Genomic DNA, 113,105 nt, shown 5'->3' with positions numbered 1-113,105 from the left:
CCTTACCCGCGACATCCAAGACAGCGTGATGATGATCCGCGCGTAACCCGTCAAATCCTTATTCCAAAGGATGTCACGGATTGTGCGTGAAAGTTCAGCGGCAGTGAAAAAATCTGTCAAATTGATCACCGAAGGTGACGACACAGAAGTCGACAAAACGGTCATTGAGCGGCTTGCAGACCCTCTTACCCATATGATCCGAAACGCCGTTGATCATGGGCTTGAGGCGGCTGAGACACGCGTTGCGAACGGCAAAGCAGAGCAAGGTGTCGTCCGCCTACGCGCAGCGCATCGCTCGGGTCGCGTTGTGATTGAGGTGAGTGATGACGGTGGCGGCATCAACCGCGACCGCGTGAAGCAGATCGCTATTGAAAAGGGTCTCATTCCAGAAAATGTTCTGCTGAGCGATACTGAAATTGACAATTTGCTGTTTATGCCGGGGTTCTCTACGGCAGCCGAAGTGTCAAATCTGTCGGGCCGTGGTGTCGGGATGGATGTCGTTCGAAGCGCCATCCAAAATCTTGGCGGACGTATCACGATCACTTCGGTGCCTGGACAGGGCACGACATTTTCCATCAGCCTGCCGCTTACCCTCGCCGTTCTTGATGGCATGGTGATCGATGTTGCCGGACAGTCCGTAGTGATGCCCCTGGCCGCGATCAGCGAAACCATGATGCTTGGGCCAGATGAGCTTAAGCCGCTTGGAGCAAATAGCATGCTGGTGCAGGTCAGAGAGCGCTTTTTGCCGCTTATTGATCTTGCGGAAAAACTTGGGTTCAGCCCGAAACGCACAGATTTCAAGAATTGTATCGCGCTGCTTATTGCCAATGACGACGGTCAAGAAGCGGCAATCGTGATTGATGCAATCCAAGATCAAAGGCAGGTCGTCATCAAAGGGTTGCAGGATGCTTACGGCAATATTCCAGGCGTCGCCGCTGCAACGATCTTAGGGGACGGCAAGATAGCTCTAATCCTTGATCCAGGCGACATCGTTGTGCGCGGCATAGATCATACGGACACAGCACAACCGCAAAGCGCATAATTGGAGATGACCATGGACCAAAAGACCCCCTCCCAAACCGGGCGCGAAATTGAACTTTTGTCGTTTAAAGTGAACGATCAAGAATATTCGCTTGATATCATGTCAGTGCGTGAAATTCGTGGGTGGAGCAAAGCAACGCCTCTGCCGCATTCGCCGCCCTACATGCAAGGCGTGATTAATCTGCGCGGAAGTGTCCTGCCTATCGTAGACCTGTCCATTCGGTTCGGCTTGGCCGAACGCGAGGTAAGCCCGCGTGACGTGATCATCGTTGTGAACGTTGACTAACAAACGGTCGGCCTGCTGGTAGACGCAGTCGTTGATATTCTTTCCATCAATACGGATGCAATCGACCCACCGCCCGAAATGGGTGACAACACAACACGGTTTGTGGATGGGCTAATTATCCAAAATGACCGCATGATACGCTTGCTAAGTCTGAAAGCGGCTGTCCCAGCAAAAGAAACGAACGTGGCATAACATGACATCGGAAACGCGCACAGCGCTGCTTACTGATGCGCATTTCGACGCGGTTGCCGCAATGATGTATGCACGAACGGGAATTGTACTGGAAACGGCCAAGAAGCCGATGGTGCAATCCCGTTTGGCCAAGAGGTTGCGCGCGACAGGGCTATCCAATTTCTCCGAATATCTCAAAAATGTTGAAGATGCTGAAGGGGAAGAGTTTGGGCAGATGTTAAGTGCGCTCACAACGAATGTGACACGGTTTTTCCGCGAACCACATCATTTTGACTACCTTATTGGAGAGTACCGAACGAAGTTGGAAGCTAGGCTCAAACAGTCCGAGCCTTTGCGCATTTGGTCAGCCGGCTGCTCCACAGGTGAAGAGCCGTACTCAATCGCAGGGCTCCTCTTGAACGAATTTGGGCCGCAGTCCAACTTTCGTATTCTGGCTACTGACATTGATCCACAAGTGGTCGAACGGGCCAGAACTGGTGTTTACAGTCCTATAGATCCGGCATCTGCATTTGGGCGCGTAAACAAAACGCTCTTTGGAAACGACGTTGGTCTGTCTTCAGAAACTGTCTCAGCGAACGTTCGCAAACACATTGTTTTCGGAACTCTTAATTTGATTTCTGATTGGCCAATGACCAAACAGTTTGACCTGATCTTTTGCCGAAATGTCGTCATTTATTTCGACGCAGCCATACAGGCGCGTTTGTGGCCGCGTTTTCAAGCCGCTCTAAAGCCCGATGGGATCTTGTTTTTAGGACACTCAGAGCGGCTTGATGACCCCCACCAGCTCGGCTTTGAAGCGGTTGGCACAACTATTTATAAATCAAATTCACGAGGCTAGTATGGCACTTAGAGACCAAATTCGCGTTATGATCGTTGACGACATGTCGACAAGTCGCGGCCTTCTTGCACAAAGCCTCGACGGTTTTGGCATTCGGCAAGTGCTATCCGCACCGGACGGAAAAACAGCGCTAGCAATGATTGCTAAGACGCCCGTCCACCTTGTTTTGTCGGACTACAATATGCCTGAAATGGACGGGCTGCACCTTTTGCATGCTCTGCGCAGTAACCCTGCGACGAAGGGAATTGGCTTCATTTTGATCACTGGCACGACGAACCCTCAGGTGATTGAGCACGGCAAAAAGCTTGGCATGAACAACTTTATCAAGAAGCCATTTCAAAACGCCGATCTATTGAAGTGCATTGAACAAGTTACGGGCCGTCTTTAATGCGGGCTGAGCTAACCCAAATAGAGCTGATTGCAGCAATAGCGACCCTAAATCACGCACTCAAAACCTGCCTTGATAATATCGAGGCGGGCTTCATGAGTTTACCCGAGCCTCATCAGTTACAGGCGGGCATCACGCAGCTGCAGGAAATAGACCGCGCACAACAGATCAATACTGATATCGCATCAATCGTGGTACTTTTGAATGCTAACTCAGTGATAAAAGTTTCTGAAGTCTTACAGTCTGTGAAGCTGGAAATCAGCCTTGTTGCACTGGGTCTGAAGGATACACCCAACCGCGCAACAAACGGCGCAGTTGAGCTTTTTTAACCACTCTCTGCAAAAGCGCAGCTGCGTTTCAAAATAGCTCAACATCACCCACATCCTTCATAACTGAACGCGGAATACGCGGTGGCGCGACGACAATATCTTCGACGAATTTCATCTTTACGCGACCTGTCGTAGGCCAGAAATGAACCCGTCGCGCTTTGTCACCACCAAGACTGCTAGCATCCACGTCGATACCTTCGCGTTGCAAATAGCTTTCCGCAAAAGCTCCGTTCGTCTCACCAACCGTCGTCAAGCCACGCGTAATTTGCGCACCGCCAAATAATTTAGCATGAAGATTTGTACGAACGGCACCGGCCTTCAATGTTGCATTGATCAGCCGTTCAATTTCATTTGTCGAGGCACGAATACCATTGGGATCATTAAGAAGTTTTCCTGCCAGCAGCATATGGTTCATACCACCAACACCTGTCTCGGGATCAAATAGGCAAACCGAAACACACGAGCCCAACAACGTTGAGATGCATTCCAAAGGCCTTGCTGATACTTTAATTTCACCCTGGATGAGTGGCACGACTACAGCATCACGTTGACCGCGCGCTCCAATTCCGGAGCGCGCGGTCACTGAGCCGGACCTTTGAGGATTTAGGGGCGAACGGATCACTCCTAGAATTCCTCCCAACCATCATCGAGCACGGCCTCACCGGTCTCACCAACGGCCATCGGACGTTTGGTTTCAATGGCTTGCTTCACGGTTCTATTCGGTTGCATGTCCACAACGTTTTGTACGCCTTTGGTTGTGACAAATTTTGCCATAGATGCGCGCAAGGCGTTTGCCTGTTGTGTCAAAGAATGGCTGGCAGCCGTGGTCTCTTCAAACATCGCAGCGTTTTGTTGAGTCACTTGGTCCAACTCGTTGATGGCACTGTTAATCTCGGCAAGGTTGCCAGATTGCTCTTGCGCGGATTGTGCAATTTCACTGACGTGCTCTGCGATTGTCTTGACGGACTGGACCAGCCCCGTTAGCGCAGTCCCCGTATTGCCGACCAACCCAACACCCTTTTGAACTTGGGTAGTACTCTGGGCGATCAAATCGTTGATTTCTCGTGCGGCGTCAGAAGATCGCTGTGCGAGCGCACGCACCTCTGAGGCAACAACTGCGAACCCGCGTCCTGCATCACCCGCTCGCGCCGCCTCAACGCCGGCATTGAGAGCCAGTAAGTTGGTTTGAAATGCGATATCCTCGATTACTCCGCTGATTTTCGAAATTTGACCCGATGAACTTTCAATTTCACCCATCGCGACGACAGCTTGTTGAACCACCTCACCGCTTTCTTCAGCGTTTGTACGTGCCTCAATAACTACATCGCTGGCCGTTTTTGCGCCTTGTGCAGCAGAAGCCACGGATGTTGTCAGTTCATCAAGTGCCGCTGCAGTTTCTTCCAAAGATGCTGCCTGCCGTTCCGTGCGTTGTGACAAGCTGTCTGCAGCACTCGAAATTTCAGCGGCCTCACCGCGAATGGTCTCGGCATTTTCGCCAACGCCTGCAATAGCGTTCATCAGCGTTTCACAGGTACGGTTGAAGTTGTCGCGCAACATTTCGTAGTCTTCATGGAAGGGTTCATGCAAACGCACCGTCAATTCGCCATCAGCCAAGCGGTCCAGACCCATTTTCAGAGCGTCAACAACCTGCTTTTGCGCTTGTGCTGTCTCTTTACGCGCTGCCTCTGATACTGCAATCGCTTGCTGCACTTTGGTTACGTCGTTGGCGAGCAGTACAACTTGACGGACGTCATCATCTTGGTCACGTACAAAATGGAAGCCACCCTCAAAGTTGACGGTATGACCACTACTGAGAGTCAATTCAAACAGCCCCATGTAGCCGCCTGATGCAATAACATCTTGCCAACGCAATGCTCTGTTATCCGCAAGATCACGGAAGTTCGCAAAGAATCCGTTACGCATTCCCTCCTCACCAACGGCGTTCTTATAGATCTCATTGGCTGAAATAATGTCACCAGTTGGCGTCAGTTCAACTTTCGCCTGCTGCTGTTCGATTGCGTCAAGAATTGCCGCAGTTGTACGTCGTTCAGTTACATTACCAACTTCAACAACTATGCCCATAACTTCGTCATTCTCACCGATGATATCATTCATCGTCACAGAAATTTGCTGATCTTCGTGGGACACGTCCAGTTTCGTGGGAAAGCTCGACGTCTTGGTGACTGCATCTTCGAGGAATGGCGCAAGCTTTGCGATAGGTTGATCCAGATCATCTTCGTCGCAGTTCAATCCGAGGGTTCCAAGCAACTCAAAGAAACTCTCGTTGGCGTAGACCACATGCTTCTGACCGTTCATAACAAACATCGCTCCAGAGCCGCTTTGAAAGGCAGCGCCTTTCAGCATCGCTTCCAGTTGTTGTTCCTCGGCGGAGCCAAGTTTTGTCCTGAATTCATCAAGAGTTCCCGCGATTTGACCAATTTCATCACCGCGCGATAGCCCGCGAACAGTCGTGTCATAGTCACGGCCTGCAACGCGGCGCATGTCGCTTGCCACATGGAGCAATGGTTTACTCACAGAGCGAGCCAAGAAAAAGCCGATCACAACAATAATCGCCAATGTCGCCGCAACTTGCACGATTAGGCTGTTGCGCAATTCAGCCGCACGTTCAAAAACCTCTGACATGCGCGAGACAACCACCATTTTCCACGTTGTTCCATGAAAGTTTAGCGTAGCTTTTCCGACAAGAACGGGCTCGCCAAAAAAGACGGCTTGCAGCACGGAAGCTTCGGAATTGTTAAGCCGTTCGAGGGCTGTTTCATCTAGAGCTGCTTGGAGCGGGACTTGGTCAGCAAATGTTCTCGGCTGGGTTTTCAACTCACCGTCAGAGCTAAGAAGAAACGCATCGCCAGTCTCACCAAGACCGGCTGAATCGGTCAAAAGGGCTGCAACTTTATCGGTCGGCAATTGTAACACGACCGCACCGGCCATATTTCCAAATTGTGAGTAAATGGGCCGCCCAACAAAACTTGCTGGCGCACCCGCGCTTGGGGCGTATGGCTCAAAATCTGTGAATGCAGCAGTCTCGCTCAACTCACCATTAGCAATCTGAACAACTTTCTGAAAAGCTACGCTCAGCCCTGATGACTTATACGGGCCAGTAAGAATGTTCGTGGCAAAATCAGCCTCTTTTTCCACCGAGTAGATCACATTGCCGGAATTATCGATCAAGAACAGGTCGTAGTAACCGCCCCGCTCGCCAAGCGTACGCAAAACCGGATGGTGGCTTTGGTGGGCTTGGCTATACCGCCCGCCAGTTTTCAACACCTCAAGCTTGTCGCGGTCGCCCAAAGCAAAAGGGTTTTCATCAATAAACTGCCGCTGAAGTGCTGCAGTTGCAGAACCCTCTGAGCTCAGCCCCGACCACGCATAGGAAAAATCTTCAAGCGCCGTAACCGCCGCCGACGCCTCTGCGATCGTCTCCAACTCTTTGTCGACGCCCTCCAACCAAAGGTCGAGTTTGGACCGACGATCAGCAGCAAGACCCGTCAATCGTAATTCGGCGTCTTTCAGCAACACCTCGCGCGTGTCGTGATACGAAAAAAACGAAGTAATCGTAAGTGAAACGGCGGCCAGCAGCACCATCGCAATTGGCAGCCAAGTTGAGATATTGATCTTTTTCAAGCCCATGCGGAAAACCCTTTTTTGCTCAAATATATGGCCCAGAGATATCGGAGCCTTTGTGCAAGCGTTGACCGTCAGACATGAAAAAAGGCTTAAAGAGGCGCCATCAAATGCGGTGCTCTAGACCATAAATGAATAAAATTTGAGGAACTATGCGCCTATGAACGCGGTGGCTATGAAATTTGGGGATCAGTTAACGACAGAGACTTAACGACCAGCCAACACGCTGCGCCCACCTCAAGTGCGAGGGCTTGCAATGATCGGTTTGTCACAAAAGCTAGGATGTGATCACTGCCACATTTTAGGTCAACCACAACGCCGCGCGCGCCTGCGGGCGTGATACTAACGATGGATCCATGCCAAATATTGAGCGCGCTTAACCCAATCGGTTTCTCCCGCGAAATCATCACGTCCTTTGCAAGGACCCGTATACGCACATCCGCGCCGACTTTAGTCTCAATTTGGGCCAACATCGCGGACCCTGCGGATGTAGCAATCTCGGTGATGCCATCAGGATGATGTGCAACGACATGACCATTAATAACAGCACCGGTTTGAGACGGGCCAAAGAACTGTGACAATTCAGGATTGGCCAAGACATCAGCCAGCGCTCCCTGCTTCACCACGCGGCCTTCATCAATCAAGGCAACATCATCAGCAAGTCGGACAACATCGTTCAAATCGTGACTTACAAGGATCATCGGCAAAGAAAGCTCGCGTTTAAGGCGCAGCAGGTACGGAATAATTTCTTCCCTCCTTGCTTGATCAATTCCGGCAAGCGGCTCGTCCAAAAGTAGCGCACGAGGCTGAGATAAAATTGCCCTGCCAATGGCAACGCGCTGCGCCTCGCCACCGGATAACGTTGCGGGGCGCTGGTGCAAGACGCGTTCAAGGCCTAGCAGATCAACCACCTCTTCAAACGCGCCATTAAGTTTTTTTGCGCGACCAAACTGTTCAGCATAGCGAAGATTTCCATCAACGGTCATATGCGGGAACAAACGCGCGTCTTGGTAGATTACCCCAAGCCGTCTGCGGTGCGTTGGAACACGAATTGACTGCGTTGTGTCGAGCAGTGTTTTACCTGCCGCTTTCAAGACAGCGAACTCTGGAGCAAAACTCCCCTCAAGCGCTTTGATCAGCGACGTTTTGCCAGCGCCGGACGGTCCAAAAAGCGCCAGAACGCGGGCATCCGAGCGAACATGCACATCAAGACTGGCCGCGTTGAATTGATGCCGTACCCGCAGATCAAACATCACAGGCCGTGCTTTCTCATCCAGCGTCCGAGCAGTTCACTGGCCGCGAGTGCGACGACAGACAATAGAACTGATATTCCGACCAACCACATGACTACGGGCTCACCATTCGGGATTTGTAAGAAGTTGTAGATTGCAGACGGGATGGTTTGAGTTTGACCTGGAATGCTTGCAACAAATGTTATTGTGGCACCAAATTCACCAAGTGCCTTGGCAAATCCAAGTATGGCGCCCGCCAATACGCCAGGTGCGATCAGCGGCAATGTGATTGTCAGAAAACATATTATTTTTGAAGCCCCAAGGCTGGCTGCCGCCGCCTCAAAACCTTTGTCAGATGCGTCAAGCGCTTGCTGGATTGCACGGACCATAAGGGGAAACCCCATGATCGCCGCAGCCAGCACTGCCCCGGTCCAGCGAAAGGCGAAAACAATCCCCAAGTCAGCGAGCAGCGAACCGACATAACCGTTTGAGCCAAACATCAAAAGTAGCGCGTAGCCCGTCACAACTGGCGGCAAAACAAGGGGAAGGTAAACAACAACAGTCAACAACCCCCTGCCCCAAAAGACCACACGCGTGAGTAGATATGCCACAAGAACGGCCACCGGCAACGCACAAACCGTAGCAACGCTTGCTACTTTTAGAGACAGCCAAACGGCTTGCCAAACCTGCGGCGAGACCTCGGCCATCATGGCGTTTCAAATCCCATATCTAACAGAATTCTCTGCGTTTCAGGCCGCAATAGAAAATCCACAAAATCGCTACCCGCTTGCGTCAAAGCCAAGGCCGGATACTCAATAGGATCGTGCAAATTCTCATCAAACAAAGCGACTTTATAAACACCCTTGGTGATACTTAATGCATCCGTTAAGTAAACGATCCCAAGAGGCACTTCGCCACGTCTGACGAAATTCAGCACGCCCTGCACGCTAGATGCCTCAACAAGTGTATCTTGCACATCATCCCATATACTTAGCCGCTCAAGCGCTTGCCGCGCATAAATTCCGGCGGGCACAGCTTGGGTTAACCCTACCGCTAATCGCCCCCCCCGAAGCGCCGCGTTCCAGTGCTGCGGGTCGTTCAGCTCAAATGAACCAAGCTCCGTCGCGCTTACCAAAACCAAACGGTTCTTTGCGATTATTGCTCTTGCTTGCACGACAAGGCTTTCGTCGTTTTGAAGCACATCGGCCCAAGTAATATTTGCAGACACAAACACATCGGCCTGTGCGCCTTGCTGAATTTGCCGAACGTTTGTGGCCGTGCCAGCAAACGACACAGAGACACGCCCCCCCGTCTCAGTCTCATATAGCGGGACGAGTTTATCAAAAACGGGCTTGAGGCTTGATGCGGCAAATACGGTGATCTGATCGGCACGCAGCGATGTCGCAACGCTGATGAAAACACACACTGCTATGCAAAAGGCTCTGATCATTGGCGCACCGTAGTGTTCAACAACTGGCAGGCCAAGCAGAAACGGCTTAGCTCAATGTCCGGCGAACGGCGTCTTTCCATCCCGCATATTTCTGCGATCTATCATTATCAGTCATTTTTGGCTCAAACCGACGATCAAGCGCCCAATTGTCAGCAAATCCTGCTTGGTCCGGATAAATGCCGGCCTGCATTCCCGCAAGCCAAGCTGCACCAAGTGCAGTGGTTTCCAAAACCTCGGGGCGGTCAACTTGCGCCCCAATGATGTCCGCCAAAAACTGCATGGTCCAGTCTGAGGCGCTCATCCCGCCATCAACCCGCAAAACAGCCGCCTCTGCACCGCCGCTCCAATCCGCAGTCATTGCTTCAAGTAGATCACGCGTTTGATAGCCCACACTTTCAAGGGCCGCGCGTGCAAACTCTGCCGGTCCCGAACCACGGGTCAAACCAAAAATCGCGCCACGGCAATCCGCATCCCAATACGGCGCACCAAGTCCGGTGAACGCGGGCACAAGATAAAGCGGCTGCGTTTCATCTGCGGCCTCAGCCAATGCTTGGGTTTCACTTGCCTCACGTATCATTTTGGCACCGTCACGCATCCATTGAACAACGGCGCCAGCGATAAATATAGACCCTTCAAGGGCGTAGGTCGGCGCGCCGTTAAGCTGATACGCAATTGTGCTCAAAAGTCGGTTTTCACTGCGGACAAGTGTCTCGCCTGTATTCAAAAGGGCAAAGCAGCCAGTGCCATACGTCGACTTAAGCATACCGGGTTTGAAACACGCCTGCCCTATGGTCGCCGCTTGTTGATCTCCCGCAACTCCAAGAATTGGAAGGGGTTTTCCAAACAGATCGGCGCGCGTGTCTCCGAAATGCACCGCACTATCCTTAACAACGGGCAGCATTTCCATCGGGATATCAAGCAGCGAACAGATGTCCGCGTCCCACTGTCCGTTGCGAATGTCATAAAGCATGGTGCGAGCAGCATTTGTGGCGTCTGTTACATGGGACGCACCGCCTGTGAGCTTCCAGATGATAAAGCTATCGACAGTCCCAAACAGCAACTTACCGTTTTTGGCCGCCTCACGCGCACCCTCACTTTCGTCCAATATCCATTTCAGTTTTGTGGCACTAAAATAGGGATCAAGCAGCAATCCCGTCCGCTCGGTAATGAGTGCTTCATGCCCATCGGCCTTCAGAGCCTGACAAAGCGCAGATGTCCGACGGTCCTGCCAGACAATTGCGTTTCCAAGCGGCTGACCTGTCTCTTTATCCCAAACCACTGTTGTTTCACGCTGATTTGTGATGCCGATCGCAACAATATGATCTGCGGATATATCAGCCTTTTCCATGACCGAACGGCAAACCGCAGCTGTACTCGACCACAGATCCATAGGGTCATGTTCGACCCAGCCAGAGTGCGGGAAATGCTGTGGGAATTCTTCTTGGGCTGTGGCTTGGCGCTGCATATTTTCGTCAAACAGGATAGCACGGCTTGATGTGGTACCCTGATCAATTGCCATAATATATCGCATGTTACGCTCTCCCTTTTTATCCGCCTTTTCGACGCTAATGAGACACCTGTCCGCCCCATAAAACAACTTAATTACAGCTGGTTATCTACAAACCACGCATCAATTGCGGACACTTGTTCTGCACTTAATCGCAGACCAAGCTTTGTGCGCCGCCAAACGGCATCCTCGGCACATGTTGCAAACTCAGCATCTCGCATCCACCGCAATTCGGCCTCTGTCAACGTTGCCCCAAAATCGGTGCCTAGATCATCAATCGTTTTGGCATCACCCAAAACATCCCGCGCTTCGGTTCCATAGGCGCGGATCATTCGCAGTGCCCAACGATCATCCAAGAACGGATATGCAGTCTGCAAATCTGTCACCAAATCTTGCACGCCATTTACGGGAAAGTCCCCCCCAGGCATCGGAACACCTGCGGTCCAATCGCCACTCATCTTCGGAAAAATATCTGTCAGCTTGGCCAAAGCGTGTTTAGCCAGTTTCCGGTAGGTCGTAATTTTCCCACCGAAAATGTTCAAAACAGGGGCAGCCGTTTCATCAAGGCTGAGGACATAATCACGGGTGGCTGCCGTAGCACTTGTCGCGCCGTCATCATAAAGCGGCCGAACACCGGCATATGTCCACACTACGTCTTCTTTGGTGATGTCCTGCTTTACGTAGCCGTTCACAAAATTGATCAGATAGTCGCGTTCTCCATCACTGATCTGCGGACGAGTGTCCGCACTGTCATGGTCCGCATCCGTTGTGCCGATCAAAGTGAAGTCAGTTTCATAGGGGATGGCAAAGATAATGCGGCCGTCTTCACCTTGAAAAAAGTAGCATTTATCGTGGTTAAACAGCCGCTTGGTGACAATATGCGAGCCGCGGACAAGGCGTACACCTTCGGTCGTGTTTTGCCGAATTGTGCCCCGGATAATGTCCTCAACCCAAGGACCGCCAGCGTTGACCAGGCATTTGGCGTGATACACCTGTCCACCTTCAACAGTTACTTTCCAATGATCGTCAAAACGATCCGCAGAAAGGACTTTGGTGCGCGGCATAATGTTGGCGCCGCGTGCTTGGGCATCACGGGCATTAAGGATCACAAGACGGCTGTCCTCAATCCAGCAATCGCTGTATTCAAACGCTTTGGCAAAACGGTCATCGAGGGGCGCACCCACAGGGTCCGTCTTCAGATCAACAGTTTTCGTAGCAGGCAAAAGTTTTCGCCCACCCATGTTATCATAAAGAAATAGCCCAACCCGGATCAGCCAAGACGTTCTTCGTCCCTTCATCCACGGCATCACAAAACTGAGCAGTTTCGACGTGGGGGTATTGCCTTCAAACCGCATGTCACGGTGAAACGGCAGCACAAAACGCATGGGCCAAGAGATATGCGGCATCGCACTTAGTAAGATTTCACGCTCGATCAGTGCTTCTTTTACCAAGCGGAATTCGAAAAACTCAAGGTACCGCAGCCCGCCATGGAACAGTTTGGTCGATGAGGACGATGTGGCCCATCCAAGGTCATTCATCTCCGCAAGCGCCACGTTAAGCCCGCGCCCTTGGGCATCACGCGCAATGCCGCAGCCGTTCACGCCACCGCCAATAATAAACAAATCGTAAAGTGTATCGTCAGCCAAGTTACCACTCCTACCCCTTAAATGAGAGCGCTAACAAACTGTGCAGACGCTCGCAAGTCCGAGCTTAATGCGCACCGCCTCTGAAGCCCGTTGCGACGACAAATTTCTCTGAACTATCGGAACGTGACGCAGGCGGTTTCACATTGTGGACCTTCGTGAATTGCTGCTTCAACAATTTCTGCAGATCACCCTCCGCACCACCGGCAAGCACTTTGGCGACAAACGTCCCCCCCTCATCAAGCACATCGAACGCAAAATAAGCAGCCGCTTCGCACAGCGCCATGATGCGTAGGTGGTCCGTCTGTTTGTGACCGGAACTGGACGCCGCCATATCGGACATAACCACGTCCGCCTGCCCGCCAAGCCAACCTTTGACTTTGTCATCGGCACCGTCTTCAAGAAAATCCAAAACGTGCAACTCGCAGCCGGCGATCGGCTCGACTTGTTGCAAATCAATCCCCAGAATTGTGCCTTGGCGTTTGCCGGCGCGATCTCCCATGGCGTTAACCCGTTTGGTCGCGACCTGACACCACCCACCAGGCGCACAGCCCAAATCAACGACGCGCGCGCCCGGCACCAAAAACCGGAACTTATCATCAAGTTCCAGTATTTTATAAGCCGCACGACCACGATATCCATCCGCCTGGGCGCGCTTTACATAGGGATCGTTGAGTTGGCGCTGCAACCACAGCGTCGACGACATCCGCCGCCCACGTGCTGATTTGACTTTTACTTTCAGGTCCCGCTGTCCGCGTCCTGACGTATTTTCACCGGGTTTTTTAACCATAAGTCACGTCCTCCAGAACGCCATCTTGAGACATCTGTGCATAAAGCAACCCTTCGCGCAAACCACGGTCCGCAACAGACAACCGGTCCGTTGGCCACGAGCGCAACAAGGCCTGCAAAATCGCCGAGCCTGACATGATCAGCGCGTGCCGATCACGGCCAATGCGCGGGTCGTTGCGGCGGCCTTCTGGCCCCATTGAAAGGTAGTCTCGTATCACAGCATCAATTTCATCGGACGTCATTCGCATGCCGTCCACTTTCGAGCGGTCATAACGCCGCAATCCCAAATGTGAAGCGGCGACTGTAGTTACAGTGCCGCTGGTGCCAATAATCTGAAACCCTTCGCGGGACTGTTCTTCGGCATAGGGCGCAAACGGCGCAAGATTTTCCTCAAAAAACCAAGACATAAGCGCAAAACACGCCGCATCATCGGCCACATCGCTAAATTGCTCGCGTAGCGTCGCGACACCCAAAGGCACGGAGATCCAGTCAACAACACGGGCACCGCCTGCAAATTCAAACCCCTGATGCAGCGCCATAATGGCTTGAGCGCGGGAATTTGGTTCAACTTGCGACAAATCAATCCAAACCAATTCCGTCGACCCACCGCCGATATCAACCACCAAAAGCTGTTCGGTTTTGCGCGACACAAGCGGCGCACAGGAGATAACTGCCAAGCGGGCCTCTTCCTCAGGCGCAATAATATCAAGGCTAAGTCCCGTTTCACGTTTGATGTAGCGGATGAAATCCTGTGCATTGCCAGCACGCCTGCACGCTTCTGTAGCGACAAGCTTCATCCGCTTGACTCCATGCTTTTTAAGCTTTTGCTTACAGATGCGCATAGCCTGCACCGTACGCGCCATGGACGCGCGGCTTAGCTTTCCGCTGCTCTCAAGCCCCACCCCAAGCTGGACGGATTTCGAGAAACTATCCACGATGCGGAATTGAGCGCCGTCGGGGCGCGCAATCAGCATGCGGCAACTGTTCGTGCCCAGATCAAGTGCTGCATATAGCGGCGCTTTGTCCGAGCCCTTTCTTCGAGGCGCGGGTCGTTCTACCAATTTCGGGACCGCGGCCGCACCAGAGGGACGCAGTGGCGTCATCATAAACGCCTTTCATATCAAGTTACCTTCACCATAAACCCGCATCCCGCCCCGCGCAAGAATTGCCTGCATAAAGATGATGTATAATTCTCAACGGTACTGCCCTCGCAGAGGTGTTGGTCAGCGGATATGTAAATTGAATGAAAGTCGCATGGCGCGCACATCATGTCGAAAACAAGCGTCGTTTTTTGAGCGCGCTGCGCGAGTGTCACGTAACACCTTAACGGAGGGCGGAATCACATGGCCGAAGTCACAATCGTTTATTGGCGCGACATGCCTGCACAGGTTATCGTTGGTAAAGGCCGGCGCGGTACAAAACTGCCTTTGCCCGAACGGTTCGAGCAAGCCATTGACCGGGCAGCGATGAAATCTGGTGCGGCGGAAAGTGATGACTATTTGGCCGAATGGCACAAAGCGCCCCCCTACACCGTTGAAGGCACAGATGCAGATGTTGCAGAAGCCGAGGTTGCACGCATTGATGCGGAATACGACCAAGCCCGCCTGAAACAACTTATCGATGCAGATGGCTGGGCACCGGCACATGACGCCGCCCAAAACACCGCACAAGCGGCCCAGTAGACGCAGCCCAGTTAGACGGAGACACCACAATGGCCCTTTTGAACTTTGGACGCAAAGAAGCGTCGGCACCCGCCCCCGTCAATCCGGTTCTGGAAAGTTTCCTTCAAGACTTCTCAATTGAAGTCATGCCGCGCACGGCTGAGAAAATTGAAGATTTTCGCGCTTTGCTGCCGCAAAAAACACGGGTGTATATCGCGCATATTGAAGGCACGCCCATCGAAGATATGGTTGCCACCGCCGCGCGTCTGAACGGCCAAGGTTTTGATGTCATGCCGCATTTTCCTGCGCGCATCATCAAAGATACCGCCACGCTCAAAGACTGGATCGCGCGCTACCAAGGTGAAGCGAATGTGAACCAAGCGCTTTTGCTTGCCGGTGGCGTCACCACACCACACGGCGATTTTGACAGCTCAATGCAGCTTCTTGAAACTGGCGCATTTGGCGAGGCTGGCTTTAAACGCCTTCACGTCGCGGGCCACCCTGAGGGCAACAAGGACATTGACCCCGACGGCAGCATGAAGAACGTCACGCAAGCCCTTGAATGGAAGCAAAAGTTTGCTGAAAGCTCTGATGCTGACATGGCTCTTGCCACGCAGTTCTGCTTTGAAGCAAAGCCTGTGATCGCATGGGCAAATGATCTGGCTGAGGCTGGCATCAACATCCCGATCCACATTGGCGTGGCTGGGCCTGCAAAACTTCAGACACTGATCAAATTTTCTATCGCCTGCGGTGTGGGCGCGTCTTTGCGGGTGTTACAAAAACGCGCCAAAGACGTAACCAAGCTGCTGCTGCCGTTTGAGCCAACAGAATTTCTGACTGAACTGGCCGAACACAAAGCCGCAAACCCGAATTTCAACATCACACACGTCCACTTCTTCCCGCTGGGCGGCATCAAAACAAACGCAACATGGGTCACCGAAAACGGTGGCGCAGCTGGCACACCTAACCTTAACGCACAGGACTAAAAATGACCCGTACAGTAATTGAATCAAAGACCAAGACAGCGATTATCGGGTTTGACGAGCCGTTCTGCGTGATCGGTGAGCGCATCAATCCAACGGGTCGTAAAAAGCTGGCCGAGGAGTTGGAAGCGGGTGATTTTTCACGGGTTGAGGCCGACGCAATTGCGCAGGTTGCTGCGGGTGCCGATATCCTCGACATTAACTCTGGCGCAGTTTTCACCAACAAAATGGCCGAAGACCCCCGCTATGCGGACAACAACTTTGTCGAACCCCCTTTGATGCGCGAAATGGTTGAGCGCGTTCAAGCAATCGTCGACGTGCCGCTTTGTATCGACAGCTCTGTTCCCGGTGCGCTTGAAAATGGTCTGGCTGCTGCTGAAGGACGTCCATTGCTGAACTCAGTCACTGGTGAGGAAGAACGGCTGGAGCTGGTCCTGCCGCTTGTGAAGAAATACAACGTGCCAGTGGTCGCTATTTCGAACGATGACACTGGTATCTCCGAGGACCCCGATGTGCGTTTTGCGGTTGCCAAGAAGATCGTTGAGCGTGCCGCTGACTTCGGCATCCCTGCCCATGACATTGTTGTTGACCCACTCGTGATGCCCGTTGGTGCGATGGGCACTGCTGGTCTGCAGGTTTTCACTCTCGTGCGCCGTTTGCGCGATGAGCTTGGCGTCAACACAACTTGCGGTGCCTCTAACGTAAGTTTCGGTCTTCCAAACCGTCACGGCATCAACAACGCGTTCCTGCCAATGGCAATGACTGCTGGCATGACCTCCGCAATTATGAACCCGATCGCCCTCCCAATCGGGCCCATCAAAATTGCAGAGCGTAAGGAAAAGCTGCTCGAAGCAGGTGTGATCATCCCAGATGATATGGACGATGAAACTTTCGTTAAACTCATGGGTATGGGCAGCACTTTGGCGCGCCCCGGCAAAGAGATGGAGGCCATTCGCGCTGCAAACTTCTTGATGGATCATGACCCGTCTGGCGCTGCATGGATCAACTTTAACAAAGACCCGGATGCTGCCCCCTCTGGTGGGCGTGCAGGGGGACGCCGTCGCCGCCGCGGCTAAACTTAAGTCTCATTGATTGGGTTAATCACTACGATTTCAAGGAACACATAATGTCTGATCCACTCGTTATTTTCACGCCATCAGGTAAGCGCGGCACGTTTCCCGTGGGCACGCCGATCCTGACCGCCGCGCGTCAATTGGGAGTGGATCTCGACTCAGTCTGTGGCGGGCGTGGGATTTGCTCGAAATGTCAGATCACGCCGTCATTTGGTGATTTCCCCAAGCATGGCGTGACCGTCCATCAAGACGCGCTTTCGGAATGGAACAGCGTTGAACAGCGCTATGATGACAAGCGCGGCTTGATCGAAGGACGGCGTCTTGGCTGTCAGGCGACTGTTCAAGGCGACATTGTCATCGACGTGCCTGCGACTTCACAGGTCCACAAACAAGTTGTTCGTAAAGAAGCATCGACCCGCCCCATTATTCTTGATCCTGCAACACGGCTCTATCTGGTCAGCGTCGACGAGCCGGATATGCATGAACCCACCGGTGATCTTGAGCGACTAAAGCGCGCCTTAGAAAATAAATGGAATATCAATGATGTAGAGTCCGATCTTAAAGTTTTACATCAGCTGCAAAAAAGTCTGCGCAAGGGCGAGTGGACCGTCACAGTCGCACTGCACCGCCCCGATCACGGACCCCAGCGTGTGATTGATGTTTGGCCCGGCTTCTTCGAGGGCCCTCTTTACGGTCTTGCAATCGATCTTGGCTCCACCACCATCGCGGCACATCTGTGTGACCTGACAACCGGTGATGTTCTTACTTCAGCGGGTCTGATGAACCCACAAATCCGCTTTGGCGAAGACCTGATGTCACGGGTATCCTATGTGATGATGAACCCCGGCGGTGATGTTGAAATGACGAACGCCGTGCGTGCCGCAATCAACGAGCTGACGGAAACTCTTGCAACCCAAGGCGACATTGACCCGAAACACATCGTCGAAACAGTGTTCGTTTGTAACCCTGTGATGCACCACCTGCTCCTTGGCATTGATCCGGTTGAGCTTGGGCAAGCGCCTTTTGCCTTGGCCACATCAGAAGTGCTTGAACTGCCTGCATCCGATCTTGATCTGACCGCAATGCATCAATCGGCGCGGGTTTTCATCTTGCCCTGCATCGCGGGCCACGTCGGCGCTGACGCAGCGGCGGTCGCGCTTTCGGAGGCGCCAGATCAATCAGACGAGTTGACCTTGGTTGTTGATGTTGGAACCAACGCAGAGATCCTGCTTGGTAACAAAGAAAAAGTACTCGCCTGTTCATCGCCCACGGGTCCCGCTTTTGAAGGTGCGCAAATCTCAAGCGGCCAACGCGCAGCGCCGGGTGCGATTGAGCGCATAGAGATAAACCCCGTTACAAAAGAGCCGCGCTTCCGTGTCATCGGCTCTGATCTGTGGTCCGACGATCCAGATTTTACCAGCGAAACAGCTTCTACAGGCATCACGGGTATTTGCGGCTCTGGCATCATCGAAGCCGTTGCGGAAATGCGCATGGCAGGCCTTCTTGACCCCTCTGGCTTGATTGGCTCGGCGGAACAAACAGGCACGGACAGGTGTATCGTCGATGGTCGGACGCACAGCTATGTGTTGTACGACGGCAGCGCCCATGACGGCCCCGTAATTACTGTAACCCAAGGTGACATTCGCGCGATCCAGCTGGCCAAATCCGCGCTTTATGCAGGAGCGCGGCTTTTGATGGACCAAATGGGCGTTGAGACAGTTGACCGCATAACTCTTGCGGGCGCTTTTGGTGCCCATATTAGCCCCAAACACGCGATGGTGCTTGGTATGATCCCTGACGCGGCACTGGATAAAGTGACCTCTGCGGGCAACGCTGCAGGCCATGGCGCGCGCATTGCGCTTTGCAACCGTCAGTCCCGAATTGACATCAGCAAAACCGTCCGCGCGATCGAGAAAGTTGAAACTGCGATTGAGCCAAAGTTTCAAGAGCACTTTGTAAACGCCAACGCCATTCCCCATAAAACGGACCCCTTCCCGACCTTGCGCAGTATTGCTGATTTACCTGATGTCAGCTTCAATCAAGGGTCTGGCGGCGGATCAGGGGGCAGAAGGCGGCGGCGCTCGGCGTAGACCTCGCTGCTCGAAATCTGCGCGGCCAAGACGGCAGATACAGGACAGAGTTAACGGGCTGGAATAATATCAGGTGATCACGCATGGTAGGCGAACGTTAATAGCCAATGGTGACCCTGTGACACTTCCTTTCCTTACTCCGCTTAACACCACACAACTACGGTCTGTGGGCATTCCCGAGCCATGGGCGTTCGGGGTGGCGGATAAAGTCCGCTTTGGCGAGTTAGATGCGCTCGGGCACGTAAACAACGTGGCCTATATGAGTTGGTTTGAGGTCGTCCGAATTCATTATTTTCGCAACTATGGCGTGTCAGACTACAAAAGCGCGGACCGTCCCAGATTGGTACTGGCCAACGCCAATGTAACCTACAAAGCCGAAATGTATTTGGGGCAAGACTATATCGCCACTGCTCGGACCGCGCAGTTTGGAAACACCAGCTTCACGATGGAGTATGCGGTCTATGGCGACACGCTACACGCCACCGGAAGTGCCGTTATTGTGCAGCTTAATCAAGACGGTACAAAGCGCGCGCTATCTGAGGCCCTTAAAGAAAAGATGGCCCGTTTAGACAGTGCAACACCGCGTTAGCCACGCAACGAATGGACGTATTCGACAAGACCGCGGGTGGAGCTGTCTTTGTTATCAGCTGATTGATTGCCTTCAACAACTGGCGTCAGACTGACAGCAAGCTCCTTGCCAAGTTCGACACCCCATTGATCGTAAGAATTGATGCCAAGGATCACACCTTCGACAAAAACGCGGTGCTCATAAAGTGCGATAAGCTGTCCCAGAACAAACGGTGTAAGCTTAGGGTAAATTAGCGTCGTAGACGGTTTGTTGCCCTCGAAAACACGGTGCGCAGCTTGGCGTTCAAGTTCAGCGCCTTCAAAGCCTTTCGCTGCCATTAGCCCACGCGCAACATCCATTGAACGGCCAGTCATCAGCGCCTCGGATTGCGCCAAACAGTTCGCCAAAAGTAGCGTATGATGCTCGGTCAGATGTTCTTCATGACCTTGTGCCGCCACAATAAATTCACACGGGACAACAGTGCGACCCTGGTGGATCAACTGGTAGAAAGCATGCTGTCCGTTTGTGCCGGGCTCGCCCCAAACAACAGGGCCCGTAACAGTTTCAACAGCGCTACCATCCATGGCAACCGACTTGCCGTTACTCTCCATTTCAAGCTGTTGAAGGTAAGCTGGCAAGCGGCTTAGACGTTGATCGTAAGGCAAAACAGCCCGTGTCGGAAAGCCCATACCTTGGTGGTGCCAAAGACCAATAAGTGCCAACATGACAGGCATATTCTTAGCAAGGTCTGCCGTTTCGAAATGAACATCCATGTCCTGCGCACCGCGCAAGAACTCTTCAAACGCATCGAGACCAACAGCCAACATCAAAGACAGGCCAATCGGACCCCACATGGAATAACGCCCACCAACCCAATCTTCGAAACCGAAAACACGCTCGGAAGGAATGCCAAAAGCGGCAGTTTTTTCGGTTGCGGTCGACACGGCCACAAATTGCGCCCCAGGATCGCGGACAACTGTCTCCATCCATTTGCGGACGGTTGTCGCATTCGTCATTGTTTCGATGGTTGTGAAAGTTTTTGACGCCACAATAACAAGTGTCGTTTCAGGATTAAGAAGCGCAAGTTTATCCGCAGCATCAGCACCGTCTACATTTGAGATAAAGTGCGTCCGCGGCCCGTTGTGATAAGGCGCAAGAGCAAGCGTTGCCATCGCTGGTCCAAGGTCAGAGCCCCCAATCCCTATGTTCACCACATCTGTGATGGCGCCGCCCTGTCCTTTAAAAACACCGGACCGGACATCATCGGCAAACTGTTGCATCCGCTTAAGCGTTGCCGTGATCTCGGGCATGACATCATCCCCGTCCACCTTAACAGCGCCGCCATCAAGATTACGAAGGGCTGTATGGAGCACAGCACGCCCCTCAGTTTCGTTAATTTTTTCACCCGAAAACATGGCGCTACGGCGTGTAGGCACATCCTTAGCCATATCGACAAGCATGTCCAAATCAGCGGCTTTCAGATGTGTTTTGGAATAGTCAAAAAGCAAATCGCCATGTTTGATAGAGAAGTCCTCAAACCGGCTATCTTGCTGGCACAGCTCAAGAATTGAATTTTCACGCGCCGCATCGGCACGTTGTTTCAGATCGTTCCACATGGGCATCAGTCTTTCTTAAGCAGCACCCGTCCAATGGACAGTTGCATCGTTCAAAACAAGGTTAATCGGCGCGGCTTCAATCAGCTTGCCTGCAGCATTATCAAGTGCGGTGCGCTTTTCGGCGCCTTTAATGACAACATGCGTATGAAGTGCTGACTTTAGTACTGGTCCACTCAATGAAACACGCGGTTCGGTTGCACCACCACCGCGAATAGGCATGACCGGTGCGGCGTTGTCATCAAGTGCGGCATCAAGACCGTCAGCGTGCGGGAACAGGCTCGCGGTGTGCATATCTGCCCCCATCCCCAACAGCAGGACCGAGACTGGTAGAGATGCCTCAATCGTATAGTTCACTTTGGCAAGACCAACTTCTGGTGTCTCATCGCCCGTAAAAAACGGGACGAATTGTGCCGCGGCCGCCTGTCCCACAAGAAGCCGCTCACGGAGAAGCTTTGTGTTGGAACGGTCAGATGTCTCAGGCACCCACCGCTCGTCACTAAGCATCACGCGGACACGCGACCAGTCAAGTTTAACCCCGCACAGAATATCAAAGACAGGCCCGGGCGTTGTACCCCCAGGAACGGCTAAAGTAGCGGTGTCATGGGTCAGCAGAACCTCTTCGAGATCACCGGCGATCCGATCCGCCAGCGCCATCATCATCAATTCTTCATCCGCGTATTCGAGAAATTTCATGATCTACCCCTTTATATCGCGCCAACGGCGACCATCACGGTGCATCAACATCAGCGCGTCTTCTGGCCCGTTTGAGCCGATATCATATGGTTTGGGCACATCGGAACGGGCCTGCCATTTTTCAATCAGAGGATCGGTCCAGCTCCAAGCAGCTTCCACTTCATCACCGCGCATAAAGAGCGTTTGGTTGCCACGGATCACGTCCATAATCAGCCGCTCGTACGCGTCCGGCACATCATCAGCTTCTGGTCCAAGCGCGTCGGCAAAAGTCATATCAAGAGGCACATCAACCAGCCGCATACCACCTGGGCCAGGCTCTTTGATCGTGACATCAAGGGTCATGCCCTCGTTGGGCTGCAACTGGATCGACAGTTCGTTATGGTGCTGCCCACCTTCGTCCCCGAAAATACTATGGGGCGGATCTTTGAAAACCACAGTGATCTCGGAAGACCGTGCCTTCATCCGCTTGCCAGTCCGAAGATAAAACGGCGTGCCTGCCCATCGCCAATTAGACAACTGCAGCTTGAGCGCGATAAAGCTTTCTGTAAAACTTCTTTCGTTTTCAACATCTTGCCGATAGGATTTCATGTCACCGTGGGCGCTATATTGACCACGAACAATATGGTGCGTCTCTACATCATCAAGTGCACGTATGACTTTCAGTTTTTCATCGCGAACCGCATCAGGATCAAACTTTGACGGCGGCTCCATCGCAATGAGGCAGAGCAATTGCATCAAGTGGTTCTGCACCATATCGCGCATCGCGCCGGATTTATCATAGTAGCCCCCGCGCCCACCAACGCCGACAGTTTCGGCAACAGTAATCTGAATGTGATCGATGTACTGGCTGTTCCAAAGCGGCTCAAACAAGATGTTGCCGAAACGGACAGCCATCAGGTTTTGAACAGTTTCTTTGCCCAGATAGTGATCAATACGGTAAATCTGGCTTTCATCAAAGTGCTTAGCCAAATCATGGTTCAGCGCGCGCGCTGTCTCAAGATCACGACCGAAAGGTTTCTCAACCACAATGCGAGAGGCCGCATCGGCTAGCCCAAAACTGGTTAACCGCTCTGCGATATCGGCAAAAAGACCGGGCCCTACGGACAGATAGAACGCCCGAACCACACCACTGCGCATTTGCGCCGCAAGTTCTTTCCATCCACCGTCGCCACGTGCGTCGGTCGTCACATAGTGCAGTTGTAGCAAAAAGTCGGGAAGTTCACGGCGTGATGAAAGATCATCTCCGCCGAATTCTATAATTGCATCGCGGACAAGTGTCCGAAAGCCATCGCTATCCATTTCTGAGCGCGCAGCACCAATGATACGGGCGTCCGCGGGCATCTGTCCGGCACAAAAGCGGCGGAAAAGACCCGGTAAAATCTTGCGGCGTGCAAGGTCCCCTGTCCCGCCGAAAATTACCAAATCAAAATCATCTACGGGTATGACGCGGCTGACCATGGGCAAACTTCTCCTTTGAACGCTATGTTAGCGCTAAACTTGAGCCCCTGTTACGATCAAATCCAAAGACTGTCCAGCGTCTCAGGCTTCCAGTTCGGCGTCCCAGTAGAGAAAATCCATCCAACTTTCATGCAAATGGTTAGGTGGAAACTTTCGCCCCATGTTCCGAAGTTGCTCTGATTCAGGTTGGCGCGGCGGTTTGCGAAGGCTCATCCCCAACTGTTTAAGCGAGCGCGATCCCTTCTTCAGGTTACATGGACTGCATGCCGCGACCACATTCGTCCAGCTGGTAATCCCGCCATCGGCGCGTGGCACCACGTGATCAAACGTCAGATCCCCTTTTGAGCCACAATACTGACAGGTGAATTCATCGCGCAAAAACAGATTAAACCGTGTAAAAGCAACACGCTTTTGCGGCTTCACATAGTCTTTCAAAACCACCACAGAGGGGATTTTGATTTTCGTCGAGGGCGAGCTGACGTAGTCATCATATTCCGCAACGATATCCACCCGCTCAAGCCATGCGGCCTTGATGGCATCCTGCCACGGCCAGAGTGACAGCGGATAATAGCTAAGCGGGCGATAATCCGCGTTCAGCACTAGGGCTGGATTATGCCGTAAGTTATTGGGTTCCCGTACAAAACTTGTCCTGAACTCGGGTTCCATTGGGTCGTGACCTCCGCATAGGTTTTCCATCGCCCAAAACGGGCAAGTCCGAAACACATGCGGGTGCAAGGTCCCGTCCTAAGCAGGACTATATATGGCGTTAGCCATCTGGCAAGCCTCTAGATAGGCTCTGAATGTCGCAGGTCGTAGTGGCCCCTAGAAAAACGAAAAAGCCGCCCTGCGCGGATGCTAAACAAACGCACAGGACGGCTTTTGGCGGACATCTGCCCGCCACTATTTTCAAGCTGGATTATTCGGCTTTTTGCGCCTCAATTGAGATTTTCAACTCAACCGCATCGCTTACGGCTGGAGCAAAGTTGCCAACACCAAAGTCAGACCGCAACAACGTTGTTGTCGCATCAAAACCCAACCAAGGCTTGTTGGCAAACGGGTGCGCGGCAGCCTTGTTCAAAACCGCATCAAGCACAACGGATTTGGTCACGTCGTTCATGGTCAAATCGCCTGTGATCTTGGCTGTATCATCGCCGGTCACTTCGATTGCAGTTGAAGTAAATGTTACCAAATCACCTTCTTTTGCACCAAAAAAGTCATCGCTCATAAAGTGGCCTTCACGGGCTTCCCAACCGGTAAACATGCTCATAACAGGCATTGATACGGAGACAGAACTGGATGAAGGCGCGTCGGCGTCAAACATGATCTCGCCTTCAAAGCCAGAGAACATACCGTAAGTTGTTGAAAACCCCAGGTGATCATAGCTGAACAGAATTTGACTGTGGCTCGCATCAAGTGTGTATTTTTCAGCGGCAGCAAACGCGCTGGTCGCAAGGCCAGCAGCCAAAACAGACGAAGTAAGAAGAGTACGGAACATAAAATAGCATCCTTTGGTAAATGTTTCTGATCACACCACATACCTTGCACAGGCGTTAATCAACTCGCGATCTATCAACATGTCGTGTTCGCAAAAGCACAAAGACGTGAAGCTAACAGCAATTGTGCACATCAGTGCACATGGCGCGACACTAACCAATCACCGCGATCAGGCGATGATAAATGGCAAACACTTGGCCTTGGGGCCCTGACACAAGGACCTCTGCCAAAGATGTATCAGTAGGCCGTGCTGCGATACCTGCGCCCTGCTCTGTTCGGACCATTGCAATTTGATCAGCGTTCGTCAGCCGCATGGAACGGATAATCTTGCCCGAGCCAATTTGACGCCGACGCAAAACTTTTGTGCGAAAATCAAATTCGGTCTGTGTTTGGCCGGTGCTGCGCGCGCCGTAAATCATCAACGCACCCACGACGACGAAAAGAGCGCAAACAGCCATCTGAACAGCCCAAAGCGCGCTCGGGATATCATGGCGGTTCATGGCAGCCATCAAAATACCCGCGCACAACAGCGCCACGCCAACCACAACGGTCGCAAGCTGCCCCAAGACACGCGCATTCACAGCACCGCGCTCTTTAATAATGATACCCCACTCGGTTTCGGTCTCATCCAACCGGACATCGACGACGACTGGATCATGGGAAAAATCTCGGGCAGGACTGCTGATACTCATGGTTTTGCTCACCTCATTACCCCGCCACACAAACCGCAAAGAACGGCAAAAAAGAGGCGCTTCAGCGGCCCTGCCAAGAAAAAGAAAAACTGTTGCGGTCTGCGGGCTTGCGCCATGTGTGTAAGGGCGCTAAACGGCAAGCCTGTCGTCCAACTCGATTGAACCGCGTAACCTCTCGTGGGTGGACGGGCGGCAGTTCATACCACCCTTTGAAGTGCGCCAGAAAATGAATGGAGCAACCCATGCCTTTGTATGAGCATGTGTTCATCGCGCGTCAGGACTTGTCCAACGCGCAAGCTGAATCCCTGATCGAACACTTCGGGACTGTCCTTGCGGACAACGGCGGCAAAGCTGTCGATTCAGAATATTGGGGCGTCAAAACGATGGCCTACAAAATCAATAAAAACCGCAAAGGCCACTACGCCTATTTGCGCTCCGACGCGCCTGCAACGGCCGTTCAGGAGATGGAACGCCTGATGCGTTTGCATGAAGATGTGATGCGAGTGCTGACCATCAAAGTCGATGAGCACGCAGAGCTGCCATCTGTACAAATGCAAAAACGCGAAGAACGTGGCGATCGCCGCGAGCGCCGCAGCTAAGAAAGGGCTAAACCATGGCAACTAAACCATTTTTCCGCCGTCGCAAAGTGTGCCCCTTCTCTGGTGAGAACGCACCCGCGATCGATTACAAAGACACACGTCTTCTGCAGCGCTACATTTCTGAGCGTGGCAAAATCGTGCCGTCCCGCATCACTGCAGTCTCTGCCAAGAAACAACGCGAGTTGGCCCGTGCCATCAAACGCGCCCGTTTCCTCGCCCTGCTGCCATACGCTGTTAAGTAAGGAGAAAGCACATGCAAGTTATCCTTCTCGAACGCGTTGCGAAACTCGGCCAGATGGGCGAAGTCGTCGACGTAAAGCCAGGTTACGCACGTAACTTTTTGCTGCCACAAGGCAAAGCGCTGACTGCTTCAAAAGGCAACATCGCTGGGTTCGAAGCACAAAAAGCGCAACTCGAAGCACAGAACCTCGAAACCAAGAAAGAAGCCGATGCAATGGCTGAAAAGCTTGGCGGACAGCAGTTTGTTGTGATTCGCTCTGCATCAGACGCAGGCGCGCTTTACGGTTCCGTGACAACACGCGACGCCGCAGAAGCTGCAACAGCCGAAGGCTTCACACTTGACCGCAAACAGGTTGCATTGATCGCACCGATCAAAATTCTCGGCCTGCATGACGTAGCCGTGAAATTGCACCCAGAAGTTGAGTGCACAATCACCATGAACGTTGCACGCTCAACCGAAGAAGCCGAGCTTCAAGCCTCAGGCAAGTCGATCCAAGAATTGGCTGCAGAAGCAGAAGCAGAAGCAGAATTCGAAATCGCGGAACTGTTTGACGATATCGGCTCTGCTGCATCTGACGATGATGATCTTGATGTGGCACCAGCTGCTGCAGATGATGCGGAAGACGCGTAAGACTAGCCCTTCTCGCTAGATCTAAGAAATTAGAAAGCCGCGCCCGATTGGACGCGGCTTTTTTTATTGGTTGAAATAAATACGGCACGAAGCGTTAGAATAAGTAGCGCACAAGGATCGCCGCCAGCATCACAACGCCCGCGACAATCACGGCCGTATCCACCAAGCTACCGAACCCTAAACCACGTTTTTTGTTATCCGACATACTCACCACCACATTACCGATTACGACGAAACCTGAGCGAGTGGGCCACTGAAACGATCCCTGTGTCAAGCGCGCGCAGAAGCAAACGTACAAATAGACAATAAGTAAAAGAAACAAAAAAGCCGTCCCTGATTGTTCAGGAACGGCTTATTCTTGTCAGTGCATGCGCGCCCAGTGGGCGCTGAAAGAATTACTCGTCTTCGAGCGCTTCTACAGCAGATTGCAGGTCATCCTTGCTCACTTCTTTTTCAGACACTTTGGCTTGATCCGCGATATGATCTACCACTTTGTCTTCAAAGAGAGGTGCGCGCAGTTGCTGCTGCATCTGCTGGTTTTGTTGAACGAATTCAAAGAACTGACGCTCCTGACCGGGGTACTGACGCGCTTGGTTCATGATCGCTTGGGTCATTTCGGCATCGCTTACTTCAACAGCGGCCTTCTGACCAATCTCTGCAAGCAACAGACCAAGGCGAACGCGGCGGCCAGCCAATGCGATATGCTCTTCTGTTGGCGTGATTTCTGGGTGGTCGTGACCTTCCACCTCAGGGTTCTCTTCGTGCCACAGTTGGTGCGCGATTTGACCAGCTTCTGCATCAAGCAACGACGGTGGTAGATCGAAATCAACCTTTTTGTCCAACGCATCAAGCAGACCGCGCTTCATAACTGCACGGGCAGCGCCTGCGTATTCCGCTTCAAGACGCTCGCCGATTTGACCTTTCAACGCAGCAAGATCTTCTGCGCCAAAACCCTTGGCCATCTCATCATTGATTTCAGCAGCAACAGGCTCTTTCACTGCTTTGATTGTGCATGTGAATGTCGCCTCTTTGCCCGCAAGATGCTCGGCTTGGTAATCTTCTGGGAAAGACACAACAACGTCTTTCACTTCTTCGGCTTTTACGCCAACAAGCTGTTCCTCGAAGCCCGGGATGAACGAGTTTGAACCCAAAACCAGCGGATAATCTTCAGCAGCGCCGCCATCAAATGCTTCGCCGTCAACTTTGCCCAAGAAATCCATGACAACTTGATCGCCGTCTTTCGCCTTGGTGCCTTTTTTGCGGTCTTTGAAGTTTTGCGCAGTCTCGGCCAATGAAGCCAGCGCCTCATCGATCGCTGAATCGTCAGCTTTAACAACCAGTTTCTCAAGCTCGATGTCTGAGAAATCAACGTCAGGAATGGCTGGCAGAGCTTCGTAGCTCATGTCTACGGCAACATCGTCGCCCTCTTTCCAGTTTTCGTTGGTCATTTTGACTTCTGGCTGCATCGCGGGGCGATCACCAGTTTCTTCAAAATGTTTGGCCATTGCGCCATCGATGGCTTCTTGCATGGCTTCGCCCATCACGCGTGGACCGTATTGTTTTTTCAGCAACGCCATCGGGACTTTGCCCTTGCGGAAGCCCTTCATTTCAATTTCTGGCTGCGCTTCGACCAGTTTCTCGTTAACTTTGGCGTCCAATTCCGCGGCAGGTACCACGATGGAATAAGCGCGTTTCAGACCTTCGTTCAATGTCTCAGTGACCTGCATAGGGATCGTCCTTTTATCGGCGTAATACGTAATTCAGCGGCCCTTCTATGAGGGTCGGCCAAAAGGTGCAAGCGCCTTTCAAAATATGCCTAAATCTATTGTGTAAATGGTACGGGTGAAGGGACTTGAACCCCCACGCCTCGCGGCGCCAGAACCTAAATCTGGTGCGTCTACCAATTCCGCCACACCCGCACTGCGCAAGGACTTAGCAAAGCTCTGCGCGGGATGCGAGAGGGTTTTTGCGCAACAGGCGAAAAAATCTGCATAAAATACATCAGGTCCCAGAATTCTTACCAAGACAGCACGTTCACCCTTTGTTAAGGTTAAGGCATTGAGACAGTAGCAGGACTTGCGTGATGGAGCCGAAAATGGCCGGACGCACTGCAGAGCAGGTTAATACATACGCAAGAACTGACCACTCTAACGGTGTGCACGAATTACATACGTCCGGTTTTGTGCCCGGCACGTTAATCATGACAGCGGAAGGCGAGCTTCCCGTTGAATACCTTAACGCAGGCGATCGCATTGTATCGCGCAACCGCGGTTTGGTCAGGCTTCACGGCGTTCATCAGAGTTCTGATATCTTAGACCCGATACACATGTCCGCTCATGCGCTCGGACCTGACGTGCCCCGCGGTCATCTGTCCTTACGCACCGATCAGCCTGTTTTGCTGCGAAACTGGCTGGCGAAGGCCCTGCGCGGGACACCTCAAGCTATCATTTATGCTGAAAAACTGGTTAATGGCGAGACGATTGTCCGCGGAACCAAGCGGCGCACGACGTTGCTACACCTGCAGTTTGACGCCCCACAGATCATTTATGTGAACGGGCTGGAAATGATCGTTGAGCGCGCACGTATCGCATCATTAACCGAGTAATCTTGTTCCAAGTGAGGAGCAGTTTATTTTCTGCACTTATTTTTGGCGCGTTGCTTAATTTTTAGGCAGCAATTCTAAATTCGCCAGTCACAGCCGATCTGTGTCGTCTGATATATTGTCCCCCATCCACAGACATGATTTGCCCGTAGCAGCACAATTCAGGAGGCTCTGCGCGGTGAAAAAACTCGAAGCAATCATTAAGCCGTTCAAATTGGACGAAGTTAAAGAAGCGCTCCAAGATATTGGTGTGCAAGGCCTTTCCGTAATTGAAGTCAAAGGTTTTGGCCGTCAAAAGGGGCATACGGAACTGTATCGTGGCGCTGAATATGTCGTGGATTTTCTGCCTAAAGTGAAAATTGAAGTCGTATTGCCCGATGATCTGCTTGATCCAGCGATTGACGCGATCATCAACGCGGCCAAAACGGACAAAATCGGCGATGGTAAGATTTTCGTATCTGACGTAAGCCAAGCCATCCGCATTCGTACCGGTGAAACCGGCGACGACGCTATCTAACCCATTCTTTACCCACACTATTTCTAAGGGAGCCATGGTAATGACAACCAACGCTGACATCGTAAAGATGATCAAGGACGAAGACATCGAGTATGTCGACATCCGTTTCACAGACCCACGCGGCAAGCTACAGCACGTAACCGTAATCAATGACGAAGTTGACGAAGACTTCCTTGATGGCGGTTTCATGTTCGACGGCTCATCCATCGCGGGCTGGAAATCGATCGAAGAGTCAGACATGAAGCTGATCCCCGATGCCAACTCTGCATACATCGATCCGTTCTATGCTGAAAAAACACTCTGCATTCACTGCTCAGTCGTTGAGCCAGACACAGGCGAGCCCTACTCACGCGACCCACGCGGCACAGCAGAAAAAGCAGAAGCCTACCTGATCTCATCAGGCATCGGCGACCAGTCATTCTTTGGCCCAGAAGCTGAATTCTTCCTGTTCGACGACGTACGTTTCTCTGTTGAGATGAACAAAGTGTCTTACCAAATCGACGCGCAAGACGCGTCATGGAACACAGACACCGAATACGAAATGGGCAACATGGGCCACCGTCCCGGCGTTAAAGGCGGTTACTTCCCCGTTAACCCAATTGACGACGCGCAGGACATCCGCGGCGAAATGCTGTCGACCATGAAGCGCATGGGCATGAAAGTGGACAAGCACCACCACGAAGTGGCGTCATGCCAGCACGAGCTTGGCCTTGTCTTCGGTTCACTCACCAAACAAGCCGATGAGCTGCAGAAATACAAATACGTGATCCACAACGTGGCACACGCATACGGTAAATCCGCAACCTTCATGCCAAAGCCAATCGCAGGCGATAACGGCACGGGCATGCACGTAAACATGTCCATCTGGAAAGATGGTAAGCCATTGTTTGCAGGTGACAAATACGCCGATCTCAGCCAAGAAGCGCTGTATTTCATTGGCGGCATCTTGAAGCACGCAAAAGCACTAAACGCGTTCACAAACCCGTCCACAAACAGCTACAAGCGTTTGATACCGGGCTTTGAAGCACCTGTTCTGCGCGCATATTCTGCTCGTAACCGCTCAGGCTGCGTACGTATTCCATGGGCCGAAAGCCCCAAAGCAAAACGCGTCGAAGCACGTTTCCCCGATCCCGCAGCCAACCCATACTTGTGCTTTGCAGCCTTGCTGATGGCTGGCCTTGACGGCATCAAAAACAAGATTGACCCAGGTGCGGCGTCTGACAAAGACCTCTACGACCTGCCACCAGAAGAGCTCGCAGAAATTCCAACAGTCTGCGGCAGCTTGCGCGAAGCGCTTGACGCTCTGGAAGCAGATCACGAGTTCCTCTTGGCCGGTGACGTGTTCACAAAAGACCAAATTGATGGCTACGTTGCTCTCAAAATGGAAGAACTGGTGGCGTATGAGCACACACCACACCCTGTTGAATTTAAAATGTACTACAGCTGCTAATCTCTGCTTTAGATGACAGAACTAAGGGCGCTCCGGATCGGGGCGCCCTTTTTCGTAGGCACGTGGTAAACTTATGGGTCACGCCACACGGCCTGAATAAGTGACATTACTGTCTCACCAACGCGCATTAACTATCGCGAATGACACTTTTTCGACTTCGGAAACAAAACATTTCCACAATTTTAACCTTATTGTTCCCAAATCGGCATCTAAACAAAGATCATCCAATAAAAGGATTGCAAAGATGCCGATATCCCAGACCACATCCCCAAATGCCGCACACGGCCAAATCAGCCCCAAGCGCGTTGAACGCAAAACACTATCGATCCGCAAACGCGGGAGCGGCGGATGGTCGGCCATTGCAATCCAATTACGCGCCACGCGCCCTGCCCGCGCAACTTTGGAAGAACGACTGCGCCGCGGTCTGATCTGCTGTTCGGCCTAACACCAAATCATATCTCCCCCCGACCAACTGCCGCGTCCGGATCACTTCTGGCGCGGCTTTTTCTTGTCGAAACTTATTTATGCAACCACAGGCAAAACGTAACTTCCGTCACCTTCCCGTGACGCCGATGAAGCATAACTTGCGATTGCACCGCCAAACTTGCACATATGAGACACAGCAAAAAGGGGCGCACCATGCCGAGCGAAACAATTGAATTCAAAAATAACGCTGGTCTAAGCCTGTCCGCGCGTCTTGATTTGCCCGCAGGAGACCCTGTTGCAACGGCGCTTCTGGCCCATTGCTTCACGTGCACCAAAGACCTGCCCGCCGCACGGCGCATCGCGGCCCGTCTGTCGGCCATGGGGTTTGCTGTTATGCGCTTTGATTTCACCGGTCTTGGGCAATCCGAGGGACGCTTTGCCCAAACGGATTTCACCTCAAACGTAGATGATCTGGTCGCTGCGAGCGCCTATCTGACCGACCGAAATTTGACGCCTTCCCTGTTGATCGGGCACTCCCTAGGCGGGGCCGCCGTACTGAAGGCCGCCGCGCAATTACCCCAGATTAAGGGCGTCGTGACCGTTGGTGCGCCTTTTGACCCCGCGCATGTGACCCATCATTTCGCCAGCGCCATTCCAGATATAATCGAAAAAGGTTCCGCCGAGGTGACCCTTGGTGGGCGGCCCTTTACGATTGGCAAACAGTTCGTTGAGGACGTCCAAGGCATTGAAATTGAGACCGCAGTACGAAACCTCAACGCTGCCCTTTTGGTCATGCATTCGCCCGTTAATGAAACCGTAGGCATTGAAAACGCCAGTCAGATTTTTGGCGCCGCGCGGCATCCAAAGTCATTTGTGACACTCGACAAGGCTGACCACTTATTGCGCAGCCCTGAAGATGCAGAATACGCCGCAGGTGTGATCGCCGCGTGGGCCGAGCGTTACATCGATGTTACCCGTCCCGCACCGCCCATTGGCGTGCCCGAAGGTGTTACCCGTGTGTCAGAGGCCGATCCCAAAGGGTTTTTGCAAGACATCAGATCAGGTGAAAAACATCACGTTCTTGCGGATGAGCCTCAGGCCTACGGTGGCACAAATCAAGGAATGTCCCCTTACGGGTTTCTTGCAGCAGGTCTGGGGGCATGCACATCGATGACAATTCGGATGTACGCGCGGCGCAAGGGCTGGCCCCTTGAACATGTGTCCGTCGACGTCACCCACGACAAGATGCACGCCCAAGACAGCGATCCTGCGACAAATGTCCGTATCGATAATTTCCGCCGCGCGATACACCTGTCCGGCCCTTTAACACCTGAGCAAACCACACGTTTGATGGAAATTGCGGACAAATGTCCGGTTCACAAAACTCTTGAGCAATCCAGCAGGATTGAGACCGTGCTCGCATCAGGCGCGTAAGTGACGACTGACCCGTAAACGGACACCTGTCTCATTGCGCTCCTAAGCGTCCGCTCATGAAAAAAGGCGCCCACCTAATTGGTGAGCGCCTTAATAACGTCAAATATGTTTCGCAGGATCAGCCGCGGGCTTTGCCGATTGCTTTCCACGCCATTGGCACGATCATCGCTGCAATCGCCAATTTCAGTAGATCGCCGTAGATGAAAGGTGTGAGGCCCCACTCAAGGATCGGCTTGTCCCAGCCGTAAAGTGTACCAAGCCACAACAGGCCCGGGATGTAGATAAGTGCGTTACCGATCAGCATCGCTGCAGCCATTTTCGCAGCACTACGGTCCCAGCCCATGCGCGCCAAAACACCCAAGGCGAACGTGGCAAGCACGTAGCCAACCAGATAGCCGCCTGTGCCACCCATCATGTATTCAATGCCGGACACGCCCGCCGCAGATGATGCAAACACGTCAAAGCCCGCCGCACCCAAGATCATGTAACCGATGATTGTGACCAATCCCAAACGCGGGCCATAGGCCGCGCCAACGGTCAAAACAGCCAATGTACCAAGGGTCATTGGTACGGGGATCATGGGGATCTTCACTTTTGCAGCGATCGCCAGCGCGGCAATACCCACTACTACCAGCATGATTTGCTTGAGGCGCAAAAGCGCGCCTTCGGATGCGCCAAACGCTTCGGTCAGGACTTTGTCGTTCATGGTCAACGCCATATCGGAGATCTCCAATCTTGTTCTCGTTACCGCCTGTTTAATCGCGCACACGGCCCAATCGCAAGAGAATAAGCACCCCGACCACAGTGTTAGCGACAGTACTGGCTTGTCATCACATAGTCTTTGCGCGGCCCGCGCACGTGCCAGACCGCTTCCCAAACCGGCCACTGGGTGAAATCATAAGACACATCATACTGATCCGGATCACACCAATGCGCCGCATCGCCCCCGCCCAGAGGGACCAGATGAAACGCACGGCCATCTGCAAATCGCACAGGCACATGATCCGCCCCCGAGCCATCATCAGGCGTGTCCCAAAAATATCTGCGGGTTCCTGTAATCTTGGGACCGAGCTCTGCCGCACCCGAGACATCTGTCCGCTGCATTTCAAATTGCAGCGCGCCGCTTTCATCATAGACAAGGCCTGACTGAACGCAGACGAATGTCCCCGTCCCGTTAAACCGCGCAACTGTGCCATCTGCATGGATAATTTTGCGGGTAATTTGCCAAACGCCCTCAAAATCGGACAACTGTCTCACTGCTGAATCTTTGCTCATTCCATCATCCGCCTTGCCCATATGCATATTGAATACGGCCCCATCATCACCGGGGTCCCGTACCCTGCCCTTGTTCCCATCTGCCCAAGGGTTTAAGAGGCCGCCAAGCCCCTTGCCAACCCCAACTCTCTTCAAAAAAGGCCACGCCCTATGATCCCTCGCTATTCCCGCCCTGAAATGGTCTCTATCTGGTCGCCGCAAACCAAGTTCAAGATCTGGTACGAGATTGAGGCCCACGCGTGCGATGCGATGGCTGATCTTGGTGTGATCCCACGCGAAAACGCTGACGCTGTTTGGAAGGCAAAAGACGTTGAGTTCGATGTGGACCGCATTGATGAGATCGAGGCCGTCACCAAACACGACGTCATCGCGTTTCTGACCCACTTGGCAGAGCACGTCGGCAGCGATGAGGCCCGCTTTGTTCACCAAGGTATGACATCATCGGATGTGTTGGACACCACATTCAACGTACAACTTACCCGCGCCGCTGATCTGCTGATTGCTGATCTTGAAGCGTTGCTAGCCGCCCTGAAGCGCCGCGCGATTGAGCACAAAGACACAATCCGCGTAGGCCGCAGCCACGGTATCCACGCTGAGCCCACCACAATGGGTCTAACGCTTGCGCGTTTTTACGCGGAGATGGATCGCAACCTGACACGTCTGCGCACCGCACGTGACGAAATCGCGACCGGCGCCATCAGCGGCGCCGTCGGTACTTTTGCCAACATCGACCCGCGCGTAGAAGAACATGTCTGCGCAAAGCTTGGCCTCACGCCTGAGCCGATCAGCACCCAAGTTATCCCCCGTGACCGTCATGCGGCATTCTTTGCAACTTTGGGTGTTATCGCCTCGAGTGTTGAGAATATCGCCACAGAAGTGCGCCACATGCAGCGCACAGAGGTTCTGGAAGCAGCGGAATATTTCAGCGCGGGCCAAAAAGGCTCCTCTGCGATGCCGCACAAGAAAAACCCTGTGCTGACAGAAAACCTGACGGGCCTTGCGCGGATTGTGCGTATGGCCGTTGTTCCGGCGATGGAAAACGTGACCCTTTGGCACGAGCGTGACATCAGCCACTCCAGCGTTGAGCGCACGATTGGCCCAGACACAACTGTCACCCTTGATTTCGCGCTGGCGCGGCTGACGTCCGTTATCGACAAACTCCTGATATACCCCGATAACATGTTGGCCAACATGAACAAATTCAGCGGCCTTGTGATGTCACAGCGCGTGCTGCTTGCCCTAACCCAAGCGGGTGTGTCGCGCGAAGACGCTTATGTCTACGTTCAGCGCAATGCGATGAAAGTTTGGGAAGACGGCAAAGATTTCAAAACAGAACTGCTGGGCGACAGCGACGTTGTTGCCGCTTTGGGTGTCGAAAGCATCGAGGAAAAATTCGACCTCGGCTATCATACCAAGCACGTTGATACCATTTTCAAACGCGTTTTCGGCTAAGCTTCATCACAGATGCGTGGCCTGCCCGCTTTGGGACTTGGCCACGCGTCGCGCCGCTCTATCCTCTAATGGGCAACCAGTTACGAGGATCTATGATGCGCACCACACTTATCGCAGCCCTTGCTTTGGCACCTACAGCCCTTTTTGCAGCAGGGTCCAGCAGCTCAACACCGCCCAAAGCCACCAAAACCACAACCGAATGTGAGACCGGAATGGTCTACGACTCGGACAAACAGAGCTGCGTCGAGATCAAGGAAAGTGCCCTTGGCAACGACGCGATGTTTGACGCCGCGCGCGAGTTGGCCTACGCGGGCCGCCACCAAGATGCACAACAAATGCTCAATTTGATGCAAATGCCCAATGACGACCGTGTGTTGACATATCTGGGCTTTACCCACCGCAAAATGGGCGACGCCAGCACCGGCCTTGCCTATTATCAAAAGGCGCTGGCCGTGAACCCCGACAACCTTTTGGCGCGCTCATATATGGGTCAGGGCTATATTGAGAGTGGCGACATCGAGCTGGCCTCAGCACAGCTGACCGAAATTCGCACCCGTGGCGGTCGCGGCACATGGGCAGAGATTTCCCTGCGCATGGCGCTGCAAAACGGCCAAGGCTACAGCTATTAAAAACGCTTAAAATGCAATCCTTTAGGGGGTTGTTCATATCCGCTGCGTTAGATGCCCCTAATTGATCGTCACAAGGGGTGTTGTGTGATTCCGTCCTTTCCAGAATTGCCCGCAGCGGGTTCTGACACGGCTGGCTTGAGCAAGCGTGAAAAAGCAGCCGTGATTGTGCGCGCGCTTTTGGGCGGTGGCGGTGAGTTGTCGTTGAGCACACTCGCGATTGAGCAACAGACCGGTTTGATGGATCAAATGCGGCAGATGAGCCCCCTTGATCGGGCCACAGTTGAAGCCGTGATTGATGAATTTGTCGCCGAGTTGGAAAGCACGGCGCTGACTTTCCCCAAAGACATTGGTGGCACCCTTGATTTAATGGGGAAATCTCTTGATCCCAGCCTTGCGGGACGGCTGCGCAAGGAGGCGGGCCTCGCCCCGCAATTGAACCCGTGGGAAACCATCGCAGGCCTGCCCGTGACACAGCTGGTTGATCTGTTAGCAGGTGAAAGCATCGAGGTTTGCGCGGTTGTTTTGTCAAAACTTCAGGTTGCAAAGGCCGCTGAAATCCTTGGCGCGCTGCCCGGTGAACGCGCGCGCCGGATTACATACGCCATTTCTGTGACAACGGGCGTCACACCACAAGCAATTGAGTTGATTGGCATTTCCATCGTTGACCAACTGGGTACCCAGCCGGTTCAAGCCTTCGATGACAGCCCTGTTGAACGCGTCGGCGCAATCTTAAACTTTGCCCACGCCCAAACACGTGATGACGTACTCGTAGGTCTTGATGAAACGGACGCCAAATTTGCCGAAGATGTGCGCAAATCCATCTTCACATTCGCAAATATCCCAGAACGCATTGACCCCCGCGATGTGCCCAAAATCACCAAGGACGTGGCGCCCGAACAGCTGTTGACCGCCCTATCTGCGGCGCTGTCGACAGGCATGGAGGCGCCTGCCAACTTTATTTTGGACAACATGTCCAAGCGGATGGCCGAAAGTATGCGCGACGAGATCAAAGATGGCGGGCCGGTGTCCCAGGCCGATGGCGAGGATGCCATGAGTGCTGTTGTAGCCACGATCCGCGAGATGGAAGCCGCTGGCACGTTGCTGCTGCTTGCGGAGTAAACCGCCGACGCGCGATATTCACGTCCTATCACTCGCACATATCTTACCATCATTGCGTCAGGGCGTTCTGACAGCTACACCGTTGAAATGGTGTGCCATTCGTGGCCTTCAGCACCAAAGAAACGACTGAAAGCAAAGCCTAACACGCATGCCCCGCCCCGTTGAGCCCCAAACATCTGCGACAAAATCAGAGACACGGTTTGCCTCTATGCTTGACCGCGTGACAGTCCAACATTGGTTAACTGATCTTGTATTACGCACACTGATCTGGCTCACAAAACGTCTACCCTACAAAACGCGTGTGCGGTTGATGGGGCAAATTGTATCGGGTGGTATTGCGCGACTGGCTGGGTATCGGAAACGCGCGGAAAGAAATCTTGCGCTGGTGTTTCCGCAGATGCCAAAGCCGGAAATTCGCAGACTTGCCAAAGCAGCTTGTGACAACGCTGGCCGCACTGTCATTGAGAATTACTCTCTCAACGATCTGGTAAAAGTCGTTCGCCAAGGCACGATCAGCGGCGACGGTATGACAGCCCTACGCGCCGCCCTTGATGTTGGTCGTCCTGTGATTTTTGCGACAGGTCATTTCGGCAATTACGAAGCACTTCGGATCCTTTTGAAAGACCAGGGGATCACGATCGGCGCGCTCTACCGACCGATGAAAAACACGTTCTTCAACGCCCACTACGTGGAGGCCATGCAAAGCGTAAGCGGTCCGATGTTTGCCCAAGGACGCAGTGGGACACGGGGATTTGTCAAACATCTGCGCGCGGGCGGCCCATTGGTTTTGCTATATGACATTTACTCAGGAAGCTCCCCAGAAATTCCGTTTATGGGGCAACCAACGCGCACGGCGCAAAGCATTGGCGAACTGGCCTTGAAGTTTGACGCGCTGGTGCTGCCATATTTCTGCATCCGCAACGCGGACGGCATCACGTTTAAAACCGAATTAGAGGCGCCCGTGGAAGGTGACAGCCCAGAGGCGATTATGCTTGAGTTGAACCGGCGATTAGAACAAAAGGTCTACGCCCATCCCGAACAGTGGTTTTGGATACACCGACGTTGGAAGAATATTCTTGGCGTGTCTTCTAACTGACTAACGCAGCCGCGCAGCACCCAAGATTGCACCGTGCGTTGCCGCTTGAATGATCGCCACAACAGGTCCGTCTTCGGCGCTATCAACACTTAACGACAGTGGCGCACGGCCATCCCATTTGCCGACCATTTGCCAATCATGGACGACGTTGGCGTATTCCAAAGTCTTACCGCGGTTCTCTCCGCGCTCAATCGCGACAGTCTGCAACGGGGTATAGCGTACCAGTTGAACAACCATTTGGCGTGGCTCATCAGTTTGCGCCGTTACCTCAAGCTGATCACCGGAACGGGTCAGCCCTACATCAACTGTTGCCTGTAAACTTCGGTGTTCTTGGACAAATTCAGCCAATTGCATCGGCTTGTAACCAACCACATGATCAACCCCGCCTACGATCATCTGCGGCGTATAGATTGACCGCGATCCAGCCGCGCGGGCGTAGCCTTTTTGTCGTTTGGTAAAGGCCGGATTTGCAAACTTGTCTTTCCAGCCGATGTAATCCCAATAATCAACGTGCAACGCCAACGCGATGACATCATCGCGGGCGGCCAATTCATGAAGCAACGCATCTGCAGGGGGGCAACTTGAACACCCCTGCGATGTAAACAATTCGACCACTATCGGATGATCGTCCGCCGCACTTGGACCCACGCTGCCAAATGCGCCAACTGCCGCCATACCCGCTGCAAATATAAACTGCTTCATGTGGTCTTCCTCAGATTTCCCTCTTCCTAACGCACGCGAGCCCCATGCGCCAATCAAGGTTTTGCGAGCCATATGACAACCAAACGCGTGGTTGCGCCGTATTTCGGTGTGCAATTGTATACAAAAATATACCAAAACGTCGATTAGCCGTTGATTTTATGAACCGAACAACGCTAAACCGCACCTAAACCTGATCAATCGTAGCCCTTTGGAAGGATGCCAAATGACCATTACAGTCGGACATGACAGCGCAAAAACCCGCAAAACGCTTACAGTTGGTGCACAAAGCATCGACTATTACTCGATTCCCGCAGCGACTGCTGCTGGCTTGGGTGATTTCGCGAAATTGCCCGCGGCCCTGAAGGTCGTTTTGGAAAACATGCTGCGCTTTGAAGATGGCAAAACGGTTAGCGTTGACGATATCAAAGCATTCGCCGAATGGGGTGCCAAAGGCGGCAAAAACCCACGCGAGATCGCCTACCGCCCTGCCCGTGTTTTGATGCAGGATTTCACAGGCGTTCCGGCCGTTGTTGACCTTGCAGCGATGCGCGACGGCATTGTGGCGCTTGGCGGCAACCCTGACAAAATCAACCCGCTGAACCCTGTTGATCTGGTCATCGACCACTCTGTAATGATTGACGAATTCGGCAACCCGCGCGCGTTCCAAATGAACGTGGACCGTGAGTACGAGCGCAACATGGAGCGCTATACCTTCCTGAAATGGGGCCAAAAAGCATTTGATAACTTCCGCGTTGTGCCCCCCGGCACAGGTATCTGCCACCAGGTAAACCTTGAGTATCTTGCGCAAACTGTCTGGACTGACAAAGATCAGAACGGCGTGGACGTTGCATACCCTGACACGCTTGTTGGTACAGACAGCCACACCACAATGGTGAATGGTGCTGCTGTTCTTGGCTGGGGCGTTGGCGGTATTGAAGCCGAAGCCGCAATGCTTGGTCAGCCTATCTCCATGCTGATCCCCGAAGTTATCGGGTTTGAGCTGACGGGTGCCATGATGGAAGGCACCACAGGTACCGACTTGGTCCTGAAGGTTGTTGAAATGCTGCGTGCCAAAGGCGTTGTTGGCAAGTTCGTCGAATTCTATGGCGCAGGTCTTGATAAATTGCCACTGGCCGACCGTGCGACAATTGCCAACATGGCGCCTGAATATGGTGCGACATGTGGCTTCTTCCCAATCGACAACGAAACACTGCGCTACCTGCGCAACACAGGCCGCGACGAAGATCGCGTGGCCCTTGTTGAAGCATATGCCAAGGAAAATGGTTTCTGGCGCGGTGATGATTACGCACCTGTTTACACAGATACCTTGCACCTTGACATGGGCACAATTGTTCCGGCAATTTCCGGTCCAAAGCGCCCACAAGACTACGTTGCATTGACTGGCGCGAAAGCGGCATTTGCCAAAGAAATGGAAGAGACCTTCAAGCGCCCAATGGGCAAACAGGTTCCCGTCGCTGGCGAAGATTACACAATGGAATCAGGTAAAGTTGTGATTGCCTCAATCACCTCATGCACCAATACGTCCAACCCCTACGTCATGATCGGCGCGGGCCTTGTGGCGCGCAAAGCTGCTGCACTTGGCCTTGACCGTAAGCCATGGGTGAAAACTTCCCTGGCACCAGGAAGCCAAGTTGTTTCGGCGTATCTCGAAGCAGCAGATCTGCAAGATGATCTGGATAAAATCGGCTTCAACTTGGTGGGCTATGGCTGCACAACATGTATCGGTAACTCAGGCCCAATCCAGAAAGAGCTGTCAGAAGCCATCGCCGAGGGTGATTTGGTTGCGACATCAGTGTTGTCTGGCAACCGCAACTTTGAAGGCCGGATTTCACCAGACGTGCGCGCGAACTATCTTGCGTCACCTCCCCTTGTTGTGGCCTACGCTCTTGCGGGCACGATGGACATCAACCTTGCGACGGATCCAATCACACAGACGCCAGACGGAAAAGATGTGTATCTGAAAGACATCTGGCCCACCAGCCAAGAGGTTGCCGAACTGGTTGAGCAAACCGTAACCCGTGAAGCGTTCCTGTCGAAATACGCAGATGTCTTCAAAGGCGATGACAAGTGGCAAGCCGTTGAAACAACTGACGAAAAAACATACGACTGGCCTGCTGCGTCAACATATGTGCAAAACCCGCCTTACTTCCAAGGCATCACAATGGCGACCAAGAAGATCGAAAACATCGAAGGCGCCAAGGTTTTGGCCGTCCTTGGTGACATGATCACAACCGACCACATCAGCCCTGCTGGTTCGTTCAAAGACACCACACCTGCTGGTCAATATCTGGTCGAGCGTCAGGTCCCTGTCCGTGAGTTCAACTCATACGGATCACGCCGTGGTAACCACGAAGTCATGATGCGCGGCACGTTTGCCAACATTCGCATCAAGAACGAAATGCTCGACGGTGTTGAGGGTGGCTATACCAAAGGTCCGAACGGCGACGAGACATCAATCTTTGACGCGGCGATGGCCTATCAAGAAGCTGGCACACCGCTGGTCATCTTTGGTGGTGAGCAGTACGGCGCGGGCTCGTCCCGTGACTGGGCAGCTAAAGGCACGGCCCTTTTGGGTGTTAAAGCTGTGATCGCTGAAAGCTTTGAGCGTATCCACCGTTCAAACTTGGTCGGCATGGGCGTTATCCCGTTTGAATTCACAGGCGGTGACAGCCGTAAATCACTTGGTTTGACTGGTGAAGAAACTGTGGCGATCAACGGTCTCGATACAATCGAACCGCTACAAGAAGTACCCGCGACCATCACAATGGCTGATGGGTCACAAAAGCACATCATGCTGAAGTGCCGTATCGATACCAACATCGAGATCGAATACATCGAAAACGGTGGTGTGCTTCACTACGTGCTGCGCAACCTTGCCAAAGCTGCGTAAGCTAGCCTCATAGTAATTAAAAGCGCCCCGCTGTTTATTCAGCGGGGCGTTTTTGTTTGAAGTGTTGAGTGGATATTTAGGAACAAAAGAAGACGCGGGTTATGCGCTACTTATTCTGCGCGGCTTCAATCTCGGGCAAGATGGTGCTTTCCAGAATGCTTTGCGTAATTGGGCCCGCGAAGCGGAATGTGATCTGCCCTTTTGCATCAACAACGAACGTCTCGGGAATACCGTAAACGCCCCATTCAATCGCAGTGGCACGGCCAGTTAAGTCCTGACCGACGCCGCGGTACGGATCACCAAGCTCATTCAAAAACCCAATAGCGTTCCCGTTGCCAGCATCTTTGTAGTTCACGCCATAAATAGGAATGCCATTTCCAGCGAGCGAAATCAGTTGATCATGCTCTGCACGGCATGGCGCGCACCAGCTGGCCCAAAAGTTAACAAGTTTAACACCCGCTTCACTAAGCGCATCCGGCGGGATTTCTGGTTTATTTGACAGTTGGCTCACAACAATCGGAGGCGCCTCTCGACCGATCAGCGCGGACGGCAAAGCATCGGGATCGTCACGGAACAACCCTGCCGCTACAAGCCCGGCAAACCCCACAAAGATAAGGGGCGGTATGATCATCAGCGGCTTAAGTGCCATTGTTCTGCCGCGCCTCAATACGTGCCTCAGCCGCAGCAAGGTCTGCTTTCATGCGTTTTGCCCGATATATCGAAAGACCAATAAGACCCAAAATCAAACCAAGCGAGATACAATAGGCCAACACAACATCCGCCGCGTATTTTCCCAGATCAATCATGCAGACATCCTTTCGCGGGCATTCAAAACTGCCAAGCGGCGGGCGCGCACTTCGGTCCGCGTGCGCAGCAAGACTAGGGCGACAAAAAGGACCGCAAACCCCACCATCGATATGGCCAGTGGGATGAAAAACACATCGTCCACTGTCCTCTCGCCCGTCGCGACCGGTACAGATGTGCCTTGGTGCAACCCTTGATTCCAAAAGCGTGTGGCATAGCGTGACAACAACGCAAAGACTGATCCTACCAAACACATCACTGAGGTCAGATCAGCGGCGGTATCTTTGTCCTCCACCGCTTCCCACAGCGCCATGTATCCCAAATAGAAGAGAAAAAGGATCAAGAATGATGTCAAACGCGGGTCCCACGCCCAGTAGGTTCCCCACATCGGATTGCCCCAGATCGCACCAGTGGCCAGCGCCACAAGCGTCATCACCATCCCGATTGGAGCTGCGGCTTTGGCTGCAAGCGCGCTGACGTGATGGCGCCGAATGAGCCAGATCAGGGACGTTACCAGCATCATCACCCAAACATTAATGGCCATCATCGCAGAGGGCACATGGATGTAGATAATCTTAACGGTGCTGCCCATCCGAAAATCATCTGGCGTGAAGAAAAAGCCCCAGATTAGGCCGACACAACACAACAACGCAGCACCCACGGCTGTCCACGGCAGAAGTTTGCCCGAAAGCGCCATAAATTTGCGCGGATTTGCATATTCCCAAAGTGACATGCGCTTCAAATAGCCCCTCTTTTCACGATTGTCAGCCCTATGCGCCGTCGCACCGCACTCACGATCCCTTGAGCCCTGCGCGCAATGCCGCAGCACTCGCAAATGGCATGATTGCAACTGCCCCTAAGGTCAGCCCTGCGAGCATAAATGCAGGTACGCTGGCGTCCAACCCTTGGCCCGCGCGGCGTACCACATCGGCACCAAATATCAGCGTTGGTACGTAAAGCGGCAAAACCAAAAGGGATATCAGCAGCCCCCCGCGTTTTAACCCAACGGTAATTGCCGCGCCGAATGCGCCGATCACACTTAACGCAGGCGTTCCGATTAACAACGACATCAGCAACCAGCCGTAAGACTGTGATGGAAGGTTCAACATAAGACCAAGAAGCGGTGCAGCTACGACCAATGGCAGCCCCGTTGTTAACCAATGCGCCAGCGATTTCACCGCAACGATGCCCTCTAACGGGAGCGGCGAACTAGCCATCAAATCAAGCGCGCCGTCTTCAAAATCTAACGCGAAAATACGCTCAAGCGACAAAAGGCATGACAAAAGTGCACCGACCCAAAGAACGCCAGGCGCGATTGAAGCCAAGACGTCTGGCTGCGGGCCCACACCAAATGGGATAAGCGTTGCAAGGATCAAAAAAAACGCGAGACCCAAGCCGAAGCCGCCGCCCGCCCGTATTGCGAGCCGTAAATCTCGAAGAAGAAGGGCCTTCACCAGTAGTCCCCGTCGAAGGTATCGGCTGTCACATCCGCTTTGGCCTTAAATGGTGTTAAATCAAGCGTTTCAGCCTCAATCCCAAGATCGATGTGCGTCGCAATCAGAGCAGCCCCACCGCCCGCAAGATGTGCCCGCACAACATCCGAGAAAAGCGCAACTGATGCGCGGTCAAGCGAGACTGTAGGCTCGTCAAGTACCCAGATTAGCCTTGCGGTAACGAGCAAGCGACCCAAGCCAAGCCGGCGCTTTTGGCCCGCTGACATTTGTGCGGCGGGTCGATCAGTCAACTCCATAAGGTTCATCGCTTGAATCGCGGCGTCCACATCCGATGACGCGTTGCCGTAAACTTCGGCCCAAAATTCCAGATTTTCACGCACTGTAAGTTGCGCCTTAATTCCGTCCGCGTGACTTGCAAACGCAATACTTTCCTCAGGCGCTTGGATCGTTCCGTTAACTGTCGGCTGAAGACCAGCAATAGCGCGCAACAGCGTTGTCTTTCCGATCCCGTTTTCGCCCCGCAAAATCAGCGCATTGCCCGCGGCGAGATGAAAACTGACACCTTCAAGCACTGTGATGCCACCGCGGGCAACGGCTACGTCATTAAGTTCCAGCATCAGACTGGGATCAGCGCCAATCCAATGCGACGCCCTTCTGAAACCAACACGTTGTATGTCCGGCACGCAGATGGAGACGACATGGGCTCAACACCGATGCCTGTCTCTTCAATGGCCGCCTTCAAGGACGTTGGGATATGCGCAATTTCCGCCCCTGTGCCCACAAAAAGAACATCGATTTGATCTGTAAACGATTGAATTGCTGCAACATCTTCAAAGCCCGCCCAAGGCACCACATCATTTGGCATTACCAAAATTGGCCCTTGAAAAACTTGCCCACCAACACGAAAGAACCCTGCTCCGTATCCATCAACCGGCACTGCATCATCGTAATGAATTTCGTTTAGCTGCATCGTTTTACCCGTTTCGTATTAGTCCCAAAGCGGCAGTCCAGAGACCGCCGAAATAGCAATGATTGTGTATGCAACCCGACGATATACTGCCTCGCGCGAGGGATCAAACAGGCGAGTGCCAATCAAAATACCCGTCATATATGGTAGTGTCAGGCCCGCACCGATCACGATTGCCTCAATACTCAGGCGCCCTGTTGCGCCCATGACGCCCAACAACAACAAATCCGACAAAAGCAAAAACAACATATTGTTTGCCCGCACCACGGAAACGGGTTTCGAGCTGGCCATGTAGAGCAAAATCACAGGCGGCCCTGCAAGACCGCTGGTCCCGCCGAAGAACCCTGCAAGCATACCTGTGACGTAAATCAACCATTTATGAAGCACCCCGCGGTAACGGAAGCCGCCGATCAAAATAACCAACAAAACAAGCGCAACCGTGGAAATGCCATACCGAAATACTTCGGGGGCAATGACACCCAGGATCGCCAATCCAATCGGCATCGTCAGCACATAGCCAACCCCAAGCCGCGCCACGTCCTTGGGATCACCATCGCGGATCGCACGTGGAACCGCCGGAACAGGACCAAATAAGTCGAGGATGACCATGGTGGTCAGTGCGACGAAAGGATCAAAAACGGAACTGGCGACGGGCATGTAGATCATCGCGGTGCCAAAGCCGGCAAAACCGCGAACCAAACCAGCGATAGTCACGGTCACCAGCAACAGCGGCCAAGCCTCGGGAATGAAATCCCAAGAGGTTATCCCAAACATGTATTCGCTCCCCGCATCACCCGCGGCAGCGCGCTAGGCATCAGTGTTGCCGAATTGTGTGCCGCCCTCGTCGGTCGGTTTTGACCAATCGCGCTTAACACCCAAAGCAAGCAACGTGGCGGACGCTACAAAGATCGACGAATACGTCCCGACGATCACGCCCCAAATCATCGCAAACACAAAGCCACGAATGACGTCACCGCCCAGAACGAACAACGAGATCAACGCCAGCAAAGTTGTGACAGATGTCATGAACGTGCGCGAGAGAGTCTCGTTGATTGACAGGTTAAGAACTTCCTTGAGGTCTTTCTTCTTATAGCGTCGCAAGTTTTCACGAACGCGGTCAAACACCACAACTGTATCATTGAGCGAGTACCCAACAATTGTCAAAAGAGCCGCGATGATCGCCAGATCAAAGCGGATCTGAAGTTCAGAAAAGACACCAATCGTAAGCACCACATCGTGCACCAACGCAGCGACAGCGCCAACTGCGAACTGCCACTCGAACCGCAACCAGATGTAGACAAGCACTGCCAAGATCGCCAAAACCACAGCGATCGCGGCTGTTTGGATCAATTCGCCCGACACAGTCGGACCCACGCTGTCCACTGCAGGAAACGGTAAGACCAAGCCACTATCAACGGCACTAAGCGCATCCGCAACGGCGGTAATCATATCACCGGACGCTGCTTCTTCACCCTCTTGGGCTTGTATGCGAATTTGGCTTACAAACTGGTCATCGCGGAAGTTCGGGTCAAAGACTTCCGTGATTGAAATATCCCCAAGCTCAAGCGGCTCAAGTGCCGCGCGGTAGCTTGCCACATCAACAGGCTGGCTGCTTTCCGTACGAATTGTCGTGCCGCCCTGAAAGTCGATCCCGTAGTTAAGCCCCTGAATAGCAAAGCTAATCAAGGCAACAATCATCATAACGCCAGAAATGCCAAGCCACAGTTTTGGACGAGCAAAGAAATCAAAATTGGTGTTATCGCGAACCAGACGCAAACGCATTGGCTAGACCTCCAGTGTTTTCGGGCGGCGGCGCTCGAACCAAATGACAACAATAAGCCGCGTCACGAAAATCGCGGTAAAGACGGATGTGAGGATGCCCAAGCCAAGCGTGATAGCAAACCCACGCACAGGCCCCGACCCCATCACGAACAGGATGACAGCCGTAATGAAAGTGGTGATGTTTGCATCAAGAATGGCCGACAGAGCCTTTTCATAGCCCAGCTCAATCGCCCGCGCGGGCCCTTTGGCAGACTTAAGTTCTTCGCGGATACGCTCAAAGATAAGCACGTTCGCATCAACGGCCATGCCGATGGTCAGAACAATCCCCGCGATGCCCGGTAACGTCAAAGTGGCACCTATCATTGAGAGCAATCCAAAAATCATCGCCACGTTCACAATCAGAGCCAAATTGGCGAACAAGCCGAAGGTTCCGTAACTCAGCACCATAAAGACAAGAACGCCCGAAAACGCCACAATGCATGCAATACGTCCCGCGTCGATACTATCCTGACCAAGCTGCGGGCCAATGGTGCGTTCCTCAACAAACGTCGGCTCAACCGGCAGAGCACCTGCGCGCAAAAGCACCGCAAGCTGCGTGGACTGCTCAAGCGAGAAATTACCCGAAATGATGCCTGAACCACCGGGGATCGCTTCGTTAATACGTGGCGCGCTGATCACTTCTTCGTCCAGCACGATCGCAAAAAGCTGGCCTACGTTTTCAGCCGTATAGCGTCCGAATTTTGCGCCCCCTGCCGAATTGAAGCGAAAAGAAACCGCAGGACCGCCATTTTGATCAAAGCTCGGCTGGCTATCGACCAACTCCTCGCCGGTGACAACGGGGTTTTCTTCCAGAACATAAAAGACGCCCTCCTCATCAATCGAAGGGAAAATCACATTGCCCACACCGGCACGGTCGTTCGTGTTACTCGTCCGCCCGACGACGGGGTGAAAGCTAAGCTGCGCAGTCGTGCCGATCAGGTCTTTGAGTTCTTGCGCAGAGCCAAGACCAGGGACCTGAATAAGGATGCGGTTCGTGCCTTGACGCTGAATTGTAGGTTCGCGGGTGCCAACTTCGTCAATCCGGCGACGAATAATTTCCAGCGATTGCAGCATCGTACGTTCATCTGTTGCCAGACGTTCAGCCTCGGACATGCTCACGATCAGCAAATCGTTACGGCTCGTCACCTCAAAGTCGGTCGCACCCACCGTTGACAGGCTTACAACCGGACGTGCCAGCGCGCTAACAATCTCAATGGCACGGTCCATTTTACTGGCATCAGAAAGGCGGATGCGCAGTTCTCCGTCTTCAATTCCAATCCGGCGGAACGTACCGATTGTGGCACGCTCAGCACGCATCGCATCAAGCACAGAGGGCCAAAAACCGACCAGACGCTTTTCATACACATCCTCAAGCGGCAGTTCCGCAAGAAGATGCGCGCCACCGCGCAGATCAAGTCCCAAGTTCACCAAACCAGACGGCAAGAACGCGGGCCACTGTGCCGCGTTCTCTTCAAGTCCTGCCCCAGTTGCACCGCCTTCAAGCGCCAACACGGCATCATTGTGCGCCTCAACCCGCGGATAAAACGCATTAGGAACAGCCAACAAAAGGCCCGCCACAATGGTAAGGATGATGGCGATGCGCTTCCAAAGGTCGATTTGCAACATGGGATAGAACCTTAAAAGAGGGACGAATTAGAGTTACTTAGCCGGTTCTGTTTTGTTCAAAACTTCAACAATCGTGCTTTGAACGACGCGCAGTTTAACGCCTTCGGCCACTTCAACTTCAGCTTCGTTTTCACCCTCTTTAACGCGGGTCACTTTACCGATCAGCCCGCCTTGGGTCACAACTTGATCCCCACGACGCAGAGCAGCCACCATTTCTTGGTGCTTTTTCAATTTTTGCTGCTGAGGACGGATCAGCAGGAAATACATGATCGCGAAAATCAGAATGAGCGGGATAAATTGTGCAAACGCTTCCATCGGGGGCCTCTTTTTGCTGGGATGTTGGGGGCAAAGCGCCCCGTTAAAGCTGGGCTGAACCTATGTGTCAATTTCTGCAGGCGCAAGGTGCGAAAACAGCCAAATGTGCGCGGCAGTTGCGCTGGTCATTTCATGCGGTCGGGCGTATATCGGGGCCAATATTATTCACGCGCAGGACTGAGGCACACCCCATGCACGACATTAAACTTATTCGCGAAACACCCGATGTTTTTGATGCGGCCATGGCACGGCGCGGCGTGGACACCCGTGCGGCAGATGTTTTGGCGATTGACGCAGCACGGCGGGCAAAGATCCAAGCCTCTGAAGAAGCCAAGGCCGAACAAAACGCCGCATCGAAACAAGTGGGCGCTGCCAAAGCATCAGGCGATGAGGTCGAGTTTGAGCGCCTGCGCGCACTTGTTGGCGCGAAAAAAGAAGACGTTGCGCGCCTAAATGATGAAGCCAAAGACCTTGACGGTGAGTTGACCGATTTGTTGATGAGCCTGCCAAACCTGCTTGACGCATCTGTACCAGACGGCGCGGACGAGAACGACAACGTCGAGATCAAAAGCTGGGGCACGCCGCGTGAAACGGATTTTGCCGCTCTTGAGCATTACGACATTCCCGCAATCGCTGCTGGTTTGGATTTTGAGCTGGCCGCAAAGCTGTCTGGCAGCCGCTTTATGGTGCTGTCCGGTGCCGTGGCACGCCTGCACCGCGCGCTTGCGCAATTTATGGTTGACCATCACGTTGATACCAACGGGCTTAGCGAGACTTGGACGCCAATCTTGGTACGCGAAGACATGATGTATGGCACCGGACAGCTGCCAAAATTTGGCGAAGACAGCTATAAAACAACCAACGGTTGGTGGCTTGTCCCCACTGCGGAAGTTACGCTGACCAACACAGTAAACGGCCAAACCGTGGACGCCGCGTCCCTGCCCCGCCGCCTGGTTGCGCATACGCAATGCTTCCGTTCCGAAGCCGGCTCTGCAGGTCGTGACACATCAGGTGTACTGCGCCAGCACCAATTCGAAAAAGTCGAAATGGTTAGCATCACACACCCTGACAACAGCATGGCAGAGCACGATCGCATGACCTCATGCGCCGAAGGTGTGCTTGAGGCGCTTGGTTTGCCGTACCGCACTATGGTTCTGTGTACGGGCGATATCGGCTTTGGGGCGATCAAGACCCACGACATCGAAGTGTGGTTGCCGGGGCAAAACGCTTTCCGCGAAATCTCAAGCGTTTCAGTCTGTGGTGACTTCCAAGCCCGCCGTATGAATGCCCGCTTCAAGCCCGAGGATGGCGGAAAACCTCAGTTTGTTCATACACTTAACGGCTCGGGCCTTGCAGTTGGGCGGGCATTGATCGCTGTGGTCGAAAACGGCCAACAAGCAGATGGCAGCGTGGTCATCCCCGAGGTTCTGCGCCCCTTCATGGGCGGCAACTCCATGATCCAAGCAGATGGCACATTAGCATGAAGGCCTGGCTGACCCTCGTTGTAACGGCCGCTTTTTTTGCGGCGCCATTGTTGACGGAACCCTTCACCGGCTACACCGACGGTCAGCTGCCCATCGCGCAACCAAACCCACCGGTGCAGCCCGAAGGCTACGCCTTTGCGCTTTGGGGCGTCATTTATACGTGGCTTGGGATTTCTGCCGTTTTCGGTGTGCTGAAGCGCCGTGATGATGCACGTTGGGACGCCGCGCGTCTGCCGCTGATCATCAGCATTGCGGTCGGTGCCGCATGGCTTTGGGTCGCCTTGGCCTCGCCGATATGGGCCACAATCCTGATCTGGGTAATGCTTGCGACAGCGCTCATGGCACTGCTCAATGCGCCTACAAAAGATATCGGCTGGTTTGCTGCCCCCGTGGGACTTTATGCCGGTTGGTTGACCGCAGCTGCAAACGTATCACTTGGTGTGGCGGGCGCGGGCTACGGCCTTTGGTTTGGGGCCTATGGCTGGGCATATCTGTGCATTACAATGGCACTTATCATCGCCATTTTCGTGATCCGCAAAGCCCAGTTTTCCGTCACCTACGCTGCCGCAGTCGTATGGGCCTTGGTCGGGATTGTTGTGGCAAACGGGCTAAACATGACGGGATACTTGGCACTGGTAGGGATCGGCCTCACCGCAACATTCGCGTGGCGCCGCTACACATCCAAATCGTAAGTCAGCCACTCGGTCTTTGTTGCCAAGCTATCGTATAATGCGCGCGCGGCTGCATTGCTTGGGGCGGTGATCCAGCGAAGAACACCCCATCCGCGTTGGTCACAAACCGATTGCAAATGCGTGATAAGCGCACGTCCAGCGCCGCTACCGCGAGCCGCCTCATTCACGTAAAGATCATCCAAAAAGCCACCAATCGACGCCGCTAGCGGCCGCTCAAACGCGCGCATATGCGCCAAGCCAACAAGCTGCCCTTCCGTCGTTTCAGCAACGTAGCACTCGGTACTTTTGGACGGATCGTGACACCAAGACCAAACCCGATCACGCATCGCTTGGGTTTGAGGCACACCGTAGAAATCAGCGTACCCCGCATATAGTCCGTTCCAAGCCGTGAAATCCGCGTCGCGTGCCAAACGCACAGTTATTTTGGCATTACTTCCCATCGTAAGAAGGCTTTCCAAGGTGCTTGCGCAACCGGCTCGGCGTTGACTTTTTCTTGTCTTTATAAGGGTTTGCCTGTGATTGGCTGCGCATGGTCAGGCGGATCGGTGTGCCCGGCATGTCAAAGTCTTCACGCAATCCGTTCACCAGATAACGCGAATAACTCGTCGGCAGTTTTTCGGGCAAACTACACATCACAACAAACGCAGGTGGCCGCGTTTTTACCTGGGTCGCATAGCGCAGTTTGATACGGCGTCCGCCCGGTGCGGGCGGCGGGTGCGCCTCGATCATTGAAGTCAGCCACCGGTTAAGCTGCGCTGTCGTCACGCGGCGGTTCCAAATTTCGTGGGCGCGTAAAACAGCCTCGCGCAAACGCTCAAGTCCACGTCCCGTTTTTGCGGACACAGTGATCAGCGGCGCACCGCGCAACTGTGGCAGAAGGCGTGTAAATGACTCCTTCAGCTCTTTTAGCTTTTCCTGCTTTTCGTCCTCGATGTCCCATTTGTTGACCGCAACCACGACCGCACGACCCTCGCGCTCGGCCAAATCGGCGATACGCAAATCTTGTTGCTCAAACGGGATCGCGGCATCCAACAATACAACGACGACTTCTGCAAATTTCACTGCCCGCAGACCATCACCCACAGAAAGCTTTTCAAGCTTTTCTTGCACTTTGGCTTTTTTGCGCATGCCCGCAGTGTCAAAAATCCGGACAGGTGTCTCACCCCATTCCATTTGTAGCGAGATCGCATCGCGTGTGATGCCAGCCTCAGGGCCCGTCAAAAGGCGGTCTTCGCCCAAGATTTTGTTGATCAGCGTTGATTTACCCGCATTCGGGCGCCCAACCACAGCAATCTGCAACGGCTTGGATTTTGTAGGCGCCACATATACTTCTTCAGCATCTTCATCATCTTCAAGCGTTACATCAACTTCAGGCTCTATAACTTTGTTTTTGCTCTCAAAGTCATCGACCAACGGAATGAGTTCTGCCAGCAGATCGCCCATCCCTTCGCCGTGTTCTGCAGACAGACGCAGCGGCTCGCCCAGACCCAACTCATAGGCCTCCATAACGCCATCATCTGCTGCGCGGCCTTCGCCCTTGTTCGCCGCAAGCAAAACATGGGCCGACTTCTTACGCAAGATTTCAGCAAACATCCGGTCAGTTGACGTCACACCCGCACGGGCGTCGATCATGAACAGACAGAAGTCCGCAATATCAACAGCGCGCTCGGTCAGACGGCGCATGCGGCCTTGCAAACTGTCGTCGTTGGCCTCTTCAAGACCAGCTGTATCAATCACCGTAAAGCGCAGGTCACCAAGGCGCGCCTCGCCCTCGCGCAAATCACGCGTTACCCCCGGCTGGTCATCGACCAACGCCAGACGTTTGCCTACAAGGCGGTTAAAAAGAGTGGATTTGCCCACATTCGGGCGGCCCACAATGGCGAGTGTGAAAGACATGACGTCAGAATCCCATCAATTGAAAGGCGGCGATACACCACCTTGGCGCTAACGGAAAGCGTGCAGTTTACCGCCGGTCGAAACAACATAGAGCGTTTCATTGGCCACAGCAGGATTGGTAGTGGCACCACCGGGGATCGACACGACCCCCAAAGCCTGTCCCGTTGTTGGATCAAAACTGCGCATTGTGCCATCGTTTGAGGCCACAATCAGGCGACCACCCGCAATAATTGGTCCGTAATGCGAAAACACAGCCTTTTTGCGGCGGTCACGCTCTTTCTCGAAATACGGCAAATCCACACCCCAAATCCGCTCACCGGTTTTCGCATCAACGCGCAGCAGCTCTGCTTGATCAGACACGAAGAAAATCGAATCTCCTGCGGGCCAGACGGGGGACAACGCCCCTTCCGTTGCGGTCCACAGACGCTCGCCGTTTTGTGCATCCAAAGCCGCCATGCGACCAGATTGGGTCGCAAGATAAATGCGCCCTTCAGACACCACAGGGTCAGAGGTTACATCCTTAACAGTCGCGTATGAGCGGCCCTTACGCTCGCCCGACAAAGACGTGTCCCACCGCCGAATACCACCGCGCTTGAACGTGGCGCGCACGTCGCCGTTTGAAAACGCAAATACCGCCAAATCACCAGCAACGACCGGTGCTGCCCCACCCACAACGTCCGAGGCGCTTGGAAGGCCAGATTGGGTCCATTTCACGCGGCCATTTCTGGCATCAACGGCCCACGCAATGGCGTTGCCCGCGATCACGTAAACAATTCCTTCAGCCACTGTGGGCGCGCCAGATGTCGGCGCGTCAAGGTCTTGGCTCCAACGGGTTTCGCCGGTGGCAACGTCAATCGCAGTAAGCGCACCAAAGCCTGTGGTCACAAAAAGAGTATCACTGGCAACAGCCAACCCGCCGCCTGATGCGTCACCACTGCGATCAGACGCAGGTGTCAAATCGCGCTGCCAGAGGCTGGCGCCATTGCTTGAGGTGGCCGTTACGGTTGCGGCACTATCAAGGGTAAAAATGGTCCCACCTGCCACAACTGGGTCAGCCGTAATGCGCTGTTTGCGCGTATCGCCTTGGCCGATATTGGCACTCCACGCGAGGGATAGATCGGCCCCTAAGGCAGGGTGGTTAATTTGGTGCTGCGCACTGCCAAACCGGTGGGTCCACGCATCATTCACAACAGGTGCGCGAAGCGACAAAACCCGTGGTGCATCTGCTTGCTCCGCCGCATCACCGGCATCTAAGGCTGTATCGGGCGCACTTAAATCAGCGTGCAAATCAAGCCGTTCACCTTCCAAAATCAACTCACGGTCACCACAGCCACTTACTACAAACGCGCTCAACCCAAGGGCCAATATCGCTTTTTTACTCACCATTGATCGTGTCATCTTGTGGTGTGCCCCTTTTGGTCACGTGTCTCATACTTTGGGCGAACGCTTTGCGACTGTTCAGATGCCTATCGCAGATCGTAGCACCAACACTTAGCTGTCGCTTGCCGCACCATCGAGCGAGCCACCCAACGCAACAATTGCTTGTGATGCCCGACGACGCAAGGCCGCAGATGTTTCACCATCCGCGATGATGCGCTCAAACCGCTCAAGCGCCGCATCAGTGTTTCCCGCCTCTACGTCCAAAAATCCAAGCTGCTCCTCAGCCAGCAAACGAAATGGCGCACCGGGTGTGGCAAGCGTTTCAAACCCCATACGGCGCTCATTTGCACTTGCCTCAGAGCCGCGCAACATTAGCGCTTTGTACTGGGCCAACTGACGATAAACAGGAAGTGCATCAGCGGATGTAGCCAGTGTGTCATATGCCGCAAGTGCCGCAGAAGTATCACCGTTTTGCACATGCGCATCCGCCAGCAAAAGTGTTGAGGCAGCACTTTGCGCCTCTAACCCAGCAAGGGCAGCAACAGACGCCGCAGGGTCTTCGGCCGTCAGCGCGCTCAGTAACGCATCCCCTTTGGCCTGTGCTACTTTGGCGGCCTGTGCTTTGCTGTATTCATTCCAAGAAGCACCGCCTACAATCGCAACCACTGCAACCGCGGCAATCCAGCCGTATTTGCGCATGGCGGCAAACAGTTGGTCATTGCGCAACTCATCGGTGACTTCTTCGACAAAACTATCGGTATTGGACATATTAAAGCGACCTTTATCACTGTCTGTGCCTGTTGTTGTATGAATTACCGTAGTTCTGGTTCAAGTGCCATGGGCAAAAGTGCTCAATTCCGCGCCAGTTCGCTCTGAAATGCCCAAAATGTCAGGCTGTTCAAAACATTTTTGAACTAAATGGTTTAGTATTACGTAGGATAGGCATATGTAGCTGACAACCGCGCAGTTGTGCGCGCAAAGCGATGAATAGGCTGACCTGACCCATGAAGATTTTCCCGATTTTAACTGCTCTGCTCGTATCTGCGTTCCTCTATGGATTGGTGTTTGAACGCGACGCGCTGATGGCAATTGCCCAGAATTCCGGCGCTGAAATGGAGGCAACGGACACATCAGACGCGGTTCAGCGGATGTCGGTCGTGGCGATGGCGTCGGCGGCACAAACAATCGACAGTGCTGTGATTGTTCGCGGTCAAACCGAAGCGGTGCGCCAATTGACCGTCCGCTCTGAGACATCTGGACTTGTGATCAACACGCCACTGCGCAAAGGCGCGTTCGTCGAAGAAGGTGCGGAAATGTGCGTGCTGAACCCCGGAACATCGCAGGTGCGCCTTGCAGAAGCCCTTGCACGTTTGGCCGAAGCAAAAGCAAACCTTCCATCCGCTAACTCACGCCTGCCCGAAGCACGCGCCCGCCTGCGCGAAGCACAAGCACGAGTTGAAGAAGCAAAGATCAATCAAAACGCCGCACGTACATTGGCCGCAGACGGCTACGCCTCAGACACCCGCGTTGCCGCCGCCCAAGCCAATCTGGAAAGCGCATTGGCCGCAGTCACATCCGCAACAGCGGGGATTCAATCTGCCGAAGGTGGCATGCAATCCGCCCAAGCCGCTGTGCAATCTGCCCAAGCTGCCGTTGAAAACGCCGAACGCGAAATCTCTAAACTGACCATCAGCGCGCCATTTGCAGGGCTTTTGGAAAGCGACACAGCCGAACTTGGCGCGTTACTGCAACCGGGGGCCGCTTGCGCGACCCTCATCCAGCTGGACCCGATCAAATTGGTGGGCTTTGTACCTGAAACCCAAGTGGACCGCATCACTGTGGGGGCCGTTGGCGGCGCACGCCTGACAGGTGAGCGTGAAGTGCGCGGACGGGTTACTTTCCTGTCGCGCAGCGCTGATCCGCTGACCCGTACGTTCCGCGTTGAGTTGGAAGTGCCGAACACAGACCTGAGCATCCGTGACGGCCAAACTGTTGAGATCGCCATCGCAAGCGACGGTGCTGATGCGCATTTGTTGCCCGGCTCTGCGCTGACGCTTGATGATCAAGGGCGCCTTGGGGTGCGCGTGGCCGAAGACGGTATCGCGCGCTTTGTCCCCGTCAGCTTGATCCGCGACACCATGGACGGTGTGTGGGTCAACGGCCTGCCAACAACAGCAGATGTCATTGTGGTGGGCCAGGAATATGTAACCGACGGCGTACCCGTTGATGTGACGATGCGTGGAGTGAACTGATGGTTGGAATGGTAGATTGGGCCGCGTCACGGGCGCGGATGATTATTGCCTTCATCGTGCTTTCAATCGCGGTGGGGGCTTTTGCCTATGTGAGCCTTCCCAAAGAGGGCGAGCCTGACATTGAAATCCCTGCGCTTGTGATCTCGCTGCCCTTCCCCGGTATCTCGGCGGAAGACAGTGAAAAGCTGTTGGTGAAACCGATTGAGACAGAACTTTCGGACCTAGACGGGCTGAAACGCATTACTGGCACAGCCGTGGAAAACTACGCAAACGTGGTGCTTGAATTTGAATTTGGCTGGGACAAGCCGAAAATCCTTGCGGATGTCCGCGACCGGATGAACACCGTTGAGGCCAATTTCCCCAATGGTGCTGAAAAATACAAAATCGAAGAGATCAACTTCTCTGAGTTTCCGATCATTATTGTAAACCTGACGGGCTCTTTGCCTGAACGCACGTTGGTGCGCGTGGCCAAAGATTTACAGGATAAGATCGAGGGCCAAGACGCCGTCCTTGAAGCGGCTTTATCTGGCCAACGCGATGAGATGGTTGAGGTCGTCATCGACCCGCTGAAACTTGAAAGCTACAACGTCACCGCGAACGAATTGATCAACGTCGTTGCCAACAACAATTTGTTGGTTGCCGCCGGAAACGTAGACACAAGCGCGTCCTCAATCGGCATCAAAATCCCCTCCTCGTTTGATGAAGCCCAAGACATTTACAGCTTGCCCGTCAAAACCAACGGCGACCGCGTGATCACGCTCGGGGATCTCACGGACATCCGTCTCACGTTTGAAGACCGTGCCGGAACTGCGCGTTTTAATTCCGAAAATACCGTGGCCCTGCAAGTGGTTAAGCGCAAAGGCTTCAATATTATCGACACCGCCAACATGGTTCGCAAACTGGTTGAGCAAGAGCGTCAAAGCTGGGAGCCAGAGTTGCGCGCCGCCATTCAAGTGGGGTTCTCCAACGACCAGTCACGTCAAGTGGGCAGCATGGTCAGCCAGCTTGAAAGTTCCGTTCTGACGGCCATTGCGTTGGTGATGATTGTGGTGCTTGCCGCCCTTGGCCCGCGCCCTGCGCTGCTTGTGGGCTTTGCCATTCCAACGTCGTTTTTGTTGTGTTTTGTGTTGCTGGCCTTGCTTGGGGTTTCGGTGTCCAACATTGTGATGTTCGGCTTGATCCTTGCGGTTGGTATGTTGGTAGACGGCGCGATTGTGGTCGTGGAATACGGCGACAAACGCCTAAGCGAAGGCGCATCGCCCATGCAGGCCTACACGGACGCCGCAAAACGGATGTTCTGGCCGATTGTATCTTCAACAGCCACCACGCTTTGCGCATTTCTGCCGTTCCTATTCTGGCCCGGCGTGCCAGGTGAATTCATGGGCATGCTGCCGGTCACGATGATTTTCGTCTTGTCAGCATCCCTGCTCGTGGCGCTGATTTACCTACCTGTCGTGGGTGGCATTTCGGGCCGCATGACACGGGTCTTTGGCAAAACCTCTGACGCGCTTCGCGATAACTTGCCGTGGCTCGTGCGGTTGGCCCTTGTGGTGCCCGCCATCCTGCTGACGTTTGCAGGTGTCATGGGAATATTGAACACGTCCTACATCGTGCCGTCGGGCGGTATCTTGGGCGCGATCATCGGCTGCATCTTCTTTAGCCTTGGCGCATTTGCCCTGTCGATCACGGTTGGTTCTGCAACGCCCCTGAAAGGTGAAAAGCGGGTTAGCTCAGGACGCACAAGGACAATTTTTGGTAAATTCATCCGTCTTATCGTGGGCAATCCAATCATGCCAGTGGTTTCACTTGTGGCCGTAATGGCGTTTGTGATGGGGACCTTTACCTACTTTGGGACCAACAATAACGGCGTTGAATTCTTTGTGGAATCCGAGCCTGAGCAGGCCATCGTCTACGTCCGCGCGCGAGGCAATCTAAGTCTTGAAGAAAAAGACGCAGCCGTCCGTGCCGCCGAAGAAATTGTGTTGGCGCACCCCGGTGTTGTGAACGTTTTTGCCTTCGCGGGTGAAGGGGGCCTCGACACTGGTGGGCCCGGCGGCGGACAAGGCCCGCGCGACACGATTGGGCGTATCCAGCTTGAGACGATCCCATGGGATGACCGCGCTGATCGTCCTGATCTGGACGGTAACTTGGTGCTTGATGAGCTCAGCGCAGAGCTTGCAAAACTACCGGGGATTAAGGCCGAAATATCCGAGCTGGCCCAAGGTCCGGCCCAAGGTAAGCCACTGCATTTGCGTATTCGCGGCGATGATCTTGATGTGCTCAAAGACGCAGCACTGACGGCGCGCGCCAAGTTCGAAGCGACCCCAGGTTTGACACTGATCGAAGACACCCTGCCCCTACCCGGTTTTGACTGGCAGATTGATGTGGACGTGGAAAAAGCCGGTCGCTACGGCGCGAACGTGGCGACGGTCGGCGGCATGGTTCAGCTTGTGACGAGGGGTATCTTGCTGGGCCAGATGCGTGTCGACAGCAGCGATGAAGAAATCGACATTCGTGTGCGCCTACCCGAAAAAGACCGTGTCATGTCAACGCTGGACACGCTGCGTGTACGCACCCCCGAAGGTCTGGTGCCGCTGTCTAATTTCATAACCGTGAAGCCGGTCGCCAAGCTGGGTCAGATCGACCGTGTGGACCAAAAACGCCACTATGATGTGAAGGCAGACGTCGAAACAGGCCTTGCAAAACTGACCCTTGAAGGACCGTCTGGGCCGGATGGTTCTGATGCGGTTACGACCCAAGCGATCGTGCGCGAGCTTGAGGCGGACGCCGAAACACCCGCGGGTCAGCCAATCTTTCAACGGGGCGACACGCGCTATGCCATTTTGTCACTCACCGGCAGCCTCACCGCGGACGAGTTGCAAGCCAACGACGATGTCCTGATCGCGCCGATTAATGCAAACGAGCGTATCACCCTGATCACCGACTGGATTGAAAGCACATCCCCCTTCCCCGCAGCCCTTGAGTGGGAATGGGCAGGCGACCAAGAAGAACAGGCCGAAAGTGGCGCGTTCTTGATGCAGGCTTTTGCGGGTGCGCTTGGCTTGATGTTCATCATCTTGCTGGCGCAATTCAACAGCTTTTATAACTCGGTGCTGGTACTGCTGGCGGTGATTTTGTCGACCACAGGTGTGCTGATTGGCATGCTGGTTATGGATCAGGCCTTCTCGATCATCATGACCGGTACGGGCATCGTGGCTTTGGCGGGGATCGTGGTGAACAACAACATTGTGCTGATCGACACCTATCAAGAATATAACCGCTATATGCCACGGATTGAGGCGATCATTCGCACAGCCGAAGACCGTATCCGCCCCGTGCTTCTGACCACAATTACCACGATGGCAGGCCTCGCGCCGATGATGTTTGGCCTGAGCCTTGATTTCATCGGCGGTGGCTATTCCATCGACAGCCCCACGGCACTTTGGTGGAAGCAGCTTGCTACGGCGGTGGTCTTTGGACTTGGCATCGCGACGGTTCTAACGCTTGTGTTCACCCCGTCGCTTCTTGCGCTGCGCGTTTGGGTTGTGACCTATGCGCGTTGGATCGGCCTTGCGCTTGCCAAACTGTCACTTGGCAAAGGCTCTGTCGCAGCGCAGGATTGGGCGCTTCGCAAAGAGGCCTCACAGGTGAAACACCCCGAGATCATCTGGGGTGATCCAGAAAGCTCCGCGCAACAATCGGATGTTGAGCCACTTAAAGCCGCGGAATAAGAAACAATCACCCAAGCAGTGGAGGCAGGTCACACCGCTGCTTGGGTTTTCGGTCGGATTTTGCATTCACCTTATTGAACGCTACGCCATCTTCGCTAAAATTACGGTTCTGAGTAATTAGTGAGATGTGTTCATGGTTTTATTGCTGTCGATTTGTGTCGCCGTTGGTCTGGGTGCCCTGCTTGACGGGGGTAGTTCCTCAACTAACTTCGCCGAGCCTACACCACCAGACGCCCCAGACGAGACCACGGACGAAAGCGGCCAACCACGACCGTCCTTGCTGATTGGTGACGACGGGCCCAACGTTTTCACCGACGTAGACAGTACAACAGACGTCACGATCCAAGGGCGCGGCGGCGATGATGTGGTGGATTTAACCGGCCCCAGTAACGACATCATTTTCGGCGGTGCCGGAGATGACAACGTGAGCCCTGGTGATGGCGACGACGAGGTATTTCTGGGACGCGGTGACGACTTTTTTGGCGATGTCGGCGGGCGAAATGATCCGGACTACGGCGGGGATGATCTTGTGCGCGGTCAGGGCGGAAACGACACGCTGACATCCCTTGGCGGCCAAGACACGCTGTTTGGTGATACGGGCAACGATGTGATCAACACCAACGATTTCTTGCCCCAGTTTGACGGCGTTCAGGCACGACCTGACATGGGGTTTGGCGGACTTGGTGATGACCAAATGCTGTTCGATGACGGCGATACGGTATCCGGTGGTGAAGGCGTGGACGCGTTCCAACTGCAAGTGGCCAGCACCAAATCAACCGCCGTTACCATCACAGATTTTGATCCAGTGACTGAGGCCCTTCAGATCAATATTTCTGACGGATCAAACCCACTGTTCACGAACGAAAACAGCTTCACAGAGGCTTCAGAATTTGCAGACCTCAGCTTTGTCCAGGACGGCGCGGACACGCAGATCGTGCTGAACGAAACGCAAGTTCTGGCAATTCTGCAGAACGTTGACGCCGCCGCACTCAGCGCCGCCAACATCCAAGTCACCTAAGCCTCTTCTTCGTCATCATTTTGCTGGCGATGCCACATGTCTGAAAAACGCCCGCCCACCGCAAGCAATTCATCGAAGGTGCCGCGCTCGGCCACAAGGCCGTTTTCCAGCACAATGATCTGATCGGCGTGGGTAATCGTGGACAACCTATGCGCAATCGTGAAGACCGTGCGCCCGTGTCCCAACCCGTTCAACTCATCCTGAATGTCGCGCTCTGTCTCACTATCAAGGGCGGACGTGGCCTCATCAAGCAGCAAAATCGGTGGATCTTTCAACAGCGTGCGCGCAATGCCGACCCGCTGTTTTTCACCACCCGACAATTTCAGACCGCGCTCACCTACAGTTGTCTCGTAGCCATTCGGAAGCGCCATGATGAAGTCATGGATTTTGGCCGCCTTAGCCGCCGCTTCAACTTGACTGCGCGGCGCGTCGGGGTTGCCGTAAGCAATGTTGTAATAGACCGTATCGTTAAAAAGCACCGTGTCTTGTGGCACCACGCCGATTTGATCGTGCAGGCTTGTTTGGGTCACATCGCGCACATCTTGCCCGTCAATGCGCAGCGCGCCGGCGCCCACATCATAAAAGCGGAACAGCAGCCGCCCAATGGTCGATTTACCAGAACCAGAGGGGCCAACGATGGCAATGGTTTCCCCTGCACCGGCTTTGATACTGACACCCTTAAGGATGGGGCGCTCGGGATCATAGCCGAACTCAACACTGTCCAACTCAACCTCACCGCCTTTGACCTCCAACGCCCGCGCACCTTTTTTGTCTTGGACTTCCGCAGGGCTTTCAAGCAGATCAAACATCTCCCCCATATCCACAAGGGCCTGACGGATCTCACGGTAAACGGTGCCCAAGAAGTTCAAAGGCATCGTGATTTGGATCATATAGGCGTTGACCAAGACGAAATCCCCTACGGTCATCTGCCCGTTTTGCACCCCAAACGCAGCCATGACCATCACACCCACAAGGCCAGATGTAATGATAAGCGATTGACCAAAATTCAAAAACGCCAGCGAATATGATGTCTGAAGCGCTGCCGCCTCATACTTTTGCATCGCCCCGTCATAGCGTTCAGCCTCGCGGGCCTCGGCACCGAAATACTTCACAGTTTCAAAGTTAAGCAGGCTGTCGATCGCCTTTTGATTGGCGTCCGTATCTTGGTCGTTCATCACTTTGCGAATGCGCACGCGCCACTCGGTCACGCGGAACGTAAAGATGACGTAAAGCACGATCGTCGCCAGCACGACCACCAAATACCACACGCTAAACTGCACCGCCAAAATGACGCCGATCAACAACAGCTCCAACACAAGCGGGCCGATCGAGAACAGCAAAAATCGCAGCAAAAACTCAACACCCTTCACACCGCGTTCGATGATCCGGCTAAGCCCACCAGTTTTGCGGCTGATGTGATAGCGCATTGAAAGGCGGTGGATGTGAGTGAACGTCTCAAGGGCCAGCTGTCGCAGCGCCCGCTGACCAACCCGTGCAAAGATCACATCGCGCAACTGCTGAAAGCCCACGTTCATCAAGCGCGCCACACCGTAGGCCACTGTCAAACCAATGGCGCCCATGGCCAACATTGTTGCATCACCGTCGCCGCTCAGCGCATCAACCGCCTGCTTATAAAGCTGCGGCGTATAGACCGCGACCAGCTTGGCGATGAACAAAACCGTCAGAGCCGCCACCACGCGCCGCTTCACCCAAGGGTGTTCGGCGGGCCAAAGATAAGGGACAACGCGCTTGATTGTGCGCCACCCGCTGATCTGATCGTCGTTCAAATTGGCAGCGGTTTTTGTCAGTCGGCGCATCGGGTCTCTTTTCACTAAAACGTATAGGTCTACCCTAGTCCTTTCGCCCCGTGATGAGTAGCCCCGACACCAAGTAATCCACGATTAACTTTTGAAATCTGTCACGGACGTGAACAATTGCACCGTACAAGTAAAAACGCCCCCGCCCAGATATGTGATCCGGTGCAGGGGCGCTCTTGATGTCTTACAGATAACTGCGCAGTTTAGTCGGTGACGCGCACCGCAACCATACGGTCAGGCTCGCCGATCACGGCACCATTGGCACCGCGCCCCAGCTTGATCGCATCAACCACATCCATGCCAGCAGTTACTTGACCGACAATGGTGTATTGTCCGTTCAAATGCGGCGCAGGCGCAAACATGATGAAAAACTGGCTGTTGGCAGAGTTTGGCTGTGACGAGCGCGCCATCCCAACAACACCGCGGTCAAAGTTCAGGGTATCACTGAACTCGGCCGGCAGATCAGGCAGATCGCTGCCGCCCATACCCGCACGGCGCATGTCTTGGCCCAGTTTGCCGTGCTCAACATCACCGGTTTGGGCCATGAACCCTTGGATCACACGGTGAAACACCACGTCATCATACGCGCCCTCAGACGCAAGGGTCGTGATCCGTTCCGCGTGCATCGGTGCAGATTGTTCGAACAAATCAACCGTGATTGTCCCGTTTGCTTCGCCAGCGATGTCAATCTCAAGCCCCGCACCAAATGCTGGCGCGGCGCTGAGGAGCAAAGCTGCCAACGCGCTACGCATCAGCGGCGACTTTCACAGAAATCATGCGGTCAGGCTCTGCTGGTGGCTCGCCACGCTGGATCGCATCCACATGGTCCATACCCTCAATCACACGGCCATACACAGTGTATTGACCGTTCAGAAAGTGGTTGTCGTTGAAGTTGATGAAGAACTGGCTGTTGGCAGAGTTCGGATTGGCAGAACGCGCCGCACCCAATGTGCCGCGGTCGTGGGGCAGTTTTGAAAACTCGGCAGGAAGGTCCGGCAAATCAGATCCGCCTGTGCCTGCGCGGCCCAAGTTGAAGTCTTTTTCCATGTTGCCGTTCGCCACGTCGCCTGTTTGCGCCATGAAGCCGTCGATGACACGGTGGAACGCTACGTTGTCGTACTGGCCGCTACGTGCGAGCTCTTTCATGCGGGCGGCGTGCTCAGGCGCTACATCTGGCAAAAGCTCGATTGTGACGGTCCCGCCTTTGAGTTCCATCAAGATTGTGTTCTCGGGATCATTGATCTCGGCCATTGGGTCTCTCCATTTTGTGTTTGTGCGGAACCTAGGTCGGATCAATCGGATTGCCAAGCAGGTAGCCCCCGCGTTAGAGGTCGCAAACACCAATTCAACGCAGGACGGGCAAAAATATGGGCTGGAAAACACTTGATGACATGGCGCTTTCGGACAAACGGGTTCTGGTGCGCGTAGACATCAACGTGCCGATGGAAAACGGCCGTGTCACAGACGCCAGCCGCATCGAACGCATCGCCCCCACCATTGCCGATATTCGCGCCGCCTTGGGCTGTCCGATCTTGCTGGCCCACTTTGGCCGCCCCAAGGGCAAAGTTGTTCCCGAGATGTCACTACAACAGCTGGTCCCTGCCCTCAGCGACACGTTCGGCGCGCCCGTCACTTTTGTTGAGCGCCCGTCCCGCGAATTTATCGACGCACAGCCAATGGATGCCATCATCTTGCTCGAAAACACGCGCTTTTCGGCCATGGAAGAAGCAAATGACCCAGAAATGGCGGCTTTCTTGGCCACGTTGGGCGATATCTTCTGCAATGATGCTTTCTCTGCCGCCCACCGTGCCCATGCCTCAACGACAGGTGTCGCAACGCTTTTGCCCTCATGCGCGGGGCGTCTGATGCAGCAAGAGCTCGGCGCGCTTGAAGCTGCCTTGGGTGCGCCCAAGCGCCCCGTGGTCGCTGTGGTTGGCGGTGCAAAAGTGTCCACAAAGTTGGACCTGCTCTCGAACCTGATTGAGAAAGTGGACCACCTTGTGATTGGCGGGGGCATGGCAAACACATTCCTCGCGGCCCAAGGGATCGACGTGGGTAAATCCCTGTGCGAACACGATTTGGCCGACACTGCCCGCGCGATCATGGACAAGGCAGCCTCCACAGGCTGCGAGATTGTGCTGCCAAGCGATGTTGTCGTCGCCCGTGAATTCAAAGCCGGCGCCGAAAATGACGTGGTCGCCGCCAATGCCTGCCCCGCTGACGCGATGATCCTTGATGCGGGGCCTGACGCGGTTGCACGCATTGAAGCTGTGCTGGCAAACGCGAAAACGCTGATCTGGAACGGCCCGTTGGGTGCGTTCGAAATCGCGCCGTTTGATGCGGCCACAAACGCTGCTGCACAGGCCGCAGCGCGGCTAACCCGTGAAGGGACGCTTACTTCCGTGGCGGGTGGCGGTGATACGGTTGCGGCCCTGAACCAAGCGGGTGCGGCGGATGATTTCACCTATATCTCAACCGCGGGTGGTGCGTTCTTGGAATGGATGGAAGGTAAAACCCTTCCCGGTGTTGCGGCTTTGATGGCGCAGTAAATGCACCTGCGTCACACGCCCGAATACCCACAACAGATCACGTAATTACAATGCGTTACGCACCGCATTCATGTTAGCGCAACCCGTTAGCGCGACCATAATTGCGATGCGTAAACCGCTGCCTTAAGGGTGGGGTAACCGCGATATTTCGCGCCCCACAGCCTAAGGACGCCCCAATGACCAACCCTGACATGACCGCCCAAATCCGCACCGGTGACGGCTTCATTGCAGCACTGGATCAATCCGGCGGCTCCACCCCCAAGGCGCTGCGGCTCTACGGAGTTGAGGAAAGCGCCTACGCCAACGACGACGAAATGTATGACCTGATCCACGACATGCGCGCCCGCATCATCCGCGCCCCTGCATTTCACGGCGACAAAGTCATTGGCGCGATCTTGTTTGAGATGACAATGGACCGCGATGTTGACGGCACGCCCACCGCCGAGCACCTGTGGAACACCCACCGCATTGTGCCTTTCCTGAAATGCGACAAAGGTCTTGAGGACGAAGCCGATGGCGTGCAACTGCTGCGCCCCATTCCCAATCTTGATGCACTGTGTCAACGCGCCGTGGCAAAAGGCGTGTTCGGCACCAAGATGCGGTCTGTGATCTCGGCCGCCTCCGCCAGCGGCATCAAAGCGGTCGTCGCACAGCAATTCGCAATTGCGCGCCAGATCATGTCCCACGGCCTCGTGCCGATCATCGAGCCGGAGGTCACGATCTCAATCGCGGACAAAGCCGAAGCCGAAGCGATGTTGCTCGACGCAATCAAAGCCGAACTTGATGTACTGCCCGATGGCCAAGAGGTCATGCTGAAACTCACCCTGCCCGAAACCGCCAACCACTACTTACCGCTGGTTCAGCACAAAGCCGTCATGCGCGTTGTTGCCCTGTCAGGCGGCTATTCACGGACAGAAGCCAACACGCGCCTTTGCGCCAACACCGGTATCATCGCCTCATTCAGCCGCGCCCTTACGGAAGGTCTCAGCGCTGACCAAACCGACAGTGCATTCAACACGACGATTGCGCAGACCATCGACAGCATTTTTGACGCCTCCTGCGCGGGCTAAGGCCCAAAGGCTGCTAAATGAGCGAAAAGATACGGTTTTTCGGCAATTTTCAGCCCAATTAACCATTTTAGGGATTCCCACAGCGAATCGCCTCCAGTAGTGTCATCTCAAGCGCTCCGAAAAGTGAGCGCACCTAACTGAGGCACAGCAGAACGATGAAATACAACACCCGCAAACGCCATTCTATCGGTGCGATTGTGTATTTCGTCGTGATGTGCGCTGTTGGCTTTTATTTCACATTTGCCGCCGTTCAGGGCGATTATGGCATTTTTAGCCGTGCCGAGATTGAGGCAGATGCCGCAACGCTGCAGGCTGAACTGGACACGCTTTTGGCAGATGTGGCCGAGTTGCAAAACAAAACCCGTCGGTTGTCAGACACCTACCTGGACCTTGATCTACTTGATGAGCAGGCCCGTGATGTTTTGGGATATGTGCGCAGCGACGAAATGGTCATCCGCTAAGCCAACCGTGCCGACCCCGCAAAAAACTACGTCGTCCATAGTGCAGTACGCGCTGATTTTCACTTCTTAACAGTGAATTCACGCGCATATTTGATTGCTCCACTTTGCCCCTATTGATTTCCAAAACCCCCTAATGTAGAAATAGTTTAATGTTAAACTATATGCGTTTGCGCCCGTGACTTTGGGTGTAAGGAGGGAGCCTTATGGCCGCTAAGAAACCAGCCACACCGAATGTCTCAGCAGATGAGCTTCTTAACCACTACCGTGAAATGCTACTCATTCGCCGCTTTGAAGAAAAAGCAGGCCAGCTTTATGGCATGGGTCTTATTGGCGGGTTCTGCCACCTCTACATCGGCCAAGAAGCCGTTGTTGTGGGCTTGGAAGCGGCTGCAAAAGAAGGCGACAAGCGCATCACATCATATCGTGATCACGGCCATATGCTGGCCTGTGGCATGGATCCAAAAGGTGTCATGGCTGAACTTACTGGTCGCGAGGGTGGCTACAGCCGCGGCAAAGGTGGCTCGATGCACATGTTCTCTAAAGAAAAGCATTTCTACGGCGGACACGGCATTGTTGCAGCGCAAGTTCCCCTTGGCGCGGGCCTTGCCTTTGCGGACAAATACAACGGCAATGACAACGTTACCTTCATCTACTTCGGCGACGGTGCAGCGAACCAAGGCCAAGTGTATGAAACCTACAACATGGCCGAGCTGTGGCAGCTTCCCGCAGTTTTCGTGATTGAAAACAACCAATACGCCATGGGTACCTCGACCCAACGCTCAACCAAATCACCCAGCTATTTCGCACGCGGTCAAGCATACGGCATCGCTGGCGAAGAAGTAGACGGCATGGATGTTTTGGCAGTCAAAGCTGCGGGTGAGAAAGCCGTTGCGCACTGCCGCGCAGGCAAAGGCCCCTACATTTTGGAAGTGAAAACATACCGTTACCGTGGTCACTCCATGTCTGATCCCGCGAAATACCGGACCCGCGAAGAGGTCCAAAAAATGCGCGACGAGCGCGATCCAATCGAACAAATCCGCGACATGCTACTTACTGGTAAGCACGCCTCAGAAGATGAGTTGAAAGCAGTCGACAAAGAAATCAAAGCAATCGTCAACGAAGCGGCTGAGTTCTCAAAAGAGAGCCCAGAGCCCCATGTCGATGAACTTTGGACAGATATCTACGCAAGCGAGGACGTATAATTATGGCAACCGAAATTCTGATGCCCGCCCTCTCGCCCACCATGGAAGAAGGCACGCTGGCCAAATGGCTCGTCAAAGAAGGCGACACCGTTGCCTCAGGTGACATCTTGGCCGAGATCGAAACCGACAAAGCTACGATGGAATTTGAAGCTGTCGACGAAGGTGTGATTGGTAAAATCCTCATCTCTGAGGGCTCTGAAGGTGTCAAAGTGAACACAGCAATTGCCGTATTACTGGAAGAAGGTGAAGACGCGTCCGCCGCTGACACGGCTAGCGCCGCAGCGGCACCGGCTGCCGACGCGACAGCCGCGCCAGAAGCCACCAGTGTTCCAGCAACTGCCGCAGCACCCGCGGCCCCTGCTCCGGACACATCGCCAGATTGGCCCGAAGGCACGCAAATGAAACAGCAGACCGTCCGCGAAGCACTACGTGATGCGATGGCCGAAGAAATGCGCGGCAATGAAAGCGTCTTCTTGATGGGCGAAGAAGTCGCTGAGTACCAGGGTGCCTATAAAATCAGCCAAGGTCTGTTGGATGAGTTCGGCGCAAAACGCGTCATCGACACCCCCATCACCGAGCACGGTTTTGCAGGCATCGCCACAGGGTCCGCAATGGCTGGCCTGCGCCCGATTGTTGAGTTCATGACATTTAACTTCGCCATGCAAGCCATTGATCATCTTATCAATTCCGCGGCAAAGACGCTTTATATGTCAGGCGGTCAGATGGGCGCCCCGATGGTTTTCCGTGGACCAAACGGTGCTGCGGCACGGGTTGGCGCGCAGCACTCTCAGGATTACGCCGCATGGTACATGCAGGTGCCTGGTCTCAAAGTTGCGATGCCCTACTCCGCATCTGACGCCAAAGGTTTGCTGAAATCAGCGATCCGTGACCCGAACCCTGTGATCTTCCTTGAGAACGAAATTCTCTACGGCCGGTCCTTCGATGTGCCAGACATGGACGACTACACTGTTCCGTTCGGTAAGGCACGAATTTGGCGCGAAGGCACCGACGTAACAATCGTGTCATTTGGTATCGGCATGACATATGCTCTTGAGGCCGCAGACAAGCTGGCTGAAGAAGGTATCTCTGCGGAAGTTATCGATCTGCGGACTTTGCGTCCGATGGATATGGACAGCATCTTGGCGTCCGTGCGTAAAACAAACCGCTGCGTCACCGTCGAAGAAGGTTGGCCACAAGGCAGCGTTGGTAGCTACATCGGCAGCCAGATCATGCAGCACGCGTTCGATTATCTCGACGCGCCAGTGATCAGCTGCACAGGTAAAGACGTACCGATGCCATATGCCGCAAACCTCGAAAAACTTGCCCTTGTCACAACAGACGAGGTCATCGCCGCCGTTAAACAAGTCACCTACCGTTAAGGAGCCGCAGATATGGCAACTGAAATTCTAATGCCCGCGCTCTCTCCGACGATGGAGGAAGGCACACTTGCAAAATGGCTTGTCAAAGAAGGCGACACTGTTGCCTCTGGTGACTTGCTGGCAGAAATCGAGACTGACAAAGCGACCATGGAGTTTGAAGCCGTGGACGAAGGGGTCATCGGCAAACTCTTGGTCGCCGAAGGCTCCGAAGGTGTCAAAGTGAACACAGCAATTGCGGTTCTGCTTGAAGAAGGCGAAGACGCTGACAGCGCTGTTGCAACACCTGCTGCCGCACCAAGCGAAGCTGAAACTACAGTGGCTGAGGCCTCACCGGCGGCGCCACAACAAACGTCTCCCGCCCCCGCGGCACCACAGACAGCCAAGGGCGAACGCGTGTTTGCAACGCCCCTCGCGCGGCGTATTGCAGCGGATAAAGGCATCGATCTGTCATCCATGACCGGATCAGGACCTCACGGTCGTATCATCAAAGCAGATGTTGAAAACGCCACCGCTGCACCGAAAACTTCGGCTGCGGCAGCGTCAACCGCAAGCAGCCAATCCGCTACAATCGCACAAGGCCCGAGCACCGATCAGGTCATCGCGATGTATGAAGGGCGCGCTTTTGAGGAAGTTAAATTGGACGGCATGCGCAAAACAATTGCCGCCCGTCTGACCGAGGCGAAACAGTCTGTACCGCATTTCTACCTGCGCCGCGACATTGAGCTTGATGCGCTTTTGAAGTTCCGCGCTGAGATCAACGCAACGCTAGAACCTCGGGGCATCAAACTGTCCGTAAACGACTTCATCATCAAAGCCTGCGCACTTGCACTGCAACAGGTGCCAGAAGCAAACGCAGTTTGGGCCGGTGACAGAACACTCAAAATGGAACGTTCAGATGTTGCTGTTGCAGTGGCAATTGAGGGCGGGCTTTTCACCCCTGTGCTACAAGACGCCGATCAAAAGTCACTTTCTGCGCTTTCCACGCAGATGAAAGACATGGCGTCCCGTGCGCGTGATCGCAAGTTGGCGCCTCACGAGTATCAAGGCGGTAGCTTTGCGATTTCCAACTTGGGTATGTTCGGCATCGACAACTTCGACGCCATCATTAACCCACCGCACTCCGCAATTTTGGCGGTGGGTGCAGGTGCAAAGAAACCTGTCGTCGGCGCTGACGGAGAGCTGAAAGTCGCTACCGTCATGTCCACCACAATGTCAGTTGACCACCGTGTCATTGACGGGGCTCTTGGTGCGAACTTGTTGAACGCAATCAAGCACAACCTCGAAAATCCTGTTGGCATGCTTGCGTAAAGCCTCATCACTGAACTAACTGATACCAAACAAAAAGGCCGCTAGGAGATATCCCCTAGCGGCCTTTTTAAATACTGAAGTAGAGCTCTACTCGATCATTGAGCCACTCAGCAATTGATCCATGCTAATCGATGGCTGAGAGCACCCCGCCTCACCAACTATTTTAGCCGGTACACCAGCGACTGTTTTCATCGGTGGCACATCTTCAAGCACAACAGATCCGGCAGCAATCCGGCAGCATTGCCCGATTGAGATGTTTCCAAGCACATGCGCGCCGGCCCCGATCAACACACCGTCGCCAATTTTCGGGTGACGGTCGTCATCTTCTTTACCGGTGCCGCCAAGGGTTACTGAGTGTAACATTGACACATTATCGCCCACAACTGCGGTCTCACCGATCACGATAGAGTGGGCATGGTCGATCATGATCCCCTGACCAATCGTGGCCCCAGGGTGGATATCAATTCCGAACATTTCCGAGGTCCGCATCTGAATGAAATACGCAAGATCGGCGCGACCCTCGCGCCACAACGCGTTGGCAACGCGGTGCGCCTGAACTGCCTGAAATCCTTTGAAATAAAGGAGCGGCTGCATCAGGCGGTGACATGCCGGATCACGATCATAGACCGCGGCCAAGTCAGCCCGCGCCGCCAAACCCAACGCTGGATTACGGGCATAGGCGGCGTTTGCAATCTCTGCAATCAGCTGCTCTGACATCTCGCCGGACGATAATTTTAAAGCCAAGCGATAAGACAAAGCTCGCTCGAAAGTCGCGTGATGCAACAAAGAGCTGTGCACCAATCCGCCCAAAAGCGGCTCATCAACAATCGCTTGATGCGCTTCTTCTTGCACCTGCTCCCAAATCGGGTCGATGCTGCGGTTTGTCGTGCGAACATTTGCCATCGGTGGTCTCCTTCACGCCTGTCCCTAACCTAGCACATATGCAGCGCCAACCAAAAAAGTATACGTAACGACGGTCAAAATATCCCCTTAAGGCACGGCAATCTGTGCAAATGGTCCAGGTCCAAAACGATCCGAAAGCTGTGCGACTTCAAAGATTAGATTACCACTGATACTTAACGGCTCATTAAGCACCGCGGTGGGGCTCGTCACCGTCTGTTCAAGCTTCACGCCAGTTTCATCGCGTAACCTTATCAAGTATTGCTCGCTCATTTCACCGACGGGCACATCAAATCCATCCCAATGATCTCCGTCAATCCGTGTCCGCCTCATCCACTGCGCAGCAATGAGGCTATCGCCGCGCTGCACCTGCAAATGGCAAGGCCTATACGGACGAAGACTTGCCCCCGCGACTGCAAAACTATGCTCGCGGTAAGCGGCATCATTTACTGCACGGCCCGATGGTCCGACGCGGTAGGTCTGTTCTACACCGCGCTGATTTACGGGAAGTTCAAGCTGGCTGACAGCACCATCAAGTAAGACGACTTTGCTCCCAACAGGCCACGTATCAGGAACAAATGCATCCGTCCCCTGCTGCCCGCGCACAAGCCCCGAAAGGCGATACCTGTTGGGACCAATTAGAACCGCATTTTGCGCCTGAAAAAGTTCCCACACGGCCACATCACCGCGACCAATTGCAAAGACATTTTGACCGGACAGAAGGCTGTCTAGATTTACAGACGACAGCGCGCCGTGTGTGAGCTCAACATCAACAAAAGCCGTCCTGTCGATTACCCCGAATGGGCCGGTGTTCAACGCGGTTACGGTTGTGCCAGATGTCGCCTGTTCGGTGATCTGTAATTGCGGTTCAAAAGCCTCATCGGCGACCTCAATAAATACATCAGCCGGTCCCGTCCAAGGTAACGCATTTACCGCAACGAACGGGCCGGTATTGGGCGTTTCCGCACGGATAATGGCCAGGTCAAGAAACTGCGCGGCAACTGGCGTCGGCACGACAAACGGGCGAAGGGAAATTGGCACTGTCGCAGGGTCTGCACGGGCATAAACATCCGCATCAATCCGCGTCCCTTCCATCATCAAATGCGTAGATCTTGACACATTATCAATACGGTAGAGTGTTTTCGTCTCACCATCATCAGTTTGAACCACATCTCCTGCACCTAGATGCGCCATCGATGGGGGAACCGCAAAACTAACGCTATCTTGTCCCGCATGCGCCTCTGAGAGCCAGCGGTCAGCCATGCCTTGCGCTTCACCCGCGGTCAAAGCCAACGACATTTCTGTGCTTGAAACAACATTACTGCTCGCATCTGGCAAGGTCGATTGCGCCGTTGCAGTTTCATAATCCGCGTCCGCTTCAACGTAGCTAAATCGGACATCACTAATCAGGTCAGCACCGCTACCGCGCAGCTTCGAAATACCACCATTATTCTGATCTGATACAAGCAGTTCATCCAGCACAATCGCACCATGTGGATGACCGTCTCGCATTTGAAAAACCAGCGTTCCAGCGCGATCAATCACATCCAAACCGTAGGCCGTAATCAACGGTTGTAACGCCGCGCGACCTGTTTCGGATCCGCTATCTAGATAGCCTCTGACGTACCCAAAAAGACCCGAGGTATCTACCTGTGTTATGCCAGCATTATTCGCAATTTCACGCACAACAGAGGACAAAGATCGCGCAGAACTGCGCCCGTTTAGCCAATGCCCTCTGTCATAATTTTCTGCGTCGCTCCAAAGCTCGGCGTTGCCAGGAAAAAACGGAAATGGCCGCGCATCCCAAGCCCACACATGCGCCTTAGACATATCAACCATTGCCCCATCATATAGATCAGATTGAGGGTTGCGCTCCGGCTCATTCCAATAGGACAAATGGGCCCGCAGATACTGCATTTGCATTAGCTCATCACGCTGCCCGTTCGAGTAATGAGGCACTGCACTTTCAGATGATTTGGGATCAAGAAACCGGTTCGGCTGATTGGCCCCTTTATCGATTGCCGCACATCCAATCTCGGTGAAATAAAACGGCTTTGAGCGCGGCTGCCATGCTGTTGGCACCTCTGATCGCACCCCGCCGATACGTTCAAAATGAGAGTTCTCCCAGAAGCCACGAATGTCTTTATAGCGGTACACCCACGGCTCATCATAAGCGCCGTCTGTAATCGGCGTTCTGATTTGCGCGTCTCGTGCTTCTGGGCTTTTGTAGTACCAGTCAAAGCCCTCACCACCCTCAATATTGGATTGCAAATACCCCAAATCATAAATGCTGCCCCAAGACTCATCTGTATGGTCCGGCTCATCCCGCCAATCTGCGGACGGGAAATAATTATCAATCCCAATGAAATCTACGTTGTCATCAGCCCAAAGCGGATCAAGGTGAAACAACCGGTCGCCAGAGCCATCATCAGGCTGATATCCCCAGTATTCTGACCAATCAGCTGCATAGCTGATCTTGGTATTAGGTCCCAAAATGGTTCTAACGTCACGAACCAACCGAATGAGCGCACCAACTGCCGGAAAGCCCGCATCTGGCAAACTACGCGTCAATTCCCGCATCTCCGAACCTACGCAGAACGCATCAACGCCACCGGCAGCTTTGCACAAGTGAGCATAGTGCAGAATAAACCGGCGATAGCTACGTTCAGGCGGGCCTGTGTAGTGAACACCGTTCGCAGTTGGGGAAAAATCGCTCAGCGTACAAGTACCGAAAAAGTCAGATACGGCTTGTTCCGAGCTTGCAGAAATCCTTCCGCGCCACGGCAATTCAGGCTGTCCTATTTCAGCATCGCCATGAGGTAGCGTATTGCCAGATAGCTGCTCCATCAGGATAAATGGATAGAAAACAGTATGTTGCCCTTGGGCGCGCAAATACTGCAACGCCTCAATCACGGACGCATCGGACGGTGTGCCACCATAAACCGCGCGATTTTCTAACACTGGAACTGATCCTGCAGCAAAACGATCCAAGCCACTTACGTTCCACGGCATGCCTTCTGCGTCCACTCCGTTGGGCTCCGCACGTGGTGAGATTTCGCATTCACCTGCGCGCAAATCATTGCCAAACCACGAAACAACCAACAGGCTTGATGCGCATTTTGGCAATTCCTGCGCAAGCCCGTCAACCGAGGTGACAAAGTCGCTTTTCCCAGAGGGCGTATTCTCATTCACCGCAACCGTCGCGCCATCACGCGTCACATATGCAGGCGTCGTGGCCAGCGCATATTCACCAGTTCCCGGCATCATGGCGACGCCCCGAACTAACTCTGGGACATCCGCGATGGCGGCGTCTTCCTGCCCCGATCGAAACACTTCAAATGAGAAATTTGGAACTCGGTTTCCATACCGCTCAAGCGCAAGATCTTCGAATACAACATAGGCCGTGCCGCGATACGCAGGCACATTCCCCGCGCCTTCGATCGCCTCCAACGTCGGGTCAGCCAGTTGATCCGGTGAGCCATCATAAACACGGTAGTTGAGTTGGGTTAAATTAACTTCTGTGCCGTCCGCCCAGATGCGCCCAATCCCACTGATTGTGCCCTCACAAAGAGCCACAGCGATACTAATCGAATAGCTATACGCCGTCGTACGTTGTGTCGGCATACCCTTGCCACTTCGCGAAGTTGTCTGCGTCGTTTCTTGGAACTGTGACGCCCAAATAACTTGCCCCGCCACGCGCATCCGCCCATATACGCGCGCGACCGGGGTACCCTGACTAGCGCCCATTAACCGCAACCGGTCCATGCGTCCCGTTTCCACAGGCGCACTACCCGCGCCTGACAGGCGGCTATCAATCGCGCGCCCAATCATAGCACCGGCAAAGCGTCCTGCCACTGCCGATGAGACACCCAAAACGGTCCCGCCCAACATATTGCCTGCCGCGAATCCAGCGGCTGAAAGTACTAGGGTTGCCATCATAACTCTCCAAAAACGGGAACATCAAACCGCGCAACAATGCGCCGTTTCCACGGTGTACTGAGTGGGCTCTCAACGACGCCATGGTATTGATACGAATGAATAAATGTGGAGTTCTCTCCGCACGCAGACAAAATACCAACGTGTTTCGCAGCTGCGTTTGAGTGCACTCTGAACAGTAAAACAACGCCAGTCTCAGACGGCTCGAAATACCGCAACAATGCATTCCACAACACTTCGTCACCGCTGACCTCAGACCACGTAGGCGCATAAGCTGGCGGCACCTCTGGCGAATGCCCAAAGACGTCGCGCCACACACCGCGCAATAGCCCCAGACAATCACAACCTGCGTTCATTTCGCTTGCTTGATGAACGTAGGGCTTTCCAATCCAGCGCCGTGCATGGGCTACAAATAACGCAGCACTCATCGTCTGCTTCCACCACTCAAAGTGCTACTACTTATTGGGACGGCGACCATCCAGTCGTCCCCAGGCACATCCGGAAAGCCCTGAAAATTAGCCCCGTTCCGATACTTAATGCGGCATGTATCAAACCGCTTGTCACACCCTGCATATAGCTTAACGCTGTCGCCAATACTTAGCCGACGGCGCGCAGCACTCCAGATCTGGAGCTCCCGATCGTCTGTGCCCGCAACTTGCTTGTCAGATTTGATCTTGACCTGAGCACCCGCTGCGCCACCGCTCACTACGTGAACGGCACCCCGCTCAAACCAGCGAATTTTCAAACGTCCCATCAATAGAAACCGAAAACGATGTCTCTCCCGAGATGCTCGAAATAACGCCCTCAGCGTTGTAGCCCAAATGTTCAAGATCAACCCCACATTCTGGCGCGCCCAACTTTGCCAAGCACCCCTTTTGATACACACGTCCACGCGGCTGATTTAGGCGCTCCGCCAACCCGCGCAACTCCGCACGGAAAGTACCCTCGCTGCGCTCAATTTCACCGATTGTGCCTGAAAAAATCAGCTGGCGCTGGCGTGTATCTGCCCAATTCAACCACCAAGCGCGCACCTCAGCATCATCATAGAGCCCAAACTCAATATCACGTTCCGATATCGCAGCACTGTTCAACGCACCAACCGCTTCCGAGTTATCCACCGCCATACCGGTTGAGCTTTCAACCGCCCGAGCCGTCATTCCAGTATCAGCACGAAACTTAATACCGTCGAACTCCAGATCACCGTCATGATCCGTAAACCCAAGTTGCACGCCGTCTTTACGGGTCACGGCCCACGCCCTGCATGTTGTTGTGCAACCACATTTCAGATGCTCATGAAAATCACTGTCGATGCTCATACACGGACCTCCACAACGGGAATGTCAGGAATATCGCCAGCCTGAAACGTCGACAGCGACGTCATGATCTGATCACTGTCAAACCGTGCGGGAACATCAAATTCAAAACCCGCAGAAATCTGAACGCCTACTTCCGGCGCTACAACAAATGAAATCACGCCGTTTGTATAGTCAGCAGCAAAATCAACACCTTCAACTTGCTCAACTTGATCAAGCGCAACCATCAAACTGCCATCAACTGGCTTTTGAATTGGACGCGCATATTGGTGCTCGCCCGACTTATACACTTTAACCAATTGAAAGCGCTTTTCGGCACCATCACCAACTGCAATATCTTGATCCACGGCAGACACTTCGGCCTGAACACTACATGATTTGTAATCAGCCCAATCCTTCCACCGAAATGCAAATAATTGGCCGCAACGCGCCTCAAAAAATGCTACGACAGCCTCAACATCGGTGAATGCGCGCAAACCAAGCCCTGCATCATACCGTCGCTTTGAGTGGGCCCAAGGCGTGTTGCGCTCTTCAAATCCGTTAGACAGCGTTACAATATCTGTTCGCCTCTCTGGTCCACCAATAGCACCAAAACTTAACCCAACCGGAAACTGAACTTCGTGAAAACTCATACCAAACTCCTAACCAACACGACACATTAGCGGGTGCGCTGACCCTTCGCCAAAGCACGCCCCAACTGCGCAGAAACCTGTGCTTGCGCGCGCTGAAATCCCGCCACGTCAGGAGTGCTAATATTCATCACAACACGAACCGGAGCGTTCGCCCCACCACCCTGCATACGCACACCAAGTGCGCCATCCGGGCCACGGGTTAATGGCATAATCGCCTCAGGTCCCGCCTCACCCATCAAGCCTGTTCCACCGCGCATCCCAAATTGCGTTGGGCTCGTCACGACCCCGCCTTTGGCAAAAGCTTGCACACGTCCCGACACTCCAGAACCGGCACCTTGCGTGCCAAAATTAGTACCGAGAGCGCCCGTAATTGCGCTCTCAAATAGCTGCCCAAAGTGGCTGGTAACAGGCTTGACGGCAGCCGAATAAGCCGCAGAAACTAAAGATGTCCCAACTTTGTGCATCACATCAGATAGCCTCAAGCCGTCTGATACAGCACCATCAATTGCCCGCCTCAGCCCGTTGCTCATCCCCTTTGACAGAACACCTGCATTGACACTTGATGTAGCCAGACTTTGCTGCATCTTGGTCAATTCGCCACTGAATGCTGCAGCTAGATTACTCGTCTGGTCCAGGCTTTGCCCCAGTGCGGATACGTCATCTTCAAACTCATCAATATTCATCTATTATCCTCCTAGGTCTGCATCAGGAAACTCGCGCGTAAGTGCTGAAAACCGATCGAACGTCAGAGGCGACGCCGCTAGATCAAGGCCAAGTAACAAGCTCAGTTCAAACGGCGTTAAGTCCCAAAACACCTCAGGTGACAGCCGCAAGTCAGAAAGACCAACACGCTGCAGCGCCCGCCATTCAAGCGTCATCGCCAAAGGCCCTCACCAATAGTTGCGCGGCGGCACGGGCAGCACCAAGTGGCCCGCCGTTAACGTCTGCATGCAGTAAGTCCGCAGCCGTTCCATCCCAATTTCCTGATGACAAACCTGCCTCGATAAGGGCCAGAACATCTAATGATCGGATCGAGTTTCCCTCAAACCTTTCAATCAGTTCTGTCAGAGAGCTAGCACCGAGTTTGACTTCAAGAGTTGCAAGCGCGCCCAATGACAGTCGCGCAACATACGGCTTACCGTTGACAGTAATTTCAACTTCACCTCTGTGGCGATTAACCATCATCAAATCGCCGTGAAACTTAGCGCGCCTGCTGACGCCAGAGCGAGTTCGTAGCTGGCCTCACCTTCGTAGCTTCCAGAATATTCAAGCGACGTGACCTGAAATGCACCCTCAATGATACCAAAATCTGGCACAACCACCTGACACCGCGGCGTCGCACCATCAAAGAAAACTTGGCGTGCCCTCTCATCAGTTGCTGCGTCCTTGAACACACCACTACCAGACACCTGCGCCTGCCGGACACCCGCGCCAGCCAGCAGTTCACGCCACCCTCCTGAACTTTCTAGACTGGTCACATCAACCGTTTCGGCATTAAAGCTAATCCGCGTTGCCCGAAGTCCCGCGGTGGTCTCAAAAACACCGTTTCCCGTCATATCCATTTTGATCAAAAGATCGCGGCCATTTTGTGCAGTCATCATCGTTCTCCATCAAATTTCAGTGGGGGCAATCGCCTCAAGGCGCGCCAGAATTTTCAAATCAATACGCCGCGTGCCACCTTTATCAGCGCGGCGTGCGCTGGCGCTTTCGAACCGCAGATCAGTGACACGCCCCACGGCGGTGCCCTCCTCATGCAATTCACGGTTTGCCCCTTCGACGCGGCGGACGACATCGGCGGCAATTTCCTTGGCTTCGGAAAAACCAGCCTCGGCGCAAATGACAGACACGATACATCGATGAAACGTACGGCGCGCAGAAACGTCAGATACGTCGCGTACGTTTTCGGGGCCAAGCAGAACGTAGACTTCAGGCACCACACCGCTTGGCGGCAAATCAAATACCTGCACACCAAGGGAGCCTTGCACATCATCTGTTAACGCCGCGAAAAATAGCCTTTGGAGTGCCGCCGATAACCCGTAACTCATGACGCCACCTGCCGGGATACACGGCACGCAAGATACCGCGCGTTAATGTCCCACTCTGAAACTCCGGTGACGTCGTAGACCCCGGTCGCATCAACCAAACGGTTCCCTGCCATGGGCCGCGCGTCATCGCCCACGGGTGCCGCACGCACGATGATCTCGCGGCGTTCTTGGGTAAGCACACCTGCCTGCCCTGTTTGTGTCACAGGGGTTGCTGCACGGACATCACCCCAAAGCCGCCCCAACACACGCCACTGGGTCCGGTACCCACCCGCGCCGTCACTGATGCGATCAGCCGTTTCCAGAGAAAACGAGCGGTTCAAACGCGGCCCCTTCATGCGGTGGCCCCCAATGAAATCCGCATCTCGCGGTAACGTTGGATCAGTGCGGTCACTCCAAAAGGCATGCAACCATTCGAAAGCCCAGTTTGCTCACGGTGCTCATAATAGTGCGTGGCAAGTAACATCACAGCCTGGTTTAGATCAGCAGGCACGTCAGACCATACGCCTGCAAGACCCGCCTGAAATCTGACCGTCAGCTCATCACCACCGGCCCCAATCACGTCCCCATCAAGCGTCACAAAGCTATGATGCGCACCTTGATCAACATTCGCGGCACCGACAATTTCATTGCCAGCGGACCAGACAGAAACATCTCCTACAATTGGAGAAATTGCCAACTTTAGCGTACGGGTTTGCTGCCACTTGCTTAAGGGCACCTCAAAGCCGCGCACCAACAACGCCTTACCTATCCGCGCCTCAATTGCAGAAATAGCGGCGCGCAAAAATGCCTTTAAAACAGGTTCTTGCGTATCATCCGTCGAAAATCCACTGCCAAGGCGAATGTGGGCTTTAAACCCATCAACCGGCAACAGGTCATCGGGGAAATTAGTATCAATGATGCGTGTCATAGGAGCCTCATGAAATTCAGTAAATGTCCGAGCAATCAGCGCAAAATAAGGGCGCGCGCCGCCTCGCATTGCTCGGACGGAGGGGAGCAGCTAGACAACACGAAGGTGGTCTTAGGCGCGCGCCCCGCGCAGAACTGTGCAATCGCAATGACCGCACAGCTCCTGTTCACAGCACCGCTTTACTGGGCTGCGAATTTCAACAATTTGATGGCCGCAAAATCAGTCACATCACCGCCCACCCGCTTGGTCGCGTAAAACAACACGTTGGGCTTGGCGCTAAACGGGTCACGCATCACGCGCAGATCAGGACGCTCGGCGATTGTGTAGCCACGGGCAAAATCACCAAAGGCAATCGGCGTCGCATTCACCTCAACGTCCGGCATATCCTCGGCGATCAGCACGGGGTAGCCAAGCAGACGCGCAGGGTCGCTTGAGGCCATTCCATCGTTCCACAAAAAGCGTCCATCACTGTCGCGCAGCTTGCGAATTTCACCAGCCGTTTTGCTGTTCATCACGAACGTACCATTGGCGCGGTAATCGGCCTCAAGCGCGTAGACCAGCTCAATCAACTTATCCGGATCACCCAAACCACCTGCTTCGCCAGTGATGATATGACCAATCTTGCCCCACTCGTAGTTGTCGTTTTCAACAGTCGTGTGGCTTAGGAAACCCATGGGTTTTTCCAAGCCGTCACCATTCACAAAGGCTTCTGCTTCTGAACGCGCGAAGGTCGTTGAGATTTTACCAGCCAGCCAGTTTTCAATATCAAAAGCACTATCATCCAACAGACGTTGGCTCGCTTTTGGCAATGCTGACAACTCGTGCAAGGCGATTGAAATACGGTCAATCGTGGGGGTGTTACTCTCGCTGGTGCCGGCCGTTTCATTGGCCCAACCCGCACCAAGATCGCCATGATCGACAAGCACATCATAACTGGTCGCATCAACGTTCACGATCTCAGCAATCGCACGGATTGAGGCAGCGTTAGCAAGGGATGACTTGATCGTGTCAGAGGTCACGGGATCAACCAAATATCCACCATCGCCAGCAATGGCACTGGACATAGATTTGCCCTCAAACGCCAACCCGCGCAGGGCATCTTCCTCGCCCAAACGCACATAAGCATCAAAAGCCTTCAGGTGCGGCGCTTCAAGCGGGGCCGCACTCAATGGGGGGCGGTTTGGCGTTGTCATCTTTTGGTTCAACATGGCAATCGTACTTTCTTGCTGGTTAAGTTGGTTTGTTAGATCAGCCTTGAAACCCTTCAAATCACTGACAAAATCGGTGATCGCAGTCTCAAATTGCGTGGCTTTTTGGGAAAGGATCGGCTGGGCGGAAGACATAGCTTTCTCGCCCCGATCCAATGCATCGGGTGTCGTCATAATCAGTCCTTTTCAAAGCAAAATAATCAGAGGGTGCCGCGCGGTATCACGTGGCCAATTGCTGCTGCGCCCGCCTGAGCGCCTCTGCATACGCGCATGATCCAAGGAGGGGCAAACCTTCGGATTTGGCCGTCACACGCGCCTCAGGCAGCATCGGAAACGTCACAAGCGACACCTCCCACAACTCCAGATCGGACAACATGCGCTGACCCTTGGCGTTCTTGCTGGCCGTCACCGTGCGGTACCCGATCGACAGCCCATCAATCGCCCCCGCCCCAAGAAGGGCCGCCGCTTCACGGGCCTTGGCCACATCGGTTAGTAACCGTCCGCTGACAAACAACCCATGGGCATCCTCATTTACTGTGTCCCACTCGCCGATCGGCTGCGTGGCATCATGTTGCCACAGCATTTTTACGCCACCACCATTTGCCTTCAGCGCATTTAAAGCGCGGGCATAAGCGCCGGCCATTACGACATCACCACCCTTATCCTCGATCCCGAAAACCGAAGCGTATCCCGCAACAATGACGCTATCATCACTGACTACATTCACCTGCAGACTGCGCGCGCTGTCTTTGCGTTCCAATGTCATCATATCCGTTTTCCTCATGCCAGATTAGGCGTCACAGTAAGCACCGATTGAAACGCTTGGGCCAAGATCACACCGACCACACCAAACACAATCAACCACAACCGTCGCTCAAGGCGTTCCATCGCGCTGTCCAAATCATCCAACCGCTTGCTCAGCATCTCAAACTGCAGCGCAGCCATCCGCTCGTGCAGATTGATCCGTTGGGCAGGCAAGCAATCAAGCTCACTCACCCCAAAAGGGTCTTTGGCAAACTCATTCATCACGGGCCTCCAATTCTACAGGCAAACCCAGCAAACGCCGCTTTTCAGCGTCACTTAGAAAATCCGCCGAACCGATGCGCGCCCATTGCTGATCGCGCTCGCCGGATAACGCAGCTACCTGATCAACGTCGGGCTTCAGCGTGACAGAGTGTGCCATCACTTGTCCCAGCCAATCCGCCAAGGCGGCAGTCACCCGCGTGGCCATTGGCAAAACCGTCAAGCGGTAGAACGCACGATTGGCCTCGGCGTAATTTGCATACGTCGCATCACCAGGAATACCCAACATCATCGGGGGCACACCGAAAGCTGTCGCAATCTCCCGCGCAGCGGCTTCTTTGGTTTTCTGAAATTCCATATCGGACGGACTAAACCCCATCGGCTTCCAATCCAGCCCCCCCTCAAGCAACATCGGTCGCCCCGCATTTCGCGCCCCTTGGTGATGCGTTTCCATCTCATCAACAAGACGGTCGTATTGATCCGTGGTCATCGTTCCAGACCCGTCAGCGCTTGAATACACAATCGCCCCGCTCGGACGCGCCGCGTTATCTAAAAGTCCCTTTGACCAGCGCGACGCGGCATTATGCACATCAAGTGCTGTCGCCGCGGCCTGCATCGGGCTTAACCCGTAATGATCATCAGACGGGTGGAACGACTTAATGTGGCAAATTGGACCGGGCGCGCCCACATCAAAGCGGTGAACAGACCCGCCCACAGTGTAATCATACGCCACAGGCCAGCCATCAGCACCAGGCACCACCCGCACCCGATCCGAACGCAACACGTGCAACTGCTCGGCCTCGCCGCTCACCTTAACGTAGGCATTGCCGGTCAGCAGCAGCTGGCAATAAATTGCCTCCAACAACTCCGCCTGACCTTGGCCCGCATTGGGACGCGCCAACAAACCCAGCAACGGATGGGTATCAAAACGCTGTGACGCATCTTGCAGTACCAAAGGCAGAGCCGCAGCTGCCTCCGCAATCAATTTTACCGCCCGAAACCCTACAGGATTACCCGCAAATCCGGTCCGCGTCAGCGAACCCGCATCGCGCGAAGTCCAAGCCACACCGCCACCAGACATCACCGCCGGTCTAAATGACCGCGCTTTTTGCAGACCTTGCGGTGCACTTTTTCGAAACATATCAAAAACCATTCACTCAACTCCATGACCTCGCCCGTCCAAAAACAGCCGGTCAATACGGCCCAAAACAGCGGGCGCTAAATTTACAACAGGACCTACAAATTCACATCACAACGTGCGCAACCGCGGATGGCGGTACTTTGCAGCAGGCTCAATCATCACTTCGTTCAGCGCCCACACCAAGGCGTCTACTCGGTCCGGCGATCCCTTGCCCTCAAAGCCGCGCGTCGTCATTTGGCACATCTGTTCCTCAAGCACCTCAAGGTGGCGCACATGCCGCACACGGCCCTGCTCATAAAGCATCGCAACAGGCTCAGCCCGCGCTGCCTTACCCCGTGACGCACGGACCCCCGCATAGGGCGCAAGCGGATCAATCTGGCGGATCATTTGCTCTACCATGTCACCGCCTTGGTTCACTTCGGCCACGATCTTATCGGCCCCAAACTGGCGCATCGCATCCACCGCACGCGTTGCCCACGCCAGCGGAGAGGCCGCCGTCACCGTCTTGTCTGCAAGCACATATGCCGTCCAATCTTGGGGTGGGCCTTGCAAATTGGCCCCTACCACAACGATCCCGCATTCATCTGACCGCGTGTGCCCCGTGACAGGCGGATCAACCGCCACCACCACGCGGTCAAACCGGTGCACATCCCCGAGATCAACGCGCGTCGCCTCAAGCATCGCCAACGACCAAAGCGCGTCTTCGGCATCATCAAGCAAGACACCGTCCAACTCCTGACGGCCCAAACGTGTACCCGCATATCGGCGGCGCACCTCGCTTAGAAACCCTTGCGCCAAGAACCCAGCATTGGCCTCTGTTGGCGCATGGGTGGTCACCGTGCTGTCCACATCCAAAATATCCTTCAACACGCCAACATTACGCGGCGTTGTTGTGACAACCTGCTGCGGACACTCCCCAAGACGCAGCGCAAACTGCAGCATATCCCAACTTTCACGGGCTTTCTTCCACTTGGCCAGCTCATCGACCTAAGCACCGTCAAATTGCGGACCGCGCAGGCTTTCGGGCTCGGAGGCAGAAAAACACTGTGCCTCGGCCCCATTTGGCCAAACCAGTTTGCGTTTTGAGGCCAACCATTCTGGCTTACGATCTGGCGGAGAGCACGCCAGAATTCCGCTATCACCAAACACCATCACATCGCGCACTTGGTCATAGGTTTCCCCGATCAACGCCAAACGCTTGGCCTTGCCCGAATGAAGCGGCAAACTGCCCTCAACCTGACTGCGCACCCATTCAGCACCGGCGCGGGTTTTGCCCGCACCCCGCCCGCCCATGATCACCCACGTCCGCCAATCAGCCCCTTTGGGCGTATAGGCAGGCGGTAATTGGTGATCATGGGCCCACATCTCGAAAATATACGGCAAGGCCCGCAAATCGTCTTCGGTCAACGTGTCAAGGAACGCGCCTTGCACGGCAACATCGGCGGAGCTTAGCCAAACGGCCAGCGATCTCAGATCGTCGGGCATCGAAATCGATATCGTGTTCGGTGATGCGGTCGCGTCGCTTAAGCTCATCATCTCGCAATCGTCCTCGTTCTGCGATCACGGCATCGCGGGCCTTCATGAGGCCACTCAAATGGGTGGACAGACCCTTGGCCCCATCCATCTCGCCGCTCTCAATTTTCCGTAATGCCGCCTCGATAAATCGCTCATAGCGGCTCATTTGATCCAACGCTGCAGCCAAACTATCTTCCGTCTGGTCAAACGCGTCATGGTTCATGTTGCTCATAATTTGCTGCCTATGTTTGGGTGTTACCCCCTCCACAGACCGAAAAAGCGTTGTAGGACCCTGACTTTTACCAGCCGTTCATCCTAGGCAGTCTCTCCCAGCTATGGCCAAGTTATACCTTCAAAAAGAGCCAAAAGTCAAAGTTTCCAAGGCGGGGGGACGCAACACCCCACCGCGCGATATGCTTAATTTTTCTTAAAGAAACAGTGAGTTAACCGTCACCTTGCCTTTAAAATAAGGCGCGCAGCAAGGCCCAAAGCTTAGTTGGCGTTGCGCTCTGCTTCGATCTTGCGCCACTTGGCAACATTGGCGTTATGCTCATCAAGGGTGCGCGCAAACGCGTGCCCACCGGTGCCATCCGCCACAAAGAACAACAAATCAGTACTCTCAGGGTTCAACGCCGCCTCAATGCTGGCCCGTCCGGGGTTAGCAATGGGGGTCGGTGGCAAGGCCGGAATGACATAAGTGTTCCAAGGGGTCTCGGCGCGCAACTCACTGCGGCGCAGCCCGCGGCCCAAAATACCCTCGCCCTTAGTAATGCCGTAAATCACCGTAGGGTCCGTTTGCAGACGCATTCCGCGTTTCAAACGATTGGTGAAAACACTGGCCACTTGACCGCGCTCTTCTGCAACCGCGGTCTCTTTTTCAATGATCGAAGCAAGGATCAACGCCTCTTGAGGTGTCTCAACTTCCACGTCATCCGCACGCTCGGCCCAAGCCTGCGCCAGAATACGTTCCTGACGGGCGGCCATATCCGCCAGGATCTCGTTCCGGTCCTGACCTTTGCTGATCTCATAGCTGTCGGGCGCAAGGCTTCCCTCAGACGGAACAGCGGCGATCTCACCGCTCAGAAAATCAATGTTGTTGAGCGCCTCAACAATCGTCCAGCTGGTCACGCCCTCCGCAACCGCAAAACGGATCAACGTATCAGAAGCATCCAGCGCGGCGGTGTAGACAGGATCAACAGGCTCTACTTGTGGCTCAAACCGCGCCTGTTCAACATAGCGGTTGGTGGCGGGATCAAGCTCACGGACTTGTACTTGCTTACGTGTCACGCCAACGCGGAACACCACTTCGGTACCGCATGTATTGCGCCCACCGCGTGTCACCACATCAACGATCTGCTCCATGGATGCGCCCGCCTCAATCAAGAACGAACCCGCCTTCAGCTGGGACGCCTTCTCGGAATAATCCGCCCCAAGCCGGAAAATGCGCGCATTGCTCACAGCACCCTGCTCCGCAAGATCGGCGCTTACCGAACCCATCGACGCACCCGAAGGCACTTGCAAACAAATCGCCTCAGCGAGCGGCCCGCCCTCTTTATACTGCGACGTTCCCCAAACGATCACCCCGCCCACAAGGAACAGGATCACAATCGCCAACGTCAGCGCATTAGAAACGACGTGCCGCCACATGGCTTAGCGCACCTTACCCATGATCAGGCTGGCGTTTGTGCCACCGAACCCAAATGAGTTCGAGAGGACTGTCTCAATCTTGCGCTCGCGCTTTTCTGGCCCAATCAGATCAATCGTGTGCTCACAGTCCACATTCTCAAGGTTGAGCGTGGGCGGCGCCACTTGATCGCGGATCGCCAGGATACAGAAAATCGCCTCAACGGCACCGGCTGCACCTAGCAAATGGCCGATGGCCGACTTGGTTGATGACATGGAACACTCAGACGCCGCATCCCCCAGAACACGCTCAACCGCGCCCAGTTCAATGGTGTCGGCCATCGTGGATGTGCCGTGGGCGTTGACGTAATCAATCTCGCTTGGTGCAATGCCCGCACGTTTTACGGCTGCGCGCATCGCCCGCTCGGCCCCCTCGTGGTTGGGGGGCGGCGCAGTGATGTGGTGCGCGTCGCCTGACAGGCCATAGCCCAAAATCTCTGCGTAAATCTTGGCACCGCGTGCCTTTGCGTGCTCATATTCTTCCAGAACAACAACGCCCGCGCCCTCACCCATGACAAACCCGTCACGGTCCGCGTCCCAAGGACGGCTGGCTTTGGTTGGATCATCTGCGCGCTTGGTCGACAGCGCCTTACACGCGTTAAAACCCGCAACGCCAATCTCGGAAATGGGGCTTTCGGCACCACCAGCAACCATCACATCCGCATCATCAAGCGCAATCAAACGGGCTGCATCACCAATGGCGTGCGCACCGGTTGAACAGGCTGTCACAACCGCGTGGTTGGGGCCTTTCAGACCATATTTGATGCTGACTTGCCCACTGACCAAGTTAATCAGCGCACCAGGAATAAAGAAAGGCGACACGCGGCGCGGGCCTTTTTCCTTCAGCAACACGGCTGTATCGGCGATCGAATTCAACCCACCAATGCCAGACCCGATCATCACACCGGTGCGGAACCGGTCATCATCGCTCTCAGGTACCCAACCAGAATCGGCAATCGCTTGGTCTGCCGCTGCAACACCGTACAAAATGAAGTCATCAATTTTGCGCTGTTCTTTGGGGGGCATATACGCATCAGCGTTGAAATCGCCCTCTCCCTCGCCGCGCGGCACTTCACAGGCGTAGGTCGTGCCAAGATGGCTAGCGTCAAATTTCGTAATGGGGCCGGCACCGGATTGCCCGTCAAGCAGACGTGACCACGTCACATCCACACCGTCGCCAAGCGGCGAAACCATTCCAAGACCTGTAACAACGACACGGCGCATCGGTTTTCCCCCAATTTAGTACTGCCTATGGTGGCTATCACATACCGCGCCACAACACTCAGGGGCAAGGGCTTGCATACCAATCAGCGCCCCACCGCCCCACCTTTTTTACAAAAACAGCCCCAAAAACGCGAAACGGCGCCCCAATTGGAGCGCCGTTTGCTATCTTGCAGCTCCCGCTCTTGCGGGGCGCGAAACGTGCCTTAGGCAGCTTCTGTGATGAATTTCACTGCATCGCCGAAAGACTGGATGGTTTCAGCAGCGTCGTCTGGGATTTCGATGCCAAACTCTTCTTCGAACGCCATAACCAGCTCAACTGTGTCCAAGCTGTCTGCGCCAAGATCGTCGATGAAAGACGCGTTTTCTACAACTTTGTCTTCTTCAACACCCAGGTGCTCAACAACAATTTTCTTTACTCGATCTGCAACGTCGCTCATGGCAATCCTCGTCTTTAATATCGTCCTGTTAGGACCTTGGTCTAATGCCTAATTTTTAAGGCCCATAAGGAGAGCGACATTGCCGACCCTCCCTTCTCATGGCGCGACTTACCACAATTTCATGATAAGGCAAACGCTTTCGATAACGCTGGGTAAAGCCGTAAATAGCCCTACCGCAGAGCCTAGTACATGGCCATGCCGCCGTTCACATGCAAGGTCGCACCAGTCATATATCCGGCCTCAGTGCTCGCCAGATAGAGCACCGCTGCACCGATTTCGGCAGCTTCGCCCATGCGGCCTGCAGGAACGTTTGTCAAAATGCCCGACTTTTGATCGTCAGTAAGTTTATCGGTCATCGCCGTGGTGATGAATCCAGGTGCAACGCAATTCACGGTGATCCCGCGCGAGGCAACTTCATAGGCAAGCGACTTTGACATGCCGACCATACCCGCTTTTGACGCTGCATAGTTTGCCTGTCCCGGGTTACCCGTGCTGCCCACAACAGAGCTGATGTTGATGATCCGACCCCATCGCGCCTTCATCATGCCACGGATCGCACCTTTGCACAGGCGCATGGTGCTGGTCAGGTTTACATCAAGCACGCTCAGCCATTCTTCTTCTGACATGCGCATGAATAGATTGTCGCGTGTGATCCCTGCATTGTTAACCAAGATATCAACAGAACCCATCGCATCGGCGGCTTGCTTTGGCAGGGCTGTCACGGCCTCTGCATCAGACAAGTTGCACGGCAAAACATGGGCGCGTTCACCCAGCTCATCTGCCAATGCTTGGAGCGGCTCAACACGGGTGCCAGACAGGCCAACCGTGGCACCTGCAGCGTGAAGCGTTCTTGCAATTTCACCACCAATACCACCGGAAGCACCAGTGATAAGGGCACATTTACCAGACAAATCGAACATTTTAAGTCTCCTCCGCGCGTTTAGGCGGTTTTCAGTTTTGCAATATCATCGGGGGTGCCAACAGCGGCACAGGCGATGTCGCGGTTGATGCGGCGTACCATGCCAGACAGTGCTTTGCCCGCACCAATTTCCCACATCTCGGTAACCCCTTGGGCCCCCATCCACGCCACGCTTTCGCGCCAGCGCACAGAGCCCGTTACCTGCTCAACCAGCAATTCGCGAATGCGCGCGGGGTCCGTAACGGCCTCGGCCAAAACATTCGCCACCAGCGGCACCTTGGGGGCGGAAACATCGACCCGCGCCAAAGCATCGGCCATCACATCCGCTGCGGGCTGCATCAACGCACAATGGAACGGTGCGCTGACCGGCAACAGCACGGCACGTTTTGCGCCCTTTTCCTTGGCGATTTCAACGGCCCGTTCTACGGCCGCCTTATGCCCCGAAACCACAACTTGGCCCGGATCATTGTCATTTGCCGCCTGACACACTTCGCCCTCACCGGCTTCAGCTGCCTCTTTGGCCACCGCCTGCGCCGTCTCAAAATCAAGACCAAGCAAGGCCGCCATCGCGCCCAATCCAACTGGCACGGCCTTTTGCATGGCCTCGCCGCGGGTGCGCAACAAACGTGCCGTATCTGCAATGCTAATTGCACCAGATGCGGCCAGTGCAGAATATTCCCCAAGGGAGTGGCCCGCCACAAAACTGGCGTCAGAGATATCAAAACCTTCTGTTTCCAATGCCTTGAAGGCCGCAATTGATGTTGCCATCAGCGCAGGCTGCGCATTGTGGGTCAACGTCAGCTCTTGCTGATCACCTTCCCAAATCAACGTCGACAGCGACTCGCCCAAGGCTGTATCTACTTCTTCAAAAACCGCACGCGCCGCAGGGTATGCATCTGCCAGCGCTTTACCCATTCCGATGGTTTGTGCACCTTGTCCGGGGAAAATAAATGCTCTGCTCATGGTTGTCTCCACATTATGTTGACTGAGTGTCTAAACCGCGCACACATATTGTTCAACGATGGAGAGTTGCCCGCCCTGCACTTCCCTGTACCCTCACCCGTAATTTGTTATGACCAAGGAACGTCCCATGCTGTCCAACACCGCCAGCCACTACGGCACCATAACCAAACTCTTTCACTGGACCATTGCCTTTGGCATCTTTTTGGTGATCCCCCTTGGTATCTACGGCAACAATCTGGCCCACGCCATTGAGGCCAACGGCGCCGATGCACAAACCGTGGCCCGCGCCGCGTTCGTGTTTAGCCTGCACAAAACCATCGGCCTTACGATTTTGTTCACTGCCCTTGCGCGCATCGCGTGGGCCATCAGCCAACCAAAGCCGGAGGCATTGAACGGAGACAAAAAGGCCGAACATTGGCTGGCAAGCATGATCCACTGGTTGCTTTACGGCTCGCTCGTGTTGGTGCCCGTGACAGGTTGGATCCACCACTCGGCGACATCCGGTTTTGCGCCCATTTGGTGGCCCTTTGGACAGGACCTGCCGTTTGTGCCCAAATCTGACAGCACCGCACATCTATTCGAAGGGCTGCACGTTGTGTTTGAGCGGGTGCTGGTTGCCAGCCTAGTGCTGCACATCGCCGGCGCGCTGAAACATCACGTGATCGACAAAGACGCCACCCTGCGCCGCATGTGGTTCGGCACAACCGCAGTTGGCCCCCGCCCGCAACAACACAGCGCAAAAACAGCCATCCTTGGGGCGCTTGCGGTTTGGGTTATCGCGCTTGGGATCGGCCAAAGCCTTGGGCTGTATCGCAGCGACACGGGTCAAACCACCGCAGCACTTGAGAGCGTTGCAAGCGACTGGACGGTTCAGTCCGGCCAAATCGGCATCGCCGTGACACAATTCGGCAGCCAGACCAATGGCAGTTTCAGCGACTGGACAAGCGCGATCACCTTCGATGAAACCGCCAAAACCGGCAGCGTCACAACCACCATCAACATCGCGTCGCTCAGCATCGGATCTGTCACGTCCCAAGCGCTCGGGGCGGAGTATTTTGACGCCGCCACCCACCCGACGGCCATTTATGAAGGGCAGATCAGCCATATTGAGGCGGATCAATACGCCTCAACCGGCACGCTTACGCTCAAAGGGCAAAGCATTCCGGTTGAGTTTACGTTTGATCTGACCATCGTGGACGGGCTTGCCAAAATGTCGGGCACAACACGGCTTGATCGCACCGATTTTGGCATCGGTGCGGCCGACGAAGGCACGTTGGGCTTTGGTGTAGATGTATCGCTGAACCTAACGGCCGCGCGCTAAGTTACTGATATCCCAGCTGTTCGCGCATAAATGCCAGCGCAACAGATAACCCGTCAGGGGCAATTCCGTGGGCTGTGCCGTTCATCACATGGGCGAACACATCACGGAATTTCGCCGCCTGAAGGCCCTCAACCGCCGCAGGCAGAGACTGCACAGGCACAACATCATCCTCATCACCGTGTACCAACAAAACAGGAAAGTGGCTCTCGACCTCATCAGGCAGAGTATCCGGCTCAAGCAAGCGACCAGAAAAGCCAACCACGCCCGCTACTGCATCTTCACGGCGCGGCATCACATGTAGCGCCATCATCGTGCCTTGGCTGAACCCAAGCACGACCACTTGCTCGGGCAACAAATCGTTGTCGACCATGATCCCATCAAGAAACGCATTCAAGTCATCTGCCGCTTGAAACAACCCTGCGCGGCTTTCTTCCTCGCTTGATCCGTCAATCCACGGGATCGGAAACCACTGACGGCCCATCGGTGCGCCATCACATTCTTGCGGGGCGTCGGGGCTGATGAACATCGTGTCGGGCATATGCTCCGCCAACGGGTCCGCAAGGCCAATCAAATCAGCACCGTTCGCCCCGTAGCCGTGCAAAAACACCACCGCACTGCGTAAATCACCAGAGTGCGGCGCGCGCACTTTTGCATCCAAAACCCGTGTCATGAGATCCCATCCCTTTGCTTTTCAACATGGTAGTATGCCCACAAGAGCCGCGCTGCAACCGCGCGCCAAGGGGCCCATTCGGCTGCGATATCGCGCATCGCGCGCTCGGTCGGGCGGGACGGCAACTCAAACAACAACCGCGTCGCCTCCTGAAGCGCCAAATCCCCGTGGGCACACACATCCGCGTGCCCCAATGAGAACATCGCATAAATCTCCGCCGTCCAGGGCCCAATACCCGGCACCGCAACCAAAGTGCGCACCACATCGTCTGTTGGCGCAGCCCGAAGAGCATCATAATCCAGCCGCGCCTCGGCTAATGCCTTGAGATACTTCACTTTCTGACGGCTTAATCCGCAGGCACGCATCTCATCCTCTGTCGCGGTGCGCACAGTCGCGGGATCAGTCAAACCACCTGCCACGCATCTCGCCTCAATCGCGCGGGCCGCCGCCACGCTGACTTGCTGGCCCACAATTGCAGACATCAGGGCCGCAAACCCGTCAGGTTTGCGCCTAAGCGGTAAAGGCGCTGTCACGGCCAAGGCGGGCGCAAAGCGGGGCTCAATCTTGATCAACTCTTGGGCGCCAAAGACAACATCTTCCAAAGTTTCAATCAAGGTGATCAACACGCCCTCACCCAATCAAGGGCTGCCTCGATCGTATCAACTTTTGGCGCATCCGGTTGTGGGGGCCGTTCAATCATCGCAACGGGCAGTCCCAAGAGCGCCGCTGCATCCAGTTTTGACCGGCTCGCCGTGCCGCCTGCATTTTTTACCACCAATAAATCCACCCCGAGTGCCTCAAATAACTCCACTTCGCGCCCCACTGAAAACGGAGGCCGCCCAATGCAATACTCACCGCCCTCAAAGGGAAATGGCGACGTTGGCGGATCAATCTGGCGGCAAATGATACGGTGCCCTTCAAGGTTGGCAAACCGTTCAAGGGTCTGACGTCCCGTGGCTAAAAACACAGTCGACGGCGTCTTGTTAAGCAATCCTAGGACATCTGTCTCATCGCGGATATGGTGCCATTGATCACCTGCCTGCGCTGTCCATGCAGGTCTTAAGTATTGCATATACTTCAGACTCTTACGGGCCGAAACTAATGCAGTTCTATGGGATATCCGACTGGCAAATGGGTGCGTTGCATCCAAAACATGCGTGATCTTTTCACGCTCAAGATATTCGCAAAATCCGTCTTCGCCCCCGAACCCACCAATGCGCGTCGGAAGCGCCAGTGGTTTTGCCTGACGGGTCGCCCCGGCAAGGGATGCCACCGCGTTAACGCCCATTTTATACAGCGCATCCGCCAGAACCCGCCCTTCGCCAGAGCCCGCAAGCAACAGTACTTTCATGGTCTGTCTCCGGCGCGCGCGAGGATTTTGCCTGCGCGGTCAATCAACACCACATCACTTGTAATACCTGCACCGCGAAGCTGTTTTTGAATTTGCACCTGCGCTGTTTCCGCAGCCCATTCCGCAACAGCTGGCCCGGCAACTTCATAGGCTTCAAGCGCCGTATTTGCGCCTTTAATTAATTCATTATCAACAGCTTGTGATAAGGACTTAAAGTCAACCTGCGAGCGTCCAGAGTGCAAATCAATCGCGCCTTGCGCCAGCTTCACCAGCTTTCCTATGCCACCACCAATCGTGATGTGCGGGACGTTTGTTTTGGCAAGATATTTCAACAGACCACCCGAAAAATCGCCCATGTCGAGCATCCCGTGATCAGGCAATCCGTACAGCTGTTGCACCACTTTTTCAGAGGTCGCACCCGTGCACCCCGCAACATGGGGCATCCCTTCGGCAACAGCCACATCAATACCGCGGTGAATGCTCGCGATCCACGCCGCACAGCTAAACGGGCGCACAACGCCCGTGGTGCCCAGAATCGAAATACCGCCCACAATGCCAAGGCGGGGGTTCCATGTTTTTTGGGCAATTTCCGCACCATCTGGCACAGAAATGGTGATCCGGACATCTGTCCGCCAGCCGATTTCGGCAACCACCTCATCCATCATCGCGCGTGGCACTGGATTAATCGCAGGCTCTCCCACCGCAATCGGCAGACCCGCCTTGGTCACATGTCCAACACCCTCGCCCGCATGAAAGCTGACACCATTTCCACCAAGCTCGACCCGCGCTTTGATCAACGCACCATGGGTCACGTCCGGATCATCACCTGCATCCTTGACAATGCCCGCCTCGGCCCAGCCTTCCCCAACGGCGGTTGTTTCAAGGGCAAAAACAGGTGTCTCACCCTTAGGCAAAGTGATTGAGACAGTGTCTCCCCACGTTCCGTCCCGCAGCCGCAACAGCGCCGCTTTCACCGCAGCGGTCGCACATGCGCCTGTGGTCCAGCCGCGCCGCAACGGTCCTGTTGGTTTTCGTGCCATTGCTGTGAAACGTCCCTTTGCCTTGGTACCGACTATATCAGCGCATTTCGCGCCGCCAAGCGGGTATGTAATGTCGCATTACCGCTTCATGTTTGCGAATTTGCGCGCCATAAGTTGCATATGACCGACTCTATGTTGCCTCCACTAACGTCCAAAAACTGGCCCGCGCTTGAGCCGGGTTGGGTGTGGTTGTGTGGTGCGGGCCCCGGTGACCCAGGTCTGCTGACGCTGCATGCGCTCAATGCGCTACGACAGGCAGATGTGGTGATTTATGACGCGCTGGTTCAAGAGGCGATTTTGGAATGGGCGCCGCAGGCCGAGCATATCTACGCAGGCAAGCGCGGCGGAAAACCTTCTGCAAAACAACGCGATATCTCGCTACGGCTGGTTGATCTTGCCCGTGCAGGCAAACGTGTTCTGCGCCTTAAGGGCGGTGATCCGTTCGTATTTGGGCGCGGCGGTGAAGAAGCACAGACCCTTGTGCAGCACGGCATCCCGATCCGCATTATCCCCGGCATTTCTGCGGGCATCGGCGGGCTGGCCTATGCAGGCATTCCTGTAACGCACCGGGACGTTAACCAATCTGTGACTTTCGTGACCGGCCATGATCAATCGGGCAACACGCCCTCCTCGCTGAATTGGCGCGCCATCGCCCAAGGCAGTCAGGTCATCGTGATTTACATGGGCATGAAACACATTGCCCGCATCGCCGCCGAGCTGATGGAAGGCGGTCGCAGTGCCCATGAACCCGTTGGCATCGTCACAACGGCCACAACGGACGCGCAGCAGGTGCTTGAGACGACCCTCAGCACAATGGAAGCCGACATCGCCGCGGCCGGTCTTGAGCCCCCTGCGATCATCTGTATCGGTGAGGCCGTTCGCATGCGCCAAGTCCTTGATTGGCAAGGCCAAATCGCGGGCGAGCCAGTGCGTGACATGGACCCGCTTGGCCGTGGTCGCCCCGCAGAAAGCGCATAGGGGGACAGATGTCCGCCGCCTCGTCTTTCGCCCCAAACAACACTGGCTTTATGATTGCCGCGCCAAGCTCCGGGGCCGGTAAAACAACGCTTACGCTGGCTATTTTGCGCGCCTTGGCCCGCAAAGGCCCCGTCAGGGGGGCGAAATGCGGACCTGATTACATCGACCCGCAGTTTCATTCCGCCGCAACAGGACGCGCGTGTCTTAACCTTGATGGCTGGGCGATGGCGGACAGCTGTCTCATGGCGCGCGCACAAAGTGACCCCGCCCCGTTAATCGTAGAAGGCGCGATGGGCCTTTTTGACGGGGAACTGCCCCACGCCAAAGGCAGCGCCGCACAGGTTGCAAAAACCTTGGGGCTGCCAGTGGTTTTGATTGTAGATGCCGCGAAAACCGCGCAAAGCGTTGCCGCAGTGGTCCGCGGGATGATGCTGCACGATCCGGACGTCCAAATTGCAGCGGTGATCTTGAACCGTGTCGGCTCTGACAAACATCGCCGGATGATTGAAAGTGCGTGGGCCGACTTGCCGCCCATCATCGGCACCGTGCCGCGCAGCGGACAGTTGTCTCACCCGTCGCGGCATTTGGGCTTGGTCCAAGCAGATGAGCGCGCGGACCTTACAGAATGGCTCGATGCGCTTGCGGATACGGCAGAGGCGCATATTGACCTCAGCGCGCTACCTTTTGCGCCGCTTGGGAAATCACCCCACGCAGCTGCAAACACCATCAGACCGCCCGCACAACGTATCGCTATCGCCCAAGATGCGGCGTTTCGCTTTGCCTATCCCCACATGTTGCAGGAATGGCGCGCGGCCGGTGCGCAGATCACAACGTTTTCGCCCCTGCTAAATGAGGTGGTGCCTGAGGCAGATTTCGTTTTCCTGCCCGGCGGCTATCCCGAACTTTATGCGGGAAAACTCGCCGCTAATTCGGCTTTTATAGATAGCCTTAAAAACGCCTCACAAACAACGGATATATATGGAGAATGTGGTGGATATATGCTGCTTGGTGCAGGCCTGATTGATGCGGATGGGACGCGCCACCAGATGGCGGGTCTTCTTGATTTAGAAACGTCGTTTCAGCACCGCAAACTGCATCTGGGATACCGCTCTCTAACGCCGCTCGCCCCTCAAACCACGGGCCTTTTTACAGGCCGTAGCACCGCATCACTGCCCGCCCACGAGTTTCACTACGCCAGCACATTACGCGCACATGGCACACCGCTTTTTGGCGCAAAAGACAGCGAAGGCACATCTTTGAGCCACATGGGGTTAATTCAGGGTCGCGTTTGTGGTTCATTTGCGCATATTATCGAGTTCAACACCTAAGTAAGGCCCCCTGACATGACCACCTCCGCCCCGACCTCGGCCACTGCATCTGACGCATTGGCCAAACGAAACGTTGCCGTTTTGGTGTTGTGCCAAGCGGTCATGGGCGCGCAAATCCCTCTGGTGTTTGTGGTGGCAGGACTGGCGGGGCAACAGCTGTCGCCCTATGCGTGCATTGCGACATTGCCCGTTTCAATGGTGGTTTTGGGGTCCATGACCACGGCACCTTGGCTGTCGAACGTGATGCAAACATATGGCCGTCGCGTGGGCTTTGTAATCGGCACACTTGGCGGGATGGCTGGCGCAGGTATGGCTGCGTGGGGGCTCACGCTTGATAGTTTTCTCGTCTTTTTGTTCGGCAGCTACCTGACCGGTATCTATATGAGTGCAAACGGTTTTTACCGCTTCGCCGCAGCTGATACTGCTTCTGAAAGCTTCCGTCCCAAGGCGATTTCCTATGTGATGGCAGGTGGTCTGGCCAGTGCCATCATCGGCCCGCAACTGGTCAGCTTCATCACCGCCACCGACCCCGATCAGACCGTGATGCGCTTTTTTAACGTCTACGTTGCCGCAGCGATTTTGAATGCTGTAGGGCTGGTGCTTTTCTTTGCGCTGAAAATCCCGAAACCGCCAAAGCCCGCCACAGGTGCCGAAGCCGGCCGCAGCCGCGCAGAACTGTTGCGTGACCCAACAATTGCCGTGGCGATCATCTGTGGCATGGTTACATATTCGTTAATGAACCTTGTGATGACCTCAACCCCGTTGGCAGTTGTAGGCTGTGGATATTCCACGTCTGGCGCGTCAAACGTGGTGACAAGCCACGTGCTTGCCATGTTCGCCCCATCGTTTTTCACGGGCCATGTGATCGCCCGTTTTGGTGCCAAGAAAGTTGTTGCCTTGGGGTTGGTTATCCTTGGGTTTGCGGGCGTCGTAGCCCTTACCGGAGTGGAACTGCTGAACTTCTACGCAGCGTTGGTGTTGCTTGGGATCGGTTGGAACTTTGGCTTTATCGGCGCAACAGCCATGCTTGCATCCGCCCACAGCCCCCAAGAACGCGGACGCGTGCAAGGCATGAATGACGCCATCGTTTTCGGATGTGTGACCCTTGCCTCGCTTGCCTCGGGCGGCTTGATGAACTGTTCAGGCGGTGACGTTGTGGAAGGTTGGAGCGCTGTTAACGTGGCAATGGTGCCATTTCTGGCGCTGGCCGGCGGTGCCCTTGTCTGGCTGATGCGCAGGCCAGCTGTTGCGGCCTAAAACGCACCGCGTGCGCTAAGCACCATCAGGCGGAGTTTGCGCGCAAAGGGGCTTTCATCAAGCTGCCCTTCTATGACACGTTCGGGGATGTCGCGCGCCGCACGCAGGGTTGCCTCGGCGCGCCAGCCGCTGCGCAACACCGCGCGCGCAGGGGCGGACACATGTCTCAAATTACTCTTGGCGTGCTTCATATCGGACAGCGCCCGTTCAGCCAAATCGCGCACACCTTGGGGCGTGCCGTCCACCAGTGGAATACGTCCGCGGTCTTGAAGCTGCGGGATCGCGCGCAGCCAATTGGCCACCCCAACCCCGAAACCATAGCGCAGGACATCTGTCCGCGTGTCTTCGGACACTTGTCCGCAAAGCCGGACAGCTGTCCATAACAACAGCCCAGAGGTATCTTCGATATAGCCATCAAAGGCGGCCATGTCCTCGAATGCGTCTGTGTAGACATCCCACCGCCTCGCGGCGACAAGCGCGTCCAGATCATCCGCCGCACGTGGATCAAGAACGGTTCCAAGGGCATCAACCACCTCGTGACGGCGACCGCGCCCTTGGCCGATCTCTTCCAAAGCGTCACGCCACCACTGTAGCCGCATTTCCGCAATCATAGGTTCTTTAGTGACCCACGGCGCGCGGCTTACCTCAATATTGAAGGCATAAAGCGGAAAACACACACGGCGCACCGCCACCGGAGCAGACATAAGGGCCGCAAAACGGTCCGGATCAGCGCGCTCAACAAGGGCCGCGCAGCTTTCAAACGACATCGCGCACCAGCTTCCAGTTCACCGCATCCAGCAACGCTTCAAAACTTGCGTCCACGATGTTTGCAGACACCCCAACCGTAGACCAGCGGTTGCCGCCACTGTCTTCGCTGTCGATGACAACGCGGGTCACGGCCTCGGTGCCGCCTTGGGTGATACGTACTTTGAAATCCACCAACCGAATATCACCAATCAGCGTTTGATAAGGCCCAAGATCTTTGGCCAATGCCTTGGCAAGCGCGTTAACCGGCCCACGGTCACTGCCGGTTTCATCCATGGATTCCGATACCGACAGCATCTTTTGCCCATCGACTTTAACAACCACGACCGCCTCAGAGAGGCTGACCATCTTGTTACGTTTGTTTTTGCGCCGCTCAACAGTGACTTTGTAGCGTTTGACCTCAAAAAACTCAGGCGCTTGGCCAAGTTCACGGCGCGCAAGCAACTCAAAGCTGGCCTGCGCCGTGTCAAACGAATAGCCCGCGTCTTCGCGTTCTTTCACACGGTCCAAAATGCGCCCCAACGCAGGGTCGTCTTTGGCAACCTCAAGTCCCATATCCCCAAGCCGCTTGCGCAGATTTGACTGCCCCGCTTGGTTTGACATCGGGATCACGCGCGCGTTGCCGACAACGGCAGGATCCACATGCTCATAGGTGGCGGGGTTCTTCAAAATGGCGCTGGCGTGCAGACCCGCCTTGTGGGCAAAGGCTGATGCACCAACGAAAGCGGCCTGTCTTGCGGGCACGCGGTTCAAGATATCATCCAGCATCCGCGAGGCCTTGGTCAGACCCTTCAACGCATCGACTGAGACACCTGTCCGGAACATGCTGGCATAGGGTTCTTTCAGCAGCAGAATGGGCAAAAGCGTGGTTAGGTTTGCATTGCCGCACCGCTCACCCAATCCGTTGAGCGTGCCTTGAATTTGACGCGCCCCCGCATCAACGGCCGCCAAAGTATTCGCCACGGCGTTTTCGGTGTCGTTGTGTGTGTGAATCCCCAGTTTGTCGCCTGGGATACCCGCTTTGATGACCTCGGCAGTGATGCGCGCCACATCTTGGGGCAGACTGCCGCCGTTGGTGTCACACAAAACAACCCACCGCGCGCCTGCCTCAATCGCCGCATGCAAACACCCAAGCGCATAGGCCGGATCGGCCAAATACCCGTCAAAGAAATGCTCTGCATCCAGCAGCGCCTCGCGCTCTTGGGACACGATATGGGCAATGCTGTCCACGATATTGGCAAGGTTTTCCTCAAGCGTGATCCCAAGCGCGTCTGTCACATGAAACGCACTGGTTTTACCCACAAGGCACACGGCCCCTGTGCCCGCGTTCAAAACACCCGCAAGCACTTCATCATTCGCCGCCGAGCGCCCTGCCCGTTTGGTCATCCCAAAGGCCGTCATCTGCGCTTTGGTTTGGGGCGCTGCATCGAAAAACGCGCTGTCAGTAGGGTTCGCACCGGGCCAACCGCCCTCAATATAATCAACGCCCAGATCATCAAGAACAGCTGCGATGTGCTGTTTTTCATGGGTATGAAACTGCACCCCTTGGGTCTGTTGTCCGTCGCGCAGGGTTGTGTCGTAGATATAGAGCCGTTCGGTCATAGCAGCTCCTCAAGCGTTGCCGCATCAAAGCCCACAGGCGCGCTTAGGCTGACGCCCGCTTTTGACATTTGAACCTGAATGCCAGCTGCCAAGAGTTTGGTCTTGAGCGCGTCTACTGCCCCGAAATCTTTGATTTCCATGGCCTGTGTCCGCAGCTCTAACAGACGCGCCTCAAGCGCGGACAAATCAACTTCGTCACCGGCCTCATCCACCTCCAGCAAGCCCAAGAACTGCGCCGATGCTTTCAACGCTGCGCCCTCACCCGCAGAGGCCAAGCGGTGCAATTCTGCAATGGCTCCCGCAGTGTTCAGATCATCCCCAAGGGCCTCGATCACCGCCGCGGACACCTGTCCACCGTCCGCCGCAAGCCCGCGCCATTTCGCGAGAGTTTTTTCTGCATCAGCACGCTTTTTCTCAGTCCAGTCCATCGGTTTGCGGTAATGCGTCGACAGCATCACAAACCGAATGACCTCGCCAGATACCCCTTGGTCCAGCAAGTCTTTTACCGTGAAGAAATTGCCCAACGATTTGGACATTTTCTTACCTTCAACTTGCAGCATCTCGTTGTGCAGCCACACTTTTGCGAACCCGTGACCGGCACAACAGCTTTGCGCGATCTCGTTTTCATGGTGGGGGAATTGCAGGTCGTTGCCCCCGCCGTGGATATCAAATTCAGCGCCCAGAAGATCATGGGCCATGGCAGAACATTCGATGTGCCAGCCGGGTCTGCCGCGCCCCCACGGGCTGTCCCAACCAGGCGTTTGCGCATCAGATGGTTTCCACAGCACAAAATCCATCGGGTTACGTTTATAAGGCGCCACTTCAACACGCGCGCCAGCAATCATATCATCCACAGACCGCCCCGAAAGCGCGCCATATTCCGCATAGCTTTCAACGGCAAAAAGCACATGGCCCTCTGCCGCGTAGGCATGACCCGATGCAATCAAGCCTTCAATCATTTTAACCATTTGCGGGATATACTGGGTCGCACGGGGGGCCGCATCAGGCTCAAGCGCACCAAGCGCCCCCATGTCGCTTAGAAACCAGCTAATTGTCTCATCCGTAATGTCGCTAATGGCACGGCCCGTTGCGGCCGCTTTGGCGTTAATCTTGTCATCGACATCTGTAAAATTACGCACGTATTTCACGCAATTCGCCCCATATGTGTGGCGCAACACACGGTAGAGCACGTCAAACACCACGACCGGACGTGCGTTACCCAAATGCGCACGATCATAGACCGTGGGACCGCACACATACATCCGCACGTTTTGCGGGTCGATCGGCGTGAACGGGGCTTTTTCACGGCGCTTGGTATCATAGAGCGTAATCGTCATGGGATGCTTCCTGCGGTCTGTCGGGGCGGGCTTATCATTGCAATGCGGACGCGCCAAGAGCCTTGCAGACCCAGATGAAAGCCGCCGCTGCGTGCCGCGTAAATTCCGGTTGACCCGCGCTGCACTCTCTGGCCCACATAGGGCATGAAATTATCAAACCGCATTAGCACCCTGACAGGCGACGGCGACGATGGATGGGCGCTTTTGTACCGCGCCCGTGCGCTCAAAGCCGCTGGAACTGAAATTATCGACCTTACCATCGGTGAACATGACATCCGCACGGACCCAAGCATTCTGGCCGCCATGAACGAAAGCGCCAAGGGCGGTCACACGGGCTATGCCAGCGTGCCTGGTACCAAACCGCTGCGCGACGCAGTTGCCTCACGGGTCAGCGCGCGGACAGGTGTCCCCACAACCCGCGACAACGTTCTGATCACCCCCGGTGGCCAATCCGCCCTTTTTGCAGCCCACCACGCGTGCTGCGACGAAGGCGACACCGCCGCCTATATCGAGCCCTATTACGCCACATATCCCGGCACGATCCGCACGGTTGGTGCGATCCCGCGCGCCGTGCCTGTTCAGGCAGACAACGGCTTTCAACCAACCGCAACAGATCTGGCGGCAGCACGCGGTGCGCGCAGCTTGCTGATCAACACCCCCAACAACCCAACAGGCGTTATCTACACCCGCCAAACCATTGAAACCATTTCGCAAACAGTCCTTGAAAACGACATGTGGCTGATCAGCGACGAGGTTTATGACACCCAAATCTGGCGCGGTGAACACCTGTCCCCCCGCGCGATTGACGCCATGGCGGCGCGTACTTTGGTGGTTGGTTCTATGTCGAAATCCCACGCCATGACCGGCAGCCGTATCGGCTGGGTCATCGCCGATGCGCCGGTAATTGAACATCTTCGCGATCTGGCGACGCACACAACATACGGCGTGGCGGGCTTTATCCAAGACGCAGCACATTTCGCCCTGACCGATGATCCGGAGCTTGAACGGCGCGTAGGCGCCCCGTTTGAGCGGCGCCGCAAAATTGCGATGGATATTCTGGACACGCAAAACACAGTGCGCCTTATCCCAAGTGACGGCGCGATGTACCTGATGCTCGACATTCGTGGCACGGGGTTAAGCGGTGACAGCTTTGCGAACACATTGCTGGATCATCACAACATTGCGGTCATGCCGGGCGAAAGTTTCGGCCAAGCAGCAGCGGGTCATATCAGAGTTGCGATGACTGTGGATGATGATGCGCTGGCCGAGGCGTTAAGGACACTTTGCGCATTTGCCGCAGGACTTTTACCTGAGCAATAACAGCACCCTATGCGGTGAAGTTAAAGTAATTTATGGCCACCACTTAGTCGCGGCCATAGGTACTTACCCCTCGGCGCGCTCTGCCAATTCAAGCCATTCTTCTTCAGCCTGCGCCAAAAGCTGTTGCCGCTCAACCAGACCTTCAGTCGCTTTGGCAAACTTCACAGGTTCGGCCGTGTAAAGATCAGGCTGCGCCAGATATGCCTCAAGCTTTGCGATCTCGGCATTCAGGCGGTCAATCTCGGCAGGCAGCGCCTCAAGGCGGTGCTTTTGCGTGAAACTTAGTGCCTCAACGGGTTTTGCAGCGGGCTCAGGCGTGGTTGTTTTTGACTCTTGTTTTGCTTGCAGCGCTGACGCCTCAACGCTTGCGGCAACGGCGCTGCGCTGGCTTTGATAATCGCTCCAGCCACCGGCATAGACAGTCGCGCGGCCATCGCCCTCCATTGCGATTGTGGTGCTGGCAACACGGTCCAAAAAGTCACGATCGTGGCTGACCAGCAAGACAGTGCCATCGTATTCCCCAAGCAAATCTTGCATCAAATCAAGGGTTTCAACGTCCAAATCGTTGGTTGGCTCGTCCAAGACCAGCACGTTAGATGAGCGCGCCATGATTTTAGCCAGCAAAAGCCGTGCTTTTTCACCCCCCGAAAGCGAGCGAACAGGCGCGCGGGCCTGACGTTCATCAAAAAGGAAATCCTTGAGGTAGCCAATCACGTGTCGCGGCTCGCCGCGTACCATAACTTGGTCCGCTTTGCCCGAAACAGCCATATCTTTGTCGCCTGTCAGGCTGTCCCAAAGGGTCATATCTGGATCCAGCTGAGCACGGCTTTGGTCAAAAATTGCCAACTCCAGATTGGTGCCCAACTTAATCTGTCCCTCATCGGGAGACACTTGTCCGGTCAGCATGTTAAGCAGCGTCGTTTTGCCCGCACCATTCGGCCCCACAAAAGCAATACGGTCTTTGCGTTGAATCGTAAGCGAGAAATCCTTAAGGATTAGCTTGTCGCCGTAACGCTTTGAAATGCCGATAGCTTCCATAACTTTTTTGCCAGACGTCGGCCCCGCCTCAAGCGCCATCGCGGCACCGCCTTGGCGTTTGATCATACCCGCACGGTCGGCGCGCAATTCCTGCAATGCACGCACACGGCCCTGGTTGCGTTTGCGCCGCGCCGAGATGCCTTCAACGGCCCAACGGGCCTCGGCCTTGATCTTGCGGTCCAGCTTGTGGCGCTGCATGTCCTCTTCTTCCCACGTGGCGTCGCGCCATTGCTCAAACGCGTCAAAGCCCTTTTCCTGACGGCGCACCGCACCACGGTCAATCCACAGGGTTGCGCGGGTCAAAGCACGCAAAAACGCACGGTCGTGCGAGATCAGCACAAACGCCGCACGGGTTTGTTTCAGTTCGGCCTCAAGCCACGCGATTGCCTCAATATCAAGGTGGTTGGTCGGCTCGTCCAACAGCATCAACTCGGGCGCTTCAGCCATAAGTTTCGCCAAGGCTGCACGGCGGCGCTCTCCGCCCGATGCAGTGGCCACATCGCCGTCGGGATTAAACTTCAACCCTTCTGCAACCATGTCCACTTTGTAGCTTTCAGACGGGTCAAGCGCACTGGTGGCGTAATCGCCCAATGTGGCAAACCCCTCCATCGTGGGGTCTTGCTCCATGTATCCCACGCTGACGCCGGGACTTGTCACGCAGGCGCCTGTGTCTTGTTCGACCAAACCCGCCATGACTTTCATCAAGGTAGATTTGCCAGAGCCATTTCGCCCCACCAACGCTACGCGGTCTGCGGGATGAACCAGAAGACCCAGTTCGGAGAAGACAGGCTCGCCGCCAAAAGTCAGCGAGATGTCAGAGAGTTGTAAAAGGGGTGCACGTGCCATGGGGAGCAGCTATGTGCGTGCGGCCGCCGCGTCAACATGATCTTGCATCACGCCCAACTGTCCGCGAGCCGTTTGCGCGCCTCGGGCACATCGGCCACGCGCAGTGCGGTGAAAACATGGGTGGTCTTCATATGCGGATCAATCACCGCATGATCCCCGATCCAACCACCCATCAGCAGGTAGGTCCGCAAAAGCGGCGGCACATCTGTGGGGCGCAGAACTTGGCCAGTTGGCGTAAGTGAGGCCAGAGCCACCGCCTTGCCACCTGCGATCTCACCCGCCTGCCCATCCAATAACACCGGCGTGCCATGCCCCTGACGGCCATGTTTGGCAAAAAGGTGGCAAAGCACATCCGTGTGGCGCGCTATCTCTGTGCCTTCAAAGCTTGAACACCCGATAATCACATCCACATCTGCCACACGCACCAACTGGGCCAGCGCCCCCCACGCGCGTCGCAACACATCCGCGTTTTGTACATTCGGGTCCACGCAAACACGGCCCAGCTCAAGCACCGTATCGCCACGCTCTGCAAAGGGGCGCAAATCGTAAAAGCCGCCTGTGTAGCTGTCTGCATAGCTTGCCGCACCTTGGGGCGTGGTCACTGGCTGCAACACACGGGTTCGAAAGCCCCCAACAATGCGGCCGTCTTGTTGATGATCCACCACAACGTGATGCTGAGACAGCGCATCAAACGGGTCTGCATCAATGCCCGCACTGCCAAAAAACGCGCGGTGGCGCAGGGCCTGCAATGCATGCAGTTCTGCAGGTCCTGATGCAGGCCGCGCGATAAAACGCGGCGCGCTGCGCGTTGGCGGCGCAGGGCTGAGCGGTTCATCAAAAGATGCATCGCGGGGTTGCATGTGTTCGACCCTCCTTGGCGAAGCAGCCCGCTCACCCTATGTCTGTTGCAAGCGAAGGTCATCACCAAACATGACCCACCCCCCAAACGCCCCTCGTTCAAGGAGACAGCCCATGGATAAAGTCATCAAAACCGACGCGGAATGGCGCGCCCAACTTAATGATCTTGAGTATAAAGTCCTGCGCAAACACGGCACAGAGCGCGCGGGCAGCAACGAAAACTTCCCCAAGGACGATGGTATTTACCTGTGCAAAGGCTGCGGCGCGCCGCTTTTTGATCAAGCCCACAAGTTTGAAAGCGGCACAGGATGGCCCTCTTTTTACCAACCGATTAATACAGAAATGGTCGGTGAAAAATCAGACAACAGCTTTTTTATGCGCCGCACAGAAGTACACTGCGCGCGCTGTGACGGGCATTTGGGCCATGTATTCCCTGACGGGCCTGCGCCGACGGGTCTGCGCTATTGTATCAACGGCGTATCGCTATCTTTTCACGCCGAAGACGAGGCCTGACCCAACGTGAGCACCTCCACCGCACCGCTTGTCCGCCCCGCAACCGCCGCTGACATGGCTGCTGTGACGCAAATCTACGCCTATGAGGTGCTGCACGGGCTTGCCACATTTGAAGAAATACCCCCCGACGAAGCGGAGATGACCGGCCGCTTTGATGCCCTGCGCGCGGGCGGATTTCCCTATTTGGTGGCTGAAATTGACGGAGTGGTCATGGGATACGCATATGCGGGCCCATACAGGGTGCGCCCTGCCTATCGTCATTCTATCGAATCGTCTGTCTACGTGGATGCTGCCGCCCGGGGGCGCGGTGTGGGGCGCGCGTTGCTAGCGGCCTTAGTCGCGGCCTGTGAAGACAAAGAATGGGCACAAATGGTGGCCGTCATAGGGAACAGCGAAAACCACGGCTCGATCCAGCTACACGCAGGACGTGGGTTCCACCTGACCGGCACGCTTCAGGCTGTGGGCTTTAAGCTGGGTCAATGGGTAGACACAGTGATTATGCAACGTGCATTGCGCAATACACTGAACAAATAATGCGGTTTGCCGGGGTTTAAGCGTCATCCAGCAGTGATCCTGCATCAAGATTGCCCAAGTTACCCAACAGCTGACGCAAGAAGCTTACGCCCTCGATGTTGCTGTCTGTGACGCGCCGCGACAGGGCAACCACTTGGCCGTCCTCAAGCGTAAACCGCTCAATATTGCTGACCACGCCGTCTGCATCTGTGCTAATTGCCACAACTTCGCGGTCAATCTCGCTTGGGGCTTGGTAGGCATAAAGGCGGAACTGGCTTTGAACGTAATAGATGCCGCTGTCCGTGCGCACACCGCCTGTTGTGGGCGGGCCAAAGCGTTCAATCACAGAATCGCGCGTATCAACCCCAACGGCCACTTCGGCCAGATCCCCATCTGTGGGTGCGTACCCGTGGTTGCGAAACCGTTCGGAACACGCCGTAACCGTGAAAACAGCGGCTGCGATGACTGTGGCTTTGAAAAGATGCATAACCAGTGTGACCCTTTATCCGAGCGCGCGTGGGTTGGCGTTCTGTGTTAATAGACCTATATCGGCACACTCGAGTGTTCAAGAATGGAAATCCCGATGACTGCGCCAGACCAGCCTACCCCACCCGCGGCCCATATTTTGCGCCTGTCAGAATTGGCCTCGCGCAAGCCCACGCATTTCACCGTCACGCCCACAGGTGCGGATCACGACGCGCTGTTGGCTGATCTGCGCGCCGATCTTGGGGTGGAGAGCCTTCGCAAAGTACGCCTTGAGGGGAAAATCACCCCCAAAGGCAAGAACGACTGGCATTTGACCGCACAGCTTGGCGCGACCGTTACGCAACCCTGCGTGGCGACGCTTGAGCCCGTGACCACCCGCATCGATGAGCCGCTTGAGCGGATTTACACGGCCAACCCACCCGCCGTTGATGAAGCCACAGAAATTGAGATGCCCGAGGACGACCGCATTGAGCCCCTGCCCGAAGCGGTTGATCTGATGCATGTCTTGTTCGAGGCGCTGACCCTATCGGTGCCCGCATTTCCGCGCATCGAAGGCTCAGGTCCGGTGAAAATTGCGGTGACTGAACCCGAAAAAGAAGCCATGACCGACGAGCAGGCAAAGCCGTTCGCGGGGCTTGCAGATTTGCTTAAGGGCACCAAAGACTAACGCGTTTTTTGTTGGGGGATGAAACCTGCCCCCTGCTTTTTTTTGCGACGCTTTATCATAAATATTTGGCGAGCAGCCACAGGGCTGCTAACCATCTCACAGCAGTACCAAATTGCCCAGTAGCCACAGTAAGGACACCCCATGCGCCAGCCCGAGGCATTCAGCGAGACCCGCGTTGACGTGATGCACGCGATGATGACCGAGCACCCTTTTGCCGCGGTCGTGTCGCACGCCACAGGCAGCCTAAGCGCCGATCACGTTCCGCTTGTGGTGCACAGCAGTGTCGATCCCTTAGGTGCGCTGCACGGGCATATTGCTGTGTCGAACCCGCTTTTTCGCGAAACGTCCGGCCCTATTGAGGTGCTTTGCCTGTTCCAAGGGCCGCAAACCTATGTGACGCCTGCGTGGTATGCCTCAAAAAAAGAGCACGGCAAAGTAGTGCCCACGTGGAATTACGGGGGCGTACACGCCCGCGGGACCCTGACGTTCAAGCGCGATCCCGAATGGTTGATGCGCCATCTGCATGAGTTGACCGACGCCCATGAGCAAAACCGCCCCCAACCGTGGGCTGTGACCGACGCCCCTGATGATTATGTGGCGCGGATGCTGCGCGGTTTGGTGGGCTTTGAGATTATCATCGATGATCTGCAAGGCACGTGGAAAATGAGCCAGAACAAAACACCCGCAGACCGCAGCAGCGTTGAGCGCGGCTTGGCGGAAACTGGTGCGACTGACCTTGCACATTTGGTGCAAAACCGCGGCGTCTGAGGCGCTCTGCACAAAAGAAAACGGGCGCCCCACACATGAGACGCCCGTCTAAAATTTCAGAGCTTATGCGTGATTAGTTCACGCTTACCCACCGCAGGATAAAGAAGTTGTCGGGGCGTTGTGTCAGCTCAATGTTGCTGCGCGCACCCCAAACAAGCGGTTGCACATAAAGCGGCACATAGGCTTGCTCATCCTTCAGGATGGTCGCCACTTCGTCCAGCATCGCTTGGCGTTTTGCATCGTCGATTTCCGATTGGATCATTGGCAACAGCGCATCAACGCGCGCGTTTGAATAGTCACCAAAGTTCCAGCTGCCCAGCTTTTTCTCAGCATTAGGTGTGCTGGCAAGGAAACGGATCGGGTGCTCTGCGTCAAAAGTGCCGGGCGACCAGCCCAGAAGATACATGTCAAAGTTATCTTCGCGTAGCTCTGGCCAGTAGTTGCGCACGGGCATTGCCTCAAGTTGCGCATCAAGACCGATTTGCGCCAGCATACCAACGACCGCCTGACAGACCGCCTCATCGTTCAGATAGCGGTCATTGGGGCATTTCAGGCCGAACGAGAACCCGTCCGCATAGCCCGCCTCAGCAAGCAACGCTTTGGCATCACCCACCGCAGCACCGTTTGTCGCACCAAGGTTTTCGGTATAGCCGCGCATTGCGGGGCTCACCAACTGATTGGCGGGCTCTGCGTTGCCGCGCATGATGGTTTGCAAAATCGCCGGTACGTTGATGGCCGATGCAACCGCCTTGCGAACGCGTACGTCTTTGAACGGGTTCGGCTGACCTGCGTCAGTGCCGTATTTCAGCGTATCCGCCGCGTGGGGCACGCCCAGCATGATAACGCGGGCCTCAATGCCTTGGATCACTTTTACATTGGCGTCACCGGAAAGGCGGCTGGCGTCTTGGATCGGGACGGGGTTGATCATGTCCACGTCACCCGACAACAACGCGACCACGGCCGTTGCGCTGTTTTGGATGGGCGTAAATACCGCCTCAGTCACGTTATGCTCTGCCTCGCCCCACCATCCGTCAAATGGCGTAAGAACAGTGCGAAGGCCCGGCTGACGCTCGGTCAGCATAAAGGCGGCGGTGCCGTTGGCGTTAAGTGTGGCGTGGTTTTCGCCTTCTTTCGTGGGGGCGACCACATCATTTGCCTCGGCCCATCCGCTGTCCATGATCATCCAGTTAGCGATGCTGTCGGGGAAAATCGGATTGGGCGCTTTGGTCATAATGTCGACAGTGAAGTCATCCACGACTTTCACGTCAGAGACAGGCGAGAACCAGCTTGAGGTATCCGCAGACGGGCCTGAGGCGCGCTGATAGCTGAAAAGCACATCCTCAGCGGTGAAATCCTCGCCGCCGTGGAACTTTACGCCCTGACGCAAGTTAAACCGCCAGCCCTCGCCGTTGCCGATCGGCTCCCATGACGTGGCAAGCGCAGGCTCGATCGCCATATCTTTGCCGCGGCGCACAAGGCCCTCGTAGACGTTGTTCAAAAAGCCCAGAACCGGCGCAGAGTTTACCGCGTGAGGGTCCATGGTTTGTGGATCAGTGTTGCCCGCCCACCGAAACGTTTCGGCCTGCGCGCCAAACGCGGTGCTAAGCGCCAGCACCCCCGCAAGCGTTGTCTTGGTCGCAAAATTAGTCATTCGATATGGTCCTTTACCAAGGGTAAAAATACGTGAGCCGCACCGAAAATATGATGCGCACTTGGGCACTAACCTACCCCAGATCAGGCGTTTGACCAGACATTGCCAGATACTAATTCCCGCGTTAGCATTCGCAAATTGTAGGCAAGGGCCGCCAAAACAGGGCTTAACTTTGGCAACCCAGACCCGCTTTGCGCTGCCAAGACCATAAAGACAGCCTATGCCGCGAGGTACTGCGCTGAAATGCGTGCGAAAATACTTGCGCCAATGCAATTTCTGACTATACGTCGCGGTTCTGAAACATACATCGTCTGGACAGTCGCTCGGGAATCCCCTATCGCGCCGCTCAGAGCAGATTGAATATTTACCTAGGGCGCCCTGCGGGCCGTCCGCAGACACCTGAGGTTGAGACATGGCTGTCCCCCAGAATAAGATTTCGAAATCACGTCGCAACAACCGCCGCGCACATGACGCGTTGGTTGCTGGCAACCCGAACGAGTGCACAAACTGTGGCGAACTGAAGCGTCCACACCACGTTTGCGCTTCGTGCGGCCACTACGACGACAAAGAAGTTGTGGCATTGGTTGAAGAAATCGAGTTGGATGACGAAGACGCGGCGTAAGCTGCTTTTCAGTAAACCAAACCGATTAACCAAAGGCGCGTGTGAGGCGGTATGACCGACCAACCCCAGATCAAACAGATCGAGGATACCACACGCAGTCACACGGTTGTCTCAGTTGACGCCATGGGTGGCGATAATGGACCCGCGACTGTTGTTGCGGGTCTTGCACGTTGTGCCAAGAAAGATCCGTCTTTGCGGTTTATCTTGCACGGCCAAGCCAGCGTCCTGACCCCCCTGCTTGATCGCCGCCGTCTTGGCGATGTGGTTGAGCTGCGCGATTGTGCGGGCGTGGTCGAAATGGCGGACAAACCCTCACAAGTTTTGCGCAGCGGTAAAGACACCTCCATGTGGTCG

General features: G+C 54.7%; 115 protein-coding genes, 1 tRNA gene and 2 pseudogenes (2 of these 118 cut by a window edge). 46 read left to right on the top strand and 72 right to left on the bottom strand.

All coding sequences use genetic code 11. The annotated features are described in order from the left end of the window. The 6 genes and pseudogenes from NIG5292_RS15095 to NIG5292_RS01040 form a co-directional block, all read left to right on the top strand. A protein-coding gene (locus tag NIG5292_RS15095) for an Hpt domain-containing protein (protein WP_233488134.1) crosses the window boundary here: on the top strand, window positions 1-46 show its 3' portion. Its footprint begins 1,061 nt before the window's first position; only the last 46 of its 1,107 coding nucleotides appear in the window; its start codon lies beyond the left edge, outside the window; the stop codon is at window positions 44-46. A gap of 36 nt (window positions 47-82) precedes the next feature. Next, a complete protein-coding gene (locus NIG5292_RS15090) occupies window positions 83-1,042 on the top strand; it encodes a chemotaxis protein CheA (RefSeq protein ID WP_233488132.1) in 960 nt (319 codons plus the stop codon). 6 nt (window positions 1,043-1,048) lie between these two features. Continuing rightward, window positions 1,049-1,519: pseudogene (locus NIG5292_RS01055) on the top strand (chemotaxis protein CheW). 1 nt (window position 1,520) lies between these two features. Next, on the top strand, window positions 1,521-2,357 hold the full coding sequence (locus NIG5292_RS01050; protein ID WP_048597479.1) for a CheR family methyltransferase: 837 nt from the start codon (window positions 1,521-1,523) through the stop codon (window positions 2,355-2,357). A gap of 1 nt (window position 2,358) precedes the next feature. Beyond that, a complete protein-coding gene (locus tag NIG5292_RS01045) occupies window positions 2,359-2,745 on the top strand; it encodes a response regulator (protein WP_048597478.1) in 387 nt (128 codons plus the stop codon). A 95-nt stretch (window positions 2,746-2,840) separates the two neighbouring features. Next, window positions 2,841-3,074, top strand: coding sequence for a hypothetical protein (locus tag NIG5292_RS01040; RefSeq protein ID WP_143081937.1), 234 nt, complete (start codon window positions 2,841-2,843; stop codon window positions 3,072-3,074). A gap of 28 nt (window positions 3,075-3,102) precedes the next feature. On the opposite strand, the gene NIG5292_RS01035 is transcribed toward NIG5292_RS01040, so the two are convergent. From NIG5292_RS01035 to NIG5292_RS00995, 9 genes are all read right to left on the bottom strand, one after another. Beyond that, a complete protein-coding gene (locus tag NIG5292_RS01035) occupies window positions 3,103-3,489 on the bottom strand; it encodes a chemotaxis protein CheD (RefSeq protein WP_143081938.1) in 387 nt (128 codons plus the stop codon). 209 nt (window positions 3,490-3,698) lie between these two features. Further along, window positions 3,699-6,722, bottom strand: a complete 3,024-nt coding sequence (locus NIG5292_RS14435; protein ID WP_053084813.1) for a methyl-accepting chemotaxis protein — start codon at window positions 6,720-6,722, stop codon at window positions 3,699-3,701. 167 nt (window positions 6,723-6,889) lie between these two features. After that, window positions 6,890-7,969 (bottom strand): molybdenum ABC transporter ATP-binding protein, encoded by a 1,080-nt coding sequence (modC, locus tag NIG5292_RS01025; protein WP_048597476.1) that lies wholly within the window; start codon window positions 7,967-7,969, stop codon window positions 6,890-6,892. Further along, a complete protein-coding gene (gene modB / locus NIG5292_RS01020) occupies window positions 7,969-8,655 on the bottom strand; it encodes a molybdate ABC transporter permease subunit (protein ID WP_082136586.1) in 687 nt (228 codons plus the stop codon). The genes modC and modB overlap by 1 nt, the downstream gene beginning before the upstream one ends. Beyond that, window positions 8,655-9,398 (bottom strand): molybdate ABC transporter substrate-binding protein, encoded by a 744-nt coding sequence (gene modA, locus NIG5292_RS01015; RefSeq protein WP_074842047.1) that lies wholly within the window; start codon window positions 9,396-9,398, stop codon window positions 8,655-8,657. The genes modB and modA overlap by 1 nt, the downstream gene beginning before the upstream one ends. 46 nt (window positions 9,399-9,444) lie before the next feature. Continuing rightward, window positions 9,445-10,929 carry a glycerol kinase GlpK gene (glpK, locus tag NIG5292_RS01010; protein ID WP_048597473.1) on the bottom strand — a complete coding sequence of 495 codons (1,485 nt, stop codon included), beginning with the start codon at window positions 10,927-10,929 and terminating at the stop codon, window positions 9,445-9,447. Window positions 10,930-11,000: 71 nt separating this feature from the next. Further along, window positions 11,001-12,551 (bottom strand): glycerol-3-phosphate dehydrogenase, encoded by a 1,551-nt coding sequence (gene glpD, locus NIG5292_RS01005; RefSeq protein WP_048597472.1) that lies wholly within the window; start codon window positions 12,549-12,551, stop codon window positions 11,001-11,003. Window positions 12,552-12,615: 64 nt separating this feature from the next. Then, window positions 12,616-13,338 carry an RlmE family RNA methyltransferase gene (locus tag NIG5292_RS01000; RefSeq protein WP_048597471.1) on the bottom strand — a complete coding sequence of 241 codons (723 nt, stop codon included), beginning with the start codon at window positions 13,336-13,338 and terminating at the stop codon, window positions 12,616-12,618. Continuing rightward, window positions 13,331-14,440 carry a Ppx/GppA phosphatase family protein gene (locus NIG5292_RS00995; RefSeq protein WP_048597470.1) on the bottom strand — a complete coding sequence of 370 codons (1,110 nt, stop codon included), beginning with the start codon at window positions 14,438-14,440 and terminating at the stop codon, window positions 13,331-13,333. Before NIG5292_RS00995 ends, NIG5292_RS01000 begins: the two co-directional genes overlap by 8 nt. 240 nt (window positions 14,441-14,680) lie before the next feature. Here NIG5292_RS00995 and NIG5292_RS00990 point away from each other — a divergent pair, with 240 nt between their 5' ends. The 5 genes from NIG5292_RS00990 to NIG5292_RS00970 all read left to right on the top strand — a co-directional run bounded on the left by NIG5292_RS00990 (window position 14,681) and on the right by NIG5292_RS00970 (window position 19,733). Next, window positions 14,681-15,019 carry a virulence factor gene (locus NIG5292_RS00990; protein ID WP_048597469.1) on the top strand — a complete coding sequence of 113 codons (339 nt, stop codon included), beginning with the start codon at window positions 14,681-14,683 and terminating at the stop codon, window positions 15,017-15,019. Window positions 15,020-15,048: 29 nt separating this feature from the next. Then, window positions 15,049-15,984 carry a methylenetetrahydrofolate reductase gene (locus NIG5292_RS00985; RefSeq protein ID WP_048597468.1) on the top strand — a complete coding sequence of 312 codons (936 nt, stop codon included), beginning with the start codon at window positions 15,049-15,051 and terminating at the stop codon, window positions 15,982-15,984. 2 nt (window positions 15,985-15,986) lie between these two features. Beyond that, a complete protein-coding gene (locus tag NIG5292_RS00980; RefSeq protein ID WP_048597467.1) occupies window positions 15,987-17,057 on the top strand; it encodes a methyltetrahydrofolate cobalamin methyltransferase in 1,071 nt (356 codons plus the stop codon). Between the two features lie 50 nt (window positions 17,058-17,107). After that, window positions 17,108-19,144, top strand: a complete 2,037-nt coding sequence (locus NIG5292_RS00975; RefSeq protein ID WP_233488131.1) for an ASKHA domain-containing protein — start codon at window positions 17,108-17,110, stop codon at window positions 19,142-19,144. Window positions 19,145-19,262: 118 nt separating this feature from the next. Continuing rightward, window positions 19,263-19,733, top strand: coding sequence for an acyl-CoA thioesterase (locus tag NIG5292_RS00970; protein ID WP_048597465.1), 471 nt, complete (start codon window positions 19,263-19,265; stop codon window positions 19,731-19,733). Here NIG5292_RS00970 and pgi read toward each other — a convergent pair. The 6 genes from pgi to NIG5292_RS00940 all read right to left on the bottom strand — a co-directional run bounded on the left by pgi (window position 19,730) and on the right by NIG5292_RS00940 (window position 25,665). Then, the gene (gene pgi, locus NIG5292_RS00965; RefSeq protein ID WP_048597464.1) at window positions 19,730-21,328 is read right to left on the bottom strand and encodes a glucose-6-phosphate isomerase; all 1,599 of its coding nucleotides are present in this window, start codon (window positions 21,326-21,328) and stop codon (window positions 19,730-19,732) included. The genes NIG5292_RS00970 and pgi overlap by 4 nt on opposite strands. Before the next feature lie 15 nt (window positions 21,329-21,343). Next, window positions 21,344-22,021 (bottom strand): 6-phosphogluconolactonase, encoded by a 678-nt coding sequence (gene pgl / locus NIG5292_RS00960; RefSeq protein ID WP_048597463.1) that lies wholly within the window; start codon window positions 22,019-22,021, stop codon window positions 21,344-21,346. A gap of 3 nt (window positions 22,022-22,024) precedes the next feature. Beyond that, window positions 22,025-23,479 carry a glucose-6-phosphate dehydrogenase gene (gene zwf / locus NIG5292_RS00955; RefSeq protein ID WP_048597462.1) on the bottom strand — a complete coding sequence of 485 codons (1,455 nt, stop codon included), beginning with the start codon at window positions 23,477-23,479 and terminating at the stop codon, window positions 22,025-22,027. 81 nt (window positions 23,480-23,560) lie between these two features. After that, window positions 23,561-24,145, bottom strand: coding sequence for an HNH endonuclease (locus tag NIG5292_RS00950; RefSeq protein WP_048597461.1), 585 nt, complete (start codon window positions 24,143-24,145; stop codon window positions 23,561-23,563). Between the two features lie 250 nt (window positions 24,146-24,395). Continuing rightward, entirely contained in the window at window positions 24,396-24,974 is a 579-nt protein-coding gene (locus NIG5292_RS00945) for a YceI family protein (RefSeq protein ID WP_048597460.1), read from the bottom strand. Between the two features lie 151 nt (window positions 24,975-25,125). Then, complete coding sequence (locus NIG5292_RS00940) at window positions 25,126-25,665, bottom strand: hypothetical protein (RefSeq protein ID WP_048597459.1); 540 nt, start codon at window positions 25,663-25,665, stop codon at window positions 25,126-25,128. Window positions 25,666-25,907: 242 nt separating this feature from the next. Here NIG5292_RS00940 and rpsF point away from each other — a divergent pair, with 242 nt between their 5' ends. From rpsF to rplI, 3 genes are read left to right on the top strand one after another with little or no spacing between them, the layout of a single operon-like run. Next, window positions 25,908-26,264 (top strand): 30S ribosomal protein S6, encoded by a 357-nt coding sequence (gene rpsF / locus NIG5292_RS00935; protein ID WP_048597458.1) that lies wholly within the window; start codon window positions 25,908-25,910, stop codon window positions 26,262-26,264. A 14-nt stretch (window positions 26,265-26,278) separates the two neighbouring features. Next, on the top strand, window positions 26,279-26,506 hold the full coding sequence (rpsR, locus tag NIG5292_RS00930) for a 30S ribosomal protein S18 (RefSeq protein ID WP_036700444.1): 228 nt from the start codon (window positions 26,279-26,281) through the stop codon (window positions 26,504-26,506). An 11-nt stretch (window positions 26,507-26,517) separates the two neighbouring features. Beyond that, on the top strand, window positions 26,518-27,135 hold the full coding sequence (gene rplI, locus NIG5292_RS00925) for a 50S ribosomal protein L9 (RefSeq protein WP_048597457.1): 618 nt from the start codon (window positions 26,518-26,520) through the stop codon (window positions 27,133-27,135). Between the two features lie 395 nt (window positions 27,136-27,530). Here rplI and tig read toward each other — a convergent pair whose 3' ends face one another. Then, complete coding sequence (gene tig, locus NIG5292_RS00920) at window positions 27,531-28,862, bottom strand: trigger factor (RefSeq protein WP_048597456.1); 1,332 nt, start codon at window positions 28,860-28,862, stop codon at window positions 27,531-27,533. A gap of 107 nt (window positions 28,863-28,969) precedes the next feature. After that, a tRNA-Leu gene (locus NIG5292_RS00915) sits at window positions 28,970-29,054 on the bottom strand. Window positions 29,055-29,230: 176 nt separating this feature from the next. Here NIG5292_RS00915 and NIG5292_RS00910 point away from each other — a divergent pair. The 5 genes from NIG5292_RS00910 to NIG5292_RS00890 all read left to right on the top strand — a co-directional run bounded on the left by NIG5292_RS00910 (window position 29,231) and on the right by NIG5292_RS00890 (window position 33,564). Then, the gene (locus NIG5292_RS00910) at window positions 29,231-29,740 is read left to right on the top strand and encodes a Hint domain-containing protein (RefSeq protein ID WP_048597455.1); all 510 of its coding nucleotides are present in this window, start codon (window positions 29,231-29,233) and stop codon (window positions 29,738-29,740) included. Between the two features lie 175 nt (window positions 29,741-29,915). Then, the gene (locus NIG5292_RS00905; RefSeq protein WP_048597454.1) at window positions 29,916-30,254 is read left to right on the top strand and encodes a P-II family nitrogen regulator; all 339 of its coding nucleotides are present in this window, start codon (window positions 29,916-29,918) and stop codon (window positions 30,252-30,254) included. 40 nt (window positions 30,255-30,294) lie between these two features. Continuing rightward, the gene (glnA, locus tag NIG5292_RS00900; RefSeq protein WP_048597453.1) at window positions 30,295-31,704 is read left to right on the top strand and encodes a type I glutamate--ammonia ligase; all 1,410 of its coding nucleotides are present in this window, start codon (window positions 30,295-30,297) and stop codon (window positions 31,702-31,704) included. Between the two features lie 244 nt (window positions 31,705-31,948). Next, the gene (locus NIG5292_RS00895; protein WP_048597452.1) at window positions 31,949-32,149 is read left to right on the top strand and encodes a hypothetical protein; all 201 of its coding nucleotides are present in this window, start codon (window positions 31,949-31,951) and stop codon (window positions 32,147-32,149) included. 194 nt (window positions 32,150-32,343) lie between these two features. Further along, a complete protein-coding gene (locus tag NIG5292_RS00890) occupies window positions 32,344-33,564 on the top strand; it encodes a bifunctional alpha/beta hydrolase/OsmC family protein (protein WP_048597451.1) in 1,221 nt (406 codons plus the stop codon). A gap of 118 nt (window positions 33,565-33,682) precedes the next feature. Here the strand turns inward: NIG5292_RS00890 and NIG5292_RS00885 are convergent, their stop codons facing one another. Continuing rightward, complete coding sequence (locus NIG5292_RS00885; RefSeq protein WP_048597450.1) at window positions 33,683-34,282, bottom strand: biotin transporter BioY; 600 nt, start codon at window positions 34,280-34,282, stop codon at window positions 33,683-33,685. Window positions 34,283-34,371: 89 nt separating this feature from the next. Then, window positions 34,372-34,839 carry a DUF6314 family protein gene (locus NIG5292_RS00880; protein WP_074842067.1) on the bottom strand — a complete coding sequence of 156 codons (468 nt, stop codon included), beginning with the start codon at window positions 34,837-34,839 and terminating at the stop codon, window positions 34,372-34,374. Window positions 34,840-34,989: 150 nt separating this feature from the next. Here NIG5292_RS00880 and purB point away from each other — a divergent pair, with 150 nt between their 5' ends. From purB to NIG5292_RS00860, 4 genes are all read left to right on the top strand, one after another. Then, on the top strand, window positions 34,990-36,291 hold the full coding sequence (gene purB, locus NIG5292_RS00875) for an adenylosuccinate lyase (protein ID WP_048597449.1): 1,302 nt from the start codon (window positions 34,990-34,992) through the stop codon (window positions 36,289-36,291). 95 nt (window positions 36,292-36,386) lie between these two features. Beyond that, window positions 36,387-36,920: a tetratricopeptide repeat protein gene (locus tag NIG5292_RS00870; RefSeq protein ID WP_048597717.1), complete on the top strand. Its 534-nt coding sequence runs from the start codon at window positions 36,387-36,389 to the stop codon at window positions 36,918-36,920. 84 nt (window positions 36,921-37,004) lie between these two features. After that, complete coding sequence (locus NIG5292_RS00865) at window positions 37,005-38,039, top strand: FliG C-terminal domain-containing protein (protein ID WP_048597448.1); 1,035 nt, start codon at window positions 37,005-37,007, stop codon at window positions 38,037-38,039. Between the two features lie 148 nt (window positions 38,040-38,187). Then, complete coding sequence (locus NIG5292_RS00860; protein WP_233488130.1) at window positions 38,188-39,135, top strand: lysophospholipid acyltransferase family protein; 948 nt, start codon at window positions 38,188-38,190, stop codon at window positions 39,133-39,135. On the opposite strand, the gene NIG5292_RS00855 is transcribed toward NIG5292_RS00860, so the two are convergent. Next, the gene (locus tag NIG5292_RS00855; protein WP_048597715.1) at window positions 39,136-39,837 is read right to left on the bottom strand and encodes a DUF1223 domain-containing protein; all 702 of its coding nucleotides are present in this window, start codon (window positions 39,835-39,837) and stop codon (window positions 39,136-39,138) included. A 223-nt stretch (window positions 39,838-40,060) separates the two neighbouring features. Here NIG5292_RS00855 and acnA point away from each other — a divergent pair, with 223 nt between their 5' ends. Further along, the gene (gene acnA, locus NIG5292_RS00850) at window positions 40,061-42,748 is read left to right on the top strand and encodes an aconitate hydratase AcnA (RefSeq protein WP_048597447.1); all 2,688 of its coding nucleotides are present in this window, start codon (window positions 40,061-40,063) and stop codon (window positions 42,746-42,748) included. 106 nt (window positions 42,749-42,854) lie between these two features. Here acnA and NIG5292_RS00845 read toward each other — a convergent pair whose 3' ends face one another. From NIG5292_RS00845 to yajC, 10 genes are read right to left on the bottom strand one after another with little or no spacing between them, the layout of a single operon-like run. Continuing rightward, the gene (locus NIG5292_RS00845; RefSeq protein WP_048597446.1) at window positions 42,855-43,397 is read right to left on the bottom strand and encodes a DsbE family thiol:disulfide interchange protein; all 543 of its coding nucleotides are present in this window, start codon (window positions 43,395-43,397) and stop codon (window positions 42,855-42,857) included. Beyond that, on the bottom strand, window positions 43,387-43,554 hold the full coding sequence (gene ccmD, locus NIG5292_RS14535; RefSeq protein WP_074842054.1) for a heme exporter protein CcmD: 168 nt from the start codon (window positions 43,552-43,554) through the stop codon (window positions 43,387-43,389). The genes NIG5292_RS00845 and ccmD overlap by 11 nt, the downstream gene beginning before the upstream one ends. After that, complete coding sequence (locus tag NIG5292_RS00840; RefSeq protein ID WP_048597445.1) at window positions 43,551-44,285, bottom strand: heme ABC transporter permease; 735 nt, start codon at window positions 44,283-44,285, stop codon at window positions 43,551-43,553. The genes ccmD and NIG5292_RS00840 overlap by 4 nt, the downstream gene beginning before the upstream one ends. A gap of 58 nt (window positions 44,286-44,343) precedes the next feature. Continuing rightward, window positions 44,344-45,006 carry a heme exporter protein CcmB gene (ccmB, locus tag NIG5292_RS00835; RefSeq protein ID WP_048597444.1) on the bottom strand — a complete coding sequence of 221 codons (663 nt, stop codon included), beginning with the start codon at window positions 45,004-45,006 and terminating at the stop codon, window positions 44,344-44,346. Then, on the bottom strand, window positions 45,003-45,626 hold the full coding sequence (gene ccmA, locus NIG5292_RS00830) for a heme ABC exporter ATP-binding protein CcmA (protein WP_048597714.1): 624 nt from the start codon (window positions 45,624-45,626) through the stop codon (window positions 45,003-45,005). Before ccmA ends, ccmB begins: the two co-directional genes overlap by 4 nt. Then, the gene (locus NIG5292_RS00825; protein ID WP_048597713.1) at window positions 45,623-45,976 is read right to left on the bottom strand and encodes an Mth938-like domain-containing protein; all 354 of its coding nucleotides are present in this window, start codon (window positions 45,974-45,976) and stop codon (window positions 45,623-45,625) included. Before NIG5292_RS00825 ends, ccmA begins: the two co-directional genes overlap by 4 nt. Window positions 45,977-45,994: 18 nt before the next feature. After that, window positions 45,995-46,747 (bottom strand): sulfite exporter TauE/SafE family protein, encoded by a 753-nt coding sequence (locus tag NIG5292_RS00820; protein ID WP_048597443.1) that lies wholly within the window; start codon window positions 46,745-46,747, stop codon window positions 45,995-45,997. Between the two features lie 33 nt (window positions 46,748-46,780). Beyond that, window positions 46,781-47,755 (bottom strand): protein translocase subunit SecF, encoded by a 975-nt coding sequence (secF, locus tag NIG5292_RS00815; protein WP_048597442.1) that lies wholly within the window; start codon window positions 47,753-47,755, stop codon window positions 46,781-46,783. A gap of 3 nt (window positions 47,756-47,758) precedes the next feature. Further along, complete coding sequence (gene secD, locus NIG5292_RS00810; protein ID WP_048597441.1) at window positions 47,759-49,420, bottom strand: protein translocase subunit SecD; 1,662 nt, start codon at window positions 49,418-49,420, stop codon at window positions 47,759-47,761. A gap of 33 nt (window positions 49,421-49,453) precedes the next feature. Further along, window positions 49,454-49,735, bottom strand: a complete 282-nt coding sequence (gene yajC / locus NIG5292_RS00805) for a preprotein translocase subunit YajC (protein WP_048597440.1) — start codon at window positions 49,733-49,735, stop codon at window positions 49,454-49,456. A gap of 191 nt (window positions 49,736-49,926) precedes the next feature. Between yajC and serS the strand changes: the two genes are divergently transcribed. Both serS and NIG5292_RS00795 read left to right on the top strand, forming a co-directional pair. After that, window positions 49,927-51,219: a serine--tRNA ligase gene (gene serS, locus NIG5292_RS00800; RefSeq protein ID WP_048597712.1), complete on the top strand. Its 1,293-nt coding sequence runs from the start codon at window positions 49,927-49,929 to the stop codon at window positions 51,217-51,219. Beyond that, window positions 51,216-51,911, top strand: a complete 696-nt coding sequence (locus NIG5292_RS00795) for a TspO-related membrane protein (RefSeq protein ID WP_048597439.1) — start codon at window positions 51,216-51,218, stop codon at window positions 51,909-51,911. Before serS ends, NIG5292_RS00795 begins: the two co-directional genes overlap by 4 nt. Here NIG5292_RS00795 and NIG5292_RS00790 read toward each other — a convergent pair. The 4 genes from NIG5292_RS00790 to NIG5292_RS00775 all read right to left on the bottom strand — a co-directional run bounded on the left by NIG5292_RS00790 (window position 51,893) and on the right by NIG5292_RS00775 (window position 55,955). Beyond that, the gene (locus NIG5292_RS00790) at window positions 51,893-52,351 is read right to left on the bottom strand and encodes a GNAT family N-acetyltransferase (RefSeq protein ID WP_048597438.1); all 459 of its coding nucleotides are present in this window, start codon (window positions 52,349-52,351) and stop codon (window positions 51,893-51,895) included. The two genes, NIG5292_RS00795 and NIG5292_RS00790, sit on opposite strands and share 19 nt — an antisense overlap. Next, window positions 52,341-53,807: a ribosome biogenesis GTPase Der gene (gene der, locus NIG5292_RS00785; protein WP_048597437.1), complete on the bottom strand. Its 1,467-nt coding sequence runs from the start codon at window positions 53,805-53,807 to the stop codon at window positions 52,341-52,343. The genes NIG5292_RS00790 and der overlap by 11 nt, the downstream gene beginning before the upstream one ends. A gap of 48 nt (window positions 53,808-53,855) precedes the next feature. Next, entirely contained in the window at window positions 53,856-55,205 is a 1,350-nt protein-coding gene (locus NIG5292_RS00780; RefSeq protein ID WP_048597436.1) for a PQQ-like beta-propeller repeat protein, read from the bottom strand. A 93-nt stretch (window positions 55,206-55,298) separates the two neighbouring features. Then, on the bottom strand, window positions 55,299-55,955 hold the full coding sequence (locus NIG5292_RS00775) for a tetratricopeptide repeat protein (protein WP_048597435.1): 657 nt from the start codon (window positions 55,953-55,955) through the stop codon (window positions 55,299-55,301). A 236-nt stretch (window positions 55,956-56,191) separates the two neighbouring features. Here NIG5292_RS00775 and NIG5292_RS00770 point away from each other — a divergent pair, with 236 nt between their 5' ends. The 3 genes from NIG5292_RS00770 (at window position 56,192) to NIG5292_RS14905 (ending at window position 62,188) form a co-directional block, all read left to right on the top strand. Further along, entirely contained in the window at window positions 56,192-57,439 is a 1,248-nt protein-coding gene (locus NIG5292_RS00770; protein WP_048597434.1) for an efflux RND transporter periplasmic adaptor subunit, read from the top strand. Then, on the top strand, window positions 57,439-61,170 hold the full coding sequence (locus tag NIG5292_RS00765) for an efflux RND transporter permease subunit (protein WP_048597433.1): 3,732 nt from the start codon (window positions 57,439-57,441) through the stop codon (window positions 61,168-61,170). Before NIG5292_RS00770 ends, NIG5292_RS00765 begins: the two co-directional genes overlap by 1 nt. Before the next feature lie 133 nt (window positions 61,171-61,303). Further along, window positions 61,304-62,188, top strand: coding sequence for a calcium-binding protein (locus NIG5292_RS14905; RefSeq protein WP_048597432.1), 885 nt, complete (start codon window positions 61,304-61,306; stop codon window positions 62,186-62,188). On the opposite strand, the gene NIG5292_RS00755 is transcribed toward NIG5292_RS14905, so the two are convergent. The 3 genes from NIG5292_RS00755 to NIG5292_RS00745 all read right to left on the bottom strand — a co-directional run bounded on the left by NIG5292_RS00755 (window position 62,185) and on the right by NIG5292_RS00745 (window position 65,256). Further along, window positions 62,185-64,005, bottom strand: coding sequence for an ABCB family ABC transporter ATP-binding protein/permease (locus tag NIG5292_RS00755; protein WP_048597431.1), 1,821 nt, complete (start codon window positions 64,003-64,005; stop codon window positions 62,185-62,187). The two genes, NIG5292_RS14905 and NIG5292_RS00755, sit on opposite strands and share 4 nt — an antisense overlap. Window positions 64,006-64,208: 203 nt before the next feature. Continuing rightward, window positions 64,209-64,757, bottom strand: a complete 549-nt coding sequence (locus tag NIG5292_RS00750; protein WP_048597430.1) for a peptidylprolyl isomerase — start codon at window positions 64,755-64,757, stop codon at window positions 64,209-64,211. Further along, window positions 64,750-65,256 (bottom strand): peptidylprolyl isomerase, encoded by a 507-nt coding sequence (locus tag NIG5292_RS00745; protein ID WP_048597429.1) that lies wholly within the window; start codon window positions 65,254-65,256, stop codon window positions 64,750-64,752. Before NIG5292_RS00745 ends, NIG5292_RS00750 begins: the two co-directional genes overlap by 8 nt. 116 nt (window positions 65,257-65,372) lie before the next feature. Here NIG5292_RS00745 and NIG5292_RS00740 point away from each other — a divergent pair, with 116 nt between their 5' ends. From NIG5292_RS00740 to NIG5292_RS00715, 6 genes are all read left to right on the top strand, one after another. Continuing rightward, complete coding sequence (locus tag NIG5292_RS00740; protein ID WP_048597428.1) at window positions 65,373-66,554, top strand: phosphoglycerate kinase; 1,182 nt, start codon at window positions 65,373-65,375, stop codon at window positions 66,552-66,554. A 176-nt stretch (window positions 66,555-66,730) separates the two neighbouring features. Continuing rightward, window positions 66,731-67,624 carry a fructose bisphosphate aldolase gene (locus tag NIG5292_RS00735; protein WP_048597427.1) on the top strand — a complete coding sequence of 298 codons (894 nt, stop codon included), beginning with the start codon at window positions 66,731-66,733 and terminating at the stop codon, window positions 67,622-67,624. Window positions 67,625-67,779: 155 nt separating this feature from the next. Next, window positions 67,780-68,085 carry an FtsB family cell division protein gene (locus tag NIG5292_RS00730; RefSeq protein ID WP_048597426.1) on the top strand — a complete coding sequence of 102 codons (306 nt, stop codon included), beginning with the start codon at window positions 67,780-67,782 and terminating at the stop codon, window positions 68,083-68,085. 203 nt (window positions 68,086-68,288) lie between these two features. Then, on the top strand, window positions 68,289-69,287 hold the full coding sequence (gene pdhA / locus NIG5292_RS00725; RefSeq protein ID WP_048597425.1) for a pyruvate dehydrogenase (acetyl-transferring) E1 component subunit alpha: 999 nt from the start codon (window positions 68,289-68,291) through the stop codon (window positions 69,285-69,287). 2 nt (window positions 69,288-69,289) lie between these two features. After that, entirely contained in the window at window positions 69,290-70,666 is a 1,377-nt protein-coding gene (locus NIG5292_RS00720) for a pyruvate dehydrogenase complex E1 component subunit beta (protein ID WP_048597424.1), read from the top strand. A gap of 12 nt (window positions 70,667-70,678) precedes the next feature. Next, the gene (locus NIG5292_RS00715) at window positions 70,679-71,974 is read left to right on the top strand and encodes a pyruvate dehydrogenase complex dihydrolipoamide acetyltransferase (protein ID WP_048597423.1); all 1,296 of its coding nucleotides are present in this window, start codon (window positions 70,679-70,681) and stop codon (window positions 71,972-71,974) included. A gap of 87 nt (window positions 71,975-72,061) precedes the next feature. Here NIG5292_RS00715 and cysE read toward each other — a convergent pair whose 3' ends face one another. The 24 genes and pseudogenes from cysE to fabD all read right to left on the bottom strand — a co-directional run bounded on the left by cysE (window position 72,062) and on the right by fabD (window position 91,820). After that, entirely contained in the window at window positions 72,062-72,877 is an 816-nt protein-coding gene (gene cysE, locus NIG5292_RS00710; protein ID WP_048597422.1) for a serine O-acetyltransferase, read from the bottom strand. Window positions 72,878-72,964: 87 nt separating this feature from the next. Beyond that, window positions 72,965-76,810 (bottom strand): baseplate multidomain protein megatron, encoded by a 3,846-nt coding sequence (locus NIG5292_RS00705; RefSeq protein WP_048597421.1) that lies wholly within the window; start codon window positions 76,808-76,810, stop codon window positions 72,965-72,967. Beyond that, the gene (locus NIG5292_RS00700; RefSeq protein WP_048597420.1) at window positions 76,810-77,238 is read right to left on the bottom strand and encodes an NlpC/P60 family protein; all 429 of its coding nucleotides are present in this window, start codon (window positions 77,236-77,238) and stop codon (window positions 76,810-76,812) included. The genes NIG5292_RS00705 and NIG5292_RS00700 overlap by 1 nt, the downstream gene beginning before the upstream one ends. Further along, complete coding sequence (locus NIG5292_RS15270) at window positions 77,235-77,564, bottom strand: phage/gene transfer agent baseplate hub protein (RefSeq protein ID WP_306372336.1); 330 nt, start codon at window positions 77,562-77,564, stop codon at window positions 77,235-77,237. Before NIG5292_RS15270 ends, NIG5292_RS00700 begins: the two co-directional genes overlap by 4 nt. Beyond that, window positions 77,536-78,126: a phage/gene transfer agent baseplate hub protein gene (locus NIG5292_RS00695; RefSeq protein ID WP_306372335.1), complete on the bottom strand. Its 591-nt coding sequence runs from the start codon at window positions 78,124-78,126 to the stop codon at window positions 77,536-77,538. The genes NIG5292_RS15270 and NIG5292_RS00695 overlap by 29 nt, the downstream gene beginning before the upstream one ends. Next, window positions 78,123-78,755 carry a DUF2460 domain-containing protein gene (locus tag NIG5292_RS00690; protein WP_048597419.1) on the bottom strand — a complete coding sequence of 211 codons (633 nt, stop codon included), beginning with the start codon at window positions 78,753-78,755 and terminating at the stop codon, window positions 78,123-78,125. Before NIG5292_RS00690 ends, NIG5292_RS00695 begins: the two co-directional genes overlap by 4 nt. Window positions 78,756-78,781: 26 nt before the next feature. Then, the gene (locus tag NIG5292_RS00685) at window positions 78,782-79,438 is read right to left on the bottom strand and encodes an RcGTA-type gene transfer agent tail tape measure protein (RefSeq protein WP_048597418.1); all 657 of its coding nucleotides are present in this window, start codon (window positions 79,436-79,438) and stop codon (window positions 78,782-78,784) included. A 3-nt stretch (window positions 79,439-79,441) separates the two neighbouring features. Beyond that, entirely contained in the window at window positions 79,442-79,633 is a 192-nt protein-coding gene (locus NIG5292_RS00680; RefSeq protein ID WP_048597417.1) for a phage tail assembly chaperone, read from the bottom strand. Next, complete coding sequence (locus NIG5292_RS00675) at window positions 79,623-79,940, bottom strand: gene transfer agent family protein (RefSeq protein WP_048597416.1); 318 nt, start codon at window positions 79,938-79,940, stop codon at window positions 79,623-79,625. Before NIG5292_RS00675 ends, NIG5292_RS00680 begins: the two co-directional genes overlap by 11 nt. Beyond that, window positions 79,940-80,353 (bottom strand): phage major tail protein, TP901-1 family, encoded by a 414-nt coding sequence (locus tag NIG5292_RS00670; protein WP_048597415.1) that lies wholly within the window; start codon window positions 80,351-80,353, stop codon window positions 79,940-79,942. The genes NIG5292_RS00675 and NIG5292_RS00670 overlap by 1 nt, the downstream gene beginning before the upstream one ends. Before the next feature lie 12 nt (window positions 80,354-80,365). Further along, window positions 80,366-80,800, bottom strand: a complete 435-nt coding sequence (locus NIG5292_RS00665; protein ID WP_048597414.1) for a DUF3168 domain-containing protein — start codon at window positions 80,798-80,800, stop codon at window positions 80,366-80,368. Beyond that, window positions 80,797-81,135, bottom strand: coding sequence for a phage head completion protein (locus tag NIG5292_RS00660; protein ID WP_048597413.1), 339 nt, complete (start codon window positions 81,133-81,135; stop codon window positions 80,797-80,799). The genes NIG5292_RS00665 and NIG5292_RS00660 overlap by 4 nt, the downstream gene beginning before the upstream one ends. Then, window positions 81,132-81,707, bottom strand: coding sequence for a head-tail connector protein (locus NIG5292_RS00655; RefSeq protein ID WP_048597412.1), 576 nt, complete (start codon window positions 81,705-81,707; stop codon window positions 81,132-81,134). Before NIG5292_RS00655 ends, NIG5292_RS00660 begins: the two co-directional genes overlap by 4 nt. Window positions 81,708-81,886: 179 nt before the next feature. Then, window positions 81,887-83,050 (bottom strand): phage major capsid protein, encoded by a 1,164-nt coding sequence (locus tag NIG5292_RS00650; protein WP_048597711.1) that lies wholly within the window; start codon window positions 83,048-83,050, stop codon window positions 81,887-81,889. Window positions 83,051-83,135: 85 nt separating this feature from the next. Further along, window positions 83,136-83,681, bottom strand: a complete 546-nt coding sequence (locus NIG5292_RS00645; protein WP_048597710.1) for an HK97 family phage prohead protease — start codon at window positions 83,679-83,681, stop codon at window positions 83,136-83,138. 14 nt (window positions 83,682-83,695) lie between these two features. Continuing rightward, complete coding sequence (locus NIG5292_RS00640; protein WP_048597411.1) at window positions 83,696-83,941, bottom strand: GTA head formation protein, RCAP_rcc01685 family; 246 nt, start codon at window positions 83,939-83,941, stop codon at window positions 83,696-83,698. Further along, complete coding sequence (locus NIG5292_RS00635; protein WP_048597410.1) at window positions 83,934-85,091, bottom strand: phage portal protein; 1,158 nt, start codon at window positions 85,089-85,091, stop codon at window positions 83,934-83,936. The genes NIG5292_RS00640 and NIG5292_RS00635 overlap by 8 nt, the downstream gene beginning before the upstream one ends. A gap of 96 nt (window positions 85,092-85,187) precedes the next feature. Further along, window positions 85,188-86,564, bottom strand: a pseudogene (locus tag NIG5292_RS00630) (DNA-packaging protein). Beyond that, window positions 86,491-86,826, bottom strand: coding sequence for a hypothetical protein (locus NIG5292_RS14755; RefSeq protein ID WP_048597409.1), 336 nt, complete (start codon window positions 86,824-86,826; stop codon window positions 86,491-86,493). The pseudogene NIG5292_RS00630 and the gene NIG5292_RS14755 overlap by 74 nt, the downstream one beginning before the upstream one ends. A gap of 260 nt (window positions 86,827-87,086) precedes the next feature. Continuing rightward, window positions 87,087-88,241, bottom strand: coding sequence for an endolytic transglycosylase MltG (gene mltG, locus NIG5292_RS00620; protein WP_048597408.1), 1,155 nt, complete (start codon window positions 88,239-88,241; stop codon window positions 87,087-87,089). Window positions 88,242-88,244: 3 nt separating this feature from the next. Then, complete coding sequence (gene fabF / locus NIG5292_RS00615) at window positions 88,245-89,501, bottom strand: beta-ketoacyl-ACP synthase II (RefSeq protein ID WP_048597407.1); 1,257 nt, start codon at window positions 89,499-89,501, stop codon at window positions 88,245-88,247. Window positions 89,502-89,704: 203 nt separating this feature from the next. Continuing rightward, window positions 89,705-89,938 carry an acyl carrier protein gene (locus tag NIG5292_RS00610; protein WP_048597406.1) on the bottom strand — a complete coding sequence of 78 codons (234 nt, stop codon included), beginning with the start codon at window positions 89,936-89,938 and terminating at the stop codon, window positions 89,705-89,707. A 182-nt stretch (window positions 89,939-90,120) separates the two neighbouring features. Further along, window positions 90,121-90,858 (bottom strand): 3-oxoacyl-[acyl-carrier-protein] reductase, encoded by a 738-nt coding sequence (gene fabG / locus NIG5292_RS00605; RefSeq protein ID WP_048597405.1) that lies wholly within the window; start codon window positions 90,856-90,858, stop codon window positions 90,121-90,123. A gap of 20 nt (window positions 90,859-90,878) precedes the next feature. Beyond that, on the bottom strand, window positions 90,879-91,820 hold the full coding sequence (gene fabD, locus NIG5292_RS00600; RefSeq protein WP_048597404.1) for an ACP S-malonyltransferase: 942 nt from the start codon (window positions 91,818-91,820) through the stop codon (window positions 90,879-90,881). A 127-nt stretch (window positions 91,821-91,947) separates the two neighbouring features. Here fabD and NIG5292_RS00595 point away from each other — a divergent pair, with 127 nt between their 5' ends. After that, entirely contained in the window at window positions 91,948-93,141 is a 1,194-nt protein-coding gene (locus NIG5292_RS00595; RefSeq protein ID WP_048597403.1) for a cytochrome b/b6 domain-containing protein, read from the top strand. Between the two features lies 1 nt (window position 93,142). On the opposite strand, the gene NIG5292_RS00590 is transcribed toward NIG5292_RS00595, so the two are convergent. The 4 genes from NIG5292_RS00590 to NIG5292_RS00575 are packed head-to-tail and all read right to left on the bottom strand — an operon-like array spanning window position 93,143 to window position 96,202. Next, entirely contained in the window at window positions 93,143-93,811 is a 669-nt protein-coding gene (locus tag NIG5292_RS00590; protein ID WP_048597402.1) for an alpha/beta hydrolase, read from the bottom strand. Beyond that, window positions 93,808-94,437, bottom strand: coding sequence for a DNA-3-methyladenine glycosylase family protein (locus NIG5292_RS00585; protein ID WP_048597401.1), 630 nt, complete (start codon window positions 94,435-94,437; stop codon window positions 93,808-93,810). Before NIG5292_RS00585 ends, NIG5292_RS00590 begins: the two co-directional genes overlap by 4 nt. Then, window positions 94,431-95,162, bottom strand: a complete 732-nt coding sequence (locus NIG5292_RS00580; RefSeq protein ID WP_048597400.1) for a cobalt-precorrin-6A reductase — start codon at window positions 95,160-95,162, stop codon at window positions 94,431-94,433. Before NIG5292_RS00580 ends, NIG5292_RS00585 begins: the two co-directional genes overlap by 7 nt. After that, window positions 95,159-96,202, bottom strand: coding sequence for a cobalt-precorrin-5B (C(1))-methyltransferase (locus tag NIG5292_RS00575; protein ID WP_048597399.1), 1,044 nt, complete (start codon window positions 96,200-96,202; stop codon window positions 95,159-95,161). The genes NIG5292_RS00580 and NIG5292_RS00575 overlap by 4 nt, the downstream gene beginning before the upstream one ends. Window positions 96,203-96,334: 132 nt before the next feature. On the opposite strand from NIG5292_RS00575, the gene cobA reads away from it, so the two are divergent. The 3 genes from cobA to NIG5292_RS00560 are packed head-to-tail and all read left to right on the top strand — an operon-like array spanning window position 96,335 to window position 99,765. Next, window positions 96,335-97,180, top strand: coding sequence for a uroporphyrinogen-III C-methyltransferase (gene cobA / locus NIG5292_RS00570; RefSeq protein ID WP_233488129.1), 846 nt, complete (start codon window positions 96,335-96,337; stop codon window positions 97,178-97,180). Window positions 97,181-97,188: 8 nt separating this feature from the next. After that, window positions 97,189-98,508, top strand: a complete 1,320-nt coding sequence (locus NIG5292_RS00565; RefSeq protein ID WP_048597397.1) for a cobyrinic acid a,c-diamide synthase CobB — start codon at window positions 97,189-97,191, stop codon at window positions 98,506-98,508. Between the two features lie 15 nt (window positions 98,509-98,523). After that, window positions 98,524-99,765 carry an MFS transporter gene (locus tag NIG5292_RS00560; protein WP_048597396.1) on the top strand — a complete coding sequence of 414 codons (1,242 nt, stop codon included), beginning with the start codon at window positions 98,524-98,526 and terminating at the stop codon, window positions 99,763-99,765. Here NIG5292_RS00560 and NIG5292_RS00555 read toward each other — a convergent pair. The 3 genes from NIG5292_RS00555 to cysS are packed head-to-tail and all read right to left on the bottom strand — an operon-like array spanning window position 99,762 to window position 103,469. Continuing rightward, on the bottom strand, window positions 99,762-100,532 hold the full coding sequence (locus NIG5292_RS00555) for a squalene/phytoene synthase family protein (protein WP_048597395.1): 771 nt from the start codon (window positions 100,530-100,532) through the stop codon (window positions 99,762-99,764). The two genes, NIG5292_RS00560 and NIG5292_RS00555, sit on opposite strands and share 4 nt — an antisense overlap. After that, a complete protein-coding gene (gene cimA, locus NIG5292_RS00550; protein WP_048597394.1) occupies window positions 100,522-102,132 on the bottom strand; it encodes a citramalate synthase in 1,611 nt (536 codons plus the stop codon). The genes NIG5292_RS00555 and cimA overlap by 11 nt, the downstream gene beginning before the upstream one ends. Further along, window positions 102,129-103,469: a cysteine--tRNA ligase gene (gene cysS, locus NIG5292_RS00545; RefSeq protein ID WP_048597393.1), complete on the bottom strand. Its 1,341-nt coding sequence runs from the start codon at window positions 103,467-103,469 to the stop codon at window positions 102,129-102,131. Before cysS ends, cimA begins: the two co-directional genes overlap by 4 nt. Before the next feature lie 144 nt (window positions 103,470-103,613). On the opposite strand from cysS, the gene NIG5292_RS00540 reads away from it, so the two are divergent. Next, the gene (locus tag NIG5292_RS00540) at window positions 103,614-104,789 is read left to right on the top strand and encodes a pyridoxal phosphate-dependent aminotransferase (RefSeq protein ID WP_048597392.1); all 1,176 of its coding nucleotides are present in this window, start codon (window positions 103,614-103,616) and stop codon (window positions 104,787-104,789) included. A gap of 63 nt (window positions 104,790-104,852) precedes the next feature. Here the strand turns inward: NIG5292_RS00540 and NIG5292_RS00535 are convergent, their stop codons facing one another. Together NIG5292_RS00535 and NIG5292_RS00530 are read right to left on the bottom strand one after the other, a co-directional pair. Then, window positions 104,853-106,673 (bottom strand): ABC-F family ATP-binding cassette domain-containing protein, encoded by a 1,821-nt coding sequence (locus NIG5292_RS00535; protein WP_048597391.1) that lies wholly within the window; start codon window positions 106,671-106,673, stop codon window positions 104,853-104,855. A 47-nt stretch (window positions 106,674-106,720) separates the two neighbouring features. Next, window positions 106,721-107,533: a GNAT family N-acetyltransferase gene (locus NIG5292_RS00530; RefSeq protein WP_048597390.1), complete on the bottom strand. Its 813-nt coding sequence runs from the start codon at window positions 107,531-107,533 to the stop codon at window positions 106,721-106,723. 112 nt (window positions 107,534-107,645) lie between these two features. Here NIG5292_RS00530 and msrB point away from each other — a divergent pair, with 112 nt between their 5' ends. Both msrB and NIG5292_RS00520 read left to right on the top strand, forming a co-directional pair. Next, window positions 107,646-108,044 carry a peptide-methionine (R)-S-oxide reductase MsrB gene (msrB, locus tag NIG5292_RS00525; RefSeq protein WP_048597389.1) on the top strand — a complete coding sequence of 133 codons (399 nt, stop codon included), beginning with the start codon at window positions 107,646-107,648 and terminating at the stop codon, window positions 108,042-108,044. A 6-nt stretch (window positions 108,045-108,050) separates the two neighbouring features. After that, entirely contained in the window at window positions 108,051-108,578 is a 528-nt protein-coding gene (locus NIG5292_RS00520; protein ID WP_074842056.1) for a GNAT family N-acetyltransferase, read from the top strand. Window positions 108,579-108,594: 16 nt separating this feature from the next. Here the strand turns inward: NIG5292_RS00520 and NIG5292_RS00515 are convergent, their stop codons facing one another. After that, window positions 108,595-109,044 (bottom strand): outer membrane protein assembly factor BamE, encoded by a 450-nt coding sequence (locus tag NIG5292_RS00515; protein ID WP_048597388.1) that lies wholly within the window; start codon window positions 109,042-109,044, stop codon window positions 108,595-108,597. A 96-nt stretch (window positions 109,045-109,140) separates the two neighbouring features. Between NIG5292_RS00515 and NIG5292_RS00510 the strand changes: the two genes are divergently transcribed. Beyond that, window positions 109,141-109,710 carry a YceD family protein gene (locus NIG5292_RS00510; RefSeq protein ID WP_048597387.1) on the top strand — a complete coding sequence of 190 codons (570 nt, stop codon included), beginning with the start codon at window positions 109,141-109,143 and terminating at the stop codon, window positions 109,708-109,710. Between the two features lie 141 nt (window positions 109,711-109,851). Beyond that, window positions 109,852-110,478, top strand: a complete 627-nt coding sequence (locus NIG5292_RS00505) for an FMN-binding negative transcriptional regulator (protein ID WP_048597386.1) — start codon at window positions 109,852-109,854, stop codon at window positions 110,476-110,478. Between the two features lie 73 nt (window positions 110,479-110,551). On the opposite strand, the gene NIG5292_RS00500 is transcribed toward NIG5292_RS00505, so the two are convergent. Next, window positions 110,552-112,129, bottom strand: a complete 1,578-nt coding sequence (locus tag NIG5292_RS00500; protein WP_048597385.1) for an ABC transporter substrate-binding protein — start codon at window positions 112,127-112,129, stop codon at window positions 110,552-110,554. Between the two features lie 412 nt (window positions 112,130-112,541). Between NIG5292_RS00500 and rpmF the strand changes: the two genes are divergently transcribed. Together rpmF and plsX are read left to right on the top strand one after the other, a co-directional pair. Then, on the top strand, window positions 112,542-112,751 hold the full coding sequence (gene rpmF, locus NIG5292_RS00495; protein WP_048597384.1) for a 50S ribosomal protein L32: 210 nt from the start codon (window positions 112,542-112,544) through the stop codon (window positions 112,749-112,751). Window positions 112,752-112,802: 51 nt separating this feature from the next. Further along, window positions 112,803-113,105 carry the start of a phosphate acyltransferase PlsX gene (plsX, locus tag NIG5292_RS00490; RefSeq protein WP_048597383.1) on the top strand. 792 nt of this gene lie beyond the right edge of the window, so the window shows 303 of its 1,095 coding nt (coding positions 1-303); the start codon lies at window positions 112,803-112,805; the stop codon falls past the right edge of the window.

It is taken from the genome of Nereida ignava (assembly GCF_001049735.1).
In the GTDB taxonomy this organism is placed as follows: Bacteria; Pseudomonadota; Alphaproteobacteria; order Rhodobacterales; family Rhodobacteraceae; genus Nereida; species Nereida ignava.
Note: the sequence above shows the minus strand (reverse complement) of the source record. Positions and strands in the feature narration are given on the sequence as shown.

Excerpts from the sequence above, each read along its gene's own strand:
- NIG5292_RS00745 (WP_048597429.1), bottom strand. The coding sequence starts at position 65,256 with ATGGCCGAGATCAATGATCCCGAGAACACAATCTTGATGGAACTCAAA.
- NIG5292_RS00515 (WP_048597388.1), bottom strand. The coding sequence starts at position 109,044 with ATGCATCTTTTCAAAGCCACAGTCATCGCAGCCGCTGTTTTCACGGTT.
- NIG5292_RS00555 (WP_048597395.1), bottom strand. The coding sequence starts at position 100,532 with ATGTCGTTTGAAAGCTGCGCGGCCCTTGTTGAGCGCGCTGATCCGGAC.
- NIG5292_RS01000 (WP_048597471.1), bottom strand. The coding sequence starts at position 13,338 with ATGGTTAAAAAACCCGGTGAAAATACGTCAGGACGCGGACAGCGGGAC.
- NIG5292_RS00950 (WP_048597461.1), bottom strand. The coding sequence starts at position 24,145 with ATGGAACCCGAGTTCAGGACAAGTTTTGTACGGGAACCCAATAACTTA.
- rpsF (WP_048597458.1), top strand. The coding sequence starts at position 25,908 with ATGCCTTTGTATGAGCATGTGTTCATCGCGCGTCAGGACTTGTCCAAC.
- NIG5292_RS00870 (WP_048597717.1), top strand. The coding sequence starts at position 36,387 with ATGCGCACCACACTTATCGCAGCCCTTGCTTTGGCACCTACAGCCCTT.
- rpsR (WP_036700444.1), top strand. The coding sequence starts at position 26,279 with ATGGCAACTAAACCATTTTTCCGCCGTCGCAAAGTGTGCCCCTTCTCT.
- NIG5292_RS14905 (WP_048597432.1), top strand. The coding sequence starts at position 61,304 with ATGGTTTTATTGCTGTCGATTTGTGTCGCCGTTGGTCTGGGTGCCCTG.
- NIG5292_RS00795 (WP_048597439.1), top strand. The coding sequence starts at position 51,216 with ATGAAGGCCTGGCTGACCCTCGTTGTAACGGCCGCTTTTTTTGCGGCG.
- NIG5292_RS00845 (WP_048597446.1), bottom strand. The coding sequence starts at position 43,397 with ATGGCACTTAAGCCGCTGATGATCATACCGCCCCTTATCTTTGTGGGG.
- NIG5292_RS00910 (WP_048597455.1), top strand. The coding sequence starts at position 29,231 with ATGGCCGGACGCACTGCAGAGCAGGTTAATACATACGCAAGAACTGAC.
- NIG5292_RS00595 (WP_048597403.1), top strand. The coding sequence starts at position 91,948 with ATGCTGTCCAACACCGCCAGCCACTACGGCACCATAACCAAACTCTTT.
- NIG5292_RS00575 (WP_048597399.1), bottom strand. The coding sequence starts at position 96,202 with ATGGCACGAAAACCAACAGGACCGTTGCGGCGCGGCTGGACCACAGGC.
- NIG5292_RS00940 (WP_048597459.1), bottom strand. The coding sequence starts at position 25,665 with ATGAGTATCAGCAGTCCTGCCCGAGATTTTTCCCATGATCCAGTCGTC.
- NIG5292_RS00500 (WP_048597385.1), bottom strand. The coding sequence starts at position 112,129 with ATGACTAATTTTGCGACCAAGACAACGCTTGCGGGGGTGCTGGCGCTT.
- cimA (WP_048597394.1), bottom strand. The coding sequence starts at position 102,132 with ATGACCGAACGGCTCTATATCTACGACACAACCCTGCGCGACGGACAA.
- NIG5292_RS00635 (WP_048597410.1), bottom strand. The coding sequence starts at position 85,091 with ATGGTTTTTGATATGTTTCGAAAAAGTGCACCGCAAGGTCTGCAAAAA.
- zwf (WP_048597462.1), bottom strand. The coding sequence starts at position 23,479 with ATGGTCAGCCGCGTCATACCCGTAGATGATTTTGATTTGGTAATTTTC.
- NIG5292_RS00730 (WP_048597426.1), top strand. The coding sequence starts at position 67,780 with ATGAAATACAACACCCGCAAACGCCATTCTATCGGTGCGATTGTGTAT.
- NIG5292_RS00855 (WP_048597715.1), bottom strand. The coding sequence starts at position 39,837 with ATGAAGCAGTTTATATTTGCAGCGGGTATGGCGGCAGTTGGCGCATTT.
- fabG (WP_048597405.1), bottom strand. The coding sequence starts at position 90,858 with ATGTTCGATTTGTCTGGTAAATGTGCCCTTATCACTGGTGCTTCCGGT.
- NIG5292_RS15270 (WP_306372336.1), bottom strand. The coding sequence starts at position 77,564 with ATGGGACGTTTGAAAATTCGCTGGTTTGAGCGGGGTGCCGTTCACGTA.
- modB (WP_082136586.1), bottom strand. The coding sequence starts at position 8,655 with ATGGCCGAGGTCTCGCCGCAGGTTTGGCAAGCCGTTTGGCTGTCTCTA.
- serS (WP_048597712.1), top strand. The coding sequence starts at position 49,927 with ATGCACGACATTAAACTTATTCGCGAAACACCCGATGTTTTTGATGCG.
- NIG5292_RS00840 (WP_048597445.1), bottom strand. The coding sequence starts at position 44,285 with ATGTCACTTTGGGAATATGCAAATCCGCGCAAATTTATGGCGCTTTCG.
- NIG5292_RS00535 (WP_048597391.1), bottom strand. The coding sequence starts at position 106,673 with ATGGCACGTGCACCCCTTTTACAACTCTCTGACATCTCGCTGACTTTT.
- NIG5292_RS00770 (WP_048597434.1), top strand. The coding sequence starts at position 56,192 with ATGAAGATTTTCCCGATTTTAACTGCTCTGCTCGTATCTGCGTTCCTC.
- NIG5292_RS00580 (WP_048597400.1), bottom strand. The coding sequence starts at position 95,162 with ATGAAAGTACTGTTGCTTGCGGGCTCTGGCGAAGGGCGGGTTCTGGCG.
- glpK (WP_048597473.1), bottom strand. The coding sequence starts at position 10,929 with ATGCGATATATTATGGCAATTGATCAGGGTACCACATCAAGCCGTGCT.
- cysE (WP_048597422.1), bottom strand. The coding sequence starts at position 72,877 with ATGGCAAATGTTCGCACGACAAACCGCAGCATCGACCCGATTTGGGAG.
- NIG5292_RS00695 (WP_306372335.1), bottom strand. The coding sequence starts at position 78,126 with ATGAGCATCGACAGTGATTTTCATGAGCATCTGAAATGTGGTTGCACA.
- NIG5292_RS00975 (WP_233488131.1), top strand. The coding sequence starts at position 17,108 with ATGTCTGATCCACTCGTTATTTTCACGCCATCAGGTAAGCGCGGCACG.
- NIG5292_RS00780 (WP_048597436.1), bottom strand. The coding sequence starts at position 55,205 with ATGACACGATCAATGGTGAGTAAAAAAGCGATATTGGCCCTTGGGTTG.
- yajC (WP_048597440.1), bottom strand. The coding sequence starts at position 49,735 with ATGGAAGCGTTTGCACAATTTATCCCGCTCATTCTGATTTTCGCGATC.
- NIG5292_RS00565 (WP_048597397.1), top strand. The coding sequence starts at position 97,189 with ATGTCCGCCGCCTCGTCTTTCGCCCCAAACAACACTGGCTTTATGATT.
- NIG5292_RS00700 (WP_048597420.1), bottom strand. The coding sequence starts at position 77,238 with ATGAGTGCTGCGTTATTTGTAGCCCATGCACGGCGCTGGATTGGAAAG.
- NIG5292_RS00995 (WP_048597470.1), bottom strand. The coding sequence starts at position 14,440 with ATGACGCCACTGCGTCCCTCTGGTGCGGCCGCGGTCCCGAAATTGGTA.
- NIG5292_RS00750 (WP_048597430.1), bottom strand. The coding sequence starts at position 64,757 with ATGCGTAGCGCGTTGGCAGCTTTGCTCCTCAGCGCCGCGCCAGCATTT.
- NIG5292_RS00755 (WP_048597431.1), bottom strand. The coding sequence starts at position 64,005 with ATGCGCCGACTGACAAAAACCGCTGCCAATTTGAACGACGATCAGATC.
- NIG5292_RS14435 (WP_053084813.1), bottom strand. The coding sequence starts at position 6,722 with ATGGGCTTGAAAAAGATCAATATCTCAACTTGGCTGCCAATTGCGATG.
- NIG5292_RS01040 (WP_143081937.1), top strand. The coding sequence starts at position 2,841 with ATGAGTTTACCCGAGCCTCATCAGTTACAGGCGGGCATCACGCAGCTG.
- NIG5292_RS01035 (WP_143081938.1), bottom strand. The coding sequence starts at position 3,489 with ATGAACCATATGCTGCTGGCAGGAAAACTTCTTAATGATCCCAATGGT.
- NIG5292_RS00820 (WP_048597443.1), bottom strand. The coding sequence starts at position 46,747 with ATGTTTGGGATAACCTCTTGGGATTTCATTCCCGAGGCTTGGCCGCTG.
- NIG5292_RS00530 (WP_048597390.1), bottom strand. The coding sequence starts at position 107,533 with ATGCAACCCCGCGATGCATCTTTTGATGAACCGCTCAGCCCTGCGCCG.
- NIG5292_RS00735 (WP_048597427.1), top strand. The coding sequence starts at position 66,731 with ATGACCAACCCTGACATGACCGCCCAAATCCGCACCGGTGACGGCTTC.
- msrB (WP_048597389.1), top strand. The coding sequence starts at position 107,646 with ATGGATAAAGTCATCAAAACCGACGCGGAATGGCGCGCCCAACTTAAT.
- fabD (WP_048597404.1), bottom strand. The coding sequence starts at position 91,820 with ATGAGCAGAGCATTTATTTTCCCCGGACAAGGTGCACAAACCATCGGA.
- rpmF (WP_048597384.1), top strand. The coding sequence starts at position 112,542 with ATGGCTGTCCCCCAGAATAAGATTTCGAAATCACGTCGCAACAACCGC.
- NIG5292_RS00660 (WP_048597413.1), bottom strand. The coding sequence starts at position 81,135 with ATGAAGGGGCCGCGTTTGAACCGCTCGTTTTCTCTGGAAACGGCTGAT.
- NIG5292_RS00640 (WP_048597411.1), bottom strand. The coding sequence starts at position 83,941 with ATGAATGAGTTTGCCAAAGACCCTTTTGGGGTGAGTGAGCTTGATTGC.
- pdhA (WP_048597425.1), top strand. The coding sequence starts at position 68,289 with ATGGCCGCTAAGAAACCAGCCACACCGAATGTCTCAGCAGATGAGCTT.
- NIG5292_RS00895 (WP_048597452.1), top strand. The coding sequence starts at position 31,949 with ATGCCGATATCCCAGACCACATCCCCAAATGCCGCACACGGCCAAATC.
- NIG5292_RS00765 (WP_048597433.1), top strand. The coding sequence starts at position 57,439 with ATGGTTGGAATGGTAGATTGGGCCGCGTCACGGGCGCGGATGATTATT.
- NIG5292_RS00690 (WP_048597419.1), bottom strand. The coding sequence starts at position 78,755 with ATGAGTTTTCACGAAGTTCAGTTTCCGGTTGGGTTAAGTTTTGGTGCT.
- acnA (WP_048597447.1), top strand. The coding sequence starts at position 40,061 with ATGACCATTACAGTCGGACATGACAGCGCAAAAACCCGCAAAACGCTT.
- NIG5292_RS00540 (WP_048597392.1), top strand. The coding sequence starts at position 103,614 with ATGAAATTATCAAACCGCATTAGCACCCTGACAGGCGACGGCGACGAT.
- NIG5292_RS00985 (WP_048597468.1), top strand. The coding sequence starts at position 15,049 with ATGGCCCTTTTGAACTTTGGACGCAAAGAAGCGTCGGCACCCGCCCCC.
- NIG5292_RS01045 (WP_048597478.1), top strand. The coding sequence starts at position 2,359 with ATGGCACTTAGAGACCAAATTCGCGTTATGATCGTTGACGACATGTCG.
- cysS (WP_048597393.1), bottom strand. The coding sequence starts at position 103,469 with ATGACGATTACGCTCTATGATACCAAGCGCCGTGAAAAAGCCCCGTTC.
- NIG5292_RS00665 (WP_048597414.1), bottom strand. The coding sequence starts at position 80,800 with ATGAGTTACGGGTTATCGGCGGCACTCCAAAGGCTATTTTTCGCGGCG.
- NIG5292_RS00790 (WP_048597438.1), bottom strand. The coding sequence starts at position 52,351 with ATGGGAAGTAATGCCAAAATAACTGTGCGTTTGGCACGCGACGCGGAT.
- NIG5292_RS00590 (WP_048597402.1), bottom strand. The coding sequence starts at position 93,811 with ATGACACGGGTTTTGGATGCAAAAGTGCGCGCGCCGCACTCTGGTGAT.
- NIG5292_RS00505 (WP_048597386.1), top strand. The coding sequence starts at position 109,852 with ATGCGCCAGCCCGAGGCATTCAGCGAGACCCGCGTTGACGTGATGCAC.
- NIG5292_RS00825 (WP_048597713.1), bottom strand. The coding sequence starts at position 45,976 with ATGCAGCTAAACGAAATTCATTACGATGATGCAGTGCCGGTTGATGGA.
- mltG (WP_048597408.1), bottom strand. The coding sequence starts at position 88,241 with ATGTGGCGGCACGTCGTTTCTAATGCGCTGACGTTGGCGATTGTGATC.
- NIG5292_RS00885 (WP_048597450.1), bottom strand. The coding sequence starts at position 34,282 with ATGGCGTTGACCATGAACGACAAAGTCCTGACCGAAGCGTTTGGCGCA.
- NIG5292_RS14755 (WP_048597409.1), bottom strand. The coding sequence starts at position 86,826 with ATGAGCAACATGAACCATGACGCGTTTGACCAGACGGAAGATAGTTTG.
- purB (WP_048597449.1), top strand. The coding sequence starts at position 34,990 with ATGATCCCTCGCTATTCCCGCCCTGAAATGGTCTCTATCTGGTCGCCG.
- NIG5292_RS00890 (WP_048597451.1), top strand. The coding sequence starts at position 32,344 with ATGCCGAGCGAAACAATTGAATTCAAAAATAACGCTGGTCTAAGCCTG.
- secD (WP_048597441.1), bottom strand. The coding sequence starts at position 49,420 with ATGTTGCAAATCGACCTTTGGAAGCGCATCGCCATCATCCTTACCATT.
- cobA (WP_233488129.1), top strand. The coding sequence starts at position 96,335 with ATGTTGCCTCCACTAACGTCCAAAAACTGGCCCGCGCTTGAGCCGGGT.
- pgl (WP_048597463.1), bottom strand. The coding sequence starts at position 22,021 with ATGAAATTTCTCGAATACGCGGATGAAGAATTGATGATGATGGCGCTG.
- NIG5292_RS00610 (WP_048597406.1), bottom strand. The coding sequence starts at position 89,938 with ATGAGCGACGTTGCAGATCGAGTAAAGAAAATTGTTGTTGAGCACCTG.
- NIG5292_RS00775 (WP_048597435.1), bottom strand. The coding sequence starts at position 55,955 with ATGTCCAATACCGATAGTTTTGTCGAAGAAGTCACCGATGAGTTGCGC.
- NIG5292_RS00645 (WP_048597710.1), bottom strand. The coding sequence starts at position 83,681 with ATGACATTGGAACGCAAAGACAGCGCGCGCAGTCTGCAGGTGAATGTA.
- NIG5292_RS00670 (WP_048597415.1), bottom strand. The coding sequence starts at position 80,353 with ATGACTGCACAAAATGGCCGCGATCTTTTGATCAAAATGGATATGACG.
- NIG5292_RS00990 (WP_048597469.1), top strand. The coding sequence starts at position 14,681 with ATGGCCGAAGTCACAATCGTTTATTGGCGCGACATGCCTGCACAGGTT.
- NIG5292_RS00510 (WP_048597387.1), top strand. The coding sequence starts at position 109,141 with ATGACTGCGCCAGACCAGCCTACCCCACCCGCGGCCCATATTTTGCGC.
- NIG5292_RS00715 (WP_048597423.1), top strand. The coding sequence starts at position 70,679 with ATGGCAACTGAAATTCTAATGCCCGCGCTCTCTCCGACGATGGAGGAA.
- NIG5292_RS00945 (WP_048597460.1), bottom strand. The coding sequence starts at position 24,974 with ATGTTCCGTACTCTTCTTACTTCGTCTGTTTTGGCTGCTGGCCTTGCG.
- secF (WP_048597442.1), bottom strand. The coding sequence starts at position 47,755 with ATGCGTTTGCGTCTGGTTCGCGATAACACCAATTTTGATTTCTTTGCT.
- modA (WP_074842047.1), bottom strand. The coding sequence starts at position 9,398 with ATGATCAGAGCCTTTTGCATAGCAGTGTGTGTTTTCATCAGCGTTGCG.
- NIG5292_RS00720 (WP_048597424.1), top strand. The coding sequence starts at position 69,290 with ATGGCAACCGAAATTCTGATGCCCGCCCTCTCGCCCACCATGGAAGAA.
- modC (WP_048597476.1), bottom strand. The coding sequence starts at position 7,969 with ATGTTTGATCTGCGGGTACGGCATCAATTCAACGCGGCCAGTCTTGAT.
- NIG5292_RS00705 (WP_048597421.1), bottom strand. The coding sequence starts at position 76,810 with ATGGCAACCCTAGTACTTTCAGCCGCTGGATTCGCGGCAGGCAATATG.
- NIG5292_RS00980 (WP_048597467.1), top strand. The coding sequence starts at position 15,987 with ATGACCCGTACAGTAATTGAATCAAAGACCAAGACAGCGATTATCGGG.
- der (WP_048597437.1), bottom strand. The coding sequence starts at position 53,807 with ATGTCTTTCACACTCGCCATTGTGGGCCGCCCGAATGTGGGCAAATCC.
- NIG5292_RS00740 (WP_048597428.1), top strand. The coding sequence starts at position 65,373 with ATGGGCTGGAAAACACTTGATGACATGGCGCTTTCGGACAAACGGGTT.
- NIG5292_RS00880 (WP_074842067.1), bottom strand. The coding sequence starts at position 34,839 with ATGAGCAAAGATTCAGCAGTGAGACAGTTGTCCGATTTTGAGGGCGTT.
- rplI (WP_048597457.1), top strand. The coding sequence starts at position 26,518 with ATGCAAGTTATCCTTCTCGAACGCGTTGCGAAACTCGGCCAGATGGGC.
- NIG5292_RS00680 (WP_048597417.1), bottom strand. The coding sequence starts at position 79,633 with ATGACGCTTGAATGGCGGGCGCTGCAGCGTGTTGGTCTTTCTGACTTG.
- ccmD (WP_074842054.1), bottom strand. The coding sequence starts at position 43,554 with ATGATTGATCTGGGAAAATACGCGGCGGATGTTGTGTTGGCCTATTGT.
- NIG5292_RS00860 (WP_233488130.1), top strand. The coding sequence starts at position 38,188 with ATGCCCCGCCCCGTTGAGCCCCAAACATCTGCGACAAAATCAGAGACA.
- NIG5292_RS01050 (WP_048597479.1), top strand. The coding sequence starts at position 1,521 with ATGACATCGGAAACGCGCACAGCGCTGCTTACTGATGCGCATTTCGAC.
- NIG5292_RS00675 (WP_048597416.1), bottom strand. The coding sequence starts at position 79,940 with ATGATGGTTAATCGCCACAGAGGTGAAGTTGAAATTACTGTCAACGGT.
- tig (WP_048597456.1), bottom strand. The coding sequence starts at position 28,862 with ATGCAGGTCACTGAGACATTGAACGAAGGTCTGAAACGCGCTTATTCC.
- glnA (WP_048597453.1), top strand. The coding sequence starts at position 30,295 with ATGACAACCAACGCTGACATCGTAAAGATGATCAAGGACGAAGACATC.
- NIG5292_RS00655 (WP_048597412.1), bottom strand. The coding sequence starts at position 81,707 with ATGACACGCATCATTGATACTAATTTCCCCGATGACCTGTTGCCGGTT.
- NIG5292_RS00685 (WP_048597418.1), bottom strand. The coding sequence starts at position 79,438 with ATGAATATTGATGAGTTTGAAGATGACGTATCCGCACTGGGGCAAAGC.
- fabF (WP_048597407.1), bottom strand. The coding sequence starts at position 89,501 with ATGCGCCGTGTCGTTGTTACAGGTCTTGGAATGGTTTCGCCGCTTGGC.
- pgi (WP_048597464.1), bottom strand. The coding sequence starts at position 21,328 with ATGTGGAACGATCTGAAACAACGTGCCGATGCGGCGCGTGAAAATTCA.
- NIG5292_RS00560 (WP_048597396.1), top strand. The coding sequence starts at position 98,524 with ATGACCACCTCCGCCCCGACCTCGGCCACTGCATCTGACGCATTGGCC.
- NIG5292_RS00650 (WP_048597711.1), bottom strand. The coding sequence starts at position 83,050 with ATGTCTTCCGCCCAGCCGATCCTTTCCCAAAAAGCCACGCAATTTGAG.